Source organism: Actinophytocola sp. NPDC049390 (genome assembly GCF_044466355.1).
In the GTDB taxonomy this organism is placed as follows: domain Bacteria; phylum Actinomycetota; class Actinomycetes; order Mycobacteriales; family Pseudonocardiaceae; genus Actinophytocola.
In genome coordinates, this window is record NZ_JBITMQ010000005.1 from 149,309 (window position 1) to 259,725 (window position 110,417).

Consider the following 110,417-nt stretch of genomic DNA (forward strand, 5'->3'; position numbering starts at 1 on the left):
GTCATCCGTTTCGCCACCCGCCTTATGGGCGTGTACTTGGCGTCGAACGACGCTGATCGTGCCAAGATCGTGCGTTTGCGAAATGCGCTTGCGGATGACGGTTACGACATGAACATGGAGGATAAAAGCGTGGGTGGGTTCAGCATCGACAAGCGCGGGATCGCTCAGATGATGCGCGAAATGCAACTGGAGTTCGATAAGCATCCGATTAGCGTCCCTTTGAATACCGATCCGACCGTCGTCTCGCCGACGAGTACGACTATTTACCATGGCCCTGTAATCCACGGTAACGCGAATGGGGCACAGTTGGCGTGGGGAAATCAGGCCGTCAATCAAACTCAACACGTCCAAACTGAACAAGTTGCACCAGGGTTCGAAGTCATCGCCCAAGCTCTGGCTAAGACTCTGGAAGGGCTGCATTCGGTCGGACTTGACACGGATGACCAGGAGGATGCCGAGGCTGCCGCCAAGGAAGCGCTTGCTGAAGTCACCCAGGCCGAGCCCGATCGAGGAAAGTTGCGACGCGCTCTCAACAGTTTGAAGGGAGTTCTCGCACCAGTTGCTACGGGGTTAATGACAGGATTGGGCGAAGGTGCGCAAGAGTGGGCAAACACTGCCATTAAGCAGCTCGGCGTCCCCTTCTGACCTTCTTGTCGGTGCCCGGCGTGGGCCACATCTCATTTGGTGACATATCTCGGCGTCCCAGTCCTTCCCACCTTTGAAGTCGGCCACGTACAGCCGGGTGTGGGGGTCCAGGATCAGGCCTGCGGCCGGTAGCCGGGCGGCGAATGTCTTGCCCTGTCTGGGAATCGCGCCGATCAACAGTGACGTCCACACCAGTGCCAGCGTGATGGCGCGGTTGCGTGCGTCTCGGCCGAAGGGCACCGGTCGCCAGGCGTCCCCCTGCGCCACCGCCAGCAGCGGTGTCCGGGTTGGTGGTGTGGCGTAGGGGTCGGAGTCGGCGACCCACATCGACACCCGTCCGGCATGGCCGCCGTTGCCGCGCACCCGCTCCACGATCAGTTGGACCTCGTCGACGGCGAGCGCGGACGCGAGCACTTCCCGGTTCTTGATCACGTCCGTGGCCTTGCGCGTCGCGGGCAGGTCGACGGTGATGGCCCATCCTTCGCCGATCCTGGTGGCGCGTTCGACGAGCCGGAGGGTTTCGTCCTTGCCGATCAGCTTCGCGTCCCGGAACGCGTCCACCAGGACTTGCGGGTCCATCGTCCACGTCAGCGTGCGCGGCCCGGCGAGCACCGCCTTACGCCCCGGACTGCCGTCCTTGCGCCGACCCAGCACCGCCAACGCCACCGACACGACACCACCGGCGAGCCACAACGTGCGGCCGCTGTACACCAGATCGGCGACCAGCAGGCCGAGCGCGCTCACGACTGTCACGGCCCCGGTCACCTTCCAGCGGAAGAGCGTGAGCGTGCGGATCTCGGCGAACTTGTCCGCCAGCTTGTCCGATGACTCGGCGGCCTCGCGGAAGTCCCGGACGGTCACCCACCGACGCCACCACCGGCAGCCCGCCACCAGGCCGCGCACCACCGCGCCGAGGAACCGGATCGGTGCCCGCAGCAGGTAGGTCGCGAGATCCGGTGCCGCCTGACGTGCGTGGTGTCGGCTCTTCAGCCACACCGGCACGCTCGGGGACCGCATCCACCACGACAGCCACCACTTGCTGAACCGGCCCAGCTTCGGCGTGACGTTGTCAAGCGTCTCGACGAGTTGAAGCACCTCTTGCCGAGCGCTTGACCGTGTACGTCCCGAACCGTCAGTCCTGGCGAGTCCGAGAAGATCGAGACAGGGGGCGGACAACCGGAAGGTGATCGACCGGTTGTCCGCCCCCTGGGCAAGGAACTGGACAGCTCGGCAAGCCGCCATACCAGCCAGAAGTGGGTCCTCGCTCTTTCGATCGAGGACCCACTTCCTTCATTCGGTGTTATCGTAGACAAATGCAGCGACGTGCGGCACTTGTCGTGATCGCGGCCGTGGTGGTTACCGCTGTCGGCGCGGTTGGTATCGCGATGGCCAGCGATGACGAGGAAAAGTACCCAATCAATCCCGAAGACGCCGTGACCGGTCCCGTGAACACCGCTCCAGGGTCGGCATCGGAGTACTGGACCGACGAGCGCAAGCGCAATGCCACCGGGGGCTGAGGGCCGGGGCAGACGTGCTCGCTCGCGTCAGACGTTCCGAACAGCGTTGTAGACGCTAATAGCGGCGTCGCCGTGGTACGCGCTGATCGCCTCAGAGTCACACAGGCAGCTGTTCCGCCCGCTGAACGCGCCGACAATGTACCCCCATCCACGAGATGACTGCAGGTCGTAGATCCAGGGGCCGCCACTGGCGCCACTGTGCATATCGCAGTCCATGACCATGCGGTCGTCAATGACGCTCTTCTGGTCGGTTTGCCCGAAACAGTAGAAGAGTTGCTCGCCGGTGAACTCTGGCCGGGCGGGCACACCCGCCTGCGGATAGCCGAAGAAGGTGACCAGCCAGGCACGGCCCTGGCCGAACATGTACCCCTGTGAGCCGGTGACATTGGCGATGTCACCGAGACTGTTCGGGAACAGTGCGATCGCGCCGATGTCGTAGTCGTAGTCGCCGTCCATCCAGCCCTGGGTAGTGGCCGCTGTCAGCCACTCCCATTCGCCGTACGGTGCCTGCCCGTCGTGGTGGTCGGGCTCGAACAGGAACTGGCTGAACCAGCCGCGACCGCCGCCGCCGTGCACGCAGTGCCCGGCGGTCCAGATAGTGCTCTGGTTTTCTGCGGTGATTACGGTCGCCGTGCAGTAACCGGGGGTGCCGTCGTCGCGCACGTAGTACAGGGTGCCGATGGTTCTGGCAGGCATCACACCGTGATCGCTCCACAATTCAGCGTGGGCACCTACCGGTAGCGGAGCCTGACTGCTGGCGAGTGGGGACACCGTAGGCTGGTGCCCTGGCGCCGACTGAGCCGGCAGCCGCGATGGCGCTGACGTACGCCGTTCGGTGCTGCTCTGGCGTTCGCGTGCCGGTTCCGGCGTCGCTCTACGCTTGCGTTCGTCTGTCCAGTAGCTCGACACGCTGTTCCTCGGCGCGCTTGAGGTGATCGACACGGATTCGGCAGCGCTCGCAAGTGAGACGGCGTGCCTGCGGTAGCGGTAGCGCTAGACAACGGTAGCGTCATTGCGCCAGCGGTTAAAACAACGAATGCCATTTGGGCGAACTTCGCAATATGAGCGAGTCGTCGCATGAATTCCCTTCCATTCCAAAACGGGTTGGAAGCATGGCGAAAACACAGGAGCGGCCGAAATTGGAATATACTTAGGCGCGCGTCCCGCCCCATTCCCCAGTGCAACATCTGACGTTAGCAGGAATGGACGCGGTTGACCAGTGTTCAGCGACCACAACGGTGACAGATCGGCGATACACTGTTCGGGGCGCCCTCAATCGAGGCAGCGTGACCACACGGTGATCAATAGCCGTCGTGGCACTTAGTCGTAATGTTTTGATATTGCAATACTCTCAACGGGTTATCCTGGGCTTGGCGGCCCCGCGCGGTCTTAGAGGGCTTAGAGGGTCACCTCCTCCGATGGAGACGGCTCTCGAACTTGATCTGGGTCGGATGTGTCGCGAAACGACCCGTTCGCACACAGCATTGCCAGTGTGCGCTGTGCACGTAGCGGGTAGGTGCCGCCCAGTCGATCCAGGACGCGCCTCCGGTGTCGCCCCTGAAGGGTCTCTTCGTGACAGACGGCCCAGTCCCGCAGCTCTTCCGCGAACGCTCGCGCCCGCCGACGCGGCTCCACCCGCTTGAACCGTCCAGCCACTCGCGCCATCAAACTGGTCGAACTTCGCCCGCCAGTCGACCGGATCCCAACCCTCACCAACAGCTACGGTGCCTGCCGTAATCGCAGGTCACAGTTATGTCACCAAATAAGAGTTCGCCTACCGGCGACCACCGACGTTTCCGGGCGCCGCGGGCTGGGTTGTCCACCGGCCCGGCGGGGTTGTGGACAACTCCGGACTTCGGCGACGGAACTGTCGGTGGTCGCGTCTAGGCTGGTGATCGGGGGCCGGCGGCCGCCGGAGTCAGCCTCGCTGTCCGCGGGGTAGCGCCAGCTTGATGCCCACTCGGTCGCCGAAGCGGGTGGCCGCCACCAGTGGCGCGGTCATCGCCCGCAGGACCCCCGCGGCCAGGCGGGAGCGCCCGTTGCGGTGCGCGAGTGCCGGGCCGAGCGCGGCCATCACGGCGGTCAGCCCCGGTAACGGGCGGATGAACAGCGCGATCTCCGTGATCTTCTCCCGGTCGTCGACGGTGAGCAGCAGCGTCTCCTCGAAGGGTTGGCCACCCGCGGTGCCGCCGCCCACCAGCACCCGGCGCTCGCCGTCGCCGATGACCAGGTCGTAGGACAGGCCGTCGAACCTCTCGTATGCCGTTTCGAAGAGGCGGCGTACCTCGTCCTTGCCGTTGAAGGTGAAGCGATCGGTCAGTGGCGAGTGGAGCACGACACCGTCCGCCAGTGACGCCATCGCCAGGTCGATGTCCTTCGTCGCGGCGGCCTGCCGGAAGTCCGCGACGGTCATACCGGTTCTCCTGTCACGTGGCCGAGTCCGCACCACAGCAGGTCGTGCGCCAGGCTCATGATTTCTTCCGGGCGCAGGTCGCGGTTGTTCCACCACCACGCCGCGATCGCGTTCACCGTCGCCTTCGTCGCCTCGGCAAGGAACTCGTTCGCGCGGGGGCGGTCCAGGATCGGCACGGACAGGTGCAGCCACGACACCTCCGCGAACTGTGCGGCGAGCACCGTGCTGGCCCGTTCCTGCCGTCGTCGGTGCGCCTCCGCGACGACCGGGTCGCTGGGGGCGTCGAGGAAGATGACCCGCCATCCCGCCGGGTTCGCGACGGCCCAGTCGAAGATCGTTCTGACCGACTCGGCGAACATGTCCTCCGCCGAGCCGTCCGGGATGTTGAAGCCGGTCCCCTCCCAGTGCGCGATGAGGTCGTCGGCCTGTGCCTCGACCACCGCGGCGTACAGGTCTGCCTTCGACGCGAAATGGTCGTACAGCACCGGCGTGGTGATCCCGGCGGCCTTGGCGACCGCCCGCATCGACGCGCGGTCGTAACCCGCGTCGCCGAACACCTCCAGCGCCGCCGCCACGATCACCGCACGCCGGTTCTCGGGCGTGAGTCGCTTCTTACCTGACATGTGTCAGGTTATACGCCACTAACCTGACATCTGTCAGGTACCCGCCAGAACCAGTGCACTGGTTGGTACTCCCGTACCGGCGGTGACCAGCACGTTCGTCGCCTCGGCCACCTGGTTCGCGGCGGTGCCGCGCAGTTGCCGGACGCCCTCCGCGATGCCGTTCATGCCGTGGATGTACGCCTCGCCGAGTTGCCCGCCGTGGGGGTTCGTCGGGAGCCGCCCGTCCAGTTCGAGGGCGCCGTCCGCGATGAAGTGGCGGGCCTCGCCCCGGCCGCAGAAGCCCAGCTCCTCGAGCTGGACCAGGACGAACGGGGTGAAGTGGTCGTAAAGCACCGCCACAGACATATCGGACGGGCCCAGACCGCTCTGCCGCCACAGCTGCTCCGCAACGATGCCCATCTCCGGCAGTCCCGTCAAGGCCGCCCGGTAATAACTGTTCATCGTGAACTGGTCGTGCGCCGACCCCTGCGCGGCGGCCGCGACGCGGGCCGGGCGGTGCGGGAGGTCCGCGGCCCTCGACAGCGACGTCACGACCAGCGCCACCGCGCCGTCGCTTTCCTGACAGCAGTCGAGCAGCCGCAGCGGTTCCGCGATCCAGCGTGAGCTCTGGTGGTCGGCCAGCGTGATCGGGCGGTTGTGGAACCACGCCTTCGGGTTCGTCGCCGCGTGCCTGCGGTCGGCCACCGCGACCCGGCCGAAGTCCTCGCTGGTCGCCCCGTACTCGTGCATGTACCGGCGCGCGAACATCGCCACGGACGCGGCGGGCGTGCCGAGGCCCATCGGGTAGTGCCACGCGTTGTCCAGGCCGCTCGACGTCGCGGCGGCCGCCGCCGCGGCCTGGACCCGGCCGAACCGGTTCCCCGACCGCTCGTTGAACGCGCGGTAACACACGACGACGTTCGCCATGCCGGTCGCGACCGCCATCGCCGCCTGCTGCACGGTCGCGCACGCCGCCCCGCCGCCGTAGCCGACGCGGGAGAAGAACGACAGCGACGGGATGCCCAGCTCACGGGCGACCGCGATCTCGGCGTTGGCGTCCATCGTGAACGTCACCAACCCGTCCACATCGGACGGTGTCAGCCCAGCGTCGGTGAGCGCGTCCCTGACCGCCTCCGCCGCCAGTTGCAGCTCGCTGCGGCCGGAGTCCTTCGAGAACTCCGTCGCGCCGATCCCCACGACCGCCGCGTCCATCATCGGGGCACCTCGATCCGCACGGTGCCGGTCACGTGGTCGCCGAGGCTGTTGCGCGCCACCACCGCGATCACGTACTCGCTGCCCTCGTGCTCCACGACCCGGCCGGTGAACGTCAACGTCTCGTACGCGTAGCACGGCACGCCGAGCCGGATCGCGATCCTGCGCACGAGGGCCGACGGGCCCGCCCAGTCCGTCACGAACCGCTGCACCAGACCGGTGTCGGTCAGGATGTTCAGGAAGATGTCCTTCGACCCGCGCCGCACCGCGAGGTCCCGGTCGTGGTGCACGTCCTGGAAGTCGCGCGTCGCGAGCGCCGTGCTCACCACGAACGTCGGCGTCACGTCGATCTCGAGCGGAGGCAGCTCGTCGCCCACGGTGATCATCGGCGCCGCCAGACGGGCATGGTCAACTCGTCGTCGACACGCCGGAAGCCGATGCGCACCGGCAGTCCGATGTGGACCTCCTCCGGCGGCACCGCCAGCTCGGCCATGAACCGCACACCCTCCTCCAGTTCCACCAGCGCGACCACGAACGGCAGTGTGTGCCCCGGCACGGGCGGGTGGTGGTGCACCACGTAGCTGTACACCTCGCCGAGCCCGCTCGCGACGACGTACCCGGGCTTGGTCTCGGTGCAGGACGGGCACATCGGGCCAGGTGGGTGGCGCAGCTCGCCGCAGCCCCCGCACTGCTGGACGCGCAGCTCGCCCCGTGCCGTGCCCTCCCAGAAGTACTCCGTGTCCCGGTTGACCATCGGCCGGATCACCGGCGCCGGCTTCGGTTCCGCCGGTGCGGGCGCGAACTTGAGCACCCGGAACATCATCTCCGCGACCGGCTCGTCGCCGACGTACCAGGTGTTGCGGGTGGTCACGAACCAGCCGTCGCCGAGCGCCGTCCTCTTCGGACCGACCACGGTCTCCAGACGGGACGCGATCGCGACCTCCTCGCCGTAGCGCAGGTAGCGGTGGTAGGTCTGCTCGCAGTCGGTCGCCACGATCGACGTGTACCCGGCGTCGTCGAGCACGGCCAGCATCGCGCCGAGGGGGTCGTCGTCCGCGCGTCTGTGGTGGAGACCGCCCATCGTCCACACCTGCGCCATCGCGGGCGGGGCGACCTCGGTGTACGCGGGGCTGTCGTCGCCGAGCGCCTCCAGCCAGTTCCTGACCATCGGCAGGTTGACCGGGTCGCGCCCCGGCCGCCGCGTGGACTCGCCCCGGTCCTTCACCGCACGCGCGGCGGCCTCGATGTCCACGGCGTTCATCGGGGCACCCGGGGCAGGCCCAGGCCCGCCATGGCGATCAGTTCGCGCTGCACCTCGTTCACGCCACCTCCGAACGTCAGCACCAGGTTCCGTTTCGCCTGCACGTCCAGCCAGCGCAGTAGCTGACCGGTGTCAGGTTCGGCCGGGTCGCCGTGCGCTCCGACCACCTCCTCCAGTGCCCGCCCCAGCCACTGCGTGCGGTCGGAGGAGAACACCTTCGTCGCCGACGCGTCCGCGATCGACACGTCCGCGCCCGCGGCCGCGACCTGCCAGTTCAGCAGTTCGTTCACCCGCACGTGCGCGCGTGCCCTCGCGAGTGCCTGACGCACGTCAGGTTCGGCGAGCAGGTCGTGTGCCTGCGCCCAGTCCCGCACCCGCTCGTACAGCGCGGCGAGCCGCCCGGCCGGGCCGAGCATCACGCGTTCGTGGTTGAGCTGGGTGGTGATCAGCCGCCAGCCCGCGTTCTCCTCGCCGACCAGCATGTCCGCGGGCACCCGCACGTCGGTGTAGTAGGTCGCGTTCACGTGGTGCGCGCCGTCGCACGTGATGATCGGCGTCCACGAGAACCCCGGGTCGCTGGTGTCGACGACGAGGATCGAGATGCCCTTGTGCCGTGGCGCCACCGGGTCGGTGCGGCACGCGAGCCAGACGTAGTCGGCGTCGTGCGCGCCGGTCGTGAAGATCTTCTGCCCGTTGACCACGTAGTGGTCGCCGTCGCGGACCGCGCTGGTGCGCAGGGCCGCCAGGTCCGTACCCGCCGACGGTTCGGTGTAGCCGATCGCGAAGTGGATCTCGCCTGCGAGGATCTTCGGCAGGAAGAAGTCCTTCTGCGCCTGCGTGCCGAACGCCTGGAGCGTCGGGCCGACGGTCTGCAGCGTCACGTACGGCAGCGGCACGTCGGCACGCGCGGCCTCGTTGACGAAGATCTGCTGCTCGACCGCGCCGAACCCGCGGCCGCCGTACTCGGTCGGCCAGCCGACACCAAGCCGGCCGTCGTCGCCCATCCGCTTCACAAGCGTCCGGTACGTCGTGCCGTGCCGGTCGGTGACCATCGCCTCGCGTTCCTCGGTGGACAGCAGGTCCCGGAAGTACGCGCGCAGTTCGGCCGTGAGTGCCCGCTGTGCCGGGGAGAGTGCGATGTCCACGTCAGACCGCCGCCAGCCGGTGTTCGACGCCGCCGAGCAGGCGCACGAGGTCCTTGGTCGCCGAGTAGTGGCGGTGCAGCGGGTAGCTCTCGTCGACGCCGAGGCCGCCGTGCAGGTGGTGGCAGGTATGCAGCGCGGGCATGGCCTCGGCGGCGAGCCAGTAGGCGGCGATCGCCACGTCGTCATCCGGGGCGTCATCCGGGTTGTCGCCGCGGTCGCGGTTCTGCGCCACCCGCCAGATCGCCGACCACGCCGCGAGGTGCAGTGTGCGGGACGCGACGTAGACGTCCGCGATCTGCTGCGCGACCGCCTGGAACGTGGCGAGCGGTTTGCCGAACTGTTCTCGTGTCCGGACGTGTTCCGCGGTCAGCGACAGCGCGCCGGCGAGCAGCCCGTCGCCGTACGCGCAGGCCCCCGCGAGGGCGAACCGGCGCAGTTCCACGGTGTCGCACAGCGGGTCGCCGCGCACGCCGTCGAGGACGACGGTGTACTCGGGCGTACCTGACGACGAGTAGGTCTCGGTCAGCGTGGCGTCGTCCGGCGCGACGAGGAACACGGTCTCGCCCGCGGGCACCAGGATCCGGTGTGCCTGACGGGCGTCAGGTACACCGACGGCCGTGCCGGACAGGCGGTCGCCGTCCGCGGTCACGGTGCCGCGCAGGGCCGCGGTGAGGAACCGTTCGCCCGCCGCGACGGGCGCGAGCAGCGAACGGTGTTGCTCCGCTCCGCAGTGGACGATGGGGAGCACGCCGAGGGCGAGTGTGCTCAACGCGGGCAGTGGGGCCGCCACGCGGCCCACCTCGAAGAGCACGAGCGCGGTCTCCAGCACGCCGAGCCCCTCGCCGCACAGCAGGCCGGCCTGTCCGAGCGCCTTCCACGCCGAACCGGCGTCAGGTTCGCGTGCCAGCACGTCACGCGCCAGGTCCGCGACGGCCTGCTGTGTCTCGTCCAACGCGAAGTCCATCAACGCTCCCTTGGCAGGCCGAGGATCCGTTCGCCGATGAGGTTGCGCAGCACCTGCGTGGTGCCGCCGGCGATGGAGAGGCACCGGGTGACGAGGAACTCGTGCAGCGCCGCGCCGGTGGTGTCGTCGACGGCCGCGCCGTCGGCGCCGAGCAGGTCGACGGCCGCCTCGGCCACGTCCTGCCGGTGCCGCACGCCGACCAGCTTGCACACGCTCGACTCCGGCCCCGGGCCGCCGCCGTCGAGTCGGCGCAACGTCGCCCGCAGGTCCACAAGCGACACCGAAAGCCCTTCTGCCACCAGTGTTCCGACGCGTTCGCGGGCCCCGTCGTCGAGACCGCGGTGCGCCGCGAGTGCCAGCAACCGTTCGACGCCCTCGCCGAGCGCGGAACCGGACCCGAGCGCGACCCGTTCGTTGGCGAGCGTGGTGCGGGCGAGCCGCCAGCCACCGTCGACCTCGCCGACCACACAGTCGTCAGGTACGAACACGTCGTCGAGGAACACCTCGTTGAACCGGGCCTCCCCGGTGATCTCGCGCAGCGGCCGCGGTGTGATGCCCGGTGAGCGCATGTCGACGAGGAAGTAGGTGATGCCGTCGTGTTTCGGTGCGTCCGGGTCGGTGCGGGCGAGGCAGATGCCCCAGTCGGCCTGCACCGCCTCGGAGGTCCACACCTTCTGCCCGTTCAGCGCCCAGCCGCCGTCGGCACGGGTCGCCTTCGTGCGCAGGGCCGCGAGGTCGGAACCCGCGCCGGGTTCGGAGAACAGCTGGCACCACCGCAGCTCGCCGCGCAGGGTCGGTCCGGCGAAGCGTTTCCGCTGTTCCTCGGTGCCGTGCGTGAGGATCGTCGGCACGGCCCACGCGCCGACCACAAGTCCGGGACGCCGGACCCCTGCCCTGGCCAGCTCGTCGTCGATGACCAGCTGGGCGCGCGGCGACGCGGCGAGCCCGTACGGCCGGGGCCAGTGCGGCACGAGGTAGCCGCTGTCGGCCAGCCGGACGCGTTGCTCCTCGGTGGACAGCGGGGCGACCGACGTCGCGAACTCCCGCGCGGCGGCGCGGGTTTCCTCGTCGGCCACCTCGACGCCGAGGTTGCGGCGTACCCCGGCGAGCGCCCGCGCCGCCACCTCGCGGCGCCAGTGCGCGGTGCCGCCGAGAAGCTGACGGTTGGCAAGTGCGCGGCGCAGGTAGAGGTGGGCGTCGTGCTCCCACGTGAAGCCGATGCCGCCGAGCACCTGGACGCAGTCCTTCGCGTTCTCCACCGCCGCGTCGACCGCGAGCGCGGCGGCCGCGGCGGCCGACAGCTCGCCGCCCCTGGCCGCGTCCCACGCGAGCGCGGCCGCCTGTTCGGTGCGGCACAACATTTCCGCGCACAGGTGCTTGACGGCCTGGAACGAACCGATCGGCCGGCCGAACTGCTCGCGAACCTTCGCGTAGGCGACGGCCGTGTCGAGGCACCACCGCGCGACCCCCGCGGCCTCGGCGGCGAACAGGGTCGCGGCGAGGTCGAGTACCTGACGGGTGTCAAGTTCCACCGGAGTGGCCGGGACGTCGTCGAACCGCACCCGGCAGAGCGGGCGGGAGAAGTCGACCGGTGTCAGGGGAACGGCCGAACCGGTCGCGGTGAACCAGCGGTCGCCGGCGCGGAACAGGACCGGCCCGGCGGCGGACATGACAGGTGTCAGGTTGCCGGAGGCGCGGCCGTCGGCGACCGTCACCTCCCCGGCCGACAGGGCGATTCCCATCGGCGTGCCGAGCAGCACGGTGGTCAGCACCGAGGGGAGCACCGGCCCGGGCACGAGGTGCCGTGCCGCCTCCTCGACGGCGGCCGCCTGTTCGGCGAGCGTGCCGCCGTCGGCGGTGATCGTGAGCAGCCCCAGGTCGGTGACGGCGGGCCAGTGCCGCGACCACGCGTCCGGCGACGTCTCCATGGCGCGCACCGTGGCGAGCGTGCCCGCGCGTTCGGCCATGTCCCGCACCGCGCGCATGAGGTCCTCGGTCACCGACACCCGACCGAGTATAGAACATGTTCTAGTTTTGCGGCTGTGGACGGACGTAACATCTCCGGTACGTACGTTCTGTAAGCTGTCAGAGGCAGGCAGGAACGCGTTCCGACTGTGTCGGATGTTCGCTCCGCAAGCTCCGCGAATCAGGGGATATGTTCGATGGCAAGACCACGCACGGCGGGCGCGAACGCGCTGAACGTGCTCACCGACGACGAGCTCGGGTCAGCGGCCCAGCGCGACCGTCGCAAGAGGATCCTGGACGCGACGATCGCGCTGGCGTCGAAGGGGGGCTTCGAGGCGGTGCAGATGCGTGCCGTCGCGGAGAAGGCCGACGTCGCGCTCGGCACGCTCTACCGGTACTTCCCGTCGAAGATCCACCTGCTCGTGTCCGGGCTCGCCCGTGAGCTGGAGCGTGGCCAGGAACGCGGCGGCGGGGCGATCCCCGGCGACACCGCGTACGACCGGCTGCTGTTCGTGCTGGGCCGCATCACCCGCGCCATGCAACGCGACCCGAACCTCACCGAGGCGATGACCAGGGCGTTCATGTTCGCCGACGCCTCGGCGGCCGCCGAGGTCGACACCGTCGCGAAGCTGATCGAGCGCACGTTCGCCCGGGCGCTGCACGACGACGACCCGGCGGGCGAGCCGACCGACGAGGACCGCGCGATCGCCCGCGTGATCGGTGACGTGTGGCTGTCGAACCTGGTCGCCTGGGTGACCCGGCGGTCGTCCGCTTCGGACGTCGCCGAACGGCTCGAGCTGACCGTGCGGCTTTTGCTCACGCACAAGGCCGAGTAGCGCTGCTGGACGCCCCAGCGCGGAAACGGCATGCTGGAGGAATGGTCAAACCCCCGCCGTTCGACCGGATCGGGAAGCGTTACGACGAGTCGTTCACCGAGCGGGATGTGCAAGTTGCAGAAGGCAATTGGCTGATCGGTCAGTTGTCCACGCCGGCCCGGGTGCTCGATCTCGGCTGCGGCAGCGGACTGCCGACGTGCAAGCAGTTGCTGGACGCCGGCATCGAGGTCGTCGGGATCGACGAGTCGGCCGAGATGCTCGCGCTGGCCGAGCAGCAGGCGCCCGGTGGCGAGTACCTGCACCGCGATCTCCGGGACATCGCCGACCTGGGTGAGTTCGACGCCGCCGTCGCGTTCTTCTCGCTGATCATGCTGCCGAAGGCGGACGTCCCGCCGCTGCTGTCCCAGCTGCGCAGCCAGTTGCGCGGGCCGAAGCTGCTGCAGATCGCGATGGTGCTCGGCGACTTCGACGAGTTCCCGATCGTCTTCATGGGAGAGCCGATCGCCGTGACCGCCTACCCGCCCGACGACCTGGCCCACGTCGTCGAGCGAGCCGGCTTCGAGTGCCTGGACCTGCGCGAGATCAAGGCGGAGGCCGAGAAGAACCGCCTGGAAGTCCAGCTTTTCCTACGGGCGAAGGGTGCCTAGACCCATTCGGCCGGGCTGAGCACGTTGCGGAGCTTGGCCAGTGCGCGGTGCTGGGTCACCCGGACGGCCGTCGGGGTCAGGCCCACCGCGGTCGCCGTCTCCTGTGCCGACAGGCCGACGACGAGGCGCAGGAGGAGGATCTCCCGCTGGCGGGGCGGCAGCGTCGCGAGGAGCTGGTCCAGGCGGTCGCGCAGGTCCGCCGCCATGATCTGCTGCTCGGGGCTCGCGCCCATGTCCACGCCGTCCGGCACGTCGGCCGCCGGGTCCGACCGGTCGCGGCCCGCGCGCCGGTAGTGGTCCGCGACCTTGTGCGCGGCGATGCCGTAGACGAAGGGGAGGAACGACTCGGGCTCGTCGCCGTAGCGCGAGAGCGCACCCAGGACCGCCATGCAGATCTCCTGCGCCACGTCGTCCGCCGACGAGAAGGCCGATCCACTGCGCCCGATCCGTGACCGACAGTAGCGAACGATCGCGGGTCTGATCCAGGCGAAGAGCGTCGCGACGGCTTCCTGGTCCCCCTGCATCGACGACGTCACGAGCTCATGGAACGCGGCGCTCTTGAGACGGGCGAAGATCTCAGTAGCATCCGATGACATAACCTGCGCACTCACGAGGCCTCCACGCACTTCCGCTCCCGCACGTGAGTGATACTCGTAAATTTCAACCATCAACCAACAGAGTCCAAGGGCCCTGATCGGTGTCTTTGCGTGAGCGGCGACGGCGACGGTGCGTGTTCGCGGTTCGGACGGTGCGATAACGACTACGGATCGTGACTGTCGGTCGAAAATGATCTTGAAATGTCGGGGAAAGTGAATTCCCGGCTCGTCGCCACGGACCGGACAGGATTTTCGCCAAATAATGACAGTGTGTTGCTGACCCGCCCCCGCAACTGATCACACGGTCGTAGTCTTACCCGGTGACCAGCAGGCCAGCCGAACAACTGGCGGAAACATTCGTCGAACTCGCCGACATGATGGCGCGCGAGTACGACCTCGACGGGTTTCTCCGCCTGCTGGTGAATCGATCCGTACAGCTGCTCGACGTGCCGGCGGCGGGTGTGCTCATCGTCGGTCACGGCGTGGTCGCCTCGCACGAGCGGCTGATTCCCGTGCTGGGGCACGACGTGAGCCCGCTGGCGGACTCCGCCCGGGACGGCGAGGTGGTCGCGGTGCCCGACGTCGACGCGGCGACCGCGTGGCCCGGGTTCGCCGACGACGCCCGGGGCGCGGGGTTCGCGTCGGTGCACGTGCTGCCCCTGCGCAGGCGCGGTGAGACGGTCGGCGCGCTCGCGCTGTTCCGGGACGGCACAGGGGAGGCAGACGTGCGTCTCGCCAAGGCCGTCGCCGACATCGCGGCGGTGACGATCATGCAGGCGCGGGCGCTGCGGCAGGCGGACGAGCTCGCCGGGCAGCTGCAGCACGCGCTCGACAGCCGGGTGATCATCGAGCAGGCCAAGGGTGTGCTGGCGGAGCGGCTCGGGCTCGGCATGGGCGCCGCGTTCACCGCGCTGCGCGGCTACGCGCGCAGCCACAACACCCGGGTCGCCGAGCTCGCCTCGGCCATAGTGGACGGCAGGTTCGACACGAACCGGCTGCGTCGTTGACCCGGTCGCGTCAGGCCTTCGGGACCAGTCGGTCGATGGACTCCAGCATGTGCGACTCGATCAGGCTGATCAGCTGCTGCTCGTCGCCGTCGGAGATCGCGTCCACCAGGGCCCGGTGCTCGGCGACCAGCTCGCTCGGCTCCGGGTAGTGCTGCTGCAGCGCGGCGAGGCACATCCTCGTCTCCACGAGCAGCGTCTGCGCCATGCGTTCCAGCCGCGTGTTGCCCGAGCAGCTGACGAGGGTCTGGTGGAACGCCTGGTCGGCGTCGCTCATGGCGTTGCGGTCCTTGCTCTCCGCCGCGGTGACGAGGTTGTCCAGCGCCTCCGACAACCGGGCCACGGCCTCGCCGCGGTTGCCCGACATGATCAGCTGGCACGACGTGCGCTCGATCGCCAGCCGCGCGAGGTAGATGTCCCGCACGTCCGACGCCGACAGGTCGATCACGAACAGGCCCCGGTGCCGTTCGCCACGCAGCAGTCCCTCCTGCACGAGTCGTTGCATCGCCTCTCGCAGTGGACCACGGCTCACCTCGAACCGCGCGGCGAGCTCCGCCTCGCCCAGCTGCGTACCCGGCGCGAAGACGCCGTACATGATCGCCGAGCGCAGCTGTGCCGCGATCAGTTCCGCCGTCGACTGCCGCGCCACCGGCTCCAGCTCGCCCAGTTCACTCACGACTACTCCCTGGCAAACAACGCCCCCAGCCCGGCCCTCGGCTCCGTGGCGCCGACCAGCCGCAGCCCTTCCCACACGCTGACCTGGTTCGCCGTCAGGACCGGCTTGCCCAGCCGCTCCTCCAGGTCGGTCAGCCACTCGACGGTGTGCAGCGCCGTGTCCGGCACCAGCACCGCCTCGGCGTCGGCGTGGTCGTTCGACGCCACGAAGTCCAGCACCTCGTCCCTGCCCAGTGTGCCCACCTCGGCGGCCGTGACGATGCCCCGGCACGACAACGAGACCACTTCGATGTCCGCGGCGCCGAGAAACGCCGCGAACCGGTCCGCCACGTCCCGCGGGTACGTCGCCGCCACCGCGACCTTGCTCAGACCCAGGTGCCGCACCGCGTTGACGAACGCGAAGGAGGTGCTCGACGCGGGCGCCGCCGCGGCCGCCCGCACCCCGTCGACCTGCGCGGTGGCCCCGTCCCAGCCGAAGACGAAGCTGCCGGACGTGCACGCCCAGACCGCCGCGTCCACGCCCTGTGCCTTCAACGTCGCCGCGCCCTCGCCGAGGACGTCCTCACCGCCGATGTCCAGCAGCGCGTCGACCCGGTGCGCGTCCTCCCGCATCAGCGTGTGCACCACCGGCAGCGAGACGGCCCGGCCGGACGCCGCGAGCAGACGTTCCATGGCCGGGTACTCGTCCTCCGCGCTGTAGCCCGGGTACAGGAAACCAATAGCGGTGGTCATCGGCGAAAACCCTATCGTCAGGCCGCGTGCGGCTGGGTGGCCTGCGCGAGCCACTGACCGGACGCCATCATCGGCGAGCCGATCGCGTGGAGCGCCGACCACATCGTCACCTGGTTCGCCGTGAGCACCGGCTTGCCCAGCCAGCTCTCGAGCGGGCCGATGATGTCGTAGGTCGGCACGTTCGTGCAGGAGATGAACAGTCCGTCCGCTTCGGGGACGTCGACCGCGGTGACCGCCTGCACGATCTCCGCGTAGCCGACCTTCCAGATGTGGTCGAGCAGGCCGAGACCCACGCTCGAGGAGACCTCGACCCCGTGCTCGCCGAGGAACGACAGCAGCCGCTCGGTGACGCTGTCGATGTACGGGGTCACCACGGCGATCCTGGTCAGGTTCAGGGCCCGCAGCGCCTGGACGAGCCCGCCGGACGTCGTGGTCGCCGCCGGGGCGCCCGCGGACATCATGCTGGCGTGCAGCGCCCGCTCGCCCTCGGCGCCGCCGACGAAGCTGCCCGACGCGCACGCGTACGTCACGACCAGCGGTTCGGGTGCGAGCACGTCCTTGGTCGCGCGGCGCACCCGCTCGGAGTCCGACAGCTCGCTCGCCATCTCGATGGTCACCGGGACCGGCACGAACGGCAGGCGTGTCATGTACAGGGAGATGTCGTCCGGCGCCCACCGCCACAGCTCGCGGTCCAGCGCGAAGTCGAACGGCGCCACCACGCCGACGCCGCGCTGGGTGACGAGTTCCGGTCCGATGATCTCGAGGGGGCCTCTGCCGCCAACTCTGTCCGAAACCATGACGGCCCCCGCTCAGCCGTCGTGCCGTTGGTACACCAGCCGCTCACCGACGCTGCCCGACCGCCAGACGTCGTTGCAGGCCTCCGCCATCGCGTCGAGGCCCTCGACGATCGTGGCGTAGACGTTCCCGGGCACCCAGCCGACGTCGCCGTTCAGCAGGATGTTGTTGCGGCCGTAGAAGATCGCGAGGTCGATGACCCCCGGCAGTTTGTCGAGGCCCTTCTCCTCCTTGAAGGCGCGGTCGAGCATGCCGCCGTGGAAGTCGAAGAAGACCACGTCGCCGGGGATGGGCGTGACGGTGGGGTTCTCGAGGCCGATCGGCTCGTCGACGAACCGTTCCACCATCGTGTAGATCTCGTTGCGCGCGTACTTCGCGTGGTGCACGGGACCGGCGTGTGGCAGGTTCTCCCAGACCGCATCGCACGTCCTCGGCGCGTCCTTGTCCAGGAGTTGGGCCACGCACGACACGCCACGGCGTTCGAGCGTGATCGTCATGAATCGCGACATGGGCACCCCAATGCAGCACCGGATAGGAGGTGGGTTTGGTGTTTTCTCCGCGGGCTGCGACGGCCGCGCCGATTGTTGACAATCATACGAGCGGTACTTAGCGTGTCAATCCCATGTCAGCTGGCAAATCCGCGACCATCGTCGTGCTCCACGCCCAGTCGGGTGACACCGCTCGTCCCACCGGGATGACCGAGGTCGAGGCCGTCGCCGACGTCCGCTATGTCACCGCGGACGGCCTCGTCGAAGCGCTTCCCGGGGCCGACGTCCTGCTCGTGTGGGACTTCCGCGCGAGCACCCTGTCCAGCGCGTGGCCGGGTGCGGACTCGTTGCGCTGGGTGCACGCCGCCAGCGCGGGCGTCAACCACGTGCTGACACCCGAAGTGGTGGCGAGCGATGTCGTCGTCACCAACTCGCGTGGCGTTTTCGACGAGCCGATGGCCGAGTACGTCCTCGCGATGGCCCTCGCCCTGGCCAAGGACCTGCCGACCACGCTGAGCAGGCAACGTGAGCGCCGCTGGCACCACCGCGAGACCGAGCGGCTCGGCGGCAGGCGTGCGCTGGTCGCGGGCACCGGACCGATCGGCCGCGCCATCGGCCGCAAGCTCGCCGCCGCGGGCATGACCGTCACCGGCCTGGGCCGTACCCCTCGAACCACGGACCCTGACCTGGGTGAGGTGCTTCCCATGTCGTCGCTGTCCGAGGTCCTGCCTGACATGGACTGGGTGGTTCTCGCCGCCCCGTTGACGGACGAGACCCGCGGCATGATCGACGCGAAGGCGCTCGCCGCCATGAAGCCCACCGCCCGGCTCGTCAACGTCGGCCGCGGCCCGCTGGTCGTGCAGGACGACCTCGTCGAGGCCCTGACCGCCGGGTCGCTCGCGGGAGCCGCGCTGGACGTGTTCGTCGACGAGCCGCTGCCGGCGACCTCGCCGCTGTGGGCGATGCCGAACGTGATCGTGTCGCCGCACATGTCCGGCGACGTGGTGGGATGGCGGGCGGAACTGGTAGCACTGTTCCACGACAACCTCACGAGGTATCTGGACGGCGAGCCGCTGCGCAACGTGGTCGACAAGGCGCGCGGGTACGTCCGTGGGAAAGGAACTCCATGACCGCTGGGATGACCGCGACCGAGCTGCTCGCCGAATACCGCGCCGGCCGCCTCTCCCCGGTGGAAGCCACCACCGACGCCCTTGCCCGAATCGACGAGCGGAACGACGACGTCAACGCGTTCTGCCTGGTGGACAAGGAGAAAGCGCTCGCCGAGGCCGCTGAGTCCTCGGCGCGCTGGCAGGCTGGTGAGCCGCGTGGCCTGCTCGACGGCGTGCCGGTGTCGGTCAAGGACATCCTGCTCACCAACGGGTGGCCGACCCTGCGCGGTTCCCACTCGATCGAGAAGGACCAGCTGTGGGACGTCGACGCCCCGGCCGTCGCCCGGTTGCGCGAGCACAACGCGGTGATCGTCGGCAAGACCACCACGCCCGAGCTGGGCTGGAAGGGCGTCACCGACAGCCCCCTCACCGGCGTCACCCGCAACCCGTGGGACACCACGAAGACCGCGGGCGGCTCCAGCGGCGGCGCGTCCGCGGCGGTCGCCTCGGGCATGGGCACGATCTCGCTGGGCACCGACGGCGGTGGCTCGATCCGCATCCCCGCGTCGTTCACCGGGGTGTTCGGCATCAAGCCGACCTACGGCCTCGTGCCGATCTGGCCCGCGAGCCCGTTCGGCACGCTCGCGCACGTCGGCCCGCTGTCGTGGAGCGTCGCCGACGCCGCACTCGCGCTCGACGTCATCACCGGTCCGGACGCCCGCGACTGGACCGCGGGGCCGCGGCCGGAGCGGTCGTTCGCAGCGGCCGCCGAGTCGGGGGCGGCCTCGGGCATCGCTGGCATGCGGATCGCGTTCAGCCCGACGCTGGGGTACGTGCGGGTGGACAACGAGGTCGCCGCGCTGGTCGCGGACGCGGTGAAGGTGTTCACCGAACTCGGCGCGGTCGTGTCCGTGGGCGACCCCGGCTTCGCCGACCCGGTCGAGGCGTTCCACGTGCTGTGGTTCTCGGGCGCGGCGGCGTCGACGGCCGCGCTCACCGACGACCAGCGGGCGCGGCTGGACCCCGGCCTGCGCGAGGTGTGCGAGCAGGGCGCGAAGTACACCGCCGTCGAGTACCTGGAGGCGACCGCCACCCGCGCCGCCGTCGGCCGGACCATGGGCGAGTTCCACGAGCACTACGACCTGCTGATCACGCCGACGATGCCGATCCCCGCGTTCGAGGCGGGCGTGGAGGTGCCGCCGGGGTCGGGTGCGACGCGCTGGACCGGGTGGACCCCGTTCACGTACCCGTTCAACATGACGCAGCAGCCCGCCGCGACCGTGCCGTGCGGGTTCACCTCCACGGGGTTGCCGGTGGGGTTGCAGGTGGTGGGCCCCCGGCACGCGGACGCGCGGGTGCTGACCGCGTGCGCCGCGTTCGAGCAGGCCCGGCCGTGGCGTGGGCGGCTGCCTACCTGACAGCCGTCAGGTAGGCACGACCACCCGCACCCGGCCCGGCAGCAGGGCGAAGCGTGCCGGGTCGAGGGTGCGCAGGTCACCGTCGACGTTGAACTCCGTGCCGCGCGGCACGTCGACCGCGATCTCGTGCCCTCGGTGGTGCGGCACGTCCTCCTGCTGTGTGAGCATGCCCCGGCGCATGTGGTACCCGTGGCGCACCAGGGCCAGCCGCGAACCGGCTGGCACGACCGCGACGTCGAGCCGATCGTCGTCGTGCCGGGTGCCGCCGATGTTCGAGCCGCCCCCGAACGCGCCGCTCACCGCCACGACGACCTGCCACGCGTCGCCGTCGAACACGACCTCGTCGTCGACGAGCACACGGCACGCGACGTGCGGCGCGGTGAGCCCGGCCCGCACCGCGCCGACCGCGTAGGCGAAGGCGCCGAGCCGCGCCTTGTGGGGCTTCGCGAGCCTGCTCGCCACCGCGGACAAGCCGGCCGCGGCGGCGTTCACGAACGGGCGCCCGTTGGCGAGCCCGATCTCCCGCTGCTCGGTGCGTGCGTCCGGGTCGGCCGCGAGCCGGCAGGCCTGCGTGAGATCGGTGGGCAGGCCGAGCGCGCCCGCGAAGTCGTTCGCGGTGCCGGTCGCGAGTACGGCGAGCGGGACACCCGCGGTGTGCGCGGCGCGGGCCGCGGTCCCGATCGACCCGTCCCCGCCCGCGACGACGACCCGTTCGGTGTCGGTGGGCAGCGGGTCGTCGAGGTCGTCGATGGCCCTGGTCTCGACCTCGGCGCCGGCGTCGGCGAGCAGGCGCCGGATGCGGTCGCCGTCGGTGCGGCCACTGCCGGACTTCCGATTGGCCACGAGGACGATGCGCACCCGGACATTCTGGGTGCATCTTCCCGTGTCCTGCACGCCGGTTGTCGCCGTGACGTGCTTCACCTGCGCGACACGGTGGCCTACTCTAGAGTAGGTACCGTTATTTAACTCGCGAGTAGGTAGGGGTGGTTCGGTGTCGGCCAGCGAGGGTCTTGGCGCCAAGCCGCACAGGCGAAATGCCATGGGCGCCGTGATGTCCGTGCTCAACCGCCTGGCCGGGGCTCCGGTCGTCGAGCGGCTGGGGCTGAAGAAGTCGGTGGACCGGACGCTGTACCAGGCGACGAAGACCGGTTTCCGCGCCGCGGGCGCGGCGACCCGTAACTTCACGGCCGTCAGGAAGCGTGGCGCACCCGCCCGTCCGCCCGCGGTCGCGGACAGCGGCGTGTTCGACCTGACGCCCACCGACGACCAGCAGATGATCGTCGAGACGGTCCGGGAGTTCGCGGCCGAGCGCCTGCGCCCCGCGGCCGCGTCGGCCGACGACAAGTGCGCACCGCCGGAGGAGCTGCTGTCGACGTCCGCGGAGCTGGGCATCACGCTGCTCGGCGTGCCGGAGGAACTCGGCGGGGTGGCCACCGAACGGTCGTCAGTCACGAACGTCCTGGTGGCGGAGGCCCTCGCGGCCGGGGACATGGGCCTGGCGCTGGCGTGCCTCGCCCCGGCCGCCGTGTCGAACGCGCTGGTGCTGTGGGGCACCGAGGAGCAGCAGGCGACGTACCTGCCCGCGTTCACCGGTGACGACGTGCCCGCGGCCGCCCTGGCGATCCAGGAGCCCACCGCGTTGTTCGACCCGTTCTCCCTGCGCACCAAGGCGTACCGGACCCCCGGCGGCTTCCGCCTGACAGGCGTCAAGTCCCTGGTCCCGCGTGCCGCGGCGGCCGAGCTGTTCGTGGTCGCGGCCGATGTGGACGGTCGCGGGCCCGCGCTGTTCGTCGTGGAGTCGTCGTCGGTGACGGTCGAGTCCGAGCCCGCGATGGGGCTGCGCGCCGCGGGGACCGGCCGGGTGCTGCTGGACCAGGTGAACGTGCCCGCTTCCGCCATGCTGGACGCGGACTACGCCGAGTGCGTGCGGTTGGCGCGACTCGGCTGGTGCGCGCTGGCGGTGGGCACCGGGCAGGCGGTGCTGGACTACGTGATCCCGTACGTGAACGAGCGTGCGGCGTTCGGTGAGCCGGTGTCGCACCGGCAGGGCGTGGCGTTCAGGGTGGCCGACATCGGCACGGAGCTCGACGGGATGCGACTGGTGACGTACCGGGCCGCGTCCCGCGCGGCGCTCGGCCTGCCTTACGCCCGTGAGGTTGCGCTGGCCCGGAAGCTGTGCACCGACAAGGGGATGATGATCGGCAGCGACGGCGTGCAGTTGCTGGGCGGGCACGGTTTCGTGAAGGAGCACCCGGTGGAGCGGTGGTACCGCGACCTGCGGGCCGTCGGCGTGATGGAAGGCGCGGTGCTGGTGTGATCAACCTCGAGGTTCCCCGCAAGCTGACCACGCTGGTCGACCAGGCCCGCCAGGCGGCGATGGCCTTCCTCCGCCCCAACTCCAGGAAGTACGACCAGGCCGAACACACCTACCCCAAGGAACTCGACACGCTGGCGTCCCTTTTGGACGGTCTGAGCGCGTCGGGCGGCGGCGCGGGCGCTGGTGGCGTCCGGCGGTCCGGCGGCAAGGGCCCGTCCACCGCCAACATGTCACTGGTACTCGGCACGATGGAGATGTGCTGGGGCGACGCGGGCCTGCTCCTGTCCATGCCGAGACAGGGCCTCGGCAACGCGGCGATCGCGTCGGTGGCGTCGGAGGAGCAGCTCGAACGGTACAAGGGCAAGTGGGCCGCGATGGCCATCACGGAACCTGACACCGGTTCGGACTCCGGCGCGATCAGGACGACCGCCGTCCGCGACGGCGACCACTACGTGCTGAACGGCGAGAAGATCTTCGTGACGTCCGGCGAACGCGCGGACTGCGTGGTCGTGTGGGCGACGCTGGACCGGTCTCTCGGAAAAGCCGCGATCAAGTCGTTCGTGGTCGACCGGGACACCCCAGGCTTCGAACTCGTGCGCCTGGAACACAAACTCGGCATTCGAGCGTCGGACACGGCCCACTTCCGGCTGGACAACTGCCGGGTGCCGGCGGAGAACCTGCTGGGCACCCCGGAGATCAAGCCGGACCAGGGCTTCGCGGGCGTCATGCAGACGTTCGACAACACGAGGCCCCTGGTGGCGGCGATGGCCGTCGGCATCGCGCGCGCTGCCCTGGAGGAAACCCGCCGCCTGCTCGCCGAGGCGGGCGTGGAGATCGACTACGACAAACCGGCGAACCTCCAACACGCCGCGGCGGCCACCTTCCTGGACATGGAAGCCGACTACGAGTCGATGTACCTGCTGACCCTGCAGGCCGCGTGGATGGCCGACAACCGCAAACCGAACTCACTGCAGGCCTCGTACGCGAAGGCCAAGGCAGGCCGCTCGGCCACGGCGATCACGCTGCGCTGCGTGGAACTGTGCGGCTCCCTGGGCTACACGGAACACGAACTGCTGGAAAAGTGGTCCCGAGACGCGAAGATCATGGACATCTTCGAGGGCACACAACAGATCCAGCAACTCATCATCGCGCGTCGCCTGCTGGGGAAGACGAGCGCGCAACTCAAGTGACCTGCGAAAACGGACCCGGCCGTCGCTGTCCATATCGGACATGGCTGCCGGGTCCGTCGCCTTTCCGGCGACAGGGACCAGCGTGCTTATGATCGCGGAGTGGACGTACTCGGGGCTGGACTGCGAACACTTGCCGCGGCGCAAACGAAGGAGCAGCTGGTGGCCGCTCTGTGGGACCTGCGTGACGCGGCCTACGACGAACCTGCTGCCTGGATTGCCTTCACGGCGGAAGGGTTCCTGCAGGGTCTGGCGGCCGAGTTGGAACAGGCGCACGCCGACGACAGCGGCCAGGTCTCGACCACCGTGATGGCCCGTGCTCTGGCGAAGGCGGTGGACCCTCGGCCGAGTGCCGCGTCGCCACGCCAGTGAAGGTCATTGAGCAGTCCTGCGGCTGAGGCGACGTGAGAATCAGCGGCGAATCGGCGAATTCGACGGTGGGATCGGCTACGGACTGCCCTCGGGCATGCGGTACCTGACGGCTGTCAGGTGGGCCATGTAGTCGGACAGGCTGGTGCCTGACAGCGTGTCCACGAACTCCTCGTCGTACTTGGCCAGCAGAATGGCCAGGTCGTACACGAGCATGCCCGAGTACCCGAACAGTTCCTGCAGCACCCGGACCACCGACAGCATGTTCGGTATGAGGGTGGCCCGGAAGTGGCGGCCTCTGGTGCGGAGGACGAGTTCGTAGTTGTAGGCCTCGAACGCCAGCTCGCCGTCGTTCTCTTCGGTGCACCTGCCGAGTGTCAGGCGCGTGCCCAGCAGGAGGGCATTCTCCAGCGGCAGGTGGCAGCCCAGTGGCGCCGCGATCTGTGCGGCCAGTTCCGGCAACGGCAGGGAGGACCGGAAGTAGTACTCGACGGTGATGCTCACCGGACGGTGAGCATCGTCTCGTCCAGGACCACCTCGTCGTTGCGGTTGATCGACGTCGTGACGGCCTGGTAGCCCTTCTCCGTGCGCCAGATACGCACCCGCAGCGTCTCGCCCGGGTAGACCACGCCCGAGAAGCGGGCCGCGAAGGAGCCGACGGCCGTGACGTCGCCGTCCAGCATCGAGTCCACGATCGCCTTGCAGACCATCCCGTAGGTGCACAGGCCGTGCAGGATCGGGCGGTCGAAGCCCGCCTTCTCCGCGAACTCCGGGTCCGCGTGCAGCGGGTTCCGGTCGCCGCACAGGCGATAGAGCAGCGCCTGCTGGGGCAGGGTGGGGACCTCCATCACCACGTCCGGCCTGCCCTCCGGCGGTGGCAGGCGCAGCGCGGGGCCGCGGGAGCCGCCGAAGCCGCCCTCGCCGCGGGCGAAGATGCCGGTCGTCGTCGTCCACAGAGGAGTGCCTGCCGGGTCGACCACCTCGGACTCCTGGACGATGACGGCCGCCTTCGTCTTGTCCCACACGTCGGCGATGCGGGAGCGGGCGGTCGCGCGGCCCGCCGTCGGCAGGCGGGTGTGCACGGTGATCGACTGGGTGCCGTGCAGGACCTTCGACAGGTCGATGTCGATGCCGGGGAAGGTCACGGCTGGCGGCTCGAACATCCGGAAGTTGGGGGCGACCACGCCGAACGTGGGCAGGACCTGGAGTCTGTCCTCCAGCACGTACTTCAGCTCGTACGGCTCTGTCGGGTGCCCGCCCGCGCCCACCGCCAGGTGGTACAGCAGCACATCGGTGCTGGTCCATGCGAACTCGGTCTTCCCCAGGTCCGCTCCGACGGCGACCTCCGGGTCGATGGGCATCGGCACCTCATTCGTAGCTGATCTCGACCTCGTCCGTCACCGGCAGGGACTGGCACGCCAACCGGATGCCGTCCGCGAGGTCCTCCTCCTCAAGGACGTCATTGTTCAGCATTTTGACCTCGCCCGACACCAACCGACACGAACACGCGCTGCACGCACCCTCCCGGCACGAGTACGGCGCGTCCAGCCCGCGCGCCAACAGCAGGTCCAGCAGCTTCGTCTCGGCCGGCCAGTCGAACCGGTGTTCGGTGCCGTCCAGCGTGACCTTCACCGACGCGGTGCGGGACGACGCCGCCACCGGCACCGCCTTCTCGAACGGGTTCGCGCCCAGCGACTTGAACCGCTCGACGTGCACGCGCCCACGCGGTACGTCCAGAGTGGACAGTGCGGACCTGACGGCCGTCATGTACGGGGCCGGGCCGCAGACGAACGCCTCGTACGCGGCGTGCGGCCGGGCCAGCTCGGCCAGCGCCGCCGCGGTCGGCAGGCCCTGCACCGACTCCAGCCAGTGGTGGACCACCAGGCGAGCCGGGTGCCTGCCCGCCAGCTCCGTCAGCTCCCGCGCGAAGATCACCGACCGTTCGTCGCGGTTGGCGTACACGAGCACGACCCGCCCGCCCCCCGACGCCAGTGCGGACTTCACGATGGACATCACCGGCGTGATGCCGCTGCCCGCCGCGAACAGCAGCAGGTTCTCGTCCAGCGACGACGGGGTGAAGATCCCCGCGGGTGGCAGCGACTCCAGCTCGTCGCCCGCCGTGACCGAGTCGCAGATCCAGTTCGAGCCGTAGCCGTCGACCGTCCGCTTGACCGTGACCTGCGGGAACGTGTCCGTGTGCGGGGACGAGGACAGCGAGTAGCACCTGGCCACCGAGCCGCAGCGGTCGCTCGGGATGCGCAGCGTGAGGAACTGGCCCGGCCGGTAGTCGAACCCGGGGGAGTCGAACACGACCGAACAGGCGTCAGGTGTCTCCCGCACGACCTCGCGGACCCGCAGCCGGAACGACTCAGTCATCCGGCACCGCCACCGCACCCTCCGCGACGGCTTGCTCGATCGCCTCCCGCAGCCGGGGGCACGTGTCGATCCGCGCGGACAGCTCGCCGGCGGACACCCGTGCGGCGAACTCCGGGCACGTCCGCGCGGGCGGGGTCTGCCACTGGATGCTCGTCTGCGTGCGACTCGCCTTGCGCACCAGCACCTCCGTCGTGCAGGCAGCGCACCTGACAGGTGTCAGGCCCGCGGTCAGGAACTCGCGCTCGTCGGCCAGAGTGCCGATCGGGTCGGTGTGCGGTGGTGCCTTCGCCCACGCCGAGGCGCTGGTCGTCATCCCGCCGCCTCCTGACGTGCCAGGTTCTCCGCGACCTCCCGCTCCCACACCTCGTTGGCGCGGGTCGTGTCCACCTCGAACTCGAACCGCTGCGTCATCTCGTCGGTCACGTCCGCGGCGTCGACGTAGAACTGCTCATACCACCGCCGCAGCTGGTAGACCGGGCCGTCCTCCTCGCACAGCAGCGGGTTGTCGATGCGGGTCTTGTTGCGCCAGATCTCCACGTCCTGCAGGAACCCGACGCCGAAGCTCTTCGCGAGCTTCGCGGCCACCTTGTCCGCCTTCTCCGCCGGCAGCCCCGGCAGTTTCTTCACGCTCACGCCCCACTGCAGCACGAACGAGTCCGCGCTGACCGGGTAGTGGCAGTTGATCAGGACGGTCTCGATGGTCGTGCCGTGGTAGTCCTGCCACAGGTCGTTGATCATGTAGGACGGCCCGTAGTACGACGCCTCCGACTTGAGGGTCACGTCGTCGGCCGAGTACGACCCGGCCGACACGTCCGGGCGGCCGCGCGAGTTGAGGTACTGGGTGGCGACGTGGCCCTCGAACACGTTCTTGAAGTACGTCGGGAACGCGAAGTGGATGTAGAAGAAGTGGGCCATGTCGACCATGTTGTCGATGATCTCGCGGCAGTTGGAGCCGTCGATTCGCACGGTGTCCCAGGTCCACTCGCTCCACTCGGGCCCGGACGCGCCGCGTGCCTCGGGGATCACGACGTCGTCGGGCGGCGGGTTGCCCTCGGGGTCGTGCCACACGAACAGCTGCTTGTTGCGTTCGAGCGTCAGCCACGACCGCGTCCGCGCCCGCAGCGGAATCCGCTTGGCGTAGGGGATCTGGACGCACTTGCCGCTACCTGACCAGCGCCAGTCGTGGAACGGGCACGCGATCGCGTCACCCTTGACCGTCCCCTGTGACAGGTCGCCGCCCATGTGCCTGCAGTACGCGTCGAGCACGTTCAGCGTGCCGTCGTCGGTCGCGAAGACGACGAGCTTGGTGCCGAACGCCTCGATCGCGTGCGGTTTGCCGTCACGGAACGGTTCCGCGAGCCCGAGGCAGTGCCAGCCCCGGGCGAACCGCTCCCTCGGCGCGCCGACATCGATCGTGCGGAAACCCTGTGTCGGTCCGGATGTCATCGCTTCGCTCCCATGTCGAGTGCCGCCAGGTACCCGAACACCATCGCCGGGCCGAGCGTCGCGCCCGGTCCCGCGTACGTACGTCCCATCACCGGCGCGCTCGCGTTGCCCGCCGCGTACAGTCCCTCGATCACCGTGCCGTCCTCGCGCAGCACCCGGGCGGCGGTGTCGGTGCGCAGCCCGCCCTTCGTGCCGAGGTCGCCGGGCACGACCTGGATCGCGTAGAACGGTGCCCTGGTCAGCGGCGCGAGGTTCGGGTTCGGCCGGTTGCGCGGGTCTCCGTAGTACCGGTCGTACGCGCTGTCGCCGCGATGGAAGTCGGAGTCCACACCGGACTCGGCGAACCCGTTGAACCGGGAGACGGTGTCCCGCAACGCATCCGGCGGGATGTCGATCTCCTTCGCCAGTTCATCCACTGTGGACGCGCGGCGGACGGTGCCCGCCTTGTACCAGCGGCCGGGAAAGGGCTGGCGCGGCCCGAGGCCCGCGAAGATGTACCGGTTGCGGTAGGTCTGGTCGGCGATCAGCCATGCGGGGACGCTGCCGGTCTCGTACATCGCGTGCACCGCGTCCACGTAGGGCGCGGCCTCGTTGACGAACCGCTCACCGCGCTGGTTCACGAGGATGCAGCCCGGCAGGCTGCGTTCAGCGAGGCAGAAGTACGGCCCGCGCGGCAGCATGATCGACGGACCCCACCACGCGTCGTCCAGCAACGCGACCGCGGCGCCGAGCCGCATGCCGGCCTCGATGCCGTCGCCGGTGTTCTCCTCGGCGCCTACCGTCCATTCGGTACCGATGGGGGCCTGCTGGTACTCCTTGCGCATCCGCTCGTTGCGTTCGAACCCGCCGGACGCGAGCAGCACGCCCCTGGTCGCGTGGATCGGTCCCGACTCGGTCTCCACGCCGACGACGCGGTCGCCCTCGGCGAGCAGCCCGGTCAGCGGCGTCGACAGGCGGACCGGCACGTCGAGCCTGGTGAGCCCGGCGCGAAGCCCGGCCGACAGCGCCTGTCCCATCGTGAGCAGACGCCTGCGCATCACCAGGGAGAGCGCTCTGCGGCCCGCGACCCGCGCGGTGCGGAGCATGCCGCGCGGGTGCCGGGCGACGAGGTTCATCCACCGGTAGTCGGCCTGCGTGACCGCGATCCCGGTGGGCGCCTTGAGGTACGGCGGCGTGAGCCGGTCGAGCTCGTCGCCGAGGACGGCCGCGTTGAGCGGGCGCGGTTCCAGTGACCGTCCCATCGGCAGCCCGCCGGGTGCCTCCGGGTAGTAGTCGGAGTAGCCGTTCACCCAGCGCATGCGCAGTGGGGTGTTGGCGAGGACGAACCGCAGCACCTCCGGGCCGTGCTCCAGGAACGCCGTGCGCATGGCGTCGTCGACCACGTCGCCGGTGATGTGGGTGAGGTAGGCGCGTGCCTGCTCGGGCGTGTCGGGCACGCCGTCGGCGAGCAGCACGTCGTTGTTGGGGAGCCAGACCCCGCCGCCGGAGCGTGCCGTCGAGCCGCCGAAGGTCGGCGCCTTCTCGATGAGCACGGTGCGCAGGCCGCGGTGTGCCGCGGTCAGCGCGGCGGTCATGCCGGCCGCTCCGCTGCCGACAACGACCACGTCGTACGTGTTCATGAGACTCATACTAGAACAGGTTATAGTTTTTGCCATGCCCTTGGAGTGGGACGAGCACGCGGACGTGATCGTGGTGGGTTTCGGCGGGGCGGGTGCGTGTGCCGCCCTGGAGGCCGCGCGGGCGGGCGCGTCCGTGCTGGCCGTCGACCGGTTCAGGGGCGGCGGCGCGACGGCGATGTCCGGCGGCATCGTCTACGCGGGCGGCGGCACGTCGGTCCAGAAGGCGGCGGGCGTGGCCGACACGGTCGACGACATGGTCGGCTACCTGCGACAGGAGGTCGGCGACGCGGTCTCCGAGGAGACGTTGCGCCGGTTCTGCGCGGACAGCGCGGACATGATCGAGTGGCTCGCCGACGCGGGGGTGCCGTTCGACTCGTCGCTGTGCCCGTACAAGACGTCGTACCCGTCGAACGACTACTACCTGTACTACTCGGGCAGCGAGAACGCGTGGCCGTACCGGTCCGTCGCGCCACCCGCGCCGCGTGGCCACCGGACGCACGGGCGGGGGACGTCGGGCAGCGTGTTCTTCTCAGCACTCGCCTCGGCGGCGCGGGCGGCGGGCGTGCGGGTCATGTCGCAGACCACGGTGACCTCGCTGGTGGTCGAGGACGGGCGCGTGGTCGGCGTCGAGTGCCGCACGCTGCGGTCGCGGTGGCACACGGTGCTGCACCGGTACGCCACCAAGCCCGGCCTGTACCTCCCCGGGTTCGCGCGGAAACTGCACCGGCGGATCGAGGCCGTGGAGGCCCGTCGTGGTCGGGTGGTGCGCATCCGGGCGCGACGCGGGGTCGTGCTGTCGGCGGGTGGGTTCGTGAACAACCGCGAGATGCTGCGATCGCATGCCCCCGAGTTCCGGGGCGGCTTGCCGCTGGGTACTCAGGGCGACGACGGCAGCGGCATCCGCCTGGGCGAGTCAGTCGGTGGCGTCACCGATCGGATGTCGACGGTGTCGGCGTGGCGTTTCCTCACGCCGCCGTCGGCGTTGCAGCGCGGTGTGCTGGTGGACGCGTCGGGGGAACGGTTCATCGACGAGTCGTCGTACGGCGCGGCGATCGGGTCGAAGCTGGTGAAGGAACGCGGCGGCAAGGCGTGGCTGCTCGTGGACGAGACGATCCTGCGGGACGCGCGGCGGCAGATCCGCCGGGAAACCCTGTGGTTCCAACGAGTTAGTGCGCACTACCTCCTGCGAGGCGCACTGGTTCGTGGCCCATCGGTGGAGAAGGTGGCGCGCAGGTCGGGCGTCGACCCTGCCGGACTGGCGGCGACGGTGGCCGCGTACGGGCGAGGGGAGGACGCGTTCGGAAAGGCGGCTGAACTGGTGGCGCCGTTGAGGGAGCCGTTCGCGTTGATCGACGTGTCGTACGGGCCGCGGCTGGGTTATCCGTGTCCGATGCTCACCCTCGGTGGGCTCGTGGTGGACGAGGAGACCGGTCAGGTGACCGGTGTGCCGGGACTGTACGCGGCGGGCCGGACGGCGGTCGGGATCTGCTCGAACTCCTACGTGAGCGGGCTGTCGCTGGCGGACTGTGTGTTCTCAGGCCGCAGAGCGGGCCGTCACGCGGCGCAGCGGATCTAGTCGGGCAACCCCTCCCTGCCGATGGCGATGTTGAGCAGGGCCGTGATCTGGGCCATGCCGAGAGCGACCTTCGTGAAGCCATCTCGCATCTCGCTGCGGACGGCCGCCAACCCGTCGTGCATCTCGCTGCGGACGGCGGCGAACTCACGGTCCATCCTCTCGCCCATACGGTCCATCCTGTCGCCCATTTCGAGCTGTGTCTCGCGCAGGGCTTCGAGGGACTTGATGTGTGCGCGCAGTTCCGTTCGGATGCCGAGGGCATCGGACAGGCCGTGGCGGACTTCGTCCATCTCGCCCTCCAGCTTCGCGACGCGGTCTTCGAGCTTGGTCAACATCGGTTCCTTCCTGTGAAGAGTAGGTGGTGCCGGGCCACCTTGCACCAGCCAAGGCCGAATACCCAAACGGGTGTCCACAGGGTTGTCACGATCTTCCACGGAGGGTGTCAGGATCGACAGAAACGAGAACGTGTTCTAGTCTTGGTCGGGTGAGCGAACAGGTGCTTGACGCTGTGCGGGAGCTGCTCCCCGTGTTCCGGGAGCGGGCTCAGGCCACCGAGGACGCGCGCCGGATCTCCGAGGAGTCGATCAAGGCACTCCAGGAGACCGGGTTCTTCAAGCTGTTGCAGCCCGCCCGCTACGGCGGGATGGAGGCCCACCCCAACGACTTCTACCGAGCCGTCCGGCTGATCGCGTCCGCGTGCGGGTCGACCGGGTGGGTGGCGGCCGTGCTCGGGTGCCACCCGTGGCAGCTCGGCCTGTTCGACGACCGCGCCCAGCGGGAGGTGTGGGGCGAGGACGACGACACGCGCGTCTCGTCCTCGTACGCGCCGATGGGCCGCGCGAAACCCGTGGACGGCGGGTTCGAGTTCACCGGCCGCTGGAGCTTCTCCTCCGGCTGCGACCACGCCACCTGGGTGTTCCTCGGCGGCCTGGTGCTCGGTGTGGACGGCACGCCGGTCGACTTCCGCACGTTCCTGCTGCCGCGCGCTGACTACCTGATCGAGGACGTCTGGGACACGATCGGGCTGCGCGGCACCGGCAGCAACGACATCGTCGTCGACAAGGTGTTCGTGCCCGAGTACCGGACGTTGAGCTTCATGGACACCGGCAAGTGCTACGGACCGGGGCAGGCCGTCAACACCGCGCCGCTCTACAAGCTGCCGTTCGCGTCCGTCTTCTCGTGCTCCATCGCCACACCCGTGATCGGGATGGCCGCCGGCGCGTACGACGCCTACGTCACCCACACCCGCGAGCGCGTGCGCGCGTCGACCGGCGGCAAGGCCGCCGAGGACCCGTTCAACCAGATCCGCATCGCCGAGGCCGCCAGCGGGATCGACGCCGCGGTGCTGCAGATCGAGCGGAACCTCGACGAGGAGATGCGGTACGTGACCGAGGGGGAGAAGATCCCCTTCCCGCTGCGGGTGCGCACGCGCCGGGACCAGGTCAACGCGACCGGCGCCGCGATCGCCGCCGTGGACCGGCTCTTCGAGAGCGCGGGCGGCCGCGCGCTCAAGGTCGGCACGCCGATCCAGCGCTTCTGGCGCGACGCCCACGCCGGTCGCGTGCACGCCATCAACGACCCCGAGAAGGCCCTCGTCATGTACGGGCAGGAGCAGTTGGGTCTCAAGGTGCAGGACGCCTGGATATGACCCCTCCGACACAGGACACCCGCGCCGGGATCCATTACTACGAGGACGGCAGCGGCGAGACCGTCGTCATGCTGCACGGCGGCGGGCCCGGCGCGTCCGGGTGGAGCAACTTCGGGCGCAACCTCCCCGTTTTCGCGCGGCGGTACCGGACGATCGTCGTGGACCAGCCCGGGTTCGGCGCGTCCGACAAGCCGAAGATCACCAGCCAGTACTTCACGTTCTCCGCCGACGCGCTGCTGAAGTTCCTCGACGAGCTGGGCATCGAGAAGGCCCACTTCGTCGGCAACTCGCTCGGCGGCGGAACGGCTGTCAGGTTCGCGCTGCGCTACCCCGACCGCGCGGGCCGGCTGGTGCTGATGGCGCCCGGCGGGCTGGGGCTGAACGTGTTCGCCCCCGATCCGACCGAGGGCATCAAGAAGCTCTACCGTTTCGCGGCGCCGCCCGGCCCGTCGAAGGAGAAGCTCGCCGACTTCCTGCGGACGCTGGTGTACGACCCGTCACTCGTCACAAACGAGCTTGTTGACGAGCGTTATGTCGTGGCGAGCGACCCGGAGTCGTTGCGTGCCATGGCATCCATGGGCGCGTCGTTCGCGGCCGACCCCGAGGAGGGCATGCTCTGGCGGGAAGCGCACCGGCTGCGGCAACGTGTCCTGCTGGTGTGGGGCCGCGAGGACCGGGTGAACCCGCTCGACGGGGCGCTCACCGCGCTGAAACTGATCCCGCGCGCACAGCTGCACGTGTTCGGCCGATGTGGACACTGGGCGCAGCTCGAGAAGTTCGCCGAGTTCAACCGCATCGCCATGGACTTCATCGGGAGCGAGTGATGGGCATCCGGTCCCTTGGCTACCTGCGCATCGAGGCCACCGACGTCGAGGCCTGGCGGACGTTCGGGCTCAAGGTCCTCGGCATGGTCGAGGGCAAGGGGGCCCGCGACGACGCGCTCTACCTGCGCATGGACGACTTCCCCGCACGTCTCGTCATCGTGCCCGGCGACACCGACCGGCTGTCGGCTTCCGGCTGGGAGGTCGCGAACGTCGGCGAGCTGGGCGAGGTGTGCGGGCGTCTGGAGGCAGCCGGTGTGCCGTTCAAGGAAGGCACACCTGACGAGCGTCAGGATCGGCGGGTCGACCAGCTGATCACGTTCGAGGACCCGTCCGGCAACACCCTCGAGGTGTTCCACGGCGCGGCACTGGAACACCGGCGGGTCGTCAGCCCGTACGGGCACCGGTTCGTCACCGGCGAGCAGGGCCTCGGCCACGTCGTGCTGTCCACACGGGACGACGCGGAGGCACTCGCCTTCTACCGCGACGTACTGGGTTTCCGGCTGCGTGACTCGATGCGCCTGCCGCCGCAGCTCGTCGGCCGCCCCGCCGACGGTGACCCGGCGTGGCTGCGGTTCTTCGGCTGCAACCCGCGCCACCACAGCCTCGCGTTCCTGCCGATGCCCACACCGTCGGGGATCGTGCACCTCATGGTCGAGGTCGAGAACACCGACGACGTCGGCCTGTGCCACGACCGTGCGCTGCGCCGCGAGGTGCCGATGTCCGCGACGCTCGGCAGGCACGTCAACGACCTGATGCTGTCCTTCTACATGAAGACCCCCGGCGGCTTCGACGTCGAGTTCGGCTGCGAGGGCCGCCAGGTCGAGGACGAGTCGTGGATCGCGCGGGAGAGCACCGCGGTCTCGTTGTGGGGCCACAACTTCTCGATCGGCGCGCGGCCACAGTGATCGGTCAGGCGCGGTTCCGCAAGGCGCTGGGCAACTTCTGCACCGGCGTCACCGTGGTGACCGCGATGCGTGACGCCGAGCCGGTGGGCTTCGCATGCCAGTCGTTCGCCGCGCTGTCGCTCGATCCGCCGCTCGTGCTGTTCTGCCCTGGGCGAACCTCGCGCACGTGGCCGCACATCGAGGCGTACGGCCACTTCTGCGTGAACGTGCTGGCGCACGCGCAACAGGACGTGAGCGCCACGTTCGGGAAAGCGGGCGCGGACAAGTTCTCGTGCGTCCCGTGGGCACCGGCCCCGTCCGGCGCCCCGATCCTCGCAGGGGTCCTGACCTGGCTCGACTGCGCAGTGGAGAACGTGTACGACGGCGGCGACCACCACATCGTCGTGGGCCGTGTCACCACGCTCGGTGACCAGCGCGACGAGCGCCCGCTGCTGTTCCACCGCGGCGCGTACACCGTCACCGAGCCCGCCGAGCCGACGCCGGGCATCCTCGACAACCTCATCACGTGGTCGAGGGACGACGACTGGATCTAGCCAGCCCGCCTCCCCGGATTCAAAAGTGTTGGTCGCGAGGTTCCGTTGATCGACGCGAGGCTTGTGTTCACACCGTGGCGAGGTACATCAGACACGATCTAACCTGACGGTCGTGAGGTTCGAAGAGATCGTCATCACGACAGATCGGTTGGACTTTCCCGCGCTCGCGGCCGGTGACGGCCCGGTGGTCGTGTGCTGGCACGGTTTCCCCGACCACCCCATGACGTTCGCGCCGCTGGCGCAGCACCTCGTCACCGAGGGCCGCCGCGTGGTCATGCCGTTCCTGCGCGGCTTCCACCCGTCGACGGCCGACGCGCTGACCTTCTCCGACGGCATCACGCTCGCCGCCGACGCGGCCGCGGTCGCCGAGTCGTTCGGCGAGCCGGTCGACATGATCGGCCACGACATCGGCGCGGGCATGGTCGGCCGGGTCGCCGCGGCGTGGCCGGACCACCTGAACCGCGGTGTCACGCTCGCCGTCCCGCCGCCCGCCGCGCTCGCGAAGGTCTTCCAGGACCCCGCACAGCTGCAGCGGTCGTTCTACATGTTCCTGTTCGCGGTCGACGGGATCGCGGAGGCGGTGCTCAACACCGACCGCAAGCTGATCGACTACCTGTGGGCGACGTGGTCGCCGCGCCTCAAGCTCGACCCCGCCCACCGGGCGCGGATCCACGAGCTGTACGGCGACGAGAAGTACCTCGACAACGTCCTGAAGATCTACCGCGCGAACTTCGACCCGAGCCGGTTCGACCCCGCACTCGTGGACCGCGGCGGCCGCACCGAGGCGGCGGCGTCCAAGCCGCTGCTGGTGCTGGGCGGCGGCGAGGACGGCTGCGTCGACGCGCGGCACTTCGTCGACGTCCACGACGGCCTGGCGCCGGGGTCGAAGGTGGAGATCCTGCCGAGGGCCGGGCACTTCATGCACCTCGACCAGCCGGACACGGTCGCGAAGCTGGTCCTCGACTGGCTCAGTAGGTGAACGCGGTCGCGAACGTCAGCAGCTGCGCGTCGGTGAACGGCGGCTCGGCCCCGGTGTAGGCGACGTTGACGAGGACACCGGTGCGGCCCGGGCGCAACGCGGACAACAGCTGGGCGCGCCGCGGCAGATAGGCGGCCGGGTCGGCGCGGAGGACGTCGCCGTAGGTGACCATGATCATGTGCTCCGGCGAGTAGACGGCCGCCCTGGTCCCGTCCGGCAACGTCATGATCTCGGTGTCCTTGCCCATGGTCGAGATGCCGTTGCCGCTGAACACCTGGATCGCGACGCTGAGGCGGTCCTCGCCGTGTGCGTACTGGCCGATCGCCTGGCACACCGGCTCACGCCCAGTGCGGCACGCGAAGGAGAACGGTGTCCCGCCCGCGAGCTCGGCGTCCAGCGGGCCGGGGGTGCCCGCGGGGAGGAGCCGCCAGCCCACCGGCGTGACGTCGCCGCGGATCTCCGCCATCTGCTGGGTCAGCCGCTCCGCGCGATCGGCGGACGGCTCAGCCACCCGCGCGCGGACGTCACTGCCGAAGCTGATCGCCAGCGTGCCCGCCGCGATCACGGCCAGCGCGGACGCGGCGGCCGCGCGCCGGTTGCGGGTCCGGGCCCGCGCCTTCTCGACCACGGTGTCGACGGGCGCGGGTGGGACCTCGTCGGCCAGCAGTGTCAGGCCGCGGGTGATGTCGTCGGTCATGAGTTCAGCTCCTCGAGCGTGTCGGCGCCCAGCGCCTGCCGCATGACCGCCTTCAGGTGCGCGTCGCCCGCCGGGTCCCGGTCCGGTTGTGGTGTGTCGGGGACGAGGCCGTCCCGCGACTCGGCTCGCCGCCACGGCCTGCGCCGTTCGTTCAGCCAGCACCGCAGCAGCGTCTTCCGCGCGTACGCGTCGACCGGCTCGCGAACGCGTGGAAGTCGCTGCTGTCGCGCTGGCTCATACCTCTCACACACCTACCGGGCGCCGGAGGTTGCAACACTGGGGGCATGGTGACCGAGAACGATGTGCGCAGGGTCGCGTTGTCGCTGCCGGAGACCACCGAGAAGCCGTCCTACGGTACGCCCGGGTTCCGGGTGAAGGACCGGCTCTTCGCGCGCCTCCGCGAGGAGGGTGACCTGCTGGTCTGGGTCGCCGACGAGGGGGAGAAGCGGGGGCTGGTCGCCTCGGAGCCGGAGAAGTTCTCCACGACCCCGCACTACGACGGTCACCCGTCCGTGCTCGTCCGGATCGAGGCGGTCGACGAGGACGAGCTGCGTGAGTTGCTCACCGAGTCGTGGCGGCTGCGGGCGCCGAAGAAGCTAGCCGCCCAGCTCGACGGCGAGCCGTGAGGTGTGCTCGCGCGGCGAGCCGAACAGGTGCGTGTTGCCGTGCGCGCGCTTGAAGTAGAGGTGCGCGTCGTGCTCCCACGTGATCGCGATGCCGCCGTGCAGCTGGATCATCTCGGCCGCGACCTGCGAGAACGCCTCCGTGCACCACACCGCCGCGGTGGCGGCCGTGTGCACCAGGTCCTCGCCGGTCACCACGGCCGTCGCGGCCGCCAGTGACGCCGACTCGGCCGTCTCCACCAGCACGTGCATGTCGGCCATCCGGTGCTTGAGCGCCTGGAACGAGCCGATCGGCCGGCCGAACTGCGTCCGCTGCCTGCTGTAGTCGACGGTCAGCTCCAGGCAGCGGGCCGCCGCACCCGCTGACTCCGCGCACAGGGCCGCGCACGCCACGTCCCGTACCCGGGCCATGTCCGGCACGCCGAGGAACCGGCCGGTGCCGGTCGCCTCGACCGTCGCCAGCCTGCGGGTCGGGTCCATGCCGCCCGCCGGGGTGACCACGACGTCCGACGGTGACAGCGCGTACAGCCCGTCGTCGCGTGGCACCAGGAACACGTCCGCGACCTGGGCGTTCAGCGCGTACGGATCCCAGGCGAGCGAGACCAGGGCGCCCTCGGCGATGTCCGCCCGCACGTCCTCGGCGCCCGCTGACGACGCGGCGGCGGCGGCGACCACCGACCCGAGGAACGGGCTCGGCGTCACGTTCCGGCCCAGCTCGGACAGCACGATCCTGGTCTCGAGGAACGTCGCGTCGCAGGTCGACGGGGCGGCCAGCGCGGTCAGGCCGAGGGAGGCCAGCCGCGCCCACAGCTTCTCGTCGTGACCCGTTGGCGACGTCATCGTCGAACGGGTGTCCGACTCACGGGTGAGCAGCTGGCGGAGGGTGTCACGCAGCGCGTCCTGCTCGGCGGTCACCCCGCAATTCAACCAAACAGTTGCTTGGTTGCCTAGGAGGTAGCCCGATCAGGTGCATTCGATATCCTCGGGGCTCAGGTCGGGGGCCTGTCCGAAATCCGCACAAGGAGTCGAGGTCATCGAGAAGGGTGCACTTGTCGCCGGGCGCTACCGACTGATCGAACACGTCGGCAGCGGTGCCATGGGCGTCGTGTGGAAGGCGCAGGACGAGCGGCTCGGCCGTACCGTCGCGATCAAGCGGCTCGTCGCACGGTACGCGATCGCCGACGCCATGACGGAGGAAACCCGACGGCGTGCCATGCGCGAGGCCCGCATCGCCGCCCGCCTCCAGCACCGCAACGCGATCGCCCTGTTCGACGTGGCGGAACACGACAACGACCCGATCCTGGTCATGGAGTTCCTGCCGTCCAAGAGCCTGTCCGCGGTGCTCGAGGAACGCGGCACGCTCACCCCCAGCGAGGCCGCGGAGATCGGTGCGCAGGTCGCGGAGGCCATCGCGGCCGCGCACGCCGTCGGCATCGCGCACCGCGACATCAAACCGGGCAACATCCTGCTCGCCGAGAACGGCACGGTGAAGATCACCGACTTCGGCATCTCCCGCGCGCTCGACGACGGCACGGTCACCACGCAGACCGGCATGCTGGCGGGCACCCCCGCCTACCTCGCGCCGGAGATCGCCCGCGGCGACGAGTCGACGCGCGCCTCCGACGTGTTCTCCCTCGGGTCCACGCTCTACCACGCGGTCGAGGGCCGGCCGCCGTTCGGCACCAACTCCAACCCGCTCGCGCTGCTGCACGCGGTCGCGTCGGGCAGGGTGCCGCCGCCGCGCAACGCCGGTCCGCTGGCGCCGGCGCTCATGAGCCTCATGCGGATCGACCCGACCGAGCGGCCGAGCATGCAGGAGGCGGCGGCCGCGCTGGCGTCCGCGGCCACGACACCCGCGGAGGGGATTCCCGCTCCGCCGGTCCGGCCGGTCCCGAAGACCCCGCCGCGGCCGGTGATCGCGGCCAATCCGACCCCGCCGCGGCCCGTCGTCCCGGCGCAGCAGACGGCCGCGCTGCCCAAACCCGCGCCCGCACCCCGGCAGGCCGGGCCGTCGCGGAAGAACCTGGTGATCGTGGGGGCGGTCGCACTGGTCGTGCTGGTCGGCACGCTGTTCACGGTCCTCATGTTGTCCGGCGACGACAGCCCCGGCGGCACCCGGCAGGCCGGTGGCGGCACCGACCAGAACGGCGGCACGAGCCAGACGCAGCCGAGTGAGTCGAGCGACGACGCGCCGTCGACCGATCCGTCCGATCCGGGGACGATCGCCCCCGACCCGGGCGGGCCGATCGACTACAGCCAGGCCGGGAACCTGGTGATCGACTACTTCGGCGAGCCCAAGAACTCGGCGAAGCGATGGGCGTTGCTGTCGCCGCACGCGCAGGCGCTGTTCGGCGGGCAGGACGCGTTCGACCAGTACTGGGCCGGGTTCAAGGACCTCTACTCGGAGAACGCCGACGGTGTGCGGCCCAACGCCGACGGCTCGGTGACCGTGCCGGTCGACGTCATCTACATCACCGACGCGGGCCAGAAGACCGAGCACAAGGAGATCCGGGTGACCCGGATGGGCGGGAAGCTGGTCATCGACTCCGAAGCGAAGTGAGCACGCGGCGGCGGTGCCAGGTCTGTGTGCCCCACGCGGAACGCAACGCCCTGACCTTCAGCAGCCACCAGGACATGGTGTGCTCGCGGGTGAACCCGATCGCGCCGTGCACCTGCAGCGCGGCCCGCGCGGCCAGGTAGGCGGCGTCGGCCGCGGCGACCCTGGCGGCCGACACGTCACGGGTCTCGCCGGTCACCGCGGCGGCGTGCACGAGGGGGCGCGCGAACTCGAGCGCCACCAGCACGTTCGCGAGGTGGTGCTTGACCGCCTGGAACTCGCCGACCGCGCGCCCGAACTGCCGTCGCCGCGTCACGTACTCGCTCGCCTGGTCCAGCAGGCCACGGCCGAGCCCGACCAGCTGGGCGGCCTGGCAGAGCACACCGCGGTCGAGCACGTCCTCGGCGGTGCCGACCCATTCGCCCGGCCGTACCTCGAACAGCCGCCGCGCCGGATCGACCGAGGTCAGCAAGGCCCCCGGCACGGCCAGGCACACCGCGTCGCCGTCGACCACGTACGCGCTGGCCACGTCCGCGTCCAGTGCGTAGGGCACGTGCGGCGGCAGCGCGACGGTCACGAGGTCGGCCGAGTCGACACCACTGAGCCCGAGCGCGGGCGCGACCGCGTACGACTCGATCAGCGGGCCCGGCACGGCGTGCCTGCCCAGTTCCTCGAACACCACGACCTGCTCGACGGGCAGGTCCGCCAGCTCGGCCACGCCGATCTTGGTGAGCTTGCCCAGCAGGTCGAGGCCGGGTGCGTGGTCGCCCGCGGCCCACGCGGTGCTGACGGCGGGCACGTCGGTGGCGGACAGCAACGCGTGCACGCTCGCGGCCAGCTCCCGCTGTTCGGCGCTCAGCGCGAACCTCATCGGTCACCCCTCGGCAGGCCGAGCACCCGCTCGGCGACGACGTTGCGCTGGATCTCGTTCGTGCCCGCGTAGATGGGCCCGGCGAGGGCGAACAGGTACCCCGACGGCCAGGACCCGGCCAGTTCGCCGTCCGCGCCGAGCAGGTCGAGCGCGGTCTCGTGCAGTGCCACGTCCAGCTCGGACCAGAAGAGCTTGTTCACGCTGGACTCGGCGCCGAGCGTGCCGCCGTCGGCGAGCCGGCTGATCGTGCCGAGCGTGTAGAGGCGGTAGGCCTGTGCGCCGATCCACGCGTCGGTGACCCGGTCGGCCAGGCGCGGGTCGGGGTTGGCGTGCCACAGGTCGACGAGCCGTTCGGCGGCCGCCGTGAACCGGCCGGGGCTGCGCAGGGTGAGGCCGCGTTCGTTGCCCGCCGTGGTCATGGCGACCTGCCAGCCTTCGCCGGGGGCACCGAGCACGTCGACGTCCGGGACGAACACGTCGTCGAGGAAGATCTCCGCGAAGCCGGGCACGCCGTCGAGTTGCTCGATCGGACGGACGGTGACGCCGTCGGACCTGAGGTCGAACATGAAGTAGGTGAGCCCGCGGTGGCGCCGCGCCTCGGGGTCGGTGCGGAACAGCCCGAACGCCCGGTCGGCGTGGCTCGCCCTGCTGCTCCACGTCTTCTGGCCGTTGAGCAGCCACCCACCGTCGGTCTTCGTCGCCCTGCTGCGGACCGCGGCCAGGTCGGAGCCCGCTTCCGGTTCCGACCAGGCCTGCGCCCAGATGTCGTCGGCGCGGGCCATGCGGGGCAGGATCCGGTCGCGTTGCTCGTCGGTGCCGTAGGCGAAGAGCGTCGACGCGAGCAGCGCGATGCCGTTGGCGCTCACGCGGGCCGGTGCGTTCGCGGCGTAGTACTCGTCCTCGAACACCAGCCATTCCAGCAACGTCGCGTCGCGGCCGCCGTACTCGTGCGGCCAGGTCACCGCGGACAGTCGTGCGTCGGCGAGCGTGCGTTCCCACTGCCGGTGCAGGGGGAAGCCCTCGGCGGAGTCCATGGGCGGCAGCGGTTCGCGCGGGACGTTGGCGGCGAGCCAGTCCCGCACCTCGTCGCGGAAGGCGAGGGTCTTCGCGTCCAGGTCAAGATCCACTGGCGTTCCTCATCGACCGGGCGTCCATGCCGCCGAGCGAGTCCGTGGACGTCTCGGCGTTGTGGGCGTGCGCGAAGTGGTGCAGGCCGAACACGGAGTCCATGCCCGCGCGCAACCCCATCTGGTCCTCGGCCTGGTTGACCGCGCGCTTGGTGAGCGCGAGCCCGAACCGCGGCATGGCGGCGATCCGACCGGCGATCGCGTCCGTCTCTTTGTGCAACTCGTCTCGGGGGACGACCTTGTTGACCATGCCCAGCTCGTACGCGCGGGCGGCGCCGAACCGGTCGCCGGTGAACAGGAACTCCTTGGCGGCGCGCGGGCCGAGCACCCACGGGTGCGCGAAGTACTCGACGCCCGGGATGCCCATGCGCACCACCGGGTCGGAGAAGAACGCGTCGTCGGACGCCACGATCAGGTCGCAGACCCAGGCGAGCATGAGCCCGCCCGCGATGCACGCGCCCTGCACCATCGCGATCGTGGGCTTCGGGATCTCCCGCCAGCGGCGGCACATCCCGAGGTAGACCTCCATCTCGCGGGCGTAGCGGCCGTCGCCGCCGGGCTTGTCCACGTGGTCCCACCACATCACGGCCCTGCGGTCGAAGGTGGTGTCGACGTCGCGGCCCGGCGTGCCGATGTCGTGGCCGGCCGAGAAGTGCTTCCCTTCGCCGGCGAGCACGATGACCTTGACCGCGTCGTCGTCCACGGCCCTGGCGAAGGCGGTGTCGAGCGCGTAGGTCATCGCGGAGTTCTGGGCGTTGCGGTACTCGGGGCGGTTCATGGTCACGGTCGCGATCGGACCCTCGACCTCGTAACGGACAACCTCGGTCACGCTACCTCCTACCAAAGCAATTGCTTGGTAGGCTAACACCCGTGACGCCGCTGGAGGAGTTCCGCGCGACGGTGCGCGAATGGCTGGCCGACAACCTGTCCGGCGACTTCGCCGCGCTCCGCGGCCTCGGCGGCCCAGGCCGCGAACACGAGGCACACGACGAACGCATCGAGTGGGACCGCCACCTCGCCGCCGCGGGCTGGACCTGCCTTGGCTGGCCGGTCGAGCACGGTGGCCGGGGCGCGTCGATCGAGGAGCGGGTCGTCTTCCACGAGGAGTACGCCCGGGCCGACGCGCCCGCCCGCGTGAGCCACTTCGGCGAGGAACTGCTGGGCCCGACACTCATCGCCCTGGGCACATCCGAGCAGCAGCGGCGGTTTCTGCCGCCGATCAGGCGGGTGGCTGAGCTGTGGTGCCAGGGCTACTCGGAGCCGGGCGCGGGCTCCGACCTGGCGTCGGTGTCCACGTCCGCGACCCGCGACGGCGACGAGTGGGTGATCACGGGGCAGAAGGTGTGGACGTCCCTGGCGCACCTGGCGCAGTGGTGCTTCGCGGTGGTCAGGACAGAGCCGGGCTCGACACGGCACGGCGGCCTGTCGTACCTGCTGGTGCCGATGAACCAGCCAGGCGTGGAAGTGCGTCCCATTGAGCAACTGACCGGCGGTTCGGAGTTCAACGAGGTGTTCTTCACCGAGGCCCGCACGGCGGCGGACCTGGTGGTGGGCGCCCCTGGCGACGGCTGGCGCGTGGCGATGACGACGCTGGGCTTCGAACGCGGCGCCGCCACACTGGGCCAGCAGGTCGGCTTCCGCAGAGAGCTGGACGCGTTGGTCGAGCTGGCGCGCGACACGGGCGCGCTCGACGACCCGGTCCTGCGGGAGAAACTGACCAGGGCGCGCATAGGCCTGGACGTGATGCGCTGGCACGCGCTGCGCACGATCGACGGCGAGGGCGCGTCGGTCACGAAGCTGGTGTGGGCGACGTGGCACCGGGCGCTGGGCGAGCTGGCGATGGAGGTGCTGGGCGCGGCGGGCATGGCGACGGACGGCGACCTGTCCGAGTGGCAACGCCTGTTCCTGTTCACCCGGGCGGACACCATCTACGGCGGTTCGAACGAGATCCAGCGCAACATCATCGCCGAGCGAGTGCTCGGCCTGCCGAGGGAGGCACGCCCGTGACCGGTCATGACCTGCTGAAGGACAAGGTCGTGGTGGTCACGGCGGCCGCGGGCACGGGCATCGGGGCAGCGGTGGCAAGGCGCTGCGCGGAAGAAGGCGCGCAGGTGGTGATCAGCGACTGGCACGAGAAACGCCTGGCGAAGACCGCGGCCGACCTCGGCACCCACGCGATCCCGTGCGACGTGACGAACGAGGAACAGGTGCGGGCCCTGATCGACGGCACGGTGGCGGAGTACGGCCGCGTCGACGTGATGATCAACAATGCGGGGCTCGGTGGCACCAGGTCGATCGTCGACATGACCGACGAGGAGTGGACCCGGGTCGTGGACGTGACCCTGAACGGCACGTTCCGCTGCACGAGGGCGGCGCTGCGTCAGATGGTGAAACAGGGAAGCGGCGCGGTGGTCAACAACGCGTCGGTGGTGGGCTGGCGAGCGCAGGCGGGCCAGGCCCACTACGCGGCGGCGAAGGCGGGGGTGATGGCCCTGACCCGCTGCGCGGCGATGGATGTCGCGGCACACGGGATCCGCGTGAACGCGGTGGCGCCGAGTCTGGCCGCGCACCCGTTCCTGGCAAAGGTCACGAGCGAGGAGCTACTGGCCGAACTGGCGGAGAAGGAGGCGTTCGGCCGCGCGGCGGAGCCGCGCGAGGTGGCGAACGTGATGGTCTTCCTGGCAAGCGACTACGCGTCCTACATGACGGGCGAAGTGATCTCGGTGAGCAGCCAGCACCCCTGACCTGTGGACAAGCCTCCGAAATTGTCGGTCCCGCATGAGAGGCTGGAACCGGGGGCCGGAGGCCACGCCCTGTGGACAACCCGGTTCACCGCCGCCGGACATTGTCGGTGACCCGTGGGAGGCTGGCATCGGGGGCCGGAGGCCAACCCCCGTCACCCGCCGGACGCCGGTTGTGGACAACCAGTCGCATCGCCCCCGAATTTGTCGGTCCCCCGTGAGACGCTGGAACCGGGGGCCGGAGGCCACGCCGAGATCGTCGGTCGCCGTGTCGGCGAGGTCGGTGCTGCCGCCGGAGGTCCTGGCCCACGTAGCTGGCCGGTCCGCCTGTGGACAACCCCCTCCGCCCGCGCCGAAATTGTCGGTGCCCCGTGAGAACCTGGAACCGGGGCCGGAGGCCAAGCCTCGCCCAGCGCCTCCGCGAACCTGTGGACAACCCCCGTCACCAGCACCAGAACTGTCGGTACTCCGTGAGAGGCTGGAACCCGGGGGCCGGAGGCCGACCCCTCACGCGAGCCCCGCGATCAACCCGACCGCGTCCGCCACCGGCGGCAGCCGTGCGACCTCCTCCCGAACCTTCATCGCCGCGGCCCGGTACGACGGCGTGCGAAGCACCTCCGAGACCGCCGCCCGAACCTCGTCCACCGTGGCCGGCCGTTCCTCGCCGCCGCCCACCGCGAGCCCGACGCCGGTCGCCGACACGCGCGCCGCGTTGTCCGGCTGGTCCGCGAACTGCGGCACCACGACCATCGGCACCCCGCGGTGAGCCCGCCGAGCACCGTCCCCGTCCCGCCGTGGCACACCATCGCCGCCGCCGACGCCAGCACGTCGTGCTGCGGCACCCACCGCTCCACCCGCACGTTCGGCGGGAACCCGTCGGTCACCCCCTCGTTCCCGACCGTCGCGAGCACCCGCACCGGCAGGTCCGCCACCGCGTCGACCACCGTGCGGAACGCGTCGCCCGCGAACGGGACCCGGGCCGCGACCGTCCCGAACGTCGCGTACACCAGCGGCTGATCACCGCTCCAGTCCGACACCGGTGCGGGTACCGGCGGTCGGAACCGGTGCACCCGCGGCCCACCCGGCTCCTCGAACGACTCCGGTAGCAAGCTGACAGCTGTCAGGTTGTGGATGAACCCGCCGTCCTCGTCCGCCGGGAGCCCGAGCGACGCACGCAGCCCGACGAGCGCCCGCGCGCCCAACCCGGCAGTGAAACCGAGGAACTTCGCGAGCCCGACCAGCACCTGCACCTGCGGCACCCCGCGCACCTCGGCCGCGAGCGTGGACCCCAGCTCGCCGATCTCCCGCAGCACCACGTCCGGCCGCCACTCGTCGATCGCCGACAGCATCCCCGGCAGGATCGACCGGGCAGCCATCTCGCCGCCCACGACCATCGTCACCTCGTTCCGCTCCTCCGGCGGCGCGGCCATGAACCGGGCCATGAACGCGGCCCGTTCGTCCGGGTCGACGTCCGGGCACGGCCAGTGCCGGAAGCCCGCCTGCTCCACCGCGTCCGCGAACGACACGGGCGCCGCCATCAGCACCTCGTGCCCGGCGGTTCGGCACGCCTCGGCGAACGGCACCATCGGTCCGAAATGCCCGGCATTGGCGGTGGTGGCCAGTAGAAGACGCATTCGTTTCCCCCTAGGGTTTCGGCAGGAGGTTTCCCCGATGGCCATAATGCCGGTGACGGACTCGATGTTCCTGCTCGCCGAATCTCGCGAGCACCCGATGCACGTCGGCGGGCTGCAGCTGTTCGAGTTGCCCGACGGCGCGGGCCCCGACTACGTCAGCGATTTCCACCGGCAGCTGCTGTCGCTTGTGGACGTGCGCCCGCTGTTCCGCCGCCGCCCGCGCGGCCCGGTCGGCAGCGTCGGCCAGTTCGCGTGGACCGACGACGACCAGCTCGACCTCGAGTACCACGTGCGGCTGTCCGGCCTGCCCCGCCCGGGCCGGGTCCGCGAGCTGCTCGAACTGACGTCCCGGCTGCACGGCTACCTGCTCGACCGGCACCGTCCCCTCTGGGAGTTCACGGTGATGGAAGGCTTGCAGGGCAACCGTTTCGCGACCTACACAAAGGCGCACCACGCGCTACTCGACGGGGTGTCGGCACTGCGGTTCCTGCAGAAGTCGCTCTCGGAGGACCCGTCGGACATGATGGTCCGGCCGCCGTGGTCACCACGGGTGCGGACGGACGTGTTCAACTCGCCCCGGCGCGACGAGGACGCGGTGTTCGACCCGGTGCGCGCGGTCGCCGAGTTCGCCAAGGAGATCCGCGGGTTCGGCGCGGCGACGGTGAAACTCGTCAACGAGGCGTTCCGCGAACAGTCGGCGACGCTGTCGTTCCAGGCCCCGAGGACCATGTTCAACGTCCCGATCACCGGCGCCCGCCGCTTCGCGGCGCAGGGCTGGCCGCTCGACCGGATCAAGGCGGTCGGCAAGGCCGCGGGCGCCACCATGAACGACGTCATGCTGGCGATGTGCTCCGGCGCGCTGCGGCGGTACATGCTCGATCTCGGCGCGCTGCCGGAAAAGCCGCTGGTGGCGGCGATCCCGATGTCGCTCCGCGCGGATTCCTCCGCGGGCGGCAACGCGATCGGCCTCATCCTGTGCGACCTCGCGACGAACCTGTCGGAGCCGCTCGAGCGCCTGACGACCATCCACGAGTCGATGCTCAAGGGCAAGCAGGTGTACCACGGGATGAGCAGGCTGCAGATCACCGCGCTGTCGGCACTGCCGCTGATCCCGCTCGCGGTCGGCACGATCCCGGGGATGATCAGGATCACGCCGCCCGCGTTCAACGTGCTGATCTCCAACGTGCCCGGCCCGCGCAAGCCGCTCTACTGGAACGGCGCGCGCATGCAGGGCGTGTACCCGCTGTCGATACCTTACGAGGGTCAGGCTCTCAACATCACGGTCACGAGCTACGCGGGCAGCCTCGAGTTCGGCCTGACCGGGTGCCGTCGCACCGTGCCCCACCTGCAGCGACTGCTCGGTCTGCTGGACGAGTCCCTGGAGGAGCTGGAGAAGGCGATCTGAGCGGGCTCTAGCAGGGCAGAGTCGGGACCTGCCCGCCGTCGACCCACTCGACGGTCACACCGGGCGGGCACCACGGATCGGCCACAGTGGACAGCTCGGCCGCCGTCAGCGGTGCCCGGCCCAGGCCGATCGCGTACCTGACAGGTGTCAGGTCGAACGGTCGCGGCCACGCATGGGCGTCCTCGACACCCGCTGCTTCCAGCTCGGTCAGCAACGCGCGCATCCGCCCGCGTGTCCGGCCGACCTCCGCGTCCGGCACGGTGACCACCGCCCAGGCGGCGTGCCTGCGATGGGGTGCCAGAGCGGGCAGCGGATCGCCGCCCGAGATCGCGGTTTCCCACGACGTGTACAGCTCCGCTGTCAGCAGGTCCCGCATGCCGGGCCCGACCTGCTCGGTGCACGACCGCACCGGCTCCGTCGGCGTCATGATCGTGATGGCACCGCAAGCCTGCGCCGGATCGCCGAGCAATGTCACCGGTTCCTGCCAGTCCCACGCCGCCCAGCCGCCGAAGAACTCCGCCACCAGGTCGTCAGCCCCGGACCGCACCGTCCGCGCCGCCAGTACGGCCCACGCGATCCCCGGCAACCCGCCGTGCGGCGCCGAGTCGAGCCCTCTCGCCGCGGCCCAGGCCTTGACGTGCCTGACCAGCGACGCGAACTCCGCGTGCCGGTCACCCACGGCCGCCAGTACGGCCTCGGCGTCGCTGACCGCGCTCAACGCGACCGCGGCGGCGGGCTCCAACTCGCCGCGCCGTGCCACCGCCTCCTCGGGTGGCACGCCATCGGACCTGACAAGCGTCAGGTCCACTCGGACGCCGTCCCGCTCGAACCGCAAACCCGGCACCCGCGCACCGACGACCCGTGCGGCGCCGGGCACCGTGACACGCTCCGGATCAGGCACGACCGCGACCAGGTCGAGGTCCGCGCCGGTTCGCGCGCACCCCATCCGACGCGAACCCACCACGTGCACGACACCGTCCAGTTCCGGACCTGACACCGGCTCGGCAGGCGCCGCGGACGGTGCCGGCGAGGTGTGCCACCGCACCGAACCCGTGCCCAGCTCGACCGTCAACCGCGGTCGCATCGGCTCGTCGCCCCGCCGCGACAGCACCACCAGGGAGCCGACGGACGCCGACAACGGCGGCAACCCGGTCGCGGCGTCCAGGTACCTACCGACTGTCAGGTGCGGCGTGAACCGCCCGGCGGCCTGGGGAAACCGGGAGACCAACGCCTCCCGCAGCGCCGTCCAGGGCGCTGGGTCGGCGGGGCTCAGGTACACGGTGCCGTGCTCGAACGTGCGCACCTCGTCGAACCGCACCGAGAACGGCGTCACCGCGGTCGCGGCCGCCGACAGCAACGGCACGGCGTCCTCGAACAGGAACTCCGGCACGAACCCGTACAAGAGGTTCACGTGCGGCGGCCACCGCGACGCGGCGGGGTCGTGCGCCGCACGCATCGCGTCGACAGAAGGCCATGAGGGCGGCAGCCACGCCACTGCCGTCCGCACCGTTGTCGCCACGTCCAGCACGTCGACCGGTGCCCCGGCCGGCGTCGTGTCCAGGTCCACCGCGACGCCGTAGTGGTCGGACACGAACGGCGCGGCCGTGCCCAGCAACTCCGCCGCCGCCGGCCGCGCCCCGCGTACCAACACCCGGTCCAACCGGCCCGCTCGTCCGGTCAACGACGACACCGCGGCGAGGGGATTGGTGGTGGGGTCGAACGTCGGCGTCTCGGTGCCGTGCACAACCTGCCACGTGTCAGCCAGGCCGAGCCCGTCGAGGGTGGCCCCGTTGAAGTCGCCGAGCAAGACCACCGGACAGTCGATGTCCGCGAGCCCTTCGGCAAGGCGCGCCACCTCACTGACCCGGCGACGCGTGCCTTCGGGGTGGTGATCGCTCGTCAGGTGCGTGTTCAGTACCGCGACCGGACCGTTCGCGCTCCGCACCACGACCGCAGCGACACCCTTGCGCGCGCTGAGCGCGTGGTGCCCCGCCTCGATCACCGGCAGCCTGCTGAGCAGCAGCAAGCCGTCTGCCTCGATGTCCTCGCCGCCGGAGAGCGTGTAGCCGGGCAGTTCGAGCAGCATCGCGAGCAGCGCCGGTTCGACCTCCTGCAAGGCGATCACGTCCGCGTCCGCCCGCGTGAGCGCGTCGAGCAGCAGCGGCCTGCGGCGCGCGGTGTCGATCAGGTCGCTGTCGTACCGGTCCCACAACGTGTTCCACGTCAGCACCCGCAGCGAGACGCCCGGCTCGACCGCGTCGCGCCCGATCGGCGACCGCGCCGAGAAGAACGGTGCCCGCAGCCGCCGCGGCTCCTGGACCCGGCCCGCCGCGGTGTCGTCGATGCGGTCCACGCCCGCGGCCCGGTCCCACACGACCTCGCCGTCCGCTTCCACGAACAGCACGCGGTGCCAGGGGATGTCGCCGCCCGGTACGAACGCGGGCAGCGCCACGCGCTTCGGCGGCGCGCCCCGCACGAGGATCCCGAGCGTGAACCGCGCCGGGTCGAAGCGCGGGTCCCAGCGGACGCGGTGGTAGATCTCCTCGCTCGTACGCATCAGCCCACCACCACGTCGTCGATGGTGCCGCCCGCGCCGATGTACCAGGTGCGGTGCGCCTCTCCGGGGTACGGCGGGCTGAACCGCCGGAACTGCGCGGCGAGCACGTCGGCGGGCACGGGGTGCCTGCGCGCCGCGTTCCGCCGGGCCGCCACCTCCTCGGCGACGACCAGTACGGCGTGCGTGACCAGCGCGTCCCGGCCCGCCGCCACCTTCGCCACGGTCGACCGCTGGTGCCGGTTGAGCGCGGTGGCGTCCCACACGACGGTGCCGCCGCGGGCGAGCGCCTTGTCCAGCCGATCGAGCCCGTCGTGCAGCACAGCCGCGGTCGCGCCCTGCTCGGCCCGGAGGTCGTCGAGCGACACCACCTCGTCGACGTCCAAAGTGGACACAAAGGTGCTCTTGCCGCTGCCCGCGGGACCCACCATGACGATGAGGTGCGGGAAGTCGCCCGACCGCCACCGCCAGGTCACCGCCTCCGCCTCGGCAGGGGTGTGCAACCGACCGTCGGAGAGCGCTCTCCGAGCCTCGGCCCAGCACCGGTCACGCACGTCGACGTCCTCGTACGGCAACGCCTCCCGCAACGGCCGCAGCGGGTCCTCGCCGAGCAACCCGGCCTCCTCGGCGACCAGCGCCGACCACTCGACGTTGGCGGAGTCACCCGCGATCGCGTGCAACACACCCAGATCGACGGCGACGGCCATCCGCGTGAGCCCGGCGCGGCGCTCGTTGTCCGGAAAGTCCTTGCGCAGCAAGGGAGCTAACCCGACGAGGTCGGCAACCTGACGAGCGTCAGGCATCCCGAGCGGCCGGACGAGCCGCGGCATCAGCCAGGACCGCGGCCGGTCGAGCAGGAGCGCCGCGAGCACCCCGACGAGCCGAGCGTCGCCAGTGCGCCCGATACGCGCGACGACGTCGCCGATCGCACCGCCGCCCGCCCTGTTGATGGCGCCTGCTGTGCCGATCGGGCCGCCGCCTCCGTCGCTTGCGCTGCCGATCCCGCCGCCAGTGGTGCCGCTGGCCGTGCCGCCGCCTCCGTCGCTTGCGCTGCCGATCCCGCCGCCAGTGGTCCCGCTGGCCGCGCCGCCGCCTGCATCTTCGCTGCCTGCGCTGTTCGCGGTGCTGCCTCCGCTGTCTGATGTGCTGCTTGCTCCGCCGAGCGAGCCGTCGCCCGCGCCGCCACGTATGTCGCCGACCGCGCCGCCTGCATCGCTTCCTGCGGTGCCGCTGGTGCCGCAGGCGCTGCCGATCGCGCCGTCGCCTGCGCCGCCACGTGTGCTGCCGACCGCGTCGCCGGTCGCATCGTCGGCGGACATGCCGACTGCGGCCAGTACGGCGGGTGCGTCGACCGGGAAACCCGCTCGCACGTCCCAGAGCGCGGCGTCGGCCCCGCGTCCGTTCACGACGACCGGTGCGTGCATCCAGTGCGTGTCGGTCTGGACGTGTCCGCGCCGGACCCATTTGGCGACGTGGCGGGCGAAGTCGGCGCGGGTGAACCCCGAGGTCGTGCGCACGACGTAGCCTTCCTGCCGCGTGAGGTCGAGTCGGAGCGCTCGCAGTGCACGTTCGTCGAACGCCCCGCGCCACAACACCGGCGGCTCCGGCACGCCGAGCCGTCGCGTGACGTCGACGGTGTCGTCCCAGCCGAGGCACCGCTCGCCGTCCCAGACGGAGAACGCGTAGAACCAGCTTGACAAATCCTCATAGGACAGTGAGTGCCGCGCGTACATGTTCTCCCCGCACACGCGCCGGCCGGGCGGGATCGACGCGCCCACGAGCCCCTGCAACGCCTTCACCCACGCCCGCGACGGGTGGTGCCCCGAGTCGAGCGATCGTGCGTGCAGGCCGTCGCGGTAAAGCGTGGTGTTCTCACCGTCGAGCTTCTCGGTGACCACGACCTCCCGGCCGACGAGTCCGGACAGGTCCGCGACGCGGACGTCGTCGGCAGAAGCCCCTGGCGACCACGGCAGGTGCGGCGTACGGGGGTAGTGCACCCGCATGATCCGCTCCTCCCGCAGGCCGGTTGTCCACAGCCCACCCGGTTGTCCACAGCCAAGATCGACAACCCTGGTCCTGTCGGTACCCACTGGTAGACTGGCAAGGCGGGTGGCCCCCGGGATCGGGTGGGGTTTGGGCACCGGGCGTTTTGCGATGATCACGGTAGAGCGGGGTGGCCCCGCGGGCCAGTGATTAACGTGGCAGGTGGGCGATGACGGCCTCGGCATCGGCGACGATCCGGGTGATCAGTTCCGCACACGTCGGCAGGTCGGTCAGCGCGCCCACGACTTGGCCCGACGCCAGCACCCCCGCGTCCGTGTTGCCCTTCACCAGGCCCTCGCGCAACAGCATCGGAGTGTTGGCCGCCATCACCAGCTGCGACCACGTCAGGCGGCGGTTCCGCCGCATCGTCAGGCCCTCCCGCACCACCGACGGCCACGACAGACCCGTCAGCCTGCGAAAGCGGTTCGCGTTGCGGACCGCGCGCAGCAGCGCGGTCGCGCGGTTCGCCTTCTCCAGCCCCGCCACCAGTTCCGTGCGCAGCACGCGGTGCGGCACCCCGTCGACCTTCGTCGTCACGACCGTGTCGGACAGACCGCGCGTCAGGTACGCCTCCTTGACCGCCCTCGGCACCGTGCTCTCCTCGGTCAGCAGGAAACGCGTGCCCATCGCGACCCCGGCCGCGCCGTACGCGAGCGCCGCCGCCAGCCCGCGGCCGTCGTAGAAGCCGCCCGCCGCGATCACCGGGATGTCCACCGCGTCCACGACGGACGGCAACAGGATCGTCGTCGCCACCTGACCGGTGTGCCCACCGCCCTCGGCGCCCTGCACCACCACCGCGTCCGCGCCCCACGCGGCCACCTTCTGCGCGTGCCGCACGGCACCCACCGACGGGATCACCACCACGCCGGCGTCCTTCAACGTCCCGATCAGCTCCTGCGACGGGGCCAGCGCGAACGACGCCACCTTCACCCCGGCCTCGATCATCAGGCGCACCCGGTCCGCCGCGTCGGCCGCGTCCGCTCGCAGGTTCACACCGAACGGCTGTCCGGTCCGCTCCCTGACCTCCGCGATCGCGGCACGCAGTTCGTCGAACGTCATCGTCGCCGACGCCAGGATGCCGAGCCCGCCCGCGTTCGCGACCGCCGACACGAGCCGGGGACCCGCTACCCAGCCCATCCCGGTCTGCACCACCGGGTACCTGACACCTGTCAGCTTGGTCAGCGCGGTGTCCATCACCAGGCCGGATTCAGTTCGCGGATGATCGCCAGCTCCTCGGCCGTCGGTTCGCGGGTCACCGGCGGGTCGTCGACCACCAACGGGAACCCGGTCTGCTCGATCACCTCGTCGGCGGTCACGCCGGGATGGAGCGACACGACGCGCATCGCGTGGTCCGGGCCGCCGAAGTCGAGCACGCACAGGTTCGTCACGACCCGGTACACGTCGTGGAACGGCCCGCCGTCCCGGTCGTAACCCACACCGGACACGACGTCGACGGCCGGCACGAACACCCGCGGCGAGTGCTTCGGCACCCAGTAACTCGTGCGGTGGTTGACCGTGTTGCCCGGCGCGCCGCGCACACCCAGTAGCTGACGCTTGGGAGCTTGGTGCGGGCCGATGCACGAGATGTTCTGGTTGCCGTACCGGTCGATCTGGTTCGCGCCCATCACCACGTGCCGCCGCCCGTGCGCGACCACGTCGAACACGGCCCGGTACGGCAGCCAGCCCTCGGGCTTCCCGTCGGTGGTCAGCAATGTGGCCTCGCCGTCGGACAGCACGAGGTCGGGTTCGAACGTCCGCCGCGCGAGCCGCGCACCCAGCGACGGGACCGGCCCCATCGGGCTCGCGAGGATCTCGCCGTCACCGCGGAACAGTTCGGCGCACGCGACCACGCAGACGTCCATGCGGTTCATGCGACCGCCTTCTGGTAGGCGGCCTCATCGCCGGACAGGTAACGGTCCACGAAGGACTCCCACTCGGTGGCGGCGTAGATCTCCTGGAACTTCTCGTCCCGGCCGTAGTCGGGCGCACAGCTCGTGAAGTGCGCGCCGTGTGGTGTTGCCACCACACCGTCGACCATCATCCTGTTGAGCAACAACGTCTGCGGCGGCCCGTCCGTGCCGATGTCCTCCACAATGGACTCACACGACACGTAGCGCTTCTTAGCCGCCAGGCAGAACAGGTCGTCGAAGTACGGGTCCGGCCCGAGGTAGCGGGCGTTGCCCCGGCGGTCTGCCCGGTTGAGGTGCACGAGCGCCACGTCGAGGTGCAGGGCGGGCATCGCGACGAACTCCTCGCCGTCCTCGTACGGTGACCGCACGGTCTTCAGCGACGGGTCCAGCGTCAGCACGTCCGAGCCCAGTCCGGCGCGGATCGGCAGGAACGGCAACCGGTGCGCCGCCGCGCGCAGCCCGGCCTGGAGCATGCCCTCGTCGAACTCCCGCACCTCGATGGCACCGGACTCGCGGACCCTGCGGAAATGGGGGTCGTAGGGGATCGAGTCCAGCGACACGAACCCGTAGACCGCTTTCCGGACCTTTCCCGCCGCGCACAGCAGCCCCAGGTCGGGGCCGCCGTAGCTGACGACCGTCAGGTTGGTCAGGGACGACCGCAGGATGGCCCGCACCAGCGCCATCGGCTTGCGCCGGGACCCCCAGCCGCCGATCCCGATGGTCATTCCGTCCGACAGCGTGGACACCACCTCATCGGCGGTCATCCGCTTGTCCACCAGCCCACCCCCGATCCCGAACCTCGTCCGCCGCACCCGTCAGGTTCAGCTCGAACGTGAACCCCTGCTCGTACCGGTAGCTGCGGTGCACGTCCTGCGGGTCGATCCCGTTGATCGACCGCTTCGCCGCGCGGATCACGCGCGGGTCCTTCGCCGCGATCTGCTTCGCCACCTCGAGCGCGGCGCCGTCCAACTGACCCGGGGGCACCACCCGGTACACCGACCCGAAGTGGTGCAGCTGCGCGGCCGTCACGGTCGACGCCGTGTAGTACATCGCACGCATCAGGTGCTGCGGCACCAGCCGCGCCAGGTGGGTGGCCGCGCCGAGCGCACCTCTGTCCACTTCGGGCAGCCCGAACGTCGCGTCGTCCGCGGCCACCACCACGTCCGCGTTGCCGACCAGCCCCACGCCACCGCCCAGGCAGAACCCGCGCACGGCGGCGATCACCGGTACCTGACAGTCGTAAACCGCGCCGAACGCCGCGTGGCAGCCGTGGTTCGCGCCGACCAGTGCCTCGTGGCCGTCGCGCAGGATCTCCTTGATGTCCACGCCCGCGCAGAAGCCCCGACCGGCGGCCCGCAGCACGACGACGTGCGTCGCTGGGTCGCGCCCCGCCGCGGTCACCGCGTCCGCGAGCGCGAACCAGCCCGCGACCGGGAGAGCGTTCACCGGCGGGTGGTCGATCGTCACGACGACGACCCCCGGCTCGGCGGTGGAGACCGTGACACCCATGTCAGACCCGCTCGATGATCGTGCCCGTGGAGAGCGCTCCACCAGCACACATCGTGATGAGCGCGGTGGCGGCGCCCCGGCGTTCCAGTTCGTGCAGCGCGGTCGTGACCAGCCGGGCGCCGGTGCTGCCGACCGGGTGCCCGAGCGCGATCGCGCCGCCGTTGACGTTCACGAGGTCCGGGTCCGGCTCGTGCACGGACTGCCACGACAACACGACCGACGCGAACGCCTCGTTCACCTCGAACAGGTCGAGGTCGCCGATCTTCATGCCGCTGCGGCCGAGCAGGCGTTCGGTGGCGTCGACCGGCCCGTCCAGGTGGTAGTACGGATCGGTGCCGACCAGGCACTGCGTGACGATCCGCGCCCGCGGGGTGATGCCCAGGGAGAGCGCTCTCCGTTCGTCCATCAGCAGCACGGCGGCCGCACCGTCGGAGATCTGGGAGGACGACCCGGCGGTGTGCAGGCCCTCGTCGAGCACCGGCTTGAGCTTGGCGAGCGCTTCCATGCTGGTCTCCCGCAGGCCCTGGTCCCGCGTGACGTCGCCGACCGGCACGACCTCGCGGTCGAAGTGCCCGGCGTCCCACGCCTTGCGCGCCTTCTGCTGGGAGAGCGCTCCACAGCGGTCCAGGTCTTCGCGGGACAGTCCCCTCCGGGCCGCGATGCGCTCGGCCGCACCGAACTGGTTGGGCAGGTCCACCGACCAGTCGTCAGGTCGCGGCATGCCCACGTCCACGCCGACGTTCGACCGCAGCGGCACGCGGCTCATCGCCTCGACGCCGCACGCGATGCCGACGTCGATGGCGCCCGCCGCGATCTGCGCGGCGACCAGGTGCATGGCCTGCTGGGCCGATCCGCACTGGCTGTCGAGCGTCAGGCAGCCGGTCTGGTAAGGCAGTCCGGCGTAGAGCCACGCGGTGCGGGTGACGTTGTTGGACTGCTCGCCCGCCTGCGTGACGCAGCCGCCGAACACCTGCTCGACCAGCACTGGGTCGACACCCGCGCGGTCGATCACCGCACGCTGGGCGACGCCGAGCAGGTCGGCGGCATGCCTGTCGGACAGGTCGCCGCCGCGCTTGCCGATGGGGGTGCGCACGGCCGCCACGATCACCGGATTTCCCATGGAGCCCAAACTAGAACGCGTTACCTATCGAAGCAAGCAGGCGCTTGGTTGTCTTCTCCCCGTGTGCTTCAATCGACTAGAACGTGTTCCATATCTGCGGGAGGCAGTGGTGATCCCGGACGGCTTCGACTTCACCGACCCCGACCTGTACGAGCACCGGATCCCGGTTCAGGAGTTCGCCGAGCTGCGCCGCACCGCGCCCGTGTGGTGGAACGCCCAGCCGCACAACCTCGCGGGCTTCGGTGACGACGGGTACTGGGTGGTGAGCCGGTACGCCGAGGTCAAGGAGGTCTCCCGGAACAGCGAGGTCTTCTCGTCCGCCGAGAACACCGCGATCATCCGCTTCAACCCGGACATGACCCGCGAGAAGATCGAAGCCCAGCGGTTGATCATGCTGAACATCGACCCGCCGCAGCACTCCAAGGTCCGCGGCATCGTGTCCCGCGGCTTCACACCGAAAGCGGTGAACCGCCTTCGGGAAGCGCTCTCCGAGCGCGCCGAGCGCATCGTCACCGAGGCCTGTGCTCGCGGCGGCGGTGACTTCGTGACGCAGGTGGCGTGCGAGCTGCCACTACAGGCCATCGCGGAGCTCCTGGGCATCCCGCAGGACGACCGGCACAAGGTCTTCGACTGGTCCAACCAGATGGTGGCCTACGACGACCCCGAGTACTCGATCAACCCCGAGGCCGCGTCGGCGGAGCTGCTGGGTTACGCGTGGGCGATGTCCGAGGAACGCAAGAAGTGCCCGATGAACGACATCGCCACGACCCTGGTGAACGCCGACATCGACGGCGAGGCACTGGGATCGGACGAGTTCGGGTTCTTCGTCCTGCTGCTGGCGGTGGCGGGCAACGAGACCACCCGGAACGCGATTTCCCACGGCATGCACGCGTTCCTGAACAACCCGGACCAGTGGGAGCTGTACAAGTCCGACCGCCCCGCGACGACGGCGGACGAGATCGTGCGCTACTCGACCCCGGTGATGTCGTTCCAGCGCACGGCGATGGCCGACACCGAGCTGGGCGGCGTGCCGATCAGGAAGGGCGACCGGGTCGGCATGTTCTACAGCTCGGCCAACTTCGACTCCGACGTGTTCGAGAGCCCGGAGCGCTTCGACATCCTGCGCGACCCCAACCCGCACCTGGGCTTCGGTGGCACCGGTGCGCACTACTGCGTCGGCGCGAACCTGGCGAAGCTGGAGATCGACCTGATCTTCAACGCGATCGCCGACCACATGCCGAACATCAGGCAGGTCGACCCGCCGCGGCGGCTGCGGTCGGGATGGCTGAACGGCATCAAGGAGCTGCAGGTCACGTACGCGTGAGGCGCTAACCCTCGTCGAGGTCGCTGGTCGCCGCGTGGCCCGCGGCGCCCGTCCGGTCCAGGAAGTCCGCGATGACGGACAGTTCCTCGTCCGTGTAGGCCGCGCAGATCTCGTCCAGGGCCGCGTTCATGCCGCTGTACAGCGCGAACACCTCGCCGACCCGTTCGGGCCGCATCCGCAGCACCACGCCGCGGCGGTCGTTCGGGTCGCGGTCCCTGGTGAGCCAACCGCCCTTCTCCAGGCGGTCCAGCACGCCGGTCATCGTCGCCGGGTGGAGACCCGCCGCGCGAGCCAGTGCGGACGGGCCGACCGGGCCCAGCCGCGCGACCAGCTCCAGGCAGTCCAGGTCACCGTCCCGCAGCTCGAGGCGGGCGCTGATCCGGCGGTTGAGCAGCGCCAGCTCGCTGCGCATGCCGCGCACGGAGTGCTTCACGGAGTTCGTGAGCCTGCGGCGGGCTCGTGGATCCTGTGGTACGTTCGACATATATTACGGTTCCCATATCGTACGTGGTGCGTACTGAAATATAGCGGAGGTGAGCGGTGAAGCTCACGGTTTTCGGGGCGACCGGCGGGATCGGTCGCCAACTCGTCCGTCAGGCACTCGATGAGGGACACGCCGTCACCGCTGTCGGGCGGCGGGAGTTCGAGGCGGGTGACGCGCAGGTCGCGGTCGTGCCCGACTTCGCCGACGTCGACCGGCTACAGGCCGCGGTCGCCGGGTGCGACGCGGCGCTCTCCGCGGTCGGGCCGCGCACCCGCGCGGACGGGGCCGTCGCCTCCGGCGTCACGAAGCACATCATCGCCGCGCTGACCGGGGCGGGCGTGCCGCGGTTCGAGGCCGTGTCCGCCGGGCCCGTCGGACCTCGGCCGCCGGGGGACGCGTTCCTCGACCGGCGCGTGCTGCACCCGATCGTCAGCCGGGTCTTCGCCGCCAACTACGCCGACCTCGAGGTGATGGAGGAGGACATCGCGGCGAGCGGTCTCACGTGGACCGTCGTGCGCCCGCCACGGCTCACCGACAAGCCGCGCGGTGAGTACCGGATCTCCATCGGGGGCAACCTGACACGCGCCAGGTTCGTCTCCCGCGCCGATGTCGCACACCTCATGCTCGCGCTCCTCACCGACAAGCGTGCCTACGACACCGTCGTGGGCGTCGCCCGCTGAGCCGCCCCTTCGGGCGCCCGCCCCTGCCCGTTCTGCCGTCCGGCCGAGGCAGAGCGCGGCCCGCCCCCGCGGGCACGCTGGGCACGTGTCCCGTCGCCTCGCCACCGTCGCCGTCCTGCTGGGCGGCCTGCTCACGGCGTGCGCGGGCGCCAACCCGGCCCAGCACTTCTGTGACGACTACGGCGCCGCGGTCGGCAAGCTCTACACCGCCGCCGGAGACTACGCGGCCGCACCGGCCGAGTTCACCACCGTCGCCAGGTCTACTTTGGACGAGCTGACACGTGTCAGGGCCGGTGCGCCCAACGAGGAACTGCGCCGCGCGTTCGACTCCGCCTACTTCGCCATGACCGTGTTCAGCGAGGACGAGGGCCTCGCGGACTTCCTGGTCCGCACCGACTTCGCGCAGGACGACGTGGTGAAGGCCTGCGCGGAGCACGGCGTCCAGCTCAAACCTGACGCAGGGTAGCCATCGCGCGTTCGGTCTCCCAGAAGGCGCGGAGCGACACGATCTGCCCCTCGTCGTTCACCCGGTACACGAACACGCCCTCGGCATCCACCCGGTGGCCGCCCGGCAGGTACGAGGAGATCGTGCCGACGTTCGCGACCTCGTCGCCCGCCGCGAACGAGTCGCGGATCTCGAACTCGATGCGTTCCGCGTTACCGATCGTCAGGTCCCAGAACGCGGCGATCGCCGTCCGGCCGCGGTGCCCCTCGCCTGTCGCGTCGAACATCGACACGCCGACCGGGTCCTCCACGACCGCGTCGTCGGCGAACAGCGCGAGCCACTCGTCCTTGGCGCCGCGGGAGACCGCGTCCATCGACCGGCGCGACGCGGTGCGGGCCGGGTGGTCGGTCTCCGGGCCGCTCCAGGTAACCGCTGTCACAGCTGCCCCATGATCTCGTCGGCGAACCGCTTCATCCCGTCCTTCTTGGCCTGCAGCGGACCGTCGAGGCCGACGCCGTAGAACACCCACGGCACGACGATCGCGTCCGTCACCCCGATCTCCGCCTGTCGCCGGTAGCCGTCGAGCCCGAACCGGTCGACACACACGGCCTGGATCTCGAACGGACCGGTCCGATCGAACTCGGCGCGCAACGTGCCCAGCCGGCCGATCACGTCCCGCAGGTCGTCGAACTTGATCATCGCCGAGGTCCAGCCGTCGCCGACGCGGGCCGCGCGGCGCAGCGCGGCCTCGGTGTGCCCGCCGACGTACACCGGCACCGGCTCGCTCGGCGCCGGCGACATGCGCAGCTTGCCGAACTCGTAGTACTTCCCCGCGTACGACACCATGCCGCCGCCGAGGATCAGCTTGATCACGTCGATGGCCTCGTCGGCTCGAGCGCCGCGGTGGTCGAAGTGCCCGCCGCACCACTGGGACTCCTCGGGCGACCAGCCCAGCCCGACCCCGAGCCCGAACCGGTTGCCGGTCATCACCGCGACCGACCCGATCTGCCTCGCCAGCAGTACGGGGTTGCGCGGGTTGAGCTTCAGTACCTGGGTGTAGAAACGGATCCGGGACGTCACCGCGCCCATCGCGGCGGCCGCGACGAACGGGTCCACCCACGGCGTCTCCTCGTGCCAGAACCGGCTGCCGTCCGCGGTGTACGGGTAGGACGCCGACACCTCCTCGGAGAAGAACAGCGAGTCCGGCAACGCGATCGAGCTGTAGCCGCACTCCTCCGCGGTCCTCGCCAGCTCGGGCAGTTGGTCCAGCGGGCTCAACGCGACACCGACCGTGAACTTCATGGTTTGTCAGCTCCCACGACCCACATCGAGAAGTACTGCGAACCGCCGCCGTACGCGTGGCCGAGCGCGATCCGCGCGCCGTCCACCTGGTGCTCGCCCGCGCGGCCCATGACCTGCATCGCCGCCTCGCCGAACCGCAGCATCCCCGACGCGCCAATGGGATTCGACGACAGCACGCCACCTGACGGGTTGACGGGCAACCGCCCACCCAGCTCAGTCTCGCCCGCCTCGGTGAGCTTCCAGCCCTGGCCCTCCTCGGTGAACCCGAGGTTCTCCAGCCACATCGGCTCGAACCACGAGAACGGCACGTAGATCTCCGCGGCGTCCACTTGCGACAGCGGGTCGTCGATGCCCGCCTCCCGCCACAGCGCCGCGGCCGCGTCCCGGCCCGCTCTCGGGTTGACCTGGTCGCGCCCGGCGAACGTGGTCGGCTCGGTCCGCATCGCCGTGGCGTGGATCCACGCGGCCGTGCGGCCCCGCGCGGCTGACTCGTCACCGAGCACGATCGCGCACGCGCCGTCCGACGACGGGCACGTCTCGTCGTAGCGGATCGGGTCCCACAGCATCGCCGACGCCTGTACCGACTCGAGTGTGATGTCCGACTGGCGCAGGTGGGCGTACTGGTTCTTCGCGCCGTTGCGCCGGTCCTTCACCGCGACGAGCGCGCCGATGTGCCGTGGCGCGCCGGACCGGCGGATGTACGAGCGGACGTGCGGCGCGAAGTAGCCACCCGCGCCCGCGCCGACCGGCATGTGGAACGGCACCGAGATCGACAACGCCCACATCGCGTTGGACTCGGACTGCTTCTCGAACGCCACCGCCAGCACCCGCGAATGCTCGCCGCCCTGCACCAGGCTCGCCGCGACGTTCGCCGTCGAACCCCCGACGGACCCGGCGGTGTGCACGCGCAGCAACGGCTTCCCGGTCGCGCCGATCGCGTCGGCCAGCATCAGCTCCGGCATCATGACGCCCTCGAACAGGTCCGGCGCCTTGCCGAGCACGACCGCGTCGATGTCGTCGAACGTCAGGTCCGCGTCGTCGAGCGCGCGGTCGATCGCTTCCCGGCACAGCCCGGCCATCGTCACGTCGAGTCGCTTGCTGCGGTGGTGGGTCTGGCCGACGCCCAGGACCGCGGCGCGTCGTTTGCCCATCAGTCGGCCTCCAGTACGCACACGAGGTTCTGCTGGAGCGCGGGTCCGCTGGTCGCGTGCGCGAGAGAGCGCTCTCCCGGCCGGACCCGCATCGCCGCCTCGCCGATCCGGGCAAGTCCGGCGGCGAACATGGGGTTGCCCGCCAGCGGTCCGCCCGAGGGGTTGACCACGACCTCGTCGCCGAGCCCGAGCGCCTGCCGCAGCAGGATCTCCTGATGGCTGAACGGGGTGTGCAGCTCGGCGAGCGTTATCCCGTCCGCGCCGGCGGCCTTCGCGGCGGCCACCGTGGACGGTGACGTGGTGAGGTCGCGGGCGCCGAGGTGCGGGGTCTCGACGCGGTGCTGGATGCTCACGATCCGCGCCGGCCGCTCGGTCAGGTCGCGGGCGCGGTCGTCGCGAGCGAGGATCACGACCGCCGCGCCGTCGGTGACCGGCGCGCAGTCGTGCCTGCGCAGCGGATCGGCGAAGTACGGCCGCCGCAGCAGCTCGTCCGCCGTGCCGCCGCGACAGCGTGCCGCGACCCGCGCCATGTCGTGTTCGGTCCACAGCCCGGCGTCCAGCCCGTACCTGGCCTGCAGCCCGGCGATGCTCACCGCGTCCGGCCACAGTGGACCGACGGTGTACGGGTCGAGCTGCATGGCGAGCACGCGGCGCAGCTGCCCGGCGGACGACTTGCCGAAGCCGTACACGAGCGCGGTGTCGACCTCGCCGATGCGGATCTTCACCCACGCCTCGTACAGTGCCCAGGCCGCGTCCGCTTCGACGTGCGACTCGTGGATCGGCGGGAACGCGCCGATGGCATCGACCGCGGCGATGAAGGAGAACGCTCTCCCGGCGAGGTAGTCCGACGACCCGGAGCACCAGAACCCGATGTCCTTCTTCGACAGCCCGACGTTGTCGAGCGCCTCTGTGAAGATGGGCACGAGCATCTCGACGCCGTTGGTGGTCCCGTGTGTCTCGCGCACGTGCGGCGCCTGCGCGAAGGAGACGACGCTCACCCCGCTCACAGGTGCCCCGCAAACGAGTCGTACGGCGCGTCCGGTTCACCGGTGGGCCGGAAGTGGTCGATGTTCTCCAGCGTCGTTCCCCACTCGGAACGCGGTTTCCACGCCGCTTCGACTCGCATGCCCATGCGCACCTCGTCGGCGGCACACCCGAGCACGAGGTGCAGGAACGCGATGTCCGCGCCGTCCAGGAGGATGTACGCGGCGACGTACGGCGGGGTGATCCGCTGCCCGAGGAACGGGACGTTCACGATGCAGAACGTGGTGACGATGCCGCGGTCGGGGAGCTCGATCTCCTCCTCGGTCGGCACGCCGTCGGTCGGGCAGGCACCGCGCGGCGGGATGTAGACCTTGCGGCAGGCCGGGCAGCGCTGTCCGAGCAGCTTGCCCTCCGCCAGCCCCCGCAGGTAGCGGCTTTCCTCCGGGGACGCGGAATGCCGGTAGCTCAGGTTGATGGGCGTGGTGAGCATGGTGAGGTCGTCGGCCTCGCGTGGTCCGAGCACCGGTTCGCTGTCCTCGGGACCGAAGCAGACGATGTCGCGCACACCGTCGCCGCCGGTGTCCGCCCAGCGGGCTCTGACCCGCATGCCGGTGTGCACGTCGTCGGCGTCGACGGCGTGGAGCATCGGCGTGTCGGCTCCGTCGAGCGTGATGAACGCCCACGTGAACGGGTGGGAGAGCGGTTGCCCGGCAAGGGGTTCCGGCTGGCGGCACCACGACGTGACGGTGCCGGTGTGTGCCACCTCGACCAGTTCGGAGAGCGCTCTCCCGGTGACGGGGTCGTACTCGGGCGGCGGTACGTGGACACGACCGTCGTCACCGCGTGCGCCGAGGATCCGCCGCTGCGCGAGTCCGGTGACGAACCGGCTGAGCGTCGGTCCCAGTGACCGGGTGTAGTCGAACCCGATGTCGAGCGGTGCGGACAGCGGTGCCTGGGTCACCCCCAGAGTGAAACACGTTCTATTTTCGGCGGCAAGGGTTCGACGTCAGCCCACCCAGATCACCTTGAGCACGTCCACCCGCCGTTGTTCCTCGAGGATCATGTAGACGACTATGGCCGACCCGACGTCGCCGAAGGTGAGCTGCCGGATGTTGCCTGTGGGCTTGGTCCTGACATAGGGCGGACCGTTCCAGGGGGTTAGTTCGAGCATGGTCACCACCTCGGTGAATGCCTTCAGTAAGACGGCGGGCAATACTCTGATCTGATCCCTTGCCGAGGGATCGATGTCGATCTTGTAAGTCACGCTCAGAGGCCGAGTTCCGCTTTGAGTTCGGTCCACGGCATGCTCCCGGCTGGTTGCTCACCGGTGTGGGTGCGCCGCTCGAGGCTTGCCAGCCATTCGCGGTAGCCGCGGTGGCCGAGTTGGTCGGTGAGTATTGCGTGGGTGCGCCAGTTGTCGAGTGTGCGAAACACCTCGCCGAGATCCATTGTCTCGGCCGCCTCGGTCAGGGCGGCTCGCCACGAGGTGTCGAAATCGCGCTGTTCCTCAGGGATCAGGGCGCTGCGAATCTCCCGCGGTGTGGCGTCTGTGAACGTCCTCGGCCTGGGGGGCTCGACGGGTTCGGCTGACATGGCACAAACGATAGCCGACGTGGGTGTAATCGTCCTCGTATCGAACGAGTGGTCTATCTGCGACATTGATCGGGTGAGAACTCGTTCTACGATCACGCTATGAAACTTGGACTGCAGCTCGGGTACTGGGGTGCGGGTATGCCGCCCAATGCCGCGGAGATGGTCGTCGCCGCGGACGAGGCCGGGTACGACGCCGTGTTCACGGCCGAGTCCTGGGGATCGGACGTGTTCACGCCGCTCGCCTGGTGGGGGTCGGCGACGCGGAACGTGCGGCTCGGGACGGCCGTCGCGCAGCTGTCGGCGCGCACCCCGACCGCGGCGGCGATGGCGGCACTGACCCTCGACCACCTGTCCGGTGGGCGGGCCATCCTCGGGCTGGGGGTGTCCGGACCGCAGGTCGTGGAGGGCTGGTACGGCGCGCCCTTCGGGAAACCGCTCTCCCGCACGCGCGAGTACGTCGACATCGTGCGCAAGGTCCTCGCCAGGGAGGCGCCCGTCACCAGCGACGGGCCGCACTACCCGCTGCCCTACGCGGGCCCGGGCGCGGACGGGCTGGGCAAGCCCCTGCGGCCGATCACCCATCCACTCCGTGTCGACCTGCCCATCTGGCTGGGGGCGGAGGGGCCGAAGAACGTCGCGCTGGCCGCCGAGATCGCCGACGGCTGGCTGGCCGTGTACTACTCGGAGAAGCTCGCCGACCAGTACAACGCCTGGTTGGACGAGGGCTTCGCCCGGCCCGGCGCGCGACGGTCGCGGGCCGACTTCGAGGTCGCGGCGAACGCGGTCATCACGGTCACCGACGACCCCGCCGCGGCCTACGACCGGCACCGGCCGGTGATCGCGCTCTACGCGGGCGGCATGGGTGCCGAGAGCAAGAACTTCCACGCCGACCTCTTCCGGCGGATGGGTTACGGCGAGGTCGTCGACGAGGTGACGGCGCTGTTCCGTGCGGGCCGCAAGGCGGAGGCCGCCGCCGCGGTGCCGGACGAGCTGGTGGCGGAGACCGCGATCATCGGCACGGCGGAGCAGGTCCGCGCGCAGGTCAAGCAGTGGGCCGATCGCGGCGTGACCATGTTGGTGGTGGGTTGTCAGGACGCCGCGCAGGTGCGCTCGGTGGCGGCGGTTCTTGCCGAGAATTGAAACACGTTCTAGATTGGCGTGGTGGCCTCGACCGGACTGTGGAACATCGCCCGTGAGCAGCCTGACCTGACCGCGGTCGTCGAGCCTGACGGCCGTCAGGCTACGTACGCCGAGCTGGCCGCGGCGGCCGACCGCTACGGCCGCGGCTTCCAGGCCATGGGACTCGCGCCGGGCGACAGTGTGGTTCTGTTGCTGCCCAACGGGATCGACCTCGCGTCCGTCTACTTCGGAGCGTTCCAGACCGGGTTGTACGTCGTGATGGCGAACTGGCACCTGGTCGGCGCCGAGGTCGCCTACCTCATCGAGGACAGCGGTGCCAAGGCGTTCGTCGCGCACGAGCGGTTCGCCGAGACGGCAGCGGACGCCCGGGCACGAACCGGGGTCAGCGGCTTCGCGGTCGGTGACGTGCCGGGCTTCGCGCCGTTGCCGACGCTCGGCGCGGGTGAGACGGGGCGACCTGACGTGCGTACGGCAGGGTCGCCGATGCTGTACACGTCGGGCACGACCGGCAGGCCGAAGGGCGTGCGGAGGCCGTTGACCGGTGCCGATCCCGACGTCGTGCCGCCCGCCGCGTCGTGGTTCTTCGGGATCTTCGGGCTCGGCCCGTTCGACGGGCACGTGCACATCTGCGGCTCGCCGCTGTACCACACGGCGGTGCTGAACTTCGTCGCCAACTCCATCCAGTTAGGACACACGGCGGTGCTGATGGACCGCTGGCGCCCGGCGGAGATGCTGCGGCTCATCGACAAGTACCGCGTCACGCACAGCCACATGGTGCCGACGCAGTTCCACCGGTTGCTGGACCTGCCCGAGGAGGTCCGGTCACGCTACGACGTCTCGTCGTTGCGGTGCATGATCCACGGCGCGGCGCCGTGTCCGCCGGAGGTGAAGCGGCGGATGCTCGACTGGTGGGGCCCGGTGGTGACCGAGTACTACGCGGCCACCGAAGGTGGTGGCACGGCGATCTCGGCGGAGGAGTGGCTGCGGAAGCCGGGGTCGGTCGGCAAGGCGTGGCCGGGGTCGGTCGTGGCGGTGCTCGACGACGACGGGGAGCCGGTGCCGGCGGGGACGCCGGGGCTGGTGTACATGCGGATGGGTGACTCCACGTTCGAGTACCACAAGGACGAGGCCAAGACACGCGCGGCGCGGGTGGGCAACCTGTTCACGCTGGGGGACATCGGCTACCTCGACCAGGACGGGTACCTGTACCTGTGCGACCGCAAGGCCGACATGATCATCTCCGGCGGCGTGAACATCTATCCGGCGGAGATCGAGAACGCGCTCTCCGTGCACCCGAAGGTGGCCGACGTCGCGGTCTTCGGCGTCCCGAACGACGACTGGGGCGAGGAGATCAAGGCGGTCGTGCAACCCGCGGACGGGGTGACGGCGGAACCGGAGCTGACGGAGGAGTTGCTGGCGTTCGCAGCGGAGCGCCTGGCGAAGTTCAAGCTGCCGAAGTCCGTCGACTACGCGGAAGAGCTGCCGCGCGACCCGAACGGCAAGCTGTACAAGCGAAAGCTGCGGGACCCGTACTGGGCGAACCGCGAACGCGCGATCTGAGGGCTCGGCCTCCGGCCCCCGGTTGCCAGCGTACGGCAGGGCACCGACAGTGACGGCCGCGCGCGGGCGGATCACGCGAATCTGTGGACAACTCCCGCGGCTGTGGACAACCACGCCGCGGAGGAGCGCAGCGCACCGAGATTGTCGGTGTGGGTCGTTACGCTGGATTCCGGGGGCCGGAGGCTGCCCTGGCCGCGGCAGCGCGGAGATCGGCCCGAGATCGGTTGTACACAGCATGTTGTCGCGGCTGCCGGAACTGTCGGTGTGGGTCGCTACGCTGGATCTTGGGGGCCGGAGGCGGCGGAGGTGTTCACCCGCGGTGGCAGTGGTCGCCGTACTTGGCGCGGATGGCCCCGCCAGGTTGGCCGGAGATGGTTGTCCACAGGCGTTGCCGTGGCCGCCGAAAATGTCGGGGGGCGTGGGTACGCTGGAATCCGGGGCCGGAGGCCGCCTTACTTGCCCTGGAACCTCGGCGGGCGCTTCTCCGTGAACGCCTTCGGGCCTTCCTTCGCGTCCGCGCTCGCGAAGACTCCGAGGCCGACCTCCGCGTCGAGTCGGAATGCCTCGTTCTCGTGCATGCCTTCGGTCTCGCGGATCGTGCGGAGGATCGCCTGCACGGCCACCGGGCCGTTCGCGGCGATCGCCCGTGCGATCTCCATGGCCTTCGGCAGTGCTTCGCCGTCCGGGACGACGTGGCCGATCAGGCCGATCCGCAGCGCCTCCGCCGCGCGGATGTGCCTGCCGGTCAGGAGCAGCTCCGCCGCAACCGTGTACGGGAGCTGCCTCGGGAGGCGCACCGCCGAACCGCCGAGCGGGTAGAGACCCCAGCGCGGCTCGGACACCCCGAAGCGAGCGCTCTCCCCGGCCACGCGGATGTCCGCGGCCTGCAGTATCTCGGTGCCTCCCGCGATCGCCGGGCCCTCGACGGCCGCGATCAGCGGTTTGGTCAGCCGCCGGCCCTTCAGCAGCGGCTCGATCACCGCCGCGTCGAACTGGCTCTCGCTCGGGTGGTTGGCGGTCATCGCCTTCAGGTCGGCGCCCGCGCAGAACGCGCCGCCCGCGCCCGTCAGCACGCAGGCACGCACGGCCGGGTCCTCGTCGACGCGGTCCCACGCCTCACGCATGATCTTCAGCATCTCGCCGGAGAGCGCGTTCCGGGCGGCCGGGCGGTTCATCGTCACGACCAGTACGTGCTCGTCCTGTTCGACGAGGCAGTCCGCCATGAATTCACCTCCGACTAGGGCATTGCCAGGAACGATAACACGTTCTAGTTTGGTTCCGTGGCCCTCAACATCGCGGACCTCTTCGAGCATGCAGCCGACGCCTTTCCCGACCGGATCGCGATCGCGTGCGGCGACCGCGCGGCGACCTTCGCCGAACTGGAAGGGCGTGCCAACCAACTGGCCCATCACCTGGCGGAACAGGGCATCGGGCGCGGCGACCACATCGGTCTCTACAGCCGCAACTCCATCGAGGCGATCGAGACGCTGCTCGCCGCTTACAAGCTGCGTGCGGTGACGGTCAACGTGAACTACCGCTATGTCGAGAACGAGTTGCGATACCTCTTCGACAACGCGGACCTCGTCGCCGTGGTCCACGAGCGGCGCTACTCCGACAGGGTCGCGGCGGTGCTCCCCGAGACTGCCCGGGTGCGGCACACCGTCGTCGTCGAGGACGGCACCGACCTGCCCAGCGACAGCGTCGAGTACGAGAGAGCGCTCTCCGAGCGGTCCGCGGAGCGGGACTTCGGGGAGCGCAGCCCCGACGACCTGTACATCCTCTTCACCGGCGGCACCACCGGGTATCCGAAGGGTGTGATGTGGCGCCACGAGGACGTGTGGCGCACGCTCGGCGGCGGCATCGACTTCTACACCGGGGAAGCGCTCTCCGACGAATGGGCGCAGTCACGGCGCGGCCGCGAGACCGGTGGCATGACGCGCCTGCCGTGCGCGCCGCTGATCCACGGTGCCGCGCAGTGGGCGACGCTCCCGGCGCTGTTCTCCGGGGACACCGTGGTCCTGCTGCCGCAGTTCGACCCGCACGAGGTGTGGCAGGCGATCGACCGGCACCAGGTCAAGGTCGTCACGATCGTCGGTGACGCGATGGCGCGGCCGCTGCTCGCCGCCTACCAGGAGGGCGACTACGACGCGTCGTCGGTGATCGCGTTCTCCAGCCACGCGGCGCTGTTCTCGCCGTCGGTGAAGGAGCAGATCCTCGAGGCCCTGCCGAACGCCGTCATCACCGACGCGATCGGGTCCTCGGAGAGCGGTTTCCAAGGCATGGGCGTGATCCTCAAGGGCAGCAAGCCGAGCGCGGGCGGGCCCCGGGTGAACAGCGGCCCGAAGACGATCGTGATCGACGACGACAACCGCAGGATCGAGGAGCCGGGCCAGATCGGCAGGCTGGCGCGTGGTGGGCACGTGCCGATCGGCTACTACAAGGACCCGGAGAAGACCGCGTCGATCTTCGTCGAGGTCGACGGGGAGCGCTACGTCGTGGCAGGCGACTACGCGCGGCTCGAGGAGGACGGCGCGATCACGCTGCTCGGCCGCGGCAACGTCTCGATCAACACGGGCGGGGAGAAGGTGTTCCCCGAAGAGGTCGAGGCCGCGCTGAAGTCCTATGAGGACGTGTTCGACGTGCTCGTCGTCGGCGTGCCGGACGAACGGCTCGGTCAGCGGGTCGCGGCGCTCGTGCAGCCGTGGGAGGGCCGGGAGGTCGACTTCGCCGCGCTGGACGCGCACGTGCGGGAGCGGCTCGCGGGGTACAAGACGCCACGCAGCGTCTGGATCGTCGAGCAGGTCGGTCGGGCGCCGAGCGGGAAGCCGGACTACCCCTGGGCGAAGAAGTACACGGAGGAACACGAACCCATGTGGCAGGCGGCCAATGTCGGGGTCTGAGGCGCTGTGCGAACGGCTGGGCATCCAGCACCCGATCTTCGGGTTCACCCCGTCCGAGCACGTGGCCGCGGCCATCAGCAGGGCGGGCGGGCTCGGGGTGCTCGGCTGCGTGCGGTTCAACGACCCGGCCGACCTCGACGCGGCTCTGTCCTTCATGGACGAGAACACCGACGGCCGGCCGTACGGTGTGGACATCGTGATGCCCGCGAAGATCCCGGTCGAGGGCACGTCGAAGGACCTGTCCGCGTTGGTTCCCCAGGGGCACAAGGAGTTCGTCGAGCGGACGTTGCTCAAGCTCGGGGTGCCGCCGGTGGCGGGTGCCGCCGCGGGTGACGCGGGTGTGCTCGGCTGGTTGCACTCCGTCGCGCGGTCGCATGTGGACGTCGCGTTGGGGCACCGGATCGCGTTGATCGCCAACGCGCTCGGCTCGCCGCCGGTGGACGTCATCGAGCGGGCGCACGGTGCCGGGGTGCCGGTCGCGGCACTCGCGGGCACCGCGGCACACGCCAGGCGACATGTCGACAACGGTGTCGACATCGTGGTCGCCCAGGGCTACGAGGCGGGCGGGCACACCGGCGAGATCGCGTCGATGGTGCTGGTGCCCGAGGTCGTCGACGCGGTCGGAGAGCGCGTTCCCGTGCTGGCCGCGGGCGGGATCGGCAGCGGGCGGCAGGTGCTCGCCGCCCACGCCCTCGGTGCGTCGGGCGTGTGGATGGGCTCGTACTGGCTCACCACCGCCGAGTACCAGCTGTCGGAGAGCGCTGTCCAGACCGCGCTCGTGCGCGCGACCTCGAGCGACACCGTCCGGTCGCGGATCTACACGGGCAAGCCCGCGCGGCTGCTGAAGAACAAGTGGACGCAGGCGTGGGCTGAGCCGGACGCACCGGAGCCGCTGCCGATGCCGCTGCAGAACATGCTCGTCGGCGAGGCACACCTGAGGATGTCCAAGGGCGGCGACCCGGACGTGGTCGCGATGCCCGTCGGGCAGATCGTGGGGCGGATGAACGAGGTCCGCCCGGTCGCGGAGGTGATGGCGAGCCTCCTCGCCGAGGTGGAGGAGGCGCGGGCCAGACTGAAGGCGTGACCATCAAGACGCTTTCTTCACGGATCGTGTACGAGAACCCGTGGCTGACGCTGCGCGAGGACGAGATCGAGCTCGCGGACGGGACGCACGGCATCTACTCGGTGATCGACAAGCCGGACTTCGCGCTGGTGCTGCCGTTCGAGAACGACGGGTTCCACCTGGTGGAGGAGTACCGGTACCCGCTGGGCGAGCGGCGGTGGTGCTTCCCGCAGGGCGCGTTCCCCCAGGGCGTCACGGGCACGCCGGAGGAACTGGCGGCCGCCGAACTGGGCGAGGAGACGGGCCTGACAGCCGGTAGGTACGAGCGGCTCGGCTACCTCAACGGGGCGCACGGCATCACCGGCCAGGGCTACCACGTGTTCCTGGCGACGGACCTGACACCCGGCAGGCCGCACCGCGAGATCACCGAACAGGACATGCGGCAGGCCTGGTTCCCGCGCGCCGAGGTGGAACGCATGCTGCGGAACGGCGTGATCACCGACGACTCGTCGCTGGCCGCCTACCTGCTGTTCACGATGCGCTCGTGACGGCGCCCGGGGAGGTGGGCGACGTGAGGCAGCTGTCGTCGCGGCTGGTGTACGAGAACCAGTGGCTGTCGGTGCGGGAGGACCAGGTCACGCGTCCGGACGGTGCGCAGGGCGTCTACTCGGTGGTGGACGCCAAGGACTTCGCGCTGGTGCTGCCGTTCGAGCGCGACGGGTTTCACCTGGTGGAGCAGTACCGCTACCCGGTGGGTGCGCGGTCGTGGGAGTTCCCGTCCGGTTCGTTCCCCGCCGGGGTGACGGGGACGCCGGCGGAGCTGGCGGCTGCCGAGCTGCGGGAGGAGACCGGCCTGACAGCTGTCAGGTTGACGCGCCTCGGCCACCTCAACCCGGCGAACGCGATGTCGGGGCAGCGCTGCCACGTGTTCCTGGCGACGGACCTGAAGCCGGGCAGGCCGGAACGGGAGGCCACCGAGCAGGACATGCGACAGGAGTGGTTCCCGCGCGGTGAGGTGGAGCGGATGTTGCGGGAGGGCGTGATCACGGACGGCCCATCAATGGCCGCCTACCTGCTGTTCACGCTGCGAACCTGACGCCTGAGCAGGCGTCTGACCAGCGAAAACGCTGCAAAAGTCCGCGCCAAGGACGTAACCTCAAGCCCCACCCGTTCCCGGGGGCCACCCGCCTTGCCAGTCTACCAGTGGGGGGTGTCGGGGGAGGGGTGTGGCGGGCTGCCTGTGGACAACTCGGTGAGCTGTGGACAAAAAAAGGGGGCCGGCGGGTGCCGGCCCCTTCTGCTGTGGCTCAGCCGCTCTTGCGGCGGAACGTGCGCTTCGCGGCCGCGGGGCCGTGGGTGTTGTCCACCTTGGAGCGGGCGTCCGCGTGTTCCTGGCCCTTGCGGTTCTGCGCCTGCTTGCGCTCCAGGGCCGCGCGGAAAGCGGCCTTCACGTCCTGCTGCTGGGGCTCTGCCTCTGCGGATTCGGGAGTGGCCGCGGGTTCCGATGTGTCAGGCATGACCTCAGGGTCGCACGGACCGGGCACCCCAGTCGAGCCGGATCGGGTCGCTGGACGGGGTCAACGGCTCGAACTCCAGTTCGGCCCCCGCGCGCCACCACACCGTGTCCGGCGTGCGCCAACGCTGCGCCGACAACGTGCGCTTCAGCACCTTGTACGTCGCCGTCCTCGGGAGGCGGGCCGTGATCCGGACGAACCTCGGCACCTGTTTCGGGCCCAGGTCCGGCTGGGCCGACAGGAACGCCGCGAACTCGTCCGGGTCGAAGTTGTCGCGCATCACCAGCGCCGCCATCACCTGGTCACCGGCCGCCGGGTCCGGGACGGCGTACACGGCGGCCTCGGAGACCGACGGGTGACGCAGCAGGACGCGTTCGATCGGCGCGGTGCCCAGGTTCTCGCCGTCCACGCGCAGCCACTCGCTCGTGCGGCCCACGAAGAACAGGTACCCGTCCTCGTCGTGGTGGACGAGGTCGCCGCTCCAGAACTTGCCGTCCCGCAGGCGGTCCGCGTCCGCGGCCGAGTCCTTGTAGTAGCCGGCGAACTGGCCCGCGCCCGACATGTTCACCAGTTCGCCCACCTCACCGGGGGCACACGGCCTGCCCGTCGACGGGTCGAGCACCGCCAGCGGCGGGGCCAGGTGGCCGAGCGAACCGGGCGGCGTGCCCGGCGGGCGGGGGACGACGATGCCGCCCTCCGTCGAGCCGTAGGCATCCACGACCTGGCAGCCGAACCGCTTCGCGAACGCCTCGACGTCCCTCGGGTTGGCCTCGTTGCCGAACATCACCTTCAGCGGGTTGTCCGCGTCGTCCGGCTTCTCCGGTGTGGACAGCACGTAGGAGAGCGGTTTCCCGACGTAGTTCGCGTACGTCACGTCGTGGTCGCGCAGGTCAGGGAGGAAGCCCGACGCCGAGAAGCGGCGACGCAGTGCGATGCGGGCGCCTGCCGCCAGGCCGACGGCCCAGCCCGCGATGATCGCGTTCGAGTGGAACATCGGCATCGACACGTACGTGGTGTCGCCGGGGCCCAGCTCGTACCGGTCCGCCAGCATCCTGCCCGGGCCCGCGATCTTGCCGTGCGTGCAGCGCACCGCCTTCGGTTCGCCGCTGGTGCCGGACGTGAAGATCAGCATCAGCAGGTCGTCGGGCGTGGCGGCCACGGCCTCCAGCGGCGAGTACTGGTGCCGGAACGCGGTGACGTGCCACGCCGCCGAGTCCACGTCCAGCACGCGGGCGCCGGTGTCCAGGCCCTGCAACAACTCCACGTACCGGCTGTCGGTCAGCACAACCTGACAGTCGGCAAGCCGGATGTCCCGGACGAGCGCTTCGCCGCGCCTGCTGGTGTTCAGCCCGACGATGACCGCGCCCGCGAGCGCGGCGCCGCCGAGCAGGAACGAGAACTCCGGGACGTTGTCCATCAGGACGCCGACGTGGAACGGGCCGGGCCGCCTCAGCGACCGGAGCAGCGCCGCCCGGTCCGCGCACTCCCGCAGGTGTTCGGCCCACGACCAAGCCCGGTCCTCGAACACGAGACCGGGGTTCGCATCGTCCGCGCGGGCGAGCAGCAGCTCGGTGACAGTGGGGACCGGATCCCCCGGCGCGGTCATGCGAAAACCTCCTCAGGCCGGCTCCGCGGCCAGTGCGGTACCGATGCGGCGCAGCTGTGTGGTGGCGCCGCCGAGACTGAACTCGATGCGTTTCGTGGCCACAAAATATCGATGCAATGGGTAGTCCACGTCAATACCCATGCCGCCGTGAATGTGCACCGCGGCATGCGCTATGCGGTGGCCGCCATCGGCCGCCCAGAACTTCGCCGTCGCGATCTCATTGTGGGCAGAGAGATTTTTGGACAGTCGCCAAGCAGCCTGCCAGAGCGTCAGCCGGATCGCCTCCGCGTCGATGTAACAGTCGGCGAGTCGCTGTCCCACTGCCTGAAATGTCGCAATCGGTCGTTCAAATTGCACTCTGCCAGTTGCATACTTGGCCGTCATCTGCAGACTTTCTGTTGAAACGCCTGCTTGGAGCGCGCACAGTCCGACCGTGCCGCGGCTCGTGAGCCAGTCGACGACGGCCGCGCCGCCGCCCGGTTCGCCGAGTACGCGGTCGTCGTCGAGCCTCACGTCGTCCAGTTCCAGCAATGCCTCGGAGTCGCCGTCGACGATCTGCTGGCGCCGTACGGTCACGCCGGAATCGGTCGAAGTGATAAGGAACACAGTCAGTCCGAGTGCCGTTTCCGCCGGTGCCAGAAACAGATTCGCCACCGGACCTGCTTGCACAGCGACTTTTGAACCGTGCACTTGCCATTGTGCAGATGCACCTGCACGCTCTGCCTTCGTGACAGGTCGGCCAGGATTGTCACCGACCTCTTCGGACAGTGCGGCTGTCAGCACCAGCTCACCGGCGGCGGCGGGCGCCGACCACGCGGCCCGTTGCGCGTCCGTGCCGAACTCGGCGATGGCCGACGCCGACTGGACGATCGAGCACAGGTACGGCACCGGCGCGACCGCGCGGCCCAGTTCGACGAGCACCGCGCACTGTTCGAGCAGCCCGAGGCCGCTGCCGCCGACCGACTCCGGCAGTGCCGCCGACAGCACCCCCGCCTTCGCCAGGTCCGTCCACAGTGCACGGTCGAACCGGTCGCCGGTCGCCTCGACCTCGGCCAACCTGACAGGTGTCAGGTGGTCCGCGAGGATCGTGCGGGTCAGCTCCGCCAGGTCGTCGAACTCATCGCTGAACGAGAAATCCACGGCTCACCTCTTCGCCACGGGCAGGCCGAGACCGACCGCTGCCACGATGTCGCGTTGCACCTCGTTGGTCCCGCCGCCGAACGTCAGGATCAGCGACGCCCGGTGCATCCGTTCGATCCGGCCGCGCAGGAGCGCGCCCGGCGAACCCGCCCGCACGTACGCCTGCGTGCCGAGCACCTCCATCAGCAGCCGGTACGCCTCGGTCGCGAACTCGGTGCCGAACACCTTCGTCGCGGACGCGTCGGCCGGGTTGAGCCCGCGCTCGACGCCCCACGCGATCTTCCAGTTGATCAGCTTCAGGAACTCGGCCTTCGCGTGCACGCGTGCCAGGTGGATCTGCACCCACTCCTGGTCGATGACCTGACGCCCGTCAGGTAGCTTCGTCGCCTGCGCCCACTCCCGCACCTCCCGCAGCGCCTCGCGGACCGGCGCGGACGACGTCAGCGCCACGCGCTCGTGGTTGAGCTGGTTCGTGATCAGCGGCCAGCCGCGGTTCACCTCACCGACCAGCGCGTCCTCGGGTACGCGGACGTCGGAGTAGTAGGTGGCGCTCGTGGTCGGCCCGGACACCGTGCGTACCGGCGTCCACGAGAACCCGTCGGCGTCGGTCGGCACGATCAGGATCGACAGGCCCTTGTGCTTCGGCGCTTCGGGGTCGGTGCGGCACGCGAGCCACACGTAGTCGGCGTAGGAGATCAGCGACGTCCACATCTTCTGGCCGTTGACCACCCAGCCGGACCCGTCGCGCACGGCCCGCGTCCGCAGCGACGCGAGGTCCGTCCCGGCCTCCGGCTCGGAGTAGCCGATCGCGAAGTGCAGCTCCCCGGACGCGATCCGCGGCAGGTAGAACCGCTTCTGCTTTTCGGTTCCGAACCGCATGATCGTCGGGCCGACCGTGTTGATCGTCAGGAACGGCACCGGCGCGCCCGCGACGGCCGCCTCGTCGGTGAAGATGAGCTGGTCGATCATGGGCCTGGCCTGCCCGCCGTACTCCTCCGGCCAGCCCAGCGCGAGCCAGCCGTCGGCGCCCATCTGCCGCACGACCTCCTTGTACACCTCACCGTCACCGTAGTCGCCGCCGCCGGAGAGCGCTTCCCGCCGCTCGGGTGTCATCAGCGTGGCGAAGTACGCCCGCAGCTCGCGCCGCAGTTCCTCCTGCTCGGGCGTGTACGCGATGTGCATCGGCACTCCTCGCTACTAGAACACGTTCTAAGAATGTACTAGAGTCCTGGCCAAACGAGGAGGTCCGGCAATGAAGGCGGCGATGCTCGACGGCAAGGTCGCGATCGTCACCGGCGCGGGTGCCGGGCTGGGGCGGGCCGAGGCGCTCGCCCTCGCCCGCGCGGGCGCGAACCTCGTGGTCAACGACGTCAGTGACGTCTCAGGCGCCGACGTCGTCGACGAGATCGAGTCACTGGGCGCCAAGGCGCTGCTGGTGCGCGGCGACGTGTCCGATGCGGACACGGCGAAGGCGCTGACGAGCGCCGCGGTCGACCGCTTCGGCGGGCTGCACGTGGTCGTCAACAACGCGGGCGTGCTGCGTGACCGGATGCTGTTCAACATGTCCGACGACGAGTGGGACCTCGTCGTCCGGGTCCACCTGCGCGGTCACTTCCTCCTGTCCCGCAACGCGGCCGCCCACTGGCGCGGGCACGCGAAGGCGAACGGCGGCACCACCTACGGCCGCGTGGTCAACACCGCGTCCGAGGCGTTCCTGTTCGGATCGGAGGGTCAGCCGAACTACGCCGCCGCCAAGGCGGGCATCACCGCGCTGACCCTCGCCACCGCGCGCGGCCTCGCCCGGTACGGCGTGCGCGCCAACGCGATCTGTCCCCGAGCCAGGACGGCCATGACCGCGGCGGTCTTCGGTGACGCCCCGGCCGGCGTGGATCCCCTGTCCCCGGACCACGTCGCGCCGCTCGTCGCCTATCTCGCCTCACCGGCCGCCGAGAAGATCAGCGGGCAGGTGTTCGTCGTGTACGGCGGCATGGTCGCCCTGCTCGCACCCCCGACCGTCGAGGCCCGGTTCGACCATCCACAGTGGACCTCGGAGGCGCTGGACACCGCGCTCGGCGCGTACTTCGCCGACCGCGACCCGGCCAGGACCTTCGTCGCGACCGACCTCATGGCGCTCGAGGAGGAGCGATGACGCTCAGCCTGCTCGCCCGCCGGGACGAGGTCGGGCTCAAGGACGGCCTGCTGCTGATCGACGGGACGTGGCGGCCCGCCGCGTCCGGCGCGACGTGGACGCACACCCACCCGGCGACCGGCGAAGCCATCGGCGACCTCGCGGTCGCCGGTCTATCCGATGTGGACGAGGCGGTCCGCGCGGCGCGGCGGGCGTTCGACGACGGCCGCTGGTCCGGTACGCGCGCCGGTGAACGCGTCAAGGCGCTCCACCGGTACGCGGACCTGCTGCGCGAGCACGCCGACGAGCTGCGTGGCCTGCAGGCACTCGACAACGGCGTGCCGCTGTCGTTCGGGCCGGTCTACGCCACGTCGGTCGGTGCCGCCGCGGACGCCTTCGACCACCACGCGGGCTGGATCGACAAGATCGGCGGCCAGACGCTCACCCCGTACCAGGGCGGTGACCACCTGGCGATGACGTTCCGCGAACCGGTCGGCGTGGTCGCCGCGATCCTGCCGTGGAACGGGCCGTTCCTGCTGTACGCGCAGAAGCTCGCCCCCGCGCTCGCCGCCGGGTGCACGGTCGTGGTGAAACCCTCCGAGTACGCCACGTTCTGCGTGCTGCGCATGGTCGAACTCCTCGCCGAGGCGGGCATCCCGGACGGCGTGGTCAACGTCGTGACCGGACCCGGCGACCCCACCGGGGAGGCGCTGGTCACGCACCCGCTCGTCGACAAGGTCAGCTTCACCGGCAGCCGCGCCGTCGGCAAGCGGATCGTCGCCGCGTCGGCCGACACGCTCAAGCGGGTGTCGCTCGAACTCGGCGGCAAGAGCCCGACGCTGGTGTTCCCGGACGCGCCGGACATCGGCCTCGCCGCGATGACCACCATGGGCACCGTCACCATGGGACTGTCGGGGCAGGCCTGCGTCGCGCACACCCGCGCGCTCGTACACCGGGACGTCCACGACGAGTTCATCGGCGCCGCCGAGACCATGGCGGGCGCGATCACCTACGGCGACCCGTTCGAGGCCGCCACGCTGGCGAGCCCGCTCATCAACACCAAGCAACTCGACCACGTCCTCGGCCTGATCGGTCGCGGCAAGGAACAGGGCGCTCGCGTCGTGTGCGGCGGCGAGCGGGTCGAGGGTGACCTCGCGGCGGGCAACTTCGTGCGGCCGACGATCTTCGCCGACGTCGACAACGGCATGGACATCGCGCGGCAGGAGGTCTTCGGGCCGGTGCTCGCCGTCATCCCGTTCGAGACCGAGGACGAGGCGGTCGCGATCGCCAACGACACGGAGTATGGTCTCGGCGCCGGTCTGTACACGACGGACGCGCGGCGCGCCTTCCGGCTGGCGCGGCGGCTGCGCGCGGGCACGGTCGGCATCAACGGGTTCCAGGTCGAGCCGCACCTGCCGTTCGGCGGTTTCAAGGAGTCCGGGATCGGCCGCGAGGGCGGGCGGAGCGCGTTCGAGGCCTACACGGAACTGAAGACGGTCCTGATGCCACTCGGCGAGGAGTTGATGTGACATGGGTCGGCTGACCGGGAAGGTCGCGCTGGTCACCGGCGCCGCCGGGGGCCAGGGCGCCGCGGCCGCGCGCCGGTTCACCGAGGAGGGCGCGCGGGTCGTCGTCGCGGACGTGAACGACGAGGCGGGCAAGGAGCTCGCCGCCGAGATCGGCGCGCACTACCTGCACCTCGACGTGTCGCGGGAAGACCAGTGGGCGGCCGGGGCCGAGGAGGTCGTCGCGACCTACGGCCCGCCGACCGTGTTGGTGAACAACGCGGGCATCCTGCACTTCTCCCTGCTGACCGACACCGCGCTCGCCGACTACATGCGCGTCATCCAGGTCAACCAGGTCGGCTGCTTCCTCGGCATGCGCACCGTCGCGCCGCTGATGGTCGAGGCGGGTGGCGGTTCCATCGTCAACGTGTCCTCTGTGGAGGGTCTGGCGGCGACGCCCGCGCTGACCGCCTACACCGCCAGCAAGTTCGCGGTGCGCGGCATGACGAAGGTGGCGGCGCTGGAGCTGGCCCGCAAGGGCGTGCGGGTGAACTCCGTGCACCCCGGCGCGATCGAGACCGGGCTGCTGCCGACCGCGCTCGGCGGGCAGCCCGTCGACCTGACCTACGTCGGCAAGCGGGTGCCGCTGAAGCGAGTGGGGCAGCCGCCCGAGATCGCCGAGCTGGTGCTGTTCCTGGCGAGCGACGAAAGCTCCTACTGCACGGGCGCGGAGTTCGTGGCGGACGGGGGTGTGACCGCGGCCCATTCTTTGTCGAGTTTCGGGTAACCACAACGGTTCTGGGTCGTTGTACCTCACGGGTGATGGCACATGAGCGCTGTGAGCGGAGCGAGGGAGCGGGACACCGTCTGGACTGACGAGCAGCGCAGGAGGGAAGACGGTGTCTCTAGCGACTGAGCGCAGCGAACAATGAACACAGCGGCCGGCGTGCGTCCCGCGCCTGTGCGTGCGCTCGCTCAGGTGGGGCGCATGTCGACGCTTGCCTGGGAGGTCGCGAAGTACACGCCCCGGCGGCCCTTCCAGTGGCGCGAGCTGATCCAGCAGTGCTGGTTCTTCGCGAGCGTCACGATCCTGCCCACCGCGCTGGTGTCCATCCCGTTCGGTGCGGTCATCGCGTTGCAGCTCGGGTCGCTGACGCAACAGATCGGGGCGCAGTCGTTCACCGGTGCGGCGAGCGCGCTCGCGATCGTGCAGCAGGCGTCGCCGTTGATCACCGCCTTGCTCGTGGCGGGCGCCGGTGGGTCGGCCATGTGCGCCGACATCGGGTCGCGGACGATCCGTGAGGAGATCGACGCGCTCGAAGTCCTCGGCGTGTCACCGGTCCAGCGACTGATCGTGCCGCGCGTGCTCGGCATGGTGATCGTCGCGGTGCTGCTCAACGGACTCGTCAGCGTCGTCGGTGTCGCGGGTGGCTACTTCTTCAACGTGGTCATGCAGGGCGGCACGCCCGGCGCATACCTGGCGTCGTTCAACGCGCTCTCGCAGCTGCCGGACCTGTGGGTCAGCGAGATCAAGGCCGTGCTGTACGGGTTCGTCGCGGGCATCGTGGCCGCCTACCGCGGCCTCAACCCCGGGCGCGGGCCGAAGGGCGTCGGGGACGCGGTGAACCAGACGGTCGTGATCACGTTCCTGTTGTTGTTCCTCATCAACGTGGTGATCACGGGGATCTACCTCCAGATCGTCCCGCCGAAGGGGATGTAATGGCGACAGTGGACATCCCGCCGAAGGTGCCGCGACGGCTGGTGGTCGCCGCGAAGCAGCCTGCCGACGGGCTCGCCACACTGGGCCAGCAGCTCGCGTTTTACGTCCGCGTCCTCGCGTGGGTGCCGCGCACGATCGCGCACTACCCGCGCGAGATCCTGCGGCTGCTGTCGGACGTGTTCTTCGGCAGCGGTGCCCTGGCGGTCATCGGCGGCACGCTCGGCGTGATGATCGGCATGACCGTGTTCACGGGGCTCATCGTCGGCCTGCAGGGGTACTCGGCGCTCAACCAGTTGGGCACGTCCGCGCTGACCGGGTTCATCGCCGCGTACTTCGACACCCGTGAGGTCGCGCCGCTGGCCGCCGGGCTCGCGCTGTCGGCGACCGTGGGCTGCGGGTTCACCGCACAGCTCGGTGCGATGCGCATCTCCGAGGAGATCGACGCGCTCGAGGTGATGGCGGTGCCGTCGCTGCCGTACCTCGTGACCACGCGGGTGGTCGCGGCGGTCGCGGCGGTGATCCCGCTGTACCTGGTGGGTCTGCTGTCGTCGTACCTGGCGTCGCGCCAGGTGACCGTGTGGTTCTACGGGCAGTCCGCGGGCACGTATGACCACTACTTCCATCTCTTCCTACCGCCGGAGGACGTGCTGTGGTCGTTCCTCAAGGTGATCGTGTTCAGCGTGGTCGTGATCCTCGTGCACTGCTACTACGGCTACACCGCGTCCGGCGGTCCGGCCGGGGTGGGGGTGGCCGTGGGTAGGGCGGTGCGGGCGGCGATCGTGGTGCAGATGCTGCTGGACTTCTTCCTGTCGCTCGCCATCTGGGGCGCGACGACGACAGTGCGGTTGGCGGGCTAGATGACAGAGCGGCGCCGATACCAGATCTACGGGTTGATCTTCCTGGTCATCGCCGGGATGTTCGTCGTGCTGTCGATCGCCTTCTACCGCAAGGCGTTCACGCCCGTCGTGCCCGTGACCCTGGAGACCGACCACGTCGGCAACCAGCTCCGCACCGGCGCGGACGTGAAGCTGCGCGGGTTGATCGTCGGCGAGGTGCGGACGATCCGGCCGAACGGCGACCACGCCGTCCTCGACCTCGCGCTCAACCCGGACCACGTCGGTGAGATCCCCGGCAACGTGACCGCGCGGCTGCTCCCGAAGACGTTGTTCGGTGAGCGTTACGTGGCGCTGCAGACGCCGAAGGACCCGAGTGGACGGTTGCGCGAGGGATCGGTGATCGGTCAGGACCGAACCAGCTCGGCGGTCGAGATGGAAGAGGTCCTCAACAACCTCATGCCCGTGCTGCGGGCCATCCAGCCGGAGAAGCTGTCGTCCACACTGAACGCGATGGCGACCGCGCTCGACGGGCGCGGCGAGCAGTTCGGCGACACGCTCGTGCGGCTCGGCGACTACCTGGCGGAGATCACGCCGTCGCTGCCGGACCTGCGGGCCAACATCCAGCGGCTCTCGACCGTCGCGGACACCTACGCGCAGGCCGGACCCGAGCTGCTGACCGCTCTGCGGGACCTGACGGTCACCACGCAGACCGTCGTCGAGCAGCGCGGCCAGCTGCGGAACCTGTACCGCACGCTGACGAACGCGTCGATCAACCTCGGCGGTTTCCTGGCCGCCAACAAGGGAAACATCATCGACCTGGTGAGCGAGTCCGAGTCGACACTCGCCGTGCTGGCGAAGTACGCGCCCGAGTACCCGTGCCTGCTCGGGCAGCTCGTGGACGCGATCCCGGCCGCGGACCGGGCGTTCGGCAAGGGCACGTCCACCCCGAACGTCACGCGGGTGACCATCGAGATCACGTCCAGCCGAGGCAAGTACGTGCCCGGTGTGGACACCCCGCGCTACAACGACAAACGCGGGCCGGCCTGCTACCCGGTCGCGAAGCCGCCCGCCCGGTTCCCGCAGTACCCCGAGGGCGGGCCGCTGGACGACGGGTCGTCGAAGCCGCCACCACCGAAGTCGGACCGGCCGGGGGACTTCCCGAACACGCTGCCGCAGTCGGCCACGGAGGAGCGGGTCGCCAACACCCCGCCGGAGCAGGAGCTGATCGCGGCGCTCGTCGCGCCGGGACTCGGGGTGGCGCCGCCGGACGTGCCGGAGTGGTCGTCACTGCTGCTCGGCCCGCTGTTCCGGGGCGCGGAGGTGACGGTCCGATGAGCGAGCTTGCGAGCGAGTCATCGATACCGCGGCCCCTCGGAGCCTGCGAGGAAGGGCCAACATGAACTTCGTCGCACCGTTGGTCAAGATGACCGTGTTCGCGGTCGTCACCGTCACGCTGACCGCGTTGCTGGGCCTCACGATCGCCAACACCACGCTCGGCGCGACCAGCGGCTACGTCGCCCGCTTCACCGACGTCACCGGCCTCAACGAGGGTGACGACATCCGCATGTCCGGGGTCCGGATCGGACAGATCACCGACATCGCGGTGGTGGACGACAAGTGGGCGGACGTACGGTTCGACGTGGAGGCGTCACGGGAGCTGCCGAAGTCGATCACCGCGACCATCAAGTACCGCAACCTGATCGGGCAGCGCTACATCGCGCTCGCGATCGGATCCGGTGACACCAACGCGGTGCTGCGGCCGGGCGACACGATCCCGCTCGACCGCACCCAGCCCGCCCTGAACCTGACCGAGCTGTTCAACGGGTTCCAGCCGCTGTTCCAGGCGCTGAAACCGGACGAGGTCAACAAGCTCGCCGGTGAGCTGATCCAGGTGCTGCAGGGAGAAGGCGGCACGATCGACAGCGTCCTCGCGCACACCGCGTCGCTCGCGAGCACCATCGCGAGCAAGGACAAGGTGATCGGGCAGGTCATCGACAACCTCAACACCGTGCTGACCACGGTCAACGAACGCACCACCGAGGTGTCCGGGCTGATCGACCAGCTGCAGCAGCTCGCGTCGGGCCTCGCCGCGCAGCGGCAGCCGATCGGTGACGCGATCAGCGCGCTGGGCGATCTGACCGAGTCGACGGCGGGCCTGCTGTCGTCGGTGCGGCCGCCGATCAAGGAGGACATCGCGGCGCTCGGCAGGCTCGCCGGGAACCTCGCCGACCACGGGGACACGGTCGACAAGTTCCTCGCCGGGCTCCCGCACAAGGTGCAGACGATCAGCCGGGTGTCGAGCTACGGCGGTTGGTACAACTACTACCTCTGCAGCATGTCCGGCCGGATCGGCGTGTCGGACCTCGGCATCTCGGTCGACCTGCCGTTCCTGCCCGTCCCCGGTACGCCGCCCGCGGAGAGGTGCCAATGAAACCGTTGAAAGAGCGGGATCCGGCGGCCGTCGGCACAGTGACGGTCGTGTTGCTGGTACTGGGTCTGCTCGTCGCGTTCAACTCCGACGACCTGCCGATCATCGGCGGCGGCACCACCTACACCGCCGAGTTCCGCGAGTCGGCCGGGCTGCGGCCGGGCAACGAGGTGCGGCTCGCCGGGGTGAAGGTCGGCGACGTGCGGTCGGTGGAGCTGGCCCGCAACAAGGTGGTCGTGGACTTCCGCGTCGACGACGTGAGCCTCGGCGACCGCAGCACGGTGTCCATCCAGATCAAGACCCTGCTGGGCGACAAGTACCTGGCGATCGAGTCCTCCGGCGGCACACCGCAGAGCGCCAACGACCCGATCCCCGTCGACCGCACCCAGACCCCGTTCGACATCGTTCCCGCGGTCGGGAAGCTGTCGCAGACCGTCGACCAGATCGACACCGAGCACCTCGCGCGGAGCTTCGAGGTGCTGTCCGACACGTTCGCGAACAGCCCGAAGCACATGAAGGACACGCTGACCGGCCTGTCGAAGCTGTCGTCGACACTGTCCACACGGGACACACAGCTGAAGACCCTGCTCGCCAACACCGCCGGGTTCTCCAGGACCGTCGCCGACCGCGACGACCAGCTGAAGAAGCTGTTCGCCGACGCGTCGCTGCTGCTCGGCGAACTGCGGCTGCGTCGGGACGCCGTGCACCTGTTGCTGACCGGCACCACCACGCTCGCGGGTGAGCTGCGGGGCCTGGTCGCCGACAACCAGAAGCAGCTCAAGCCCGCGCTCGACGAGCTGGACCGCGTCACCACGATCCTCGCGAAGAACCAGAAGAACCTGTCGGAGAGCCTCGCGTCGCTCGCGCCGTACGTGCGGACGTTCAACAACGTCGTCGGCAACGGCCGCTGGTTCGAGGGGTACATCTGCGGTCTGCTGCCACCGCCGACCAAGGCCGGGGTCTTCGACATCAACCCCGAGGGCTGCACGGTGCCGCTCACCCCGGAGGGCACGCGATGAACGTCCGGGCGATGGTCGAGGAGAGCCGTGCGAGCCGCCGCGCCGCGCTCGTGGTGATCTACGCGCTCGCGTTGGCGCTGGTGCTCAGCTTCGCGTTGTGGTGGATCACGATGTCGCCGTCGGGGACGCGGATCACCGCGTACTTCACGAAGGCGGTCGGCGTGTACCCGGACTCCGAGGTGAAGGTGCTCGGGGTCGGCGTCGGGCGCATCACGGCGGTCACGCCGGAGGGCGACCGGGTGCGGGTCGAGATGACCGTGGACGACGGCGTCGAGATCCCCGCGGCCGCGCAGGCCGTGGTGGTCGCGCCGTCGCTGGTCAGTGACCGGTACGTGCAGCTGACGCCCGCGTACGAGTCCGGTCCGCTGATGGCCGACCGCACGGTCATCCCGCTCGAGCGCACCGCGACGCCGGTCGAGCTGGACGACCTGACGGCGAGCGTCAACGACCTGGCGACCGCGCTGGGACCGAACGGCGCCAACGCCGATGGAGCGCTCTCCGACGTGCTGGACACCGCCGCGGCGAACCTGTCCGGCAACGGGGAGCTGTTCAACCAGACGATCCGGGAGCTGTCCGCCGCGTCCGCCGCGCTCGCCGACTCCCGTGGCGACCTGTTCAGCACCGTCGACAACCTCGCCACGTTCACCGAGGCGCTCGCCGAGAGCGACACGCAGGTCAAGGCGTTCAACGACAAGCTGGCCGACGTGAGCGGCTACCTCGCCGACGACCGCGACGAACTGGGCACGGCCCTCGCCTCGCTCGGGACAGCGCTCACCGACGTCCACGGCTTCATCGCCACCAACAAGGACGCGATCAGCTCCAACGTGGACAAGCTGACGGGTGTCACGCAGGCACTCGTCGACCAGCGGGCCGCGGTCGCGGAGATCCTCGACGTGGCTCCGCTCGCCATGTCGAACTTCCTGAACACCTACGACGCCGCGTCCGCGTCGTTCGCGATCCGCGGCAACCTCAACGAGCTGACCTACCCGCCGGTGTTGATGCTGTGCCGCACGATCGAGGCGGGGACGCCCAAGCAGCTGCCGAAGACGTTGACGGACATCTGCGAGCAGCTCGCCCCGTACCTCGACGGCACGCTCGGTCTGCCGTCCGTCGCGGAGGTCCTCGGCTCGCTGTCGGCGGGCGAGTTGCCGCCGCTGCCGATCCCGATCGTCGACCTGTCCGCCGCCGCGACGGGCGGTGGCCGATGAGACTTGTCCTGGTGGCGTTGGCTTTCCTGCTCGCGGGCTGTTCGTCGGGCGGCTTCTCCGGCATGTACCAGATGCCGTTGCCCGGTGGCGCGGACCTCGGCGAGCACCCGTACCGGGTGGTCGCGCGGTTCGGGGACGTGCTCGACCTCGTGCCGCAGGCCGGGGTGAAGGTGCACGACGTCGCGGTCGGGCGGGTCGAGAAGATCGAGCTGGCGAAGGACAACCGGACGGCCGTGGTGACGATGCTCGTCAACGGCGACGTGCACCTGCCCGCCAACGCGGCCGCCGAGCTGCGCCAGTCGTCGCTGCTGGGGGAGAAGTTCGTCGAGCTGCGCGCCCCGGACCGTCCGGAGGGGACGCTGAAGGACGGCGCTGTCATCCCGATCGACCGCACCAACCGCAACCCGGAGATCGAGGAGGTCCTGGGAGCGCTCTCCCTGCTGCTCAACGGCGGTGGCGTCCGGCAGCTGTCGACGATCGTCGAGGAGGTGAACGCGGCACTCGACGGCAACGAGCCGGAGCTGCGGGCCACACTGTCCAACATCGACACGGTGGTGCGCGTGCTCGACAGCGAGAAGACCAACATCACCAAGGCCATCGACGCGCTCGGCCGCCTGTCCGGCAGGCTCGCCGCGCAGACCGACGACATCGAGGTCGCGCTGGACCGTCTCGGCCCCGGTCTCGCGGTCGTCAACGAACAACGGGACGCGCTCGTCACCATGCTCGGTGCGCTGGAGAACCTGTCCACCGTCGCCGTCGACACCGTCAACCGCAGCCGCGACGACCTCGTCGACGACCTGACACTGCTGGCCCCCACGCTGAACAAGCTCGCGGAGGCGGGGGCGGACCTGCCGAACTCGTTGCAGTTCCTCGTGACCTACCCGTTCACCGACTACTTCCTCAACGCCGTCAAGGGCGACTACGTGAACGTGGACGTCAAGTTCGACATGGACCTGTCGGTGCTGCTGGAGAACCTGGAGAACGCGAGCACACCGGTGATCCCGATCCCCGGCCTGTCACCGAACCCCGGGCCGTCGGAGCCGGCCGAACCGCTGCTGCCGGTGCCGACGCTGCCGCAGGTGCCGCGGGGCGAGGTGCCCGGCGGCCTGACCGGGCTGCTCGGCTCGCTGCTGGGGGAGGGTCGCTGATGTTGTTGCGGGGCACCAAGGTCCGGCTGTTCCTGTTCGCGATGATCGCGGTCGTCGGCATCGTGTACGTCGGTGGCACGTACGCGGGGCTGGACCGGCTGTTCGGGGCGCGTGGCTACCGGGTGACCGTGCAGCTCGCCGACTCCGGCGGCATCTTCGCGAACGCCGAGGTCACCTACCGGGGCGTGACCGTCGGCCGGGTCGAGCGGCTGACGCTCTCCGACGACGGCGTCGACGTGGTCCTGGACATCGAGGACGACGCGCCGCCCATCCCCGCCGACACCCGTGCGGTGGTGGCGAACCGGTCCGCGGTCGGCGAGCAGTACGTCGACCTGCGGCCGGACCACGACCGGGGCCCGTTCCTCGCGGACGGCTCGGTCGTGCCACGGGACCGCACGGCGACCCCGTCGAGCCCGGAGACCCTGCTGTCCAATCTGGACACGTTCGTCGAGAGCGTGCCGCAGGACTCGTTGCGCACCACCGTCGACGAGCTGTACCTCGCGTTCCAGAACGCGGGCCCGGCGCTGCAGGTGCTGCTCGACAGCGCGGGCGAGCTGACCGACACGGCGGCCGAGCACCTGCCGCAGACCACGTCGCTCCTGGCCAACGGGCGGACCGTGCTGGAGACCCAGGCGGAGCAGACCCGCCAGATCCTCGACTACAGCGGCAACCTGCGGCTCATCGCCGAACAGCTGAAGACGTCGAACCCGGACCTGCGTGAGCTGATCACGAACGTGCCGCTGGTCGCCGTGCAGGTCGACGACCTGCTGCGGGACTCCGGCCAGGACCTCGGCGTGATCATCGCGAACCTGCTGACCACCATGCAGGTCACGAGCACCCGCACTGACGGGCTCGAGCAACTGCTGGTGGCGTTCCCGATGATCACGGCGACCGCCCCCGGCGCGAACCCGGACGGCACCGGGCACCTCGGGCTGGTGCTGACGTTCAACGATCCGATGTCGTGCACGAAGGGGTACGAGACCACGAAACAGCGGCCGGGCAACGACCTCACGGACGCGCCGCCCAACCCGCTGGCCTACTGCGCCGAGCCGCCGGGCAGCCCGATCGGCGTGCGTGGCTCGCAGAACGCACCGTTCGGCGGGAAACCCGTCGAGGTGCCGCCGCCTGCGGCGGCACCCCAGCCGCAGGTGCCGGGGCTGCCCGGCGCGCTGTCGTTCCCCGGTGGGGAGCCGACGACGCTGGCCGGGCTGCTGGGGTTGCCGGTCGGGTGACCGTGCACGGTCTGCTCGGGCTATCGCCCCAGCGAGGCCGCCATCTCCGCCTCGAACAGGAGCTGGGTGTCGAAGCCCATGTCCCGGAAGTGGCCCGAGATCTCCAGGCTGACCACGCCGTGCAGGCGGGTCCAGAAACCCAGCGCCTGGCGGAGCACGCTCTCCGGCACGTCGACGTGCGCCCACTCACGGTGGCGGGCCAGGTTCTCGTCCAGTGCCATCGCCGGGCCGGGTTCGCGGTCCTTCAGCGCGTCGAGCAGCAGGTCCATCAGCTGTGTCGCGATCTCGGTCGTGGTCGACGGCGCGTGGTAGCCGGGGATCGGGGTGCCGTAGATGAGGAAGTACCGCTGCGGGTACGTGTGTGCCCAGTCGCGGATGGCGTTCGCGATCACCGCGGGGTCGGAGCCCCGCTCGGCGACCGCGGCACGGGACGCGTCCACCAGTTGCCGGTACGCGTCGCTCACCAGGTCGGTGATCAGCTCGTCCCGGTTGGCGAAGTAGCGGTACAGCGCGGGGCCGCTCATGCCCATGGTCTTGGCGATGGCGTTGAGCGAGATCGCGGACGCGCCGGCCTCCGCGATCTGTGCCCACGCGTGCTCCTTCACCTCGGCGCGCACCTGGGCTCGGTACCGTTCACGAGGACTCGTCACCGAGCGACTGTAACATTCGTTACAGCTTCTAACCAATCACAGCCACGCGTAGTCGCCCATCGTCAGCCGCGGCAGGAACTCCATCACCTTGACCGCCGCGCCGACCGCCCATCCGGTGAGCGGGACGCTGAGCCACAGCCACCGCCGGTCGGCCTGCGCCCGGTAGCCGGCCCACACCGTGAGCACCGCGGCCGCGAAGGCGGTCGTCGCCCCACCCGCACCCAGCAAGCCGAACCACCCGAGCAGCCATACCACTCCCAGCCACACGAACGCGGCCTTGACCAGGCGCAATCCTGGCCGCAGCGACGTCACGAAGGCGGCGACCGGCAGGTGCTGCTCCGCGGCCGCCAGTCGTGCCGTCACCTGCCGGACCTCGGGCAGTTCGGCGATCTCACCGATCGTGGACCGGCGCCAGCCGATGGCCAGCCAGCACCCGACCAGCCCGATGGCGAACAGCCACAACACGGGTCGCGGGTCGTTCGCGAACATCCGGGCCGTGAGGTAGGCGCCCGCGACCGCCGTGACCGTGGTGGCCACGAGCAGCCACAACGCGACACGGGGCACCCACACCGGCGTCGGCCGCGCCGGCTCCTCCGGGACGCCCATGGCGCTGCGGAGTTCCCTGGCGTACTCGGCGGGGTCGCCGAGCCGGTCGGCCAGCGAGACCGGTTCGTCGTCGAGTCCGGCGGCGATCGCGGCCAGCTGCGGTTCGAGATCCTGGAGGATCTCCTCGATCTCGTCCGCCGGAAGGCCCGCCAGCTCGCGCCGCAACCGGTCCAGGTAGGCCGCGACCTCGGTGTTCGTTGTGGTGCTCACGCCATGTCTCCTTCCAGCAGATCCGTCATGGTGTTCGCGAACCCGCGCCAGGTCTTGGTCCCGTCGGCGAGCTGTTGCCTGCCGACCTCGTTGAGCGCGTAGTACTTCCGGTGCGGGCCTTCCTCGCTCGGGCGCACGTAGGAGGTGAGCGCGCCCGCGTTGTAGAGGCGGCGCAGCGTGCCGTACACGGACGCGTCGCCGACCTCGTCCAGACCCGCCTGGCGCAGCCTGCGGACCACGTCGTACCCGTAGCCGTCCTCGTCGCTCAGCACGGCGAGCACGGCGAGGTCGAGTACGCCTTTGAGCAGTTGGCTGATCTCCATGTGCCCTCACCCCAGTAGTGTGGCTCGGACACTACCACGCAATGCGCAGTAGTGGGCTATCCCAGTTGCCGCCGGTTGATCTCACGGACCTCGTCGGCCAGTTCGGGACGCTCGACGACGGTGACCCCGGCCGCCGCGAGCTGCTCCGCGCCCTCGCCGACCACGAACGTCGACGGCTCGCGGTAGGTGAAGACCACGCGCGGGATGCCCGCGTCGAGGATCAGCCGCGTGCACGAGCGGGGCCGGGACCTGCGGGTGCTGCACGGTTCCAGCGAGCTGTAAATGGTGGCGCCCGGCAGGCGCGGGTCGTCGCCCGCGAGCTTGGCGAGCGCGGACTCCTCGGCGTGCACGGTGTCGTCGGTCTCGCGGGAGTACCCCCACGCGATCTCCTCGCCCGCCGCGTCCACGATCACCGCGCCGACGCTGAACGCCGCGGTGGACGGCGGGCAGTTCCTGGACAGCTCGACCGCGCGCGCGAGCCAGTGACCGTCCACAGCGGACTCGCCGAGCAGGTACCGGTGCAGCACCACGTTCCCGATGCGTTCGACGGACGCGAGCGTCGCCCGGTGGTCCTTGGACCAGGGGAACCGTCCATCGTGGACGAAGCGGGGCGCGGTGGCGTCCCCGACGAAGAACGGCGCGATGACGAGTTGCAGCTCGTCGGCGGCGCCCGCGGTGAGGAACTCGGTCAGCACGCGCCCGCCGCCCTCGACCATGAGCCGTTCGACGCCGCGTTCTTCCAGCTGTGCCAGGACCTCGGCGACGGACCCGTGCGTGACCAGCGACTCGCCGTCGGCGCGGAACGCGGCGTCCGCGGGCACGTCGCCGTTCGACAGCACGACTTTCAGCGGTGTCGCGGGCTTCCCGGCCGCCTTCCGCGCGGCCCGGCGGGCAGGAGAGCGGACCGAGAGCCGCGGGTTGTCGTTCCGGATCGTGCCCGCGCCGACGAGGATCGCGTCGACCCCCGCGCGCTCGGCGTCGACCCGGTCGAGGTCGGCGGCGTTGGAGAGCACGAGCCGCTCGGCGGAGTTGTCGTCGAGGTGGCCGTCGAGCGAGATCGCGCAGCTGAGCAGCACATACATGGTGTCGCCTATCATCCCAGACATGTCGTTCACAGGTGAGGTCAACGCTGTCTACAGGTCGTCGGACACCCCGCCGGAGCTCGAAGGCCCCAAAACGACCTCGCGCTTCCTCGCCACGGGTGCGCTCACCGACGGCCACTTCGGACTCTTCCAGTGGGACATGGCGCCGCAGGCGGGCGGGCCCGGCGCGCACTACCACAAGACGTTCTCCGAGAGCTTCTACGTGCTCGACGGCACGGTCCGCCTGTACGACGGCGAACGCTGGGTCAACGCCGTGAAGGGTGACTTCCTGTACGTCCCGGAGAACGGCATCCACGCGTTCCGCAACGACACGGACGAGCCCGCGTCGATGCTCATCCTCTTCGCGCCGGGGGCGCCGAGGGAGAAGTACTTCCTCGAGTCGGCCGAGATCGCGCTCAGCGGCCGCCAGCTGACGCCGGAGGAACGCACGGAGTTCCTCGCGCGCCACGACCAGTACATGGTGTAGCCCACAGGCGGCGCCGAACCGTCCGGGACGGCTGTACCCTCGTTTTCGAACACGTTCAAAAACGAGGTCGCCATGAAGATCGTGATACCCGGCGGTTCGGGCCACATCGGCACGTTCCTCAGCCGTGCGCTGAGGAACGCGGGGCACGAGGTGGTCGCGCTCGGCAGGGGGAGCGGCGTCCGGTGGGACGGCAGGACGCTCGGTCCGTGGGCCGCCGAGATCGACGGCGCCGACGCGGTGGTCAACCTCGCGGGCCGGAGCGTGAACTGCCGCTACACGCCCGCGAACCTGCGGGAGATGATGGCGTCCCGGGTCGACTCGGCGCGGGTCGTCGGCGCGGCGATCGCCGCGGCCGCCCGTCCACCCGCGGTGTGGCTGCAGATGAGCACCGCCACGATCTACGCCCACCGCGTCGACGCCGCGAACGACGAGGTGACCGGCGTCATCGGTGGCGAGGAGCCGGACGTGCCCGGCTACTGGGCGTACAGCGTCGAGATCGCGAAGAGGTGGGAGGCGGCCCAGACCGCGGCCGACACCCCGGCGACGCGCAAGGTCGCCCTGCGCACGGCGATCGTGATGAGCGGGGAGAAGGGTGGCGCGTTCACGGCGCTGCGCCTGATGGCGCGCACGGGCCTCGGCGGCCCGGTGGCGGGCGGTGCTCAGTACGTCTCCTGGCTGCACGAGTCGGACCTCGTCCGCGCGGTCGAGTTCCTCATCGCGCACGACCTGGCGGGGCCGGTCAACCTGGCGGCGCCGAACCCGTTGCCACAGCGGGACTTCATGCGCGCGCTGCGTGCCACGTGCGGTGTCCCGTTCGGCCTGCCCGCGACGGCGTGGATGGCCGAGGTGGGCGCGTGGGCGGTCCGCTCGGACACCGAACTGCTGCTGAAGAGCCGCCGCGTGGTTCCGCGCCGCCTCCTGGACGCCGGCTTCACGTTCGCCTACCCGACGTGGCCGGAGGCGGTCCGGGACCTGGTCAGCCCGCCTCGACCAGCAGGTCGTTGACGAGCCGCGCCCGGTCGGTCCCCGGCCCCGCCTGGTCCCGCAACGTGTTCTGGAGCTGCTCGAAGACCGCGGTCATCCGGTCGGTGCGGGCGCGGCGATCGCGCCGCGTCTGAGCGTCGCCGACACTAGCTCGCCGTGCGGCGGATTCGGCCCTCGTACAGCGCTTCCAGCTTGACGTTCCGGTCGTAGCCGCCCGGGACGTTGTTCGACACGTACACCGGCGGCTCGACACCCGAGTCGATCAGCAGGCGAACGGTCTCCGCCACCAGCATCTGTGCGAGCAGGCCCGCGGTCAGCGACGACACACCGCCCACGAAAGTCCCGTCCGGCAACGGAAGCAGCGTGTCGCCGAAGGGGGCGCCGTTGTCCAGCGTCACGTCCGCGAAGTCGGACAACCGCTTCCCCGACTCGTGCAGCGCCGGGACCTGGCTGCTGTGCCGCAGCGAGGTGATCACGACCAGCTTGTGGCCCTTCGACGTCACCGTGTGCGCCATCTCCACGACCGACGAGTTGACCCCGGAGCTGGACGCGATCACGAACACGTCCTGCGGCTGCGGCGCCGCCAGCTCGTACAGGCGCGACACGACGTCACCGCGGCGCTCGAGCATCGGGTCGGCCAGGATCGACGGGTCCTCGCCGCCGAACTGCACCAGGTCCGACAGGGCGATGCGGTTCGTGGGCACGAGACCGCCCGCGCGGCCGGCGATCTCCAGCGCGGTGCCCTGGGAGTGGCCGGTGCCGAAGGCCTGGATCACCCCGTTGTTCCGCACGGCGCTCGCGAGCAGTTCGGCCGCGGGCCGCACGTCCGTCCTGGCGACCTCGGTCAGGCGCTCCAGCAGGGCGGTGGCGGACGCGGTGGCGGATACGGTGGCGGACACGGTCATGCGGCCGTCACCGCCGCGACCGCGATCCGGACGACCTCCGTGATGACCTCTTCCAAGGTGATCCTTCCCCGGTTGACGGCGTAGTGGTAGACCAGTTCGTTGACCGACGCGATCACGGCCAGTGCGGGCATGGTGAAGTCACGGGGTTTCGCCTCGCCGCGCAGCACGGCGCGGTCCGCCTCGGCGACCATGAAGTCCCACCAGCGCTTGCGCCACGCGAGGCGGTGCTTCTCCACCTTGTCGCTGACGCCGTACATCTCGACGTACGCGAGCCGTGCCCAGCGCGGGTCGCTCGCCATGTTGCTGACGAACGTCCGCACGGCGAGCTCGAAGCGTTCCGCGAGCGCTGCGTCCGCCGCGTCGGCGAAGGCCGCGTTGACCGCGCGGTACGAGTGCTCGTTCGCCTTCGAGTGCAAGGCGATCAACAGGTCCTCGCGGGAGTGGAACTCCTCGTAGAAGTTGCGCGTGGACACCCCGGCGTGGGTGCACAGCTTCTCGATCGACGCGCTGGCATAGCCCTCGGTACCGAACAGTTGCAGTCCGGCCGCCATCAGGCGTTCGCGCCGCTCGGCACGCCGGACCGCGGCCGTTCGCCCGCCGTAGGTCCGCCGTGTCACCGCATCGGTCCGCGGCATCCGCTTCCCCTCGTCCTCGTGCCCGCCTCACTGCCACCGGTCAGGCTACTGGCTGGCGACGAGGCGAGACAACGAGGTCAACCAAGCAAAATACGTTCAGGCAAGCCCGTAACGTGCGCCGGTCCGCCGTTTCACTGCTTCGTCGTCCGGAGACCCTCGGCGAGCGCTTCCAGTGCGGGCAAGGCGTCCAGCAGGGCTTCCGTGACATCGGGGGACAGCCCGTCGAGGATGCGCGCCACGGTCTCCGTGCGTGACTTGATGATCCGCTGGTGCACCTCGTGGCCGGCGTCGGTGGCCCCGAGCTGGATCGCGCGCTGGTCGGCGGGGTCCGGCTGCCTGGTCACGAACCCGTCGTCGACGAGCTTGGCCACCACGCGCGACAGCATCGTCGGGTTGAGGCCCTCGATGTCGGCCACCTCGGTCATCCCGATCGGGCCGCGGTGCGCGACGATGCCGAGCACGGACGCCTGCGTGGGCGTGAGGTTCTCGCTGACCGGCGCGGCGTTGAGCAGCCGTGCCAGCCGGCCGATGACCCGGCGCAGGCGGGTCACGTTCTCGGCATCCACTTACCGACTCCCCGTAGGTCTGGTTGGTCACAAACACTTGGTTGCTTGCTGGCAAGCAACTATTATCCCCTGTTATGGGGATGCGAAGCATAGGAGTAACGGCACCGGCGGACATCCCCCTGCAACCGTCGCCACGGCGGCACGTGGTCTTCGCCGTCGTGGCGATCGCCCTGTTCATGGCCTCGATGGACCAGACCATCGTCGCGACCGGGCTGAACGCGATCCAGTCCGACCTGGGCGCGGAGCTGACGTGGAGCGGCTGGACGATCACCATCTACTCGCTTGGCCAGATCATCGCGATGCCCATGGCGGGCAAGCTCGGTGATCACTTCGGTCGCAAGAAGGTCTTCCTCACCGCGGTGGTCGTCTTCACGCTCGCGTCCCTGGCCTGCGGTTTCGCCAACAACATCTACGTGCTGGTCGCCCTGCGCGCGGTGCAGGCACTGGGCGGCGGGGCGTTCATGCCGTCCGCCACCGGCATCATCGCCGACCACTACGGCCCGGCCCGCGACCGCGCCGTCGGCATGTTCACGTCGATCTTCCCGATCGGCGGCATCCTGGGCCCGATCCTCGGCGGCGTGTTCGTGACGTACTCGTCGTGGCGGACGATCTTCTTCGTCAACGTGCCCATCGGCCTGGTGCTGCTGTTCCTCGGCTGGCGGCTGATCGGGGAGACCGCCCGCAAGCCAGCCGACCGCATGGACGTGCGCGGCCTCGTGCTGCTGGCGGCGCTGATGCTGACCACGATGTACGGCCTGACGAACCTCGATCGAGGCCTGGTCAGCCCGTGGTTCCTGGTGCCCGTCGTGTCCGGGGTGGTGCTCGCGTACGTGTTCGTGCGGCACACCGTCCGCGCCCGCGCCCCGTTCATCCCGATGACGTTGTTGCGTGGCAGGGGGTTCGGCGCCATGAACGTGCTGAACCTGCTGTTCGGCGGCGCCGCGATCGGCTTCGGTGCGCTGGTGCCGCTGTACGCGGAGGAACGCTTCCACCTCGACCCGCTCGCCGCCGGGACGGTGCTGACGGCGCGCGGCGCGGGGGTGATCCTCGTGGCGGCGCTGGCCGTGCTGACGCTGCGCAGGCTGGGCAGTCGCATCCCGATGACCGTCGGCTTCGCGTTGATCATGCTGGGGTTCGTGCTGATGGCGTTCCCGCCGCCGAACACCAACGGGTACCTGTGGCTGATGATGGCGGCGGGAATCACCGGGGTCGGCATGGGCGTGTCCGTGCCGGCGTCGAACAACGCCGGGCTGCAGCTGGCGCCGGACCAGATCGCGTCGATCGCCGGGTTGCGCGGGATGTTCCGGCAGAGCGGGTCGATCATCGCGGTGTCGGTGATGACCGCCGTCGCCGCCAACAGCGCGAGCCCGGCCATGGCGCAGGCGCACGGTTTCGTCGTCCTGTCGGTGCTGATGCTGGCCGCGGTCCCGCTGATCTTCACGATCCCGGACCACCGCGGCAACTGGTGACGGCCCTCCCCCTTCAGCCGCGCAGGTCGTACACGGTCTGTCCGTCGATCGTCCGCGACTCGAAGTTGTCCGCGACCCACTCGGCGATGTCGTCGCTGCCGCCGGGCCGGCCCATCCGGCCGCCGCCGACGTAGTACGAGATCTCCCCGTTCTCGACGAACCGCTGGAACTCGGCCAGCGTCGGGGCCGGGTCGCCGCCGTTCCAGCCGCCGATCCCGATCACCGACCTGCCGCTGGCCAGGGCCAGGTCCGCCGACTCCGGGCCACCGGTCGCCGCGGCGGCCCACGTGGTGTCCGTGGCCGCCAGCAGCTCGGCCAGCTCAGTCGACACACCGGGCCCGATCCTGCCCATCTGGTCACCGTCCGTGCTCACCGGGCCGGACAGCGGAATCGATCCGGAGTGGGCCTCCGCCGCCGTCGCCACCGTGAACGCGCCCGTGCCCAGCAACGCCGTGACCACGGCCACCACCCCCAGCGCCCTGGCCGGCATGCCCACGGCCAGCGCGGTCGCCACGATCACCGCCGCCGCCAGGACCACCCAGCGCAGCCACGGCAGCCACTCCGGCGACCGGTCCAGCAGGATGAACGTCCACACGCCGGTCACCGCGACCATCCCCGCCAGCACGAACCGGGCCGGTGGGTGCGCGCGCCCCCGCCACAGCTCCCGTCCCGCGATCGCCGCCACGGCGACCACGCCGGGTGCGAGCGCCACCGCGTAGTACGGGTGGACGATGCCGCTCATCAGGCTGAACACGAGCCCCGTGACGACCGTCCAGCCGCCCCACAGCAGCAGCGCGGCACGTGTCCGGTCGGTGCGCGGGGCGCGGCGGGTGAACCACAGGCCCGCCACCAGACCGACCAGCGCGGCGGGCAGCAGCCACGACACCTCGACGCCGAACGCCGACCCGAACATCCGGCCCAGCCCGCTCTCGCCACCGAAACCGACGTTCGCGCCGCCCATGCCGCCGGCACCGCCCGGATTGCCGTCACCGCCGAAGATCCGGCCCAGCCCGTTGTAGCCGAGCGCCAGCTCCAGCACGCTGTCGTCCGTCGACCCCGCGATGTACGGCCGCGAGTCGGTCGGCCACACCGCCACCAGCGCGACGTACCAGCCCGTGGACACGACCACCGAGACCAGGCCCAGCGCGAGGTGCCCGACACGCCGCCACAGCGAGGTCGGGGCCGCGACCAGGTACGCGAGCGTCAGCGCGGGCAGCGTCAGGAAGCCCTGGAGCATCTTCGTGAGGAACGCGAACCCGACGGTCACCCCGGCCAGCGCCAACCAGGCCGGACTGGCCTTCTCCACCGCGCGCACCGTGCAGTACGCGCCCGCGACCAGCAGCAACGTCAGCAGCGCGTCCGGCTGGTCGTACCGGAACATCAGCGCCGCGACCGGGGTCAGCGCGAGCCCGGCGCCCGCGAGCAGGCCCGCCGCGACCCCCGACGTCCGGCGCACCGTCGCGTACAGCAGCCACACCGCCGCCACGCCCATGAGCGCCTGCGGCACCAGCACCGTCCAGCTCGACACCCCGAAGACCCGCGCGAACAGGCCGGGGAGCCACATCGCCGCCGGTGGTTTGTCGACGGTGACCACGCTGCCCACGTCGGTCGCGCCGAAGAGCCACGCCTTCCAGCTCTGCGCGCCAGCCTGGATCGCGCCCGCGTAGTAGCTGTTCCCCCAGCCGGTCGCGGTCAGGTTCCACAGGTACAGCAGCGCGGTGCCCGCCAGGAGCGCCGCCAGCCCCCAGGAGAGCGCTCTCCGAGCCGGTGGCGACGGCGCGGCGGCGGTGACGGGTGCGGCGGTGGTGATCACGAGGCACTCTTCTCGGTCAGGCGGCGCGGGTGGAACACCCAGCCGCGGAGCAGCAGGAACCGCAGCACGGTGGCCGCGAGGTTGGCGACGACGAGCACGGCCAGCTCCAGCCCGCGGCCGGGCGCGGTGAGCCCGTGCAGCACGGCGAGCGACCCGGACGTCAGGCCCAGGCCGAGGCAGAACACGATCAGGCCCTCGAACTGGTGGCGGGCGGCACCGGCGCGCCCGCGCACCCCGAACGTGTACCGCCGGTTGGCGGCCGTGTTGCCGACCGCGGTCACGCCGAGGGCGACGAAGTTCGCGCCCTGCGCGCCCAAACCGGTGCGCAGCGACGAGTACAGGACCAGATAGGTCACAGTGGACAGAACGCCGACGGCGGCGAACCGCACCAGCTGCCGCAGCAGACTGCTCGGTGGCGCGTCCCTGCCGAGCTGTTCCCGCAGCTGCGCCACCGGGATGCGGCCGGTGGCGAAACCCCGTGCCAGGCGGGCGATCCCCTTCACGTCGGCGATCGCGGTGGCGACGATGTCCACGCGGCTGTCCGGGTCGTCCACCCAGTCGACCGGCACCTCGTGGATGCGCAGCCCGGTCCGCTCGGCCAGCACCAGCAGCTCGGTGTCGAAGAACCAGCCGGTGTCCGCCACGTGCGGCAGGAGCTTCGCCGCCACGTCCGCGCGGATCGCCTTGAACCCGCACTGCGCGTCGGAGAACCGGGTCGCGAGCGCGCCACGCAGCAGCAGGTTGTAGCCCCGGGAGATCAGCTCCCGCTTCGGCCCGCGCACCACCCGGGCGCCACGCGCGAGCCGGGACCCGATCGCGAGGTCGGAGTGGCCCGACAGCAGCGGTGCGACCAGCGGGGAGAGCGCTCTCAGGTCGGTGGACAGGTCGACGTCCAGGTAGGCGAGGATCGCGGCGTCGCTCGCCGACCACACGTGGTGGAGCGCTTTCCCACGGCCCTTCTGGGCGAGGTGCACGGCCGTGACCTCGGGGAACTCCTCGGAGAGCGCTCTCGCGACGGCCTCGGTGCCGTCGGTGCTCGCGTTGTTGGCGATCGTGATCCGGAAGCGGTAGGGGAACCCGGTCGACAGGTGCTCGTGCAGCCCGCGGACGCAGGGGGCGAGGTCCCGTTCCTCGTTGAACACCGGGACGACGACGTCGAGCACCGGGGTCTCGCCATCGGGTTCGATGGCGCCCCGTTCGGTGGGGTTGGGCACGGTCAGCGTCATGGTGACCACGTTCGGGTCCGTGGCTTGGTTGACCGTGTGGCACGCCTGTGTGCCCGCTGTGTGAGTCATGTCAGGTCGTAGACCGTGACACCGGAGACCTGCTGGGCCTCGTGGTTGTCGGCCACCCACTCGGCGATCTGCCTGCCGGCGTCGCTGCCGCCGGTCGCCGTCGACGACATCGCGCCGTCGCCGATGAACCAGTGGATCCGTCCGTCGCGGACCATGTCCTGGAACCGGGCGAGGGTCGGCGCCGGGTCCGTGCCGTTGAAGCCGCCCACCGCGAGCACCGGTTTCCCGGACGCCAGCTGGTATCCGGCGGCGTTGTTCGAGCCGACGGTCGCCGCGGCCCACGTGTGGTCGCCGTCCCGGAGCAACGCCACGAGGTCCGCCCCGGGTGTCGGTGCGTCGAGCAGGCCGCCCATGCCGCCGCCGAAGTTCCCCGCCGACGGACCCGCCGACGGCAGCGCGCCGGAATGCGTGGCCGCCGCCGTCCGCAGCGAGTACGCGGCTGGCCCGGCCAGTGCCACCACCACCGCCAGCGCCGCGACGGCCGGCTTCCGCGGCGCCGCCGGCAGCGACGCGGCCGCCGCGAGCCCGAGCACCAGCAGCACCGGGGACCCGAGCAGCAGGTACGTCTCCAGCGCGGTCAGCGCCACCGCGCCGGACAGCACCGCGATCCCGGTGAAACCCGTGCGCCACAAGGCGATCGCACCGACGCCGATCGCTCCCGCGACCGCCGGGGCGAGCGCCACCGGGTAGTAGGCGTGGATGATCCCGTCCATGAGGCTGAACACCGCCGCGGTGACGACCAGCCATCCGCCCCACAGCAGCAGCGCCGTCCACATCGGACCACGCGGTCCCCCTCGTGGCCACGTCGCCCACAGCCCGCCGGCCAGCAGCACCACGGCCGCGGGCAGCAGCCACGCGATCCCGCCCGCCATCTCCGCACCGAACAGCCGCCCCCACGTGCCGCCGGGGCCGCCCCCGCCGACCCTGCCGACCTCGTCACCGGTGAGCCGGTCGAACCCGTTGTAGCCGAACGCCAGTTCCAGCACGGAGTTGTGCTGCGACCCGCCGATGTACGGCCGGTCGGCGGCGGGCCACAACGACACCAGCAGCACCCACCAGCCCGCGCTCACCACGGTCGCACCGGCCGCCACGACCAGGCCCAGCACACGTTGGCGTCGTGCCCCGGCCAGCCACGCCAACCCGAACGCGGGCAGCACGAGGAACGCCTGCGACATCTTCGTGAGGAACCCGAACCCGACGCACGCGCCCGCGAGCACGAGCCACCGCATCCGGCCGTCCTCGACGGCGCGCACGGTCGCGTACGCGCCCGCCGTCAGCAGCAGCACGAGCAACGCGTCCGGGTTGTTGAACCGGAACATCAGCACCGCGACCGGTGTCAGCGCGAGCACCACCCCGGCGAGCAACGCGCCCGCCTCGCCCGCCACCCGCCGCACCGTCGCGTACAGCAGCCACACGGTCGCGACGCCCATCAGCGCCTGCGGCACCAGGATGCTCCACGAGTGCACGCCGAAGATCCGTGCCGACAGGCCCATCACCCACACGGAGGCGGGTGTCTTGTCGACGGTGATCCCGCCCGGCGCGTCGGTCGCCGCGAAGAAGAGCGCTTTCCAGCTCATGGCACCGGCCTGCGCGGCGGCCGAGTAGTACGCGTTGGCCCAGCCGGAGGCACCCAGGCCCCACAGGTACAGCACACCGGTGGCGGTGAGCAGTACGGGAAGTGCGGGCCGGAAAGCCGTGCGGCGCAGGGGAGGAGCCGGTGTGATCATGGCACCCAACCTGTCGAGCCGGGCTGGGTGCCGCCTTGGTCAATCCTGTGCGCGGGCTGTGCGTGGCACTCCCACGGTGAACCGCGTGCACCCGGGGCGGCTCTCGACCGACACGTACCCGTGGTGCGCCTGCACGACCGCGGCCACGATCGCCAGCCCCAGCCCCGTGCTGCCCGCGGCGCGGGAGCGCGACGAGTCACCGCGGGCGAACCGTTCGAACACCACCGGCCGCAGGTCCGCGGGGATGCCGGGGCCGTCGTCGGCGACCGTCAGCGTCGCCCATTCGTCTGTTGTGGACAGTCCAATGGTGACGGTCGTGCCCGGTGGGGTGTGCGTGCGGGCGTTGGAGAGCAGGTTCGCCACCACCTGGTGCAGGCGCGCGCCGTCACCCGGCACCACGACCGGGTCCGGTGACACCGTGAGGCGCCAGGTGTGCTCGCGGCCGGCGACCTGCGCGTCGCTGACCACGTCGACGACCAGGCGGGACAGGTCGACGTCGTGGTGTTCCAGCGGCCGCCCCGAGTCCAGGCGCGCCAGCAGGAGCAGGTCCTCCACGAGGGCCGTCATCCGTGCCGACTCGGACTCGACGCGCCCGAGCGCGTGCGCCACCTCGGGTGCCACGTCGTCGTCGCGGCGGCGGATCAGCTCGGCGTAGCCGCGCACGGCGGCGAGCGGGGTCCGCAGCTCGTGGCTCGCGTCGGCGACGAACTGGCGGACGCGGGTCTCGCTCTCCTGCCGTGCGGTGAGCGCGTCCCGCACGTTGCCCAGCATCCGGTTGAACGCGAGCCCGACCCGCCCGACCTCGGTGCCGGGGTCGGTGTACCGCTTCGGCACCCGTTCGGCCAGTTCCACCTCGCCCCGGTCGAGCGGCAGCTCGGCGACGCGGCTGGCCGTGGCCGCGACCCGTTCCAGCGGATAGAGCGCTCTCCGAACGATGAACGCGCCCGCGACCGCCGCCGCCAGCAGCCCGGCGAGGGCCACCCCGCCGATGAACAGGCCGACGCTCAGCATGACGTCGTCGACCTGGGACATCGGCAGGCCGGTGACGCTGATCTCGCCGCGCGGCCGCTCGTCCGCGACCAGCCGGAACTCGCCGAGGTCACCGATGGTCCTGGTGTGGGGCTCGCCGTCGACCGGGACCGCCATGAGGTCGGCGAGCTCGGTCCCGGACAGCAGCTGGGCGGTGTCGGTGTCGGTCTGCAGCGCGCCCCGTCCGGAGTCACCGACGTACAGGGCGTTGAGCGTGCCCGCGGCCTGCCCCGGCGCGCCCGCGGGCGCCGCGCCACCCGGCGGACCGCCCGGCACGCCGAGGTAGACCGCGAACCGCCGGCTCGAGTCGTCCAGGCGTTCGTCGAGCTGGTCGACCAGGAACGCGCGGAGAGCGATCTCCGAGATGGCGACGATGACCACGCACACCAGCGCGAGCAGCACGATCTGCTCGAAGATGAGGCGACGGCGCAGCGACCAGCCCGCCACGCCCGGTTCAGCTCGCCGGCTTGAGGACATAGCCCGCGCCCCGCATCGTGTGGATCATCGGCGTCCGGCCCGCGTCGATCTTCTTCCGCAGGTAGGAGATGTACAGCTCGACGATGTTGGCCTGACCGCCGAAGTCGTAGTGCCACACCCGGTCGAGGATCTGCGCCTTGGACAGCACCCGGCGCGGGTTGCGCATCAGGTAGCGCAGCAGCTCGAACTCGGTGGCGGTCAGGTCGACCGGCTCGCCCCCGCGGTGCACCTCGCGGCTGTCCTCGTCGAGGGTGAGGTCCCCGACGACCAGCGACGCGCCCGCGCTCGCCTCGGTCACACCGGTGCGGCGGAGCAGCGCACGCAGCCGGAGGGTGACCTCCTCCAGGCTGAACGGCTTCGTGACGTAGTCGTCGCCGCCCGCGGTGAGCCCCGCGATGCGGTCCTCGACGGCGTCCTTGGCGGTGAGGAACAGGACGGGCAGCGTCGGCAGGTCGGCCCGCAGGCGGCGCAGCACCTCGAGCCCGTCGATGTCGGGCAGCATGACGTCCAGGACGACCGCGTCCGGCCGGAACTCCCGGGCCACGCGGACGGCGGTGAGGCCGTCGGGGGCGCTGCGGATGTCCCAGCCCTCCAGGCGCAGGGCCATCGAGACGAGCTCGGCCAGCGTGGCCTCGTCGTCGACCACCAGGACCCGGACGGGCTGACCGTCCGGTCGTCGCAGCTCACTCCGCATGGGCATCATCGTCACCGCGCGGGGTGTGGTGCCGCTGAGGGAAACCTGTGGATTCCCTGTGCCCGGGGAGGTCACAGCGGTCGCCCACAGCGAGCACAGCTCACACACAGGTACTACCCCGACTGTGTTGTGCATGAGTACGGAACAGACTGACGCGCCCCAGTGGGGCGCTCCGCCACCCCCTGCCCAGCCCGGCAACCGGTGGACGGCGAAACGCATCGCGGTCACGGTGGCGATCGCCGTGGGCATCGCCGCAGCCGGCGGCGTGGCGATCTACGCGGCGAGCGGCTCCACCGACCAGGCCGGTGGCCCCGGCGGCCGCGGCGGCGCGGCAGGCCCGGTGTTCGTCGGCGGCCCCCTGGGCGGCGACTCCGGCACCCAGCACGGCGAGTTCCAGACGGGCGAGGTCACCGAGATCACGGACGACTCGATCACCGCGAAGAGCGAGGACGGCTACACGAAGACCTACACCATCGACGACGAGACCCAGATGGGCGGCGACGTGGCCAAGGGCGACGACGTCACGATCATCGCCACCACGGAAGGCTCGACCACCACGGCCGAGTCCGTCATGGAGATGGGCATGATGCCCCAACGCCGCAACGGCAACGGCGGCCCCCCGAACGGCAACTGACCGTCGCCGCCGCCCCCGTGGCCGACCTGGTTGTTCCGGCCCTGCGACAAGCGCGGCTCGGGCGCGCAGGGCCGGGCCGCAAGCCCGCAAGACACACGGAGCACGAGTCGAGAGTCTGGGATGGACCTAGCGGGAAAGCGCTTTCTCAGGTACTTTCCGAAGCGATACGAGGCGAACGTGACCACGAGGAAGTGCACGGATGGACCACTCGATCACCAGACGGAGACTGCTCGCGTTACTCGGAGCCGGTGCGGCGGGAGTGGCAGGAGCGTCGATGACGACCACAGCGAACGCCGATCCGCTCGCGGCGGACGGGCACGACAGGCGCATCCCGCTCGGCGGGATCGGCATGCACCTCTACACGGTCCGCAACATCCTCGCGGCCGACCCGCTCGGCACACTGCGGGCGCTGGCCGGGATCGGGTACAAGTGCGTCGGGGTGAGCGCTTTCCCGCGCCCCGCGGCGGAGATCAGGGACATGTGCGCGGAGGCCGAGCTCAAACCGGTGATCCTGCACGTCGGACACGGTGACATCACCGGCAACTGGGCCGCGAAGCTCGCCGACGCGAAGACCATCGGCGTCAAGTGGGTGGTGCTGTCGTCGTTCCCGGGCAGCATGTACACCGTCGACGGCATCCGGCTGGGCGCCCGGCAGCTCAACGAAGCTGGTCAGGCCGCCCGCGAGATGGGTTTCGGGCCGATCCTGCACCACAACCACGACTCCGAGTTCCGCGTGGTCGACGGCACCCGCCTGTCGGACATCCTGTTCGGCGAGACCGACCCCGCCTACGTGGGCTTCGAGCTGGACCTCGGCTGGGCGGACCGCGCCGGGATGGACGGCAGGCAGCTGTTCCTCGACCACCCGCGCCGGTTCCCCGTGCTGCACGTCAAGGACCACACCGGGCAGGGCGGGTGGGCCGACGTCGGCCACGGTGTCATCGACTGGTCGCGGACGTTCGAGACCGCGTACGTCGGCGGCGTCAAGTACTGGCTGGTCGAACGCGACGACCAGCCCGCGCCGCTGGACACGGCCAGGAACAGCTACGAAACGCTTGCCGGGCTTAGGTTCTAGCGATCACACGTGCTCCCGGTGTAGGCAGGGAGGATGACTGAGAACTCTCGGCGAACGTTTCTCACGGCGACGGTGGCGGCGGCGGGCGGTGCGGCGCTCGCCGGGGCACCGGCGGCGGCGGACACGTCAGGGACGGGCGGTGCCGGCCGCCCGCCCCTGGCCCAGCCGCCGGACAGGGAGCTGCGTGCGATCCTGCGGGAGGTCGACCCGGCCCGGGTCGAGGCGATCGTGCGCAGGCTGGCGTCCTTCGGCACGCGGCACACACTGTCCACACAGGATGATCCGAGCCGGGGCATCGGCGCGGCCCGGGACTGGATCTTCGCGGAGATGGGGCGCTACGCGGCGGACTCCGGCGGCCGCATGACGGTCGAGCTGCAGTCCTACGTCCAGCAACCGGCGCCCCGGATCCCGGTGCCGACCAGGATCACCAACGTGGTCGCCACCCTGCGCGGCTCGGTCACCCCGGAACGCGTGTACGTGGTGTCCGGCCACTACGACTCACGCGTCACCGACGTCATGAACGCGACCGCCGACGCCCCGGGCGCCGACGACGACGCCTCCGGCGTGGCGGTGGCCATGGAGCTGGCACGGGTCATGGGAAAGCGCTCCCCACGGTCGACGATCGTCTTCGCCGCCGTGGCGGGCGAGGAGCAGGGTCTCTACGGCGCCCGGCACATGGCGGCCCAGTACAAGGCGGCCGGCACGGACGTCCAGGCCATGTTCACCGACGACATCGTCGGCTCCAGCACGGCCGACGACGGCACCCGCGACCCACGTACCGTCCGCCTGTTCGCGGAAGGCGTGCCGACGGCCGAGACACCCGAGGAAGCGGCGATCCGCAGGTCCGTTGGCGGCGAGAACGACTCCCCACCCCGCCAGCTCGCCCGGTTCGTCCGCTCGGTCGCCGAGAACCAGGAGACCGGCATGCGGGTGAAGGTCATCTACCGCCGCGACCGCTACCTGCGCGGCGGTGACCACATCGGCTTCCTGGAGCAGGGCTACCCGGCGGCGAGGTTCACCGAGCCCAACGAGGACTACGCCCACCAGCACCAGGACGTCCGCGTCGAGAACGGCAAGCAGTACGGCGACCTCCCCGAGTTCTGCGACTTCGACTACATCGCCCGGGTCGCCCGCGTGAACGGCGCGGCCCTCTGGTCGCTGGCGACCGCCCCGGGCACCCCGAAGGGCGTGCGGGTGCGGACGAGCGGCCTGACCAACGACACCGAGTTGTACTGGACCCGCACCCCCGACCCCGACCTGGCGGGCTACGAGGTCGTGTGGCGCGAGACGACGCAACCGGAGTGGACCCACGTGATCCCCGTGGGCGACACCACGACGGCGGCCATCGACATGTCGAAGGACAACGTCTTCTTCGGTGTCCGCGCGGTCGGCAGGGCGGGCCACCGCAGCCCGGTCGCGTACCCGTCGCCGGGGAGCTGACGTACCAGGGTCGCGCGGGTTCGCCGACGAATCTCTCCTGAACATGCCACGTGGCATATGGCCTGGTCGTGGCATCGCCGAACATGGGTGGCACCGGGAGAGACTTGGGGAGCGGACATGAACGACCACACGAAGACGCTGGCACGTCAGGCCGTCTGGACGCCGTTGTCCGGGGCGCGGACGCCGGACGTGTACCTGCCGCATCCGCCGCTGCAGTCCGGGGGCTGGTACCGCGGGGTGGCGGACGAGGCGCCGGGGCCGGGCAGGCCTCCGCTGGACGACCGGCCCGCCCGGATGTCCACGCGGGCGGTGGTGGTGCTCACGCTGCTGTTCGGGTTGGTCGGCTTGCTCGCGCGGACGCTCGACGACGGCGTGTTCGCGGTCGCCGGCACGATGGCCGCCATCGCGGCGCCCGCCCTGCTGTTGCGGGGCAGGCGCCGGGCCGGCTAGAACGCCACCAGCGGGCCGCCGGTGATGAACTCGTAGGCGAAGTTCACGAAGAAGAACCCGAAGAACAGCACGTTCAGCACCAGGATCACGTAGTGCCACGGCCGGGGCCTGGCCGCCCTGGGCAGCCGGGAGTTCAGGTACATCAACGCGAACGGGAACATCAGGGCGCCGAAGTTCGACATGTTCGCGGAGATCTGCACCAGCTCGACGGGGAGCGCGAGGTGCAGCGCGGCCGCGATCACGACCAGCACCACCAGCATGTACGGGTAGTAGAACTTGCGGGGATCGCCTTCCAGCCTCCGGCGCAGCCGGGGGCTGGTGGCGTGCGCGGCGTCGGTGAAGTTGCGGACCAGCGCCTCGAAGATGCCGAGCTGCGTGGAGAACAGCACCAGCACGCCGACGACGAGCATCAGGTAGAACATGCCCTGGCCGTAGTCCGCGCCGAGGTGCTCCGCGGTGAACGTCGGCACGTTCGCGGTCGTCGGGGTCTCGCCGCTGGTGGCCACGACGTGTGCCATGAGGATCGTCGGCAGCAGCATGCCGATCATCGCGCCGCCGAAGAACACCAGCCACAGGTCGATCATCAGCAGCCGGTACCACCGCCGCCAGCGGGACGTGTTCTCCGGCGTGTCCGGGAACGTCACGCCGACGGCACGCACCTCCTGCTGCGTGCCGCGCATGCCGGACAGGAACCCGACGCGCGAGCCCATGCCGTAGCCCTTGTCGCGGTAGTGGTTCATCGCGTACCAGTTCAGCCCGGACGCGAGTGCCGTGAAGCCGGCCAGTGCGCCGAGCGTGGTCGCCGTGATGCCTTCCGGGGGAGCGGCCGGGGTGACGAGGCCGCGCACGCCCTCCCACCAGACCGACCACGGCACGACCACCAGGCACACCACGACCAGCACCACGAGCAGCGTGCCGACCAGCACCCAGTTGGCGAGTTCGAGGGTGCGGGACACCTTGCGCGCCAACGCGGTGATGACGAAGACGGCCAGCAGCAGTCCGATCGCGAGCAGGCGCACCCACTCGATCTCGTCCGGACGGTGGGTTCTGCCGGTGATCAACGCGAACAGTCCCTGCCCCGCGCCCGCGGCCCATCCGCCGAAGATGAACGCGAAGTAGAACGCGATGAGGGAGAACGGCACCCACAGCTTCCAGCCGGGCGGCACGCGTCCGAACCCGACGACCGGCACCTCGCCGGTCGCGGTGACATACCGTGCGCACTCGACGTTGTAGAACGTCTGCAGAATGGCGGAAACGGTGATGACCCACCCGACGCCGACGAACCCGAACTCGCCGATGGCGCCCGGTCCGAGCAGCCACTCGCCGCTGCCGATGGAAATGCCGAGCGCGATCAGGCTCGGCCCGATGACGAACTGGACGATCTGCCGGCCCCCGAGCCGGCGGGTCTTGAAGACTTCTTCCGGTTCCGGCAGGTCAGCCACACTGAGCGGGGGGCGGCTGACGCCGAGTGGATATTCGGTGGACTGAGAAGAGCGTTCATCGACATCTTTGGCCATGACGACCTCCTCAGTCTGATTTAGCGCACGACGACAGTTCCGTCAATTGTCCTTTGCGGACAACGGAAATGTGTTCGCCATGCGAACAGACGGGAGGTCAGTCCGTGGGCTCCGGGTCGGTCTGGTCGAAGATGTGGACGGCGTTGCCCGAGGGGTCCTGGAACGACACCGTGCGGCCGCCGGGCACCTCCTCGACGTCACCGAGCCACGTGAAGTCCGGGTGGTCGGTCATGAACTTGTCCACGCTCTCGACGCCGAAGAAGCCACCGGCCCTCCACTTCGGACCGTCGTCCGGCGGCTGGACCAACATCAACTCGATCTCCGAGTCGGGGAGGCGGAACGCGGCGGTGGTCTTGCCCTCGCGCCACGACTCGTCGAGGCCGAGCTCGTCGCGGTAGAAGGCCACCGCCGCCTCGAGGTCGGGCACGGGCTGGAACAGGAACGTCAGCTTCATGGGACGGACCGTAATCCGATTACGGTCCTCGGTCAATGAGTTACGCTGGCGCGTGATGCGAGAGTGGATTCCGGTACCGGGCACCGCGAAGGCCCGGCTGGTGGAGGCGGCCATCCACCACTTCGAGACGGCCGGGTACGACGCCGTGAACGTCACCGAGCTGGCCGCCAAGGCCGACGTCACCACTGGCTCCCTGTACCACCACTTCGAGTCCAAGCTCGGGCTCTACCTCGTGGTGCGGGAGGAGATGGAGCGGCGTGTGGTGGACCGCATGATCGGGGCGGCCGCCGCGGCCGACGGGAACGCGGCGAGCGCGGCGTTGCTCGTCGCGTTCGACGCTGCCGTGCACTTCGGGGTCTGTCGCATCCTCGCCGAGCCGCTGCCGGTGCCCCGCGAGGACCCGGTCGCCGGCGCCCTGCGTCCGCTGCTGCCCAGGCGGCTGCGTGCCGCGCCCGCCATCCTCGCCGCGTCCTGGCGTGCCGCGTTGACCGCCGTGGCCGACGGGGTGCCCAGCGCCACCGCCCGCGCGTCGCTCAGTTATCTGCTGGACGGCGCGGTTCGATCGTCGGCGCGTCGATGATGATCGGGTCGTCCTCGACGACCTCGCCGTCCACCACGTCGTGACGGACCACCCCGCGGCGCGCTGCGGCGCGGGTGAGCAAACGTTTGCGGACCACGGCCCGCGTCGGCGGGAACAGGAGCAGCAGGGCCGCGACGTCCGTGAGGAACCCGGGGAACAGGACCAGTGCCGCGGCGACCCCGATCAGCATCCCGTCCGCCATCTCCGGGCTCGGGTCACGGCGGGCCCGCAGTGCCTCGGTGAACGACGTGAGCGTGCGGGTGCCCTGCCTGCGCAGCAGCGCCACCCCCGCCATCGACACGGCGATCAGCAGCAGGATGGTCCAGAGCGCGCCCACCGCCTCGCCGACCGCGATGATCACGGCGAACTCGGCGACCACGGCGATGAGCAGCAGTGCGAAGACAGGCATACTCGTTCAACGCACGAGCCGGTCGAATCACTCCCGGGCCCTGAGCGCCTCCGTGACCAGCGGGACCCGCAGCGGCAGCCGGGCCGGCATCGCCGCGCGCGGCAGCGGCCTGCGCCAGAAGATCCGGACCGCCCACACGTTGGCGGGGAACACCGCGACGAACAGCGCCGCCGAGCCGGGTGCATGGTGCCGCCGGCATGGCCGC

113 protein-coding genes and 2 pseudogenes (2 of these 115 running past the window's edge) are annotated in these 110,417 nt (G+C 70.3%); 49 read left to right on the forward strand and 66 right to left on the reverse strand.

Annotation, left to right across the window (positions count from 1 at the left end; genetic code table 11):
- Positions 1-645: the 3' portion of a hypothetical protein gene (locus tag ACIBVP_RS17035; RefSeq protein ID WP_396107072.1), read on the forward strand. Its footprint begins 237 nt before the window's first position; 645 of the gene's 882 nt are visible here — the last part of the coding sequence; its start codon lies off the left edge, out of view; the stop codon is at positions 643-645.
- Between the two features lie 24 nt (positions 646-669).
- Here the strand turns inward: ACIBVP_RS17035 and ACIBVP_RS17040 are convergent.
- Positions 670-1,740 (reverse strand): annotated as a pseudogene (locus ACIBVP_RS17040) (cell division protein FtsK); the annotation flags it as partial.
- 218 nt (positions 1,741-1,958) lie between these two features.
- Between ACIBVP_RS17040 and ACIBVP_RS17045 the strand changes: the two are divergent.
- Positions 1,959-2,162 (forward strand): hypothetical protein, encoded by a 204-nt coding sequence (locus tag ACIBVP_RS17045; protein ID WP_396107073.1) that lies wholly within the window; start codon positions 1,959-1,961, stop codon positions 2,160-2,162.
- A gap of 27 nt (positions 2,163-2,189) precedes the next feature.
- On the opposite strand, the gene ACIBVP_RS17050 is transcribed toward ACIBVP_RS17045, so the two are convergent.
- From ACIBVP_RS17050 to ACIBVP_RS17090, 9 genes are all read right to left on the reverse strand, one after another.
- Positions 2,190-2,858, reverse strand: coding sequence for a trypsin-like serine peptidase (locus tag ACIBVP_RS17050; protein ID WP_396107074.1), 669 nt, complete (start codon positions 2,856-2,858; stop codon positions 2,190-2,192).
- Between the two features lie 1,222 nt (positions 2,859-4,080).
- Positions 4,081-4,575, reverse strand: a complete 495-nt coding sequence (locus ACIBVP_RS17055) for a nuclear transport factor 2 family protein (RefSeq protein WP_396107075.1) — start codon at positions 4,573-4,575, stop codon at positions 4,081-4,083.
- Complete coding sequence (locus tag ACIBVP_RS17060) at positions 4,572-5,198, reverse strand: TetR/AcrR family transcriptional regulator (protein ID WP_396107076.1); 627 nt, start codon at positions 5,196-5,198, stop codon at positions 4,572-4,574. The genes ACIBVP_RS17055 and ACIBVP_RS17060 overlap by 4 nt, the downstream gene beginning before the upstream one ends.
- 33 nt (positions 5,199-5,231) lie before the next feature.
- The gene (locus ACIBVP_RS17065) at positions 5,232-6,392 is read right to left on the reverse strand and encodes a lipid-transfer protein (protein WP_396107077.1); all 1,161 of its coding nucleotides are present in this window, start codon (positions 6,390-6,392) and stop codon (positions 5,232-5,234) included.
- Positions 6,389-6,775: a MaoC family dehydratase gene (locus tag ACIBVP_RS17070; RefSeq protein ID WP_396107078.1), complete on the reverse strand. Its 387-nt coding sequence runs from the start codon at positions 6,773-6,775 to the stop codon at positions 6,389-6,391. Before ACIBVP_RS17070 ends, ACIBVP_RS17065 begins: the two co-directional genes overlap by 4 nt.
- Positions 6,772-7,641: a bifunctional MaoC family dehydratase N-terminal/OB-fold nucleic acid binding domain-containing protein gene (locus tag ACIBVP_RS17075; RefSeq protein WP_396107366.1), complete on the reverse strand. Its 870-nt coding sequence runs from the start codon at positions 7,639-7,641 to the stop codon at positions 6,772-6,774. The genes ACIBVP_RS17070 and ACIBVP_RS17075 overlap by 4 nt, the downstream gene beginning before the upstream one ends.
- Before the next feature lie 5 nt (positions 7,642-7,646).
- Positions 7,647-8,795: an acyl-CoA dehydrogenase family protein gene (locus ACIBVP_RS17080; protein ID WP_396107079.1), complete on the reverse strand. Its 1,149-nt coding sequence runs from the start codon at positions 8,793-8,795 to the stop codon at positions 7,647-7,649.
- A 1-nt stretch (position 8,796) separates the two neighbouring features.
- Complete coding sequence (locus tag ACIBVP_RS17085) at positions 8,797-9,759, reverse strand: acyl-CoA dehydrogenase family protein (RefSeq protein ID WP_396107080.1); 963 nt, start codon at positions 9,757-9,759, stop codon at positions 8,797-8,799.
- Positions 9,759-11,687, reverse strand: a complete 1,929-nt coding sequence (locus ACIBVP_RS17090; RefSeq protein ID WP_396107367.1) for an acyl-CoA dehydrogenase family protein — start codon at positions 11,685-11,687, stop codon at positions 9,759-9,761. The genes ACIBVP_RS17085 and ACIBVP_RS17090 overlap by 1 nt, the downstream gene beginning before the upstream one ends.
- Positions 11,688-11,921: 234 nt before the next feature.
- On the opposite strand from ACIBVP_RS17090, the gene kstR reads away from it, so the two are divergent.
- Together kstR and ACIBVP_RS17100 are read left to right on the forward strand one after the other, a co-directional pair.
- Positions 11,922-12,560 carry a cholesterol catabolism transcriptional regulator KstR gene (gene kstR / locus ACIBVP_RS17095; RefSeq protein WP_396107081.1) on the forward strand — a complete coding sequence of 213 codons (639 nt, stop codon included), beginning with the start codon at positions 11,922-11,924 and terminating at the stop codon, positions 12,558-12,560.
- A gap of 41 nt (positions 12,561-12,601) precedes the next feature.
- The gene (locus tag ACIBVP_RS17100; protein WP_396107082.1) at positions 12,602-13,207 is read left to right on the forward strand and encodes a class I SAM-dependent methyltransferase; all 606 of its coding nucleotides are present in this window, start codon (positions 12,602-12,604) and stop codon (positions 13,205-13,207) included.
- On the opposite strand, the gene shbA is transcribed toward ACIBVP_RS17100, so the two are convergent.
- Entirely contained in the window at positions 13,204-13,803 is a 600-nt protein-coding gene (gene shbA, locus ACIBVP_RS17105; protein ID WP_396107368.1) for an RNA polymerase sigma factor ShbA, read from the reverse strand. The two genes, ACIBVP_RS17100 and shbA, sit on opposite strands and share 4 nt — an antisense overlap.
- Before the next feature lie 320 nt (positions 13,804-14,123).
- Here shbA and ACIBVP_RS17110 point away from each other — a divergent pair, with 320 nt between their 5' ends.
- Positions 14,124-14,810, forward strand: a complete 687-nt coding sequence (locus ACIBVP_RS17110) for an ANTAR domain-containing protein (protein WP_396107083.1) — start codon at positions 14,124-14,126, stop codon at positions 14,808-14,810.
- A 10-nt stretch (positions 14,811-14,820) separates the two neighbouring features.
- Here the strand turns inward: ACIBVP_RS17110 and ACIBVP_RS17115 are convergent, their stop codons facing one another.
- Genes ACIBVP_RS17115 through ACIBVP_RS17130 form a run of 4 tightly spaced genes read right to left on the reverse strand, consistent with a single transcriptional unit; the run spans position 14,821 to position 17,518 of the window.
- Entirely contained in the window at positions 14,821-15,483 is a 663-nt protein-coding gene (locus ACIBVP_RS17115) for a GntR family transcriptional regulator (RefSeq protein WP_396107084.1), read from the reverse strand.
- Positions 15,484-15,485: 2 nt separating this feature from the next.
- Entirely contained in the window at positions 15,486-16,214 is a 729-nt protein-coding gene (locus ACIBVP_RS17120; RefSeq protein ID WP_396107085.1) for a maleate cis-trans isomerase, read from the reverse strand.
- A gap of 17 nt (positions 16,215-16,231) precedes the next feature.
- Positions 16,232-17,011, reverse strand: coding sequence for an Asp/Glu racemase (locus tag ACIBVP_RS17125; RefSeq protein ID WP_396107086.1), 780 nt, complete (start codon positions 17,009-17,011; stop codon positions 16,232-16,234).
- A 12-nt stretch (positions 17,012-17,023) separates the two neighbouring features.
- Positions 17,024-17,518, reverse strand: coding sequence for a DUF3830 family protein (locus tag ACIBVP_RS17130; protein WP_396107087.1), 495 nt, complete (start codon positions 17,516-17,518; stop codon positions 17,024-17,026).
- Between the two features lie 113 nt (positions 17,519-17,631).
- On the opposite strand from ACIBVP_RS17130, the gene ACIBVP_RS17135 reads away from it, so the two are divergent.
- Entirely contained in the window at positions 17,632-18,627 is a 996-nt protein-coding gene (locus tag ACIBVP_RS17135) for a D-2-hydroxyacid dehydrogenase (protein WP_396107088.1), read from the forward strand.
- Positions 18,624-20,024, forward strand: coding sequence for an amidase (locus ACIBVP_RS17140; protein WP_396107089.1), 1,401 nt, complete (start codon positions 18,624-18,626; stop codon positions 20,022-20,024). The genes ACIBVP_RS17135 and ACIBVP_RS17140 overlap by 4 nt, the downstream gene beginning before the upstream one ends.
- 6 nt (positions 20,025-20,030) lie before the next feature.
- Here ACIBVP_RS17140 and ACIBVP_RS17145 read toward each other — a convergent pair whose 3' ends face one another.
- Entirely contained in the window at positions 20,031-20,882 is an 852-nt protein-coding gene (locus ACIBVP_RS17145; protein WP_396107090.1) for a diacylglycerol/lipid kinase family protein, read from the reverse strand.
- A 181-nt stretch (positions 20,883-21,063) separates the two neighbouring features.
- Between ACIBVP_RS17145 and ACIBVP_RS17150 the strand changes: the two genes are divergently transcribed.
- From ACIBVP_RS17150 to ACIBVP_RS17160, 3 genes are all read left to right on the forward strand, one after another.
- Positions 21,064-22,341 (forward strand): acyl-CoA dehydrogenase family protein, encoded by a 1,278-nt coding sequence (locus ACIBVP_RS17150; RefSeq protein ID WP_396107369.1) that lies wholly within the window; start codon positions 21,064-21,066, stop codon positions 22,339-22,341.
- Complete coding sequence (locus tag ACIBVP_RS17155; RefSeq protein ID WP_396107091.1) at positions 22,338-23,531, forward strand: acyl-CoA dehydrogenase family protein; 1,194 nt, start codon at positions 22,338-22,340, stop codon at positions 23,529-23,531. The genes ACIBVP_RS17150 and ACIBVP_RS17155 overlap by 4 nt, the downstream gene beginning before the upstream one ends.
- A gap of 159 nt (positions 23,532-23,690) precedes the next feature.
- Positions 23,691-23,900 carry a hypothetical protein gene (locus ACIBVP_RS17160; protein ID WP_396107092.1) on the forward strand — a complete coding sequence of 70 codons (210 nt, stop codon included), beginning with the start codon at positions 23,691-23,693 and terminating at the stop codon, positions 23,898-23,900.
- A gap of 75 nt (positions 23,901-23,975) precedes the next feature.
- Here the strand turns inward: ACIBVP_RS17160 and ACIBVP_RS17165 are convergent, their stop codons facing one another.
- From ACIBVP_RS17165 to kstD, 6 genes are read right to left on the reverse strand one after another with little or no spacing between them, the layout of a single operon-like run.
- Positions 23,976-24,401 carry a hypothetical protein gene (locus ACIBVP_RS17165; RefSeq protein WP_396107093.1) on the reverse strand — a complete coding sequence of 142 codons (426 nt, stop codon included), beginning with the start codon at positions 24,399-24,401 and terminating at the stop codon, positions 23,976-23,978.
- Positions 24,398-25,258 carry a MaoC/PaaZ C-terminal domain-containing protein gene (locus tag ACIBVP_RS17170; RefSeq protein ID WP_396107094.1) on the reverse strand — a complete coding sequence of 287 codons (861 nt, stop codon included), beginning with the start codon at positions 25,256-25,258 and terminating at the stop codon, positions 24,398-24,400. Before ACIBVP_RS17170 ends, ACIBVP_RS17165 begins: the two co-directional genes overlap by 4 nt.
- Positions 25,259-25,265: 7 nt before the next feature.
- Positions 25,266-26,273 carry a 2Fe-2S iron-sulfur cluster-binding protein gene (locus tag ACIBVP_RS17175; protein ID WP_396107095.1) on the reverse strand — a complete coding sequence of 336 codons (1,008 nt, stop codon included), beginning with the start codon at positions 26,271-26,273 and terminating at the stop codon, positions 25,266-25,268.
- A complete protein-coding gene (locus tag ACIBVP_RS17180) occupies positions 26,266-26,586 on the reverse strand; it encodes a hypothetical protein (RefSeq protein ID WP_396107096.1) in 321 nt (106 codons plus the stop codon). The genes ACIBVP_RS17175 and ACIBVP_RS17180 overlap by 8 nt, the downstream gene beginning before the upstream one ends.
- Positions 26,583-27,719 carry a Rieske 2Fe-2S domain-containing protein gene (locus ACIBVP_RS17185; RefSeq protein ID WP_396107097.1) on the reverse strand — a complete coding sequence of 379 codons (1,137 nt, stop codon included), beginning with the start codon at positions 27,717-27,719 and terminating at the stop codon, positions 26,583-26,585. The genes ACIBVP_RS17180 and ACIBVP_RS17185 overlap by 4 nt, the downstream gene beginning before the upstream one ends.
- Entirely contained in the window at positions 27,716-29,347 is a 1,632-nt protein-coding gene (gene kstD / locus ACIBVP_RS17190; protein WP_396107098.1) for a 3-oxosteroid 1-dehydrogenase, read from the reverse strand. The genes ACIBVP_RS17185 and kstD overlap by 4 nt, the downstream gene beginning before the upstream one ends.
- Positions 29,348-29,372: 25 nt before the next feature.
- On the opposite strand from kstD, the gene ACIBVP_RS17195 reads away from it, so the two are divergent.
- Positions 29,373-30,914 (forward strand): FAD-binding protein, encoded by a 1,542-nt coding sequence (locus ACIBVP_RS17195; protein WP_396107099.1) that lies wholly within the window; start codon positions 29,373-29,375, stop codon positions 30,912-30,914.
- On the opposite strand, the gene ACIBVP_RS17200 is transcribed toward ACIBVP_RS17195, so the two are convergent.
- On the reverse strand, positions 30,911-31,249 hold the full coding sequence (locus ACIBVP_RS17200) for a hypothetical protein (RefSeq protein WP_396107100.1): 339 nt from the start codon (positions 31,247-31,249) through the stop codon (positions 30,911-30,913). The two genes, ACIBVP_RS17195 and ACIBVP_RS17200, sit on opposite strands and share 4 nt — an antisense overlap.
- A gap of 149 nt (positions 31,250-31,398) precedes the next feature.
- Here ACIBVP_RS17200 and hsaA point away from each other — a divergent pair, with 149 nt between their 5' ends.
- From hsaA to ACIBVP_RS17225, 5 genes are all read left to right on the forward strand, one after another.
- The gene (hsaA, locus tag ACIBVP_RS17205; RefSeq protein WP_396107101.1) at positions 31,399-32,562 is read left to right on the forward strand and encodes a 3-hydroxy-9,10-secoandrosta-1,3,5(10)-triene-9,17-dione monooxygenase oxygenase subunit; all 1,164 of its coding nucleotides are present in this window, start codon (positions 31,399-31,401) and stop codon (positions 32,560-32,562) included.
- Positions 32,559-33,386, forward strand: a complete 828-nt coding sequence (gene hsaD, locus ACIBVP_RS17210; protein WP_396107102.1) for a 4,5:9,10-diseco-3-hydroxy-5,9,17-trioxoandrosta-1(10),2-diene-4-oate hydrolase — start codon at positions 32,559-32,561, stop codon at positions 33,384-33,386. The genes hsaA and hsaD overlap by 4 nt, the downstream gene beginning before the upstream one ends.
- Positions 33,386-34,291: an iron-dependent extradiol dioxygenase HsaC gene (hsaC, locus tag ACIBVP_RS17215; RefSeq protein WP_396107103.1), complete on the forward strand. Its 906-nt coding sequence runs from the start codon at positions 33,386-33,388 to the stop codon at positions 34,289-34,291. Before hsaD ends, hsaC begins: the two co-directional genes overlap by 1 nt.
- Complete coding sequence (hsaB, locus tag ACIBVP_RS17220; protein WP_396107104.1) at positions 34,288-34,824, forward strand: 3-hydroxy-9,10-secoandrosta-1,3,5(10)-triene-9,17-dione monooxygenase reductase subunit; 537 nt, start codon at positions 34,288-34,290, stop codon at positions 34,822-34,824. Before hsaC ends, hsaB begins: the two co-directional genes overlap by 4 nt.
- Positions 34,825-34,936: 112 nt before the next feature.
- Positions 34,937-35,803, forward strand: a complete 867-nt coding sequence (locus ACIBVP_RS17225; protein ID WP_396107105.1) for an alpha/beta fold hydrolase — start codon at positions 34,937-34,939, stop codon at positions 35,801-35,803.
- On the opposite strand, the gene ACIBVP_RS17230 is transcribed toward ACIBVP_RS17225, so the two are convergent.
- Positions 35,793-36,500, reverse strand: coding sequence for a hypothetical protein (locus ACIBVP_RS17230; RefSeq protein WP_396107106.1), 708 nt, complete (start codon positions 36,498-36,500; stop codon positions 35,793-35,795). The two genes, ACIBVP_RS17225 and ACIBVP_RS17230, sit on opposite strands and share 11 nt — an antisense overlap.
- Entirely contained in the window at positions 36,497-36,751 is a 255-nt protein-coding gene (locus ACIBVP_RS17235; protein WP_396107107.1) for a hypothetical protein, read from the reverse strand. Before ACIBVP_RS17235 ends, ACIBVP_RS17230 begins: the two co-directional genes overlap by 4 nt.
- Before the next feature lie 33 nt (positions 36,752-36,784).
- Between ACIBVP_RS17235 and ACIBVP_RS17240 the strand changes: the two genes are divergently transcribed.
- The gene (locus tag ACIBVP_RS17240; protein ID WP_396107108.1) at positions 36,785-37,126 is read left to right on the forward strand and encodes an MmcQ/YjbR family DNA-binding protein; all 342 of its coding nucleotides are present in this window, start codon (positions 36,785-36,787) and stop codon (positions 37,124-37,126) included.
- Here ACIBVP_RS17240 and ACIBVP_RS17245 read toward each other — a convergent pair.
- Positions 37,097-38,038, reverse strand: a complete 942-nt coding sequence (locus tag ACIBVP_RS17245) for an acyl-CoA dehydrogenase family protein (protein ID WP_396107109.1) — start codon at positions 38,036-38,038, stop codon at positions 37,097-37,099. The genes ACIBVP_RS17240 and ACIBVP_RS17245 overlap by 30 nt on opposite strands.
- A gap of 157 nt (positions 38,039-38,195) precedes the next feature.
- On the opposite strand from ACIBVP_RS17245, the gene ACIBVP_RS17250 reads away from it, so the two are divergent.
- Entirely contained in the window at positions 38,196-39,683 is a 1,488-nt protein-coding gene (locus ACIBVP_RS17250; protein ID WP_396107370.1) for a protein kinase, read from the forward strand.
- Here the strand turns inward: ACIBVP_RS17250 and ACIBVP_RS17255 are convergent.
- Genes ACIBVP_RS17255 through ACIBVP_RS17265 form a run of 3 tightly spaced genes read right to left on the reverse strand, consistent with a single transcriptional unit; the run spans position 39,661 to position 42,507 of the window.
- Positions 39,661-40,551 carry an acyl-CoA dehydrogenase family protein gene (locus ACIBVP_RS17255; RefSeq protein WP_396107110.1) on the reverse strand — a complete coding sequence of 297 codons (891 nt, stop codon included), beginning with the start codon at positions 40,549-40,551 and terminating at the stop codon, positions 39,661-39,663. The two genes, ACIBVP_RS17250 and ACIBVP_RS17255, sit on opposite strands and share 23 nt — an antisense overlap.
- Positions 40,548-41,678, reverse strand: a complete 1,131-nt coding sequence (locus ACIBVP_RS17260) for an acyl-CoA dehydrogenase family protein (protein ID WP_396107111.1) — start codon at positions 41,676-41,678, stop codon at positions 40,548-40,550. Before ACIBVP_RS17260 ends, ACIBVP_RS17255 begins: the two co-directional genes overlap by 4 nt.
- Positions 41,668-42,507, reverse strand: a complete 840-nt coding sequence (locus ACIBVP_RS17265) for an enoyl-CoA hydratase (protein ID WP_396107112.1) — start codon at positions 42,505-42,507, stop codon at positions 41,668-41,670. Before ACIBVP_RS17265 ends, ACIBVP_RS17260 begins: the two co-directional genes overlap by 11 nt.
- Before the next feature lie 41 nt (positions 42,508-42,548).
- On the opposite strand from ACIBVP_RS17265, the gene ACIBVP_RS17270 reads away from it, so the two are divergent.
- Together ACIBVP_RS17270 and ACIBVP_RS17275 are read left to right on the forward strand one after the other, a co-directional pair.
- Positions 42,549-43,685 carry an acyl-CoA dehydrogenase family protein gene (locus tag ACIBVP_RS17270; RefSeq protein ID WP_396107113.1) on the forward strand — a complete coding sequence of 379 codons (1,137 nt, stop codon included), beginning with the start codon at positions 42,549-42,551 and terminating at the stop codon, positions 43,683-43,685.
- Positions 43,682-44,422 (forward strand): SDR family oxidoreductase, encoded by a 741-nt coding sequence (locus tag ACIBVP_RS17275; RefSeq protein ID WP_396107114.1) that lies wholly within the window; start codon positions 43,682-43,684, stop codon positions 44,420-44,422. The genes ACIBVP_RS17270 and ACIBVP_RS17275 overlap by 4 nt, the downstream gene beginning before the upstream one ends.
- Positions 44,423-44,926: 504 nt before the next feature.
- Here the strand turns inward: ACIBVP_RS17275 and ACIBVP_RS17280 are convergent.
- A pseudogene (locus ACIBVP_RS17280) lies at positions 44,927-46,098 on the reverse strand (glycosyltransferase).
- On the opposite strand from ACIBVP_RS17280, the gene ACIBVP_RS17285 reads away from it, so the two are divergent.
- Positions 46,091-47,458, forward strand: coding sequence for a wax ester/triacylglycerol synthase family O-acyltransferase (locus tag ACIBVP_RS17285; protein WP_396107115.1), 1,368 nt, complete (start codon positions 46,091-46,093; stop codon positions 47,456-47,458). The pseudogene ACIBVP_RS17280 and the gene ACIBVP_RS17285 overlap by 8 nt on opposite strands.
- Before the next feature lie 7 nt (positions 47,459-47,465).
- Here the strand turns inward: ACIBVP_RS17285 and ACIBVP_RS17290 are convergent, their stop codons facing one another.
- The 7 genes from ACIBVP_RS17290 to ACIBVP_RS17320 all read right to left on the reverse strand — a co-directional run bounded on the left by ACIBVP_RS17290 (position 47,466) and on the right by ACIBVP_RS17320 (position 56,594).
- Positions 47,466-50,015 carry a poly(A) polymerase gene (locus ACIBVP_RS17290; protein WP_396107116.1) on the reverse strand — a complete coding sequence of 850 codons (2,550 nt, stop codon included), beginning with the start codon at positions 50,013-50,015 and terminating at the stop codon, positions 47,466-47,468.
- Positions 50,015-52,015: an RNA ligase family protein gene (locus ACIBVP_RS17295; RefSeq protein ID WP_396107117.1), complete on the reverse strand. Its 2,001-nt coding sequence runs from the start codon at positions 52,013-52,015 to the stop codon at positions 50,015-50,017. Before ACIBVP_RS17295 ends, ACIBVP_RS17290 begins: the two co-directional genes overlap by 1 nt.
- A gap of 190 nt (positions 52,016-52,205) precedes the next feature.
- Positions 52,206-53,249 (reverse strand): NAD(P)H-dependent flavin oxidoreductase, encoded by a 1,044-nt coding sequence (locus ACIBVP_RS17300; RefSeq protein WP_396107371.1) that lies wholly within the window; start codon positions 53,247-53,249, stop codon positions 52,206-52,208.
- Positions 53,249-53,926 carry a CoA-transferase subunit beta gene (locus ACIBVP_RS17305; protein ID WP_396107118.1) on the reverse strand — a complete coding sequence of 226 codons (678 nt, stop codon included), beginning with the start codon at positions 53,924-53,926 and terminating at the stop codon, positions 53,249-53,251. Before ACIBVP_RS17305 ends, ACIBVP_RS17300 begins: the two co-directional genes overlap by 1 nt.
- A complete protein-coding gene (locus ACIBVP_RS17310; RefSeq protein ID WP_396107372.1) occupies positions 53,923-54,744 on the reverse strand; it encodes a CoA transferase subunit A in 822 nt (273 codons plus the stop codon). Before ACIBVP_RS17310 ends, ACIBVP_RS17305 begins: the two co-directional genes overlap by 4 nt.
- Positions 54,716-55,474, reverse strand: a complete 759-nt coding sequence (locus ACIBVP_RS17315; RefSeq protein WP_396107119.1) for an enoyl-CoA hydratase family protein — start codon at positions 55,472-55,474, stop codon at positions 54,716-54,718. The genes ACIBVP_RS17310 and ACIBVP_RS17315 overlap by 29 nt, the downstream gene beginning before the upstream one ends.
- Before the next feature lies 1 nt (position 55,475).
- Positions 55,476-56,594, reverse strand: a complete 1,119-nt coding sequence (locus ACIBVP_RS17320; protein WP_396107120.1) for a steroid 3-ketoacyl-CoA thiolase — start codon at positions 56,592-56,594, stop codon at positions 55,476-55,478.
- Between the two features lie 109 nt (positions 56,595-56,703).
- On the opposite strand from ACIBVP_RS17320, the gene ACIBVP_RS17325 reads away from it, so the two are divergent.
- Positions 56,704-57,918: a cytochrome P450 gene (locus ACIBVP_RS17325; protein ID WP_396107121.1), complete on the forward strand. Its 1,215-nt coding sequence runs from the start codon at positions 56,704-56,706 to the stop codon at positions 57,916-57,918.
- A gap of 4 nt (positions 57,919-57,922) precedes the next feature.
- On the opposite strand, the gene ACIBVP_RS17330 is transcribed toward ACIBVP_RS17325, so the two are convergent.
- Positions 57,923-58,351 (reverse strand): MarR family transcriptional regulator, encoded by a 429-nt coding sequence (locus ACIBVP_RS17330; protein WP_396107122.1) that lies wholly within the window; start codon positions 58,349-58,351, stop codon positions 57,923-57,925.
- A 107-nt stretch (positions 58,352-58,458) separates the two neighbouring features.
- Between ACIBVP_RS17330 and ACIBVP_RS17335 the strand changes: the two genes are divergently transcribed.
- Together ACIBVP_RS17335 and ACIBVP_RS17340 are read left to right on the forward strand one after the other, a co-directional pair.
- Positions 58,459-59,082 (forward strand): NAD(P)-dependent oxidoreductase, encoded by a 624-nt coding sequence (locus ACIBVP_RS17335; RefSeq protein WP_396107123.1) that lies wholly within the window; start codon positions 58,459-58,461, stop codon positions 59,080-59,082.
- Between the two features lie 85 nt (positions 59,083-59,167).
- Entirely contained in the window at positions 59,168-59,548 is a 381-nt protein-coding gene (locus tag ACIBVP_RS17340) for a hypothetical protein (protein ID WP_396107124.1), read from the forward strand.
- Here the strand turns inward: ACIBVP_RS17340 and ACIBVP_RS17345 are convergent.
- Genes ACIBVP_RS17345 through ACIBVP_RS17375 form a run of 7 tightly spaced genes read right to left on the reverse strand, consistent with a single transcriptional unit; the run spans position 59,529 to position 64,557 of the window.
- Positions 59,529-59,966 (reverse strand): nuclear transport factor 2 family protein, encoded by a 438-nt coding sequence (locus ACIBVP_RS17345; RefSeq protein WP_396107125.1) that lies wholly within the window; start codon positions 59,964-59,966, stop codon positions 59,529-59,531. The two genes, ACIBVP_RS17340 and ACIBVP_RS17345, sit on opposite strands and share 20 nt — an antisense overlap.
- Positions 59,963-60,829, reverse strand: coding sequence for a TIGR03619 family F420-dependent LLM class oxidoreductase (locus ACIBVP_RS17350; protein ID WP_396107126.1), 867 nt, complete (start codon positions 60,827-60,829; stop codon positions 59,963-59,965). The genes ACIBVP_RS17345 and ACIBVP_RS17350 overlap by 4 nt, the downstream gene beginning before the upstream one ends.
- Positions 60,826-61,980, reverse strand: coding sequence for a thiolase domain-containing protein (locus ACIBVP_RS17355; RefSeq protein WP_396107127.1), 1,155 nt, complete (start codon positions 61,978-61,980; stop codon positions 60,826-60,828). The genes ACIBVP_RS17350 and ACIBVP_RS17355 overlap by 4 nt, the downstream gene beginning before the upstream one ends.
- Entirely contained in the window at positions 61,980-62,987 is a 1,008-nt protein-coding gene (locus tag ACIBVP_RS17360) for a thiolase domain-containing protein (protein WP_396107128.1), read from the reverse strand. Before ACIBVP_RS17360 ends, ACIBVP_RS17355 begins: the two co-directional genes overlap by 1 nt.
- The gene (locus tag ACIBVP_RS17365) at positions 62,984-63,925 is read right to left on the reverse strand and encodes a Zn-ribbon domain-containing OB-fold protein (RefSeq protein ID WP_396107129.1); all 942 of its coding nucleotides are present in this window, start codon (positions 63,923-63,925) and stop codon (positions 62,984-62,986) included. The genes ACIBVP_RS17360 and ACIBVP_RS17365 overlap by 4 nt, the downstream gene beginning before the upstream one ends.
- A 45-nt stretch (positions 63,926-63,970) precedes the next feature.
- Positions 63,971-64,228, reverse strand: a complete 258-nt coding sequence (locus tag ACIBVP_RS17370) for a type II toxin-antitoxin system RelE/ParE family toxin (protein ID WP_396107130.1) — start codon at positions 64,226-64,228, stop codon at positions 63,971-63,973.
- Between the two features lie 2 nt (positions 64,229-64,230).
- Positions 64,231-64,557, reverse strand: a complete 327-nt coding sequence (locus tag ACIBVP_RS17375; protein ID WP_396107131.1) for a DUF6247 family protein — start codon at positions 64,555-64,557, stop codon at positions 64,231-64,233.
- Positions 64,558-64,656: 99 nt separating this feature from the next.
- Here ACIBVP_RS17375 and ACIBVP_RS17380 point away from each other — a divergent pair, with 99 nt between their 5' ends.
- Entirely contained in the window at positions 64,657-65,697 is a 1,041-nt protein-coding gene (locus ACIBVP_RS17380) for an LLM class F420-dependent oxidoreductase (RefSeq protein ID WP_396107132.1), read from the forward strand.
- Between the two features lie 21 nt (positions 65,698-65,718).
- Positions 65,719-67,257, forward strand: a complete 1,539-nt coding sequence (locus ACIBVP_RS17385) for an acyl-CoA synthetase (protein WP_396107133.1) — start codon at positions 65,719-65,721, stop codon at positions 67,255-67,257.
- 452 nt (positions 67,258-67,709) lie between these two features.
- Here ACIBVP_RS17385 and ACIBVP_RS17390 read toward each other — a convergent pair whose 3' ends face one another.
- Complete coding sequence (locus ACIBVP_RS17390; protein ID WP_396107134.1) at positions 67,710-68,480, reverse strand: crotonase/enoyl-CoA hydratase family protein; 771 nt, start codon at positions 68,478-68,480, stop codon at positions 67,710-67,712.
- Positions 68,481-68,537: 57 nt separating this feature from the next.
- Here ACIBVP_RS17390 and ACIBVP_RS17395 point away from each other — a divergent pair, with 57 nt between their 5' ends.
- From ACIBVP_RS17395 to ACIBVP_RS17410, 4 genes are read left to right on the forward strand one after another with little or no spacing between them, the layout of a single operon-like run.
- Positions 68,538-70,157, forward strand: coding sequence for an acyl-CoA synthetase (locus tag ACIBVP_RS17395; protein WP_396107135.1), 1,620 nt, complete (start codon positions 68,538-68,540; stop codon positions 70,155-70,157).
- Positions 70,144-71,241 carry an NAD(P)H-dependent flavin oxidoreductase gene (locus ACIBVP_RS17400; protein ID WP_396107136.1) on the forward strand — a complete coding sequence of 366 codons (1,098 nt, stop codon included), beginning with the start codon at positions 70,144-70,146 and terminating at the stop codon, positions 71,239-71,241. The genes ACIBVP_RS17395 and ACIBVP_RS17400 overlap by 14 nt, the downstream gene beginning before the upstream one ends.
- Positions 71,238-71,768, forward strand: a complete 531-nt coding sequence (locus ACIBVP_RS17405) for an NUDIX domain-containing protein (protein ID WP_396107137.1) — start codon at positions 71,238-71,240, stop codon at positions 71,766-71,768. Before ACIBVP_RS17400 ends, ACIBVP_RS17405 begins: the two co-directional genes overlap by 4 nt.
- Before the next feature lie 23 nt (positions 71,769-71,791).
- Positions 71,792-72,316 carry an NUDIX domain-containing protein gene (locus tag ACIBVP_RS17410; protein WP_396107138.1) on the forward strand — a complete coding sequence of 175 codons (525 nt, stop codon included), beginning with the start codon at positions 71,792-71,794 and terminating at the stop codon, positions 72,314-72,316.
- A gap of 211 nt (positions 72,317-72,527) precedes the next feature.
- On the opposite strand, the gene ACIBVP_RS17415 is transcribed toward ACIBVP_RS17410, so the two are convergent.
- From ACIBVP_RS17415 to ACIBVP_RS17430, 4 genes are read right to left on the reverse strand one after another with little or no spacing between them, the layout of a single operon-like run.
- Entirely contained in the window at positions 72,528-72,737 is a 210-nt protein-coding gene (locus ACIBVP_RS17415; protein WP_396107139.1) for a DUF5302 domain-containing protein, read from the reverse strand.
- Positions 72,738-72,741: 4 nt separating this feature from the next.
- Entirely contained in the window at positions 72,742-74,340 is a 1,599-nt protein-coding gene (locus ACIBVP_RS17420; protein WP_396107140.1) for a long-chain-fatty-acid--CoA ligase, read from the reverse strand.
- 12 nt (positions 74,341-74,352) lie between these two features.
- Positions 74,353-75,480 carry an acyl-CoA dehydrogenase family protein gene (locus tag ACIBVP_RS17425; RefSeq protein WP_396107141.1) on the reverse strand — a complete coding sequence of 376 codons (1,128 nt, stop codon included), beginning with the start codon at positions 75,478-75,480 and terminating at the stop codon, positions 74,353-74,355.
- Between the two features lie 3 nt (positions 75,481-75,483).
- Positions 75,484-76,662, reverse strand: coding sequence for an acyl-CoA dehydrogenase family protein (locus ACIBVP_RS17430; protein WP_396107142.1), 1,179 nt, complete (start codon positions 76,660-76,662; stop codon positions 75,484-75,486).
- A 70-nt stretch (positions 76,663-76,732) separates the two neighbouring features.
- On the opposite strand from ACIBVP_RS17430, the gene ACIBVP_RS17435 reads away from it, so the two are divergent.
- The 11 genes from ACIBVP_RS17435 (at position 76,733) to ACIBVP_RS17485 (ending at position 88,704) form a co-directional block, all read left to right on the forward strand.
- Positions 76,733-77,629 (forward strand): 3-oxoacyl-ACP reductase, encoded by an 897-nt coding sequence (locus tag ACIBVP_RS17435; protein WP_396107143.1) that lies wholly within the window; start codon positions 76,733-76,735, stop codon positions 77,627-77,629.
- Positions 77,626-79,137 carry an aldehyde dehydrogenase family protein gene (locus ACIBVP_RS17440; RefSeq protein WP_396107144.1) on the forward strand — a complete coding sequence of 504 codons (1,512 nt, stop codon included), beginning with the start codon at positions 77,626-77,628 and terminating at the stop codon, positions 79,135-79,137. Before ACIBVP_RS17435 ends, ACIBVP_RS17440 begins: the two co-directional genes overlap by 4 nt.
- A 1-nt stretch (position 79,138) precedes the next feature.
- Entirely contained in the window at positions 79,139-79,900 is a 762-nt protein-coding gene (locus ACIBVP_RS17445; protein WP_396107145.1) for a glucose 1-dehydrogenase, read from the forward strand.
- Between the two features lie 141 nt (positions 79,901-80,041).
- A complete protein-coding gene (locus tag ACIBVP_RS17450) occupies positions 80,042-80,833 on the forward strand; it encodes an MlaE family ABC transporter permease (protein WP_396107146.1) in 792 nt (263 codons plus the stop codon).
- Complete coding sequence (locus ACIBVP_RS17455) at positions 80,833-81,690, forward strand: MlaE family ABC transporter permease (RefSeq protein WP_396107147.1); 858 nt, start codon at positions 80,833-80,835, stop codon at positions 81,688-81,690. Before ACIBVP_RS17450 ends, ACIBVP_RS17455 begins: the two co-directional genes overlap by 1 nt.
- On the forward strand, positions 81,691-83,004 hold the full coding sequence (locus ACIBVP_RS17460; protein WP_396107148.1) for an MCE family protein: 1,314 nt from the start codon (positions 81,691-81,693) through the stop codon (positions 83,002-83,004).
- A 61-nt stretch (positions 83,005-83,065) separates the two neighbouring features.
- Positions 83,066-84,100, forward strand: coding sequence for an MCE family protein (locus tag ACIBVP_RS17465; protein WP_396107149.1), 1,035 nt, complete (start codon positions 83,066-83,068; stop codon positions 84,098-84,100).
- Entirely contained in the window at positions 84,097-85,116 is a 1,020-nt protein-coding gene (locus ACIBVP_RS17470) for an MCE family protein (RefSeq protein ID WP_396107150.1), read from the forward strand. Before ACIBVP_RS17465 ends, ACIBVP_RS17470 begins: the two co-directional genes overlap by 4 nt.
- Complete coding sequence (locus ACIBVP_RS17475) at positions 85,113-86,324, forward strand: MCE family protein (protein ID WP_396107151.1); 1,212 nt, start codon at positions 85,113-85,115, stop codon at positions 86,322-86,324. Before ACIBVP_RS17470 ends, ACIBVP_RS17475 begins: the two co-directional genes overlap by 4 nt.
- Positions 86,321-87,472, forward strand: coding sequence for an MCE family protein (locus tag ACIBVP_RS17480; protein WP_396107152.1), 1,152 nt, complete (start codon positions 86,321-86,323; stop codon positions 87,470-87,472). The genes ACIBVP_RS17475 and ACIBVP_RS17480 overlap by 4 nt, the downstream gene beginning before the upstream one ends.
- A complete protein-coding gene (locus ACIBVP_RS17485; protein ID WP_396107153.1) occupies positions 87,472-88,704 on the forward strand; it encodes an MlaD family protein in 1,233 nt (410 codons plus the stop codon). The genes ACIBVP_RS17480 and ACIBVP_RS17485 overlap by 1 nt, the downstream gene beginning before the upstream one ends.
- A gap of 20 nt (positions 88,705-88,724) precedes the next feature.
- Here ACIBVP_RS17485 and ACIBVP_RS17490 read toward each other — a convergent pair whose 3' ends face one another.
- Genes ACIBVP_RS17490 through ACIBVP_RS17505 form a run of 4 tightly spaced genes read right to left on the reverse strand, consistent with a single transcriptional unit; the run spans position 88,725 to position 91,599 of the window.
- Positions 88,725-89,354 (reverse strand): TetR/AcrR family transcriptional regulator, encoded by a 630-nt coding sequence (locus ACIBVP_RS17490; RefSeq protein WP_396107154.1) that lies wholly within the window; start codon positions 89,352-89,354, stop codon positions 88,725-88,727.
- A 36-nt stretch (positions 89,355-89,390) separates the two neighbouring features.
- A complete protein-coding gene (locus ACIBVP_RS17495; RefSeq protein WP_396107155.1) occupies positions 89,391-90,170 on the reverse strand; it encodes a DUF1700 domain-containing protein in 780 nt (259 codons plus the stop codon).
- Positions 90,167-90,493, reverse strand: a complete 327-nt coding sequence (locus ACIBVP_RS17500; protein ID WP_396107156.1) for a PadR family transcriptional regulator — start codon at positions 90,491-90,493, stop codon at positions 90,167-90,169. Before ACIBVP_RS17500 ends, ACIBVP_RS17495 begins: the two co-directional genes overlap by 4 nt.
- Before the next feature lie 56 nt (positions 90,494-90,549).
- Positions 90,550-91,599 (reverse strand): dihydrofolate reductase family protein, encoded by a 1,050-nt coding sequence (locus tag ACIBVP_RS17505; protein WP_396107157.1) that lies wholly within the window; start codon positions 91,597-91,599, stop codon positions 90,550-90,552.
- Here ACIBVP_RS17505 and ACIBVP_RS17510 point away from each other — a divergent pair.
- Together ACIBVP_RS17510 and ACIBVP_RS17515 are read left to right on the forward strand one after the other, a co-directional pair.
- Positions 91,598-92,062: a cupin domain-containing protein gene (locus tag ACIBVP_RS17510; protein ID WP_396107158.1), complete on the forward strand. Its 465-nt coding sequence runs from the start codon at positions 91,598-91,600 to the stop codon at positions 92,060-92,062. The two genes, ACIBVP_RS17505 and ACIBVP_RS17510, sit on opposite strands and share 2 nt — an antisense overlap.
- A gap of 72 nt (positions 92,063-92,134) precedes the next feature.
- The gene (locus ACIBVP_RS17515) at positions 92,135-93,067 is read left to right on the forward strand and encodes a TIGR01777 family oxidoreductase (RefSeq protein WP_396107159.1); all 933 of its coding nucleotides are present in this window, start codon (positions 92,135-92,137) and stop codon (positions 93,065-93,067) included.
- A 125-nt stretch (positions 93,068-93,192) separates the two neighbouring features.
- On the opposite strand, the gene ACIBVP_RS17520 is transcribed toward ACIBVP_RS17515, so the two are convergent.
- The 3 genes from ACIBVP_RS17520 to ACIBVP_RS17530 form a co-directional block, all read right to left on the reverse strand.
- On the reverse strand, positions 93,193-93,951 hold the full coding sequence (locus ACIBVP_RS17520; RefSeq protein ID WP_396107160.1) for a sugar isomerase domain-containing protein: 759 nt from the start codon (positions 93,949-93,951) through the stop codon (positions 93,193-93,195).
- Positions 93,948-94,586, reverse strand: a complete 639-nt coding sequence (locus ACIBVP_RS17525) for a TetR/AcrR family transcriptional regulator (protein ID WP_396107161.1) — start codon at positions 94,584-94,586, stop codon at positions 93,948-93,950. Before ACIBVP_RS17525 ends, ACIBVP_RS17520 begins: the two co-directional genes overlap by 4 nt.
- Before the next feature lie 131 nt (positions 94,587-94,717).
- The gene (locus ACIBVP_RS17530) at positions 94,718-95,152 is read right to left on the reverse strand and encodes a MarR family winged helix-turn-helix transcriptional regulator (protein WP_396107162.1); all 435 of its coding nucleotides are present in this window, start codon (positions 95,150-95,152) and stop codon (positions 94,718-94,720) included.
- An 80-nt stretch (positions 95,153-95,232) separates the two neighbouring features.
- Between ACIBVP_RS17530 and ACIBVP_RS17535 the strand changes: the two genes are divergently transcribed.
- The gene (locus ACIBVP_RS17535; RefSeq protein ID WP_396107163.1) at positions 95,233-96,621 is read left to right on the forward strand and encodes an MFS transporter; all 1,389 of its coding nucleotides are present in this window, start codon (positions 95,233-95,235) and stop codon (positions 96,619-96,621) included.
- Between the two features lie 13 nt (positions 96,622-96,634).
- On the opposite strand, the gene ACIBVP_RS17540 is transcribed toward ACIBVP_RS17535, so the two are convergent.
- The 5 genes from ACIBVP_RS17540 to ACIBVP_RS17560 form a co-directional block, all read right to left on the reverse strand.
- A complete protein-coding gene (locus ACIBVP_RS17540; RefSeq protein ID WP_396107164.1) occupies positions 96,635-98,434 on the reverse strand; it encodes a glycosyltransferase family 39 protein in 1,800 nt (599 codons plus the stop codon).
- Complete coding sequence (locus ACIBVP_RS17545; RefSeq protein ID WP_396107373.1) at positions 98,431-99,660, reverse strand: glycosyltransferase; 1,230 nt, start codon at positions 99,658-99,660, stop codon at positions 98,431-98,433. Before ACIBVP_RS17545 ends, ACIBVP_RS17540 begins: the two co-directional genes overlap by 4 nt.
- Positions 99,661-99,725: 65 nt before the next feature.
- Positions 99,726-101,456 (reverse strand): ArnT family glycosyltransferase, encoded by a 1,731-nt coding sequence (locus ACIBVP_RS17550; protein WP_396107165.1) that lies wholly within the window; start codon positions 101,454-101,456, stop codon positions 99,726-99,728.
- 39 nt (positions 101,457-101,495) lie between these two features.
- Positions 101,496-102,962, reverse strand: coding sequence for a sensor histidine kinase (locus tag ACIBVP_RS17555; protein ID WP_396107166.1), 1,467 nt, complete (start codon positions 102,960-102,962; stop codon positions 101,496-101,498).
- Positions 102,940-103,665, reverse strand: a complete 726-nt coding sequence (locus tag ACIBVP_RS17560; protein WP_396107374.1) for a response regulator transcription factor — start codon at positions 103,663-103,665, stop codon at positions 102,940-102,942. The genes ACIBVP_RS17555 and ACIBVP_RS17560 overlap by 23 nt, the downstream gene beginning before the upstream one ends.
- Positions 103,666-103,789: 124 nt before the next feature.
- Here ACIBVP_RS17560 and ACIBVP_RS17565 point away from each other — a divergent pair, with 124 nt between their 5' ends.
- From ACIBVP_RS17565 to ACIBVP_RS17580, 4 genes are all read left to right on the forward strand, one after another.
- Positions 103,790-104,290, forward strand: a complete 501-nt coding sequence (locus ACIBVP_RS17565) for a hypothetical protein (protein ID WP_396107167.1) — start codon at positions 103,790-103,792, stop codon at positions 104,288-104,290.
- Between the two features lie 274 nt (positions 104,291-104,564).
- The gene (locus ACIBVP_RS17570) at positions 104,565-105,362 is read left to right on the forward strand and encodes a sugar phosphate isomerase/epimerase family protein (RefSeq protein ID WP_396107168.1); all 798 of its coding nucleotides are present in this window, start codon (positions 104,565-104,567) and stop codon (positions 105,360-105,362) included.
- Positions 105,363-105,395: 33 nt separating this feature from the next.
- Positions 105,396-106,802 carry a M20/M25/M40 family metallo-hydrolase gene (locus ACIBVP_RS17575; protein WP_396107170.1) on the forward strand — a complete coding sequence of 469 codons (1,407 nt, stop codon included), beginning with the start codon at positions 105,396-105,398 and terminating at the stop codon, positions 106,800-106,802.
- 117 nt (positions 106,803-106,919) lie between these two features.
- Complete coding sequence (locus ACIBVP_RS17580) at positions 106,920-107,252, forward strand: hypothetical protein (protein ID WP_396107171.1); 333 nt, start codon at positions 106,920-106,922, stop codon at positions 107,250-107,252.
- Here the strand turns inward: ACIBVP_RS17580 and ACIBVP_RS17585 are convergent.
- Together ACIBVP_RS17585 and ACIBVP_RS17590 are read right to left on the reverse strand one after the other, a co-directional pair.
- The gene (locus ACIBVP_RS17585; protein ID WP_396107172.1) at positions 107,249-108,694 is read right to left on the reverse strand and encodes an Nramp family divalent metal transporter; all 1,446 of its coding nucleotides are present in this window, start codon (positions 108,692-108,694) and stop codon (positions 107,249-107,251) included. The two genes, ACIBVP_RS17580 and ACIBVP_RS17585, sit on opposite strands and share 4 nt — an antisense overlap.
- Positions 108,695-108,866: 172 nt before the next feature.
- Positions 108,867-109,223, reverse strand: a complete 357-nt coding sequence (locus ACIBVP_RS17590) for a VOC family protein (RefSeq protein WP_396107173.1) — start codon at positions 109,221-109,223, stop codon at positions 108,867-108,869.
- A gap of 55 nt (positions 109,224-109,278) precedes the next feature.
- Between ACIBVP_RS17590 and ACIBVP_RS17595 the strand changes: the two genes are divergently transcribed.
- On the forward strand, positions 109,279-109,803 hold the full coding sequence (locus tag ACIBVP_RS17595) for a TetR/AcrR family transcriptional regulator (RefSeq protein ID WP_396107174.1): 525 nt from the start codon (positions 109,279-109,281) through the stop codon (positions 109,801-109,803).
- Here the strand turns inward: ACIBVP_RS17595 and ACIBVP_RS17600 are convergent.
- Positions 109,757-110,212, reverse strand: coding sequence for an FxsA family protein (locus ACIBVP_RS17600; RefSeq protein ID WP_396107176.1), 456 nt, complete (start codon positions 110,210-110,212; stop codon positions 109,757-109,759). The two genes, ACIBVP_RS17595 and ACIBVP_RS17600, sit on opposite strands and share 47 nt — an antisense overlap.
- Positions 110,213-110,239: 27 nt before the next feature.
- Positions 110,240-110,417, reverse strand: the 3' portion of a protein-coding gene (locus ACIBVP_RS17605) for a hypothetical protein (protein ID WP_396107177.1). It continues 68 nt past the right edge of the window; the window shows 178 of its 246 coding nt (coding positions 69-246); its start codon lies off the right edge, out of view; it ends in the stop codon at positions 110,240-110,242.

Excerpts from the sequence above, each read along its gene's own strand:
- ACIBVP_RS17500 (WP_396107156.1), bottom strand. The coding sequence starts at position 90,493 with ATGGAGATCAGCCAACTGCTCAAAGGCGTACTCGACCTCGCCGTGCTC.
- ACIBVP_RS17515 (WP_396107159.1), top strand. The coding sequence starts at position 92,135 with ATGAAGATCGTGATACCCGGCGGTTCGGGCCACATCGGCACGTTCCTC.
- ACIBVP_RS17255 (WP_396107110.1), bottom strand. The coding sequence starts at position 40,551 with ATGAGGTTCGCGCTGAGCGCCGAACAGCGGGAGCTGGCCGCGAGCGTG.
- ACIBVP_RS17435 (WP_396107143.1), top strand. The coding sequence starts at position 76,733 with ATGAAGGCGGCGATGCTCGACGGCAAGGTCGCGATCGTCACCGGCGCG.
- ACIBVP_RS17590 (WP_396107173.1), bottom strand. The coding sequence starts at position 109,223 with ATGAAGCTGACGTTCCTGTTCCAGCCCGTGCCCGACCTCGAGGCGGCG.
- ACIBVP_RS17550 (WP_396107165.1), bottom strand. The coding sequence starts at position 101,456 with ATGATCACACCGGCTCCTCCCCTGCGCCGCACGGCTTTCCGGCCCGCA.
- ACIBVP_RS17320 (WP_396107120.1), bottom strand. The coding sequence starts at position 56,594 with ATGGGAAATCCGGTGATCGTGGCGGCCGTGCGCACCCCCATCGGCAAG.
- ACIBVP_RS17060 (WP_396107076.1), bottom strand. The coding sequence starts at position 5,198 with ATGTCAGGTAAGAAGCGACTCACGCCCGAGAACCGGCGTGCGGTGATC.
- ACIBVP_RS17520 (WP_396107160.1), bottom strand. The coding sequence starts at position 93,951 with ATGACCGTGTCCGCCACCGTATCCGCCACCGCGTCCGCCACCGCCCTG.
- ACIBVP_RS17230 (WP_396107106.1), bottom strand. The coding sequence starts at position 36,500 with ATGACCGACGACATCACCCGCGGCCTGACACTGCTGGCCGACGAGGTC.
- ACIBVP_RS17595 (WP_396107174.1), top strand. The coding sequence starts at position 109,279 with ATGCGAGAGTGGATTCCGGTACCGGGCACCGCGAAGGCCCGGCTGGTG.
- ACIBVP_RS17480 (WP_396107152.1), top strand. The coding sequence starts at position 86,321 with ATGAGACTTGTCCTGGTGGCGTTGGCTTTCCTGCTCGCGGGCTGTTCG.
- ACIBVP_RS17295 (WP_396107117.1), bottom strand. The coding sequence starts at position 52,015 with ATGCGGGTGCACTACCCCCGTACGCCGCACCTGCCGTGGTCGCCAGGG.
- ACIBVP_RS17135 (WP_396107088.1), top strand. The coding sequence starts at position 17,632 with ATGTCAGCTGGCAAATCCGCGACCATCGTCGTGCTCCACGCCCAGTCG.
- ACIBVP_RS17525 (WP_396107161.1), bottom strand. The coding sequence starts at position 94,586 with ATGCCGCGGACCGATGCGGTGACACGGCGGACCTACGGCGGGCGAACG.
- ACIBVP_RS17175 (WP_396107095.1), bottom strand. The coding sequence starts at position 26,273 with ATGACTGAGTCGTTCCGGCTGCGGGTCCGCGAGGTCGTGCGGGAGACA.
- ACIBVP_RS17470 (WP_396107150.1), top strand. The coding sequence starts at position 84,097 with ATGAAACCGTTGAAAGAGCGGGATCCGGCGGCCGTCGGCACAGTGACG.
- ACIBVP_RS17545 (WP_396107373.1), bottom strand. The coding sequence starts at position 99,660 with ATGACGCTGACCGTGCCCAACCCCACCGAACGGGGCGCCATCGAACCC.
- ACIBVP_RS17510 (WP_396107158.1), top strand. The coding sequence starts at position 91,598 with ATGTCGTTCACAGGTGAGGTCAACGCTGTCTACAGGTCGTCGGACACC.
- ACIBVP_RS17045 (WP_396107073.1), top strand. The coding sequence starts at position 1,959 with ATGCAGCGACGTGCGGCACTTGTCGTGATCGCGGCCGTGGTGGTTACC.
- ACIBVP_RS17285 (WP_396107115.1), top strand. The coding sequence starts at position 46,091 with ATGGCCATAATGCCGGTGACGGACTCGATGTTCCTGCTCGCCGAATCT.
- ACIBVP_RS17085 (WP_396107080.1), bottom strand. The coding sequence starts at position 9,759 with ATGGACTTCGCGTTGGACGAGACACAGCAGGCCGTCGCGGACCTGGCG.
- ACIBVP_RS17445 (WP_396107145.1), top strand. The coding sequence starts at position 79,139 with ATGGGTCGGCTGACCGGGAAGGTCGCGCTGGTCACCGGCGCCGCCGGG.
- ACIBVP_RS17460 (WP_396107148.1), top strand. The coding sequence starts at position 81,691 with ATGACAGAGCGGCGCCGATACCAGATCTACGGGTTGATCTTCCTGGTC.
- ACIBVP_RS17200 (WP_396107100.1), bottom strand. The coding sequence starts at position 31,249 with ATGTTGACCAAGCTCGAAGACCGCGTCGCGAAGCTGGAGGGCGAGATG.
- ACIBVP_RS17580 (WP_396107171.1), top strand. The coding sequence starts at position 106,920 with ATGAACGACCACACGAAGACGCTGGCACGTCAGGCCGTCTGGACGCCG.
- hsaC (WP_396107103.1), top strand. The coding sequence starts at position 33,386 with ATGGGCATCCGGTCCCTTGGCTACCTGCGCATCGAGGCCACCGACGTC.
- ACIBVP_RS17355 (WP_396107127.1), bottom strand. The coding sequence starts at position 61,980 with ATGGGCAAACGACGCGCCGCGGTCCTGGGCGTCGGCCAGACCCACCAC.
- ACIBVP_RS17375 (WP_396107131.1), bottom strand. The coding sequence starts at position 64,557 with ATGTCAGCCGAACCCGTCGAGCCCCCCAGGCCGAGGACGTTCACAGAC.
- ACIBVP_RS17070 (WP_396107078.1), bottom strand. The coding sequence starts at position 6,775 with ATGATCACCGTGGGCGACGAGCTGCCTCCGCTCGAGATCGACGTGACG.
- ACIBVP_RS17440 (WP_396107144.1), top strand. The coding sequence starts at position 77,626 with ATGACGCTCAGCCTGCTCGCCCGCCGGGACGAGGTCGGGCTCAAGGAC.
- ACIBVP_RS17560 (WP_396107374.1), bottom strand. The coding sequence starts at position 103,665 with ATGATGCCCATGCGGAGTGAGCTGCGACGACCGGACGGTCAGCCCGTC.
- ACIBVP_RS17050 (WP_396107074.1), bottom strand. The coding sequence starts at position 2,858 with ATGCCTGCCAGAACCATCGGCACCCTGTACTACGTGCGCGACGACGGC.
- ACIBVP_RS17570 (WP_396107168.1), top strand. The coding sequence starts at position 104,565 with ATGACGACCACAGCGAACGCCGATCCGCTCGCGGCGGACGGGCACGAC.
- ACIBVP_RS17065 (WP_396107077.1), bottom strand. The coding sequence starts at position 6,392 with ATGATGGACGCGGCGGTCGTGGGGATCGGCGCGACGGAGTTCTCGAAG.
- ACIBVP_RS17100 (WP_396107082.1), top strand. The coding sequence starts at position 12,602 with ATGGTCAAACCCCCGCCGTTCGACCGGATCGGGAAGCGTTACGACGAG.
- ACIBVP_RS17055 (WP_396107075.1), bottom strand. The coding sequence starts at position 4,575 with ATGACCGTCGCGGACTTCCGGCAGGCCGCCGCGACGAAGGACATCGAC.
- ACIBVP_RS17400 (WP_396107136.1), top strand. The coding sequence starts at position 70,144 with ATGTCGGGGTCTGAGGCGCTGTGCGAACGGCTGGGCATCCAGCACCCG.
- ACIBVP_RS17555 (WP_396107166.1), bottom strand. The coding sequence starts at position 102,962 with ATGTCCTCAAGCCGGCGAGCTGAACCGGGCGTGGCGGGCTGGTCGCTG.
- ACIBVP_RS17430 (WP_396107142.1), bottom strand. The coding sequence starts at position 76,662 with ATGCACATCGCGTACACGCCCGAGCAGGAGGAACTGCGGCGCGAGCTG.
- ACIBVP_RS17390 (WP_396107134.1), bottom strand. The coding sequence starts at position 68,480 with ATGGCGGACTGCCTCGTCGAACAGGACGAGCACGTACTGGTCGTGACG.
- ACIBVP_RS17450 (WP_396107146.1), top strand. The coding sequence starts at position 80,042 with ATGAACACAGCGGCCGGCGTGCGTCCCGCGCCTGTGCGTGCGCTCGCT.
- ACIBVP_RS17195 (WP_396107099.1), top strand. The coding sequence starts at position 29,373 with ATGCCCTTGGAGTGGGACGAGCACGCGGACGTGATCGTGGTGGGTTTC.
- shbA (WP_396107368.1), bottom strand. The coding sequence starts at position 13,803 with ATGTCATCGGATGCTACTGAGATCTTCGCCCGTCTCAAGAGCGCCGCG.
- ACIBVP_RS17300 (WP_396107371.1), bottom strand. The coding sequence starts at position 53,249 with ATGGACACCGCGCTGACCAAGCTGACAGGTGTCAGGTACCCGGTGGTG.
- kstR (WP_396107081.1), top strand. The coding sequence starts at position 11,922 with ATGGCAAGACCACGCACGGCGGGCGCGAACGCGCTGAACGTGCTCACC.
- ACIBVP_RS17415 (WP_396107139.1), bottom strand. The coding sequence starts at position 72,737 with ATGCCTGACACATCGGAACCCGCGGCCACTCCCGAATCCGCAGAGGCA.
- ACIBVP_RS17240 (WP_396107108.1), top strand. The coding sequence starts at position 36,785 with ATGGTGACCGAGAACGATGTGCGCAGGGTCGCGTTGTCGCTGCCGGAG.
- ACIBVP_RS17125 (WP_396107086.1), bottom strand. The coding sequence starts at position 17,011 with ATGGTTTCGGACAGAGTTGGCGGCAGAGGCCCCCTCGAGATCATCGGA.
- ACIBVP_RS17290 (WP_396107116.1), bottom strand. The coding sequence starts at position 50,015 with ATGCGTACGAGCGAGGAGATCTACCACCGCGTCCGCTGGGACCCGCGC.
- ACIBVP_RS17350 (WP_396107126.1), bottom strand. The coding sequence starts at position 60,829 with ATGAAGTTCACGGTCGGTGTCGCGTTGAGCCCGCTGGACCAACTGCCC.
- ACIBVP_RS17565 (WP_396107167.1), top strand. The coding sequence starts at position 103,790 with ATGAGTACGGAACAGACTGACGCGCCCCAGTGGGGCGCTCCGCCACCC.
- hsaD (WP_396107102.1), top strand. The coding sequence starts at position 32,559 with ATGACCCCTCCGACACAGGACACCCGCGCCGGGATCCATTACTACGAG.
- ACIBVP_RS17170 (WP_396107094.1), bottom strand. The coding sequence starts at position 25,258 with ATGCCCATCGACCCGGAGGTCGCCGTCGGAGCGGACCTGGGGAAGACC.
- ACIBVP_RS17600 (WP_396107176.1), bottom strand. The coding sequence starts at position 110,212 with ATGCCTGTCTTCGCACTGCTGCTCATCGCCGTGGTCGCCGAGTTCGCC.
- ACIBVP_RS17140 (WP_396107089.1), top strand. The coding sequence starts at position 18,624 with ATGACCGCTGGGATGACCGCGACCGAGCTGCTCGCCGAATACCGCGCC.
- ACIBVP_RS17575 (WP_396107170.1), top strand. The coding sequence starts at position 105,396 with ATGACTGAGAACTCTCGGCGAACGTTTCTCACGGCGACGGTGGCGGCG.
- ACIBVP_RS17150 (WP_396107369.1), top strand. The coding sequence starts at position 21,064 with ATGGGCGCCGTGATGTCCGTGCTCAACCGCCTGGCCGGGGCTCCGGTC.
- ACIBVP_RS17305 (WP_396107118.1), bottom strand. The coding sequence starts at position 53,926 with ATGAACCGCATGGACGTCTGCGTGGTCGCGTGCGCCGAACTGTTCCGC.
- ACIBVP_RS17185 (WP_396107097.1), bottom strand. The coding sequence starts at position 27,719 with ATGACATCCGGACCGACACAGGGTTTCCGCACGATCGATGTCGGCGCG.
- ACIBVP_RS17485 (WP_396107153.1), top strand. The coding sequence starts at position 87,472 with ATGTTGTTGCGGGGCACCAAGGTCCGGCTGTTCCTGTTCGCGATGATC.
- ACIBVP_RS17535 (WP_396107163.1), top strand. The coding sequence starts at position 95,233 with ATGCGAAGCATAGGAGTAACGGCACCGGCGGACATCCCCCTGCAACCG.
- ACIBVP_RS17380 (WP_396107132.1), top strand. The coding sequence starts at position 64,657 with ATGAAACTTGGACTGCAGCTCGGGTACTGGGGTGCGGGTATGCCGCCC.
- ACIBVP_RS17475 (WP_396107151.1), top strand. The coding sequence starts at position 85,113 with ATGAACGTCCGGGCGATGGTCGAGGAGAGCCGTGCGAGCCGCCGCGCC.
- ACIBVP_RS17455 (WP_396107147.1), top strand. The coding sequence starts at position 80,833 with ATGGCGACAGTGGACATCCCGCCGAAGGTGCCGCGACGGCTGGTGGTC.
- kstD (WP_396107098.1), bottom strand. The coding sequence starts at position 29,347 with ATGAGTCTCATGAACACGTACGACGTGGTCGTTGTCGGCAGCGGAGCG.
- ACIBVP_RS17315 (WP_396107119.1), bottom strand. The coding sequence starts at position 55,474 with ATGGGTGTCACGGTCTCCACCGCCGAGCCGGGGGTCGTCGTCGTGACG.
- ACIBVP_RS17180 (WP_396107096.1), bottom strand. The coding sequence starts at position 26,586 with ATGACGACCAGCGCCTCGGCGTGGGCGAAGGCACCACCGCACACCGAC.
- ACIBVP_RS17420 (WP_396107140.1), bottom strand. The coding sequence starts at position 74,340 with ATGACCGCGCCGGGGGATCCGGTCCCCACTGTCACCGAGCTGCTGCTC.
- ACIBVP_RS17120 (WP_396107085.1), bottom strand. The coding sequence starts at position 16,214 with ATGACCACCGCTATTGGTTTCCTGTACCCGGGCTACAGCGCGGAGGAC.
- ACIBVP_RS17465 (WP_396107149.1), top strand. The coding sequence starts at position 83,066 with ATGAACTTCGTCGCACCGTTGGTCAAGATGACCGTGTTCGCGGTCGTC.
- ACIBVP_RS17090 (WP_396107367.1), bottom strand. The coding sequence starts at position 11,687 with ATGGAGACGTCGCCGGACGCGTGGTCGCGGCACTGGCCCGCCGTCACC.
- ACIBVP_RS17130 (WP_396107087.1), bottom strand. The coding sequence starts at position 17,518 with ATGTCGCGATTCATGACGATCACGCTCGAACGCCGTGGCGTGTCGTGC.
- ACIBVP_RS17505 (WP_396107157.1), bottom strand. The coding sequence starts at position 91,599 with ATGTCTGGGATGATAGGCGACACCATGTATGTGCTGCTCAGCTGCGCG.